This is a genomic window from Parahoeflea halophila, from assembly GCF_900220985.1.
Classification (GTDB): domain Bacteria; phylum Pseudomonadota; class Alphaproteobacteria; order Rhizobiales; family Rhizobiaceae; genus Hoeflea; species Hoeflea halophila.
Genome location: NZ_OCPC01000001.1, coordinates 1 through 113,854, shown reverse-complemented (window position 1 = coordinate 113,854; position 113,854 = coordinate 1). Strand labels below are relative to the sequence as shown.

General features: G+C 60.3%; 106 protein-coding genes, 4 tRNA genes and 2 pseudogenes (1 of these 112 cut by a window edge). 70 read left to right on the top strand and 42 right to left on the bottom strand.

What is annotated here, in order from left to right; translation table 11 throughout:
- The 13 genes from argS to CRO46_RS00500 all read left to right on the top strand — a co-directional run.
- A protein-coding gene (argS, locus tag CRO46_RS00560; protein WP_097103986.1) for an arginine--tRNA ligase crosses the window boundary here: on the top strand, positions 1-1,418 show its 3' portion. Its footprint begins 343 nt before the window's first position; 1,418 of the gene's 1,761 nt are visible here — the last part of the coding sequence; the start codon falls outside the window, past its left edge; its stop codon occupies positions 1,416-1,418.
- A gap of 59 nt (positions 1,419-1,477) precedes the next feature.
- The gene (locus CRO46_RS00555) at positions 1,478-4,657 is read left to right on the top strand and encodes an SPOR domain-containing protein (RefSeq protein WP_097103984.1); all 3,180 of its coding nucleotides are present in this window, start codon (positions 1,478-1,480) and stop codon (positions 4,655-4,657) included.
- A 115-nt stretch (positions 4,658-4,772) separates the two neighbouring features.
- A complete protein-coding gene (nagZ, locus tag CRO46_RS00550) occupies positions 4,773-5,789 on the top strand; it encodes a beta-N-acetylhexosaminidase (RefSeq protein WP_097103982.1) in 1,017 nt (338 codons plus the stop codon).
- 87 nt (positions 5,790-5,876) lie between these two features.
- The gene (locus CRO46_RS00545; RefSeq protein WP_097103980.1) at positions 5,877-6,677 is read left to right on the top strand and encodes a segregation and condensation protein A; all 801 of its coding nucleotides are present in this window, start codon (positions 5,877-5,879) and stop codon (positions 6,675-6,677) included.
- 68 nt (positions 6,678-6,745) lie between these two features.
- Positions 6,746-7,429, top strand: coding sequence for an SMC-Scp complex subunit ScpB (gene scpB, locus CRO46_RS00540; RefSeq protein ID WP_244577792.1), 684 nt, complete (start codon positions 6,746-6,748; stop codon positions 7,427-7,429).
- A gap of 53 nt (positions 7,430-7,482) precedes the next feature.
- A complete protein-coding gene (locus CRO46_RS00535; RefSeq protein WP_425479229.1) occupies positions 7,483-8,583 on the top strand; it encodes an ABC transporter ATP-binding protein in 1,101 nt (366 codons plus the stop codon).
- Between the two features lie 39 nt (positions 8,584-8,622).
- Positions 8,623-8,823 (top strand): twin-arginine translocase TatA/TatE family subunit, encoded by a 201-nt coding sequence (locus CRO46_RS00530; protein WP_097103975.1) that lies wholly within the window; start codon positions 8,623-8,625, stop codon positions 8,821-8,823.
- 41 nt (positions 8,824-8,864) lie between these two features.
- Positions 8,865-9,611: a Sec-independent protein translocase protein TatB gene (tatB, locus tag CRO46_RS00525; RefSeq protein ID WP_097103972.1), complete on the top strand. Its 747-nt coding sequence runs from the start codon at positions 8,865-8,867 to the stop codon at positions 9,609-9,611.
- On the top strand, positions 9,608-10,444 hold the full coding sequence (gene tatC, locus CRO46_RS00520; protein ID WP_097103970.1) for a twin-arginine translocase subunit TatC: 837 nt from the start codon (positions 9,608-9,610) through the stop codon (positions 10,442-10,444). Before tatB ends, tatC begins: the two co-directional genes overlap by 4 nt.
- A gap of 81 nt (positions 10,445-10,525) precedes the next feature.
- On the top strand, positions 10,526-11,809 hold the full coding sequence (gene serS, locus CRO46_RS00515; RefSeq protein ID WP_097103968.1) for a serine--tRNA ligase: 1,284 nt from the start codon (positions 10,526-10,528) through the stop codon (positions 11,807-11,809).
- Positions 11,810-11,834: 25 nt separating this feature from the next.
- Positions 11,835-12,587, top strand: a complete 753-nt coding sequence (gene surE / locus CRO46_RS00510) for a 5'/3'-nucleotidase SurE (protein ID WP_097103966.1) — start codon at positions 11,835-11,837, stop codon at positions 12,585-12,587.
- A 3-nt stretch (positions 12,588-12,590) separates the two neighbouring features.
- Positions 12,591-13,244: a protein-L-isoaspartate(D-aspartate) O-methyltransferase gene (locus CRO46_RS00505; protein ID WP_097103964.1), complete on the top strand. Its 654-nt coding sequence runs from the start codon at positions 12,591-12,593 to the stop codon at positions 13,242-13,244.
- A gap of 105 nt (positions 13,245-13,349) precedes the next feature.
- Entirely contained in the window at positions 13,350-15,116 is a 1,767-nt protein-coding gene (locus tag CRO46_RS00500; protein ID WP_097103962.1) for a peptidoglycan DD-metalloendopeptidase family protein, read from the top strand.
- 77 nt (positions 15,117-15,193) lie between these two features.
- Here the strand turns inward: CRO46_RS00500 and CRO46_RS00495 are convergent, their stop codons facing one another.
- Positions 15,194-16,063 carry an ATP-binding protein gene (locus CRO46_RS00495; protein WP_097103961.1) on the bottom strand — a complete coding sequence of 290 codons (870 nt, stop codon included), beginning with the start codon at positions 16,061-16,063 and terminating at the stop codon, positions 15,194-15,196.
- A gap of 304 nt (positions 16,064-16,367) precedes the next feature.
- Here CRO46_RS00495 and yajC point away from each other — a divergent pair, with 304 nt between their 5' ends.
- The 6 genes from yajC to CRO46_RS00465 all read left to right on the top strand — a co-directional run bounded on the left by yajC (position 16,368) and on the right by CRO46_RS00465 (position 22,189).
- Entirely contained in the window at positions 16,368-16,691 is a 324-nt protein-coding gene (gene yajC, locus CRO46_RS00490) for a preprotein translocase subunit YajC (protein WP_097103960.1), read from the top strand.
- Positions 16,692-16,785: 94 nt separating this feature from the next.
- The gene (gene secDF, locus CRO46_RS00485; protein ID WP_097103958.1) at positions 16,786-19,356 is read left to right on the top strand and encodes a protein translocase subunit SecDF; all 2,571 of its coding nucleotides are present in this window, start codon (positions 16,786-16,788) and stop codon (positions 19,354-19,356) included.
- A gap of 2 nt (positions 19,357-19,358) precedes the next feature.
- Entirely contained in the window at positions 19,359-19,751 is a 393-nt protein-coding gene (locus tag CRO46_RS00480; RefSeq protein WP_097103956.1) for an Mth938-like domain-containing protein, read from the top strand.
- A gap of 20 nt (positions 19,752-19,771) precedes the next feature.
- Positions 19,772-20,620, top strand: coding sequence for a phytoene/squalene synthase family protein (locus CRO46_RS00475; RefSeq protein ID WP_097103954.1), 849 nt, complete (start codon positions 19,772-19,774; stop codon positions 20,618-20,620).
- Between the two features lie 143 nt (positions 20,621-20,763).
- Positions 20,764-21,222: a hypothetical protein gene (locus tag CRO46_RS00470; RefSeq protein WP_097103952.1), complete on the top strand. Its 459-nt coding sequence runs from the start codon at positions 20,764-20,766 to the stop codon at positions 21,220-21,222.
- Complete coding sequence (locus tag CRO46_RS00465) at positions 21,215-22,189, top strand: sterol desaturase family protein (RefSeq protein WP_097103951.1); 975 nt, start codon at positions 21,215-21,217, stop codon at positions 22,187-22,189. Before CRO46_RS00470 ends, CRO46_RS00465 begins: the two co-directional genes overlap by 8 nt.
- A gap of 72 nt (positions 22,190-22,261) precedes the next feature.
- On the opposite strand, the gene CRO46_RS00460 is transcribed toward CRO46_RS00465, so the two are convergent.
- From CRO46_RS00460 to CRO46_RS00440, 5 genes are all read right to left on the bottom strand, one after another.
- Positions 22,262-23,617: a vWA domain-containing protein gene (locus CRO46_RS00460; protein ID WP_179758897.1), complete on the bottom strand. Its 1,356-nt coding sequence runs from the start codon at positions 23,615-23,617 to the stop codon at positions 22,262-22,264.
- A gap of 144 nt (positions 23,618-23,761) precedes the next feature.
- Entirely contained in the window at positions 23,762-25,198 is a 1,437-nt protein-coding gene (gene trmFO, locus CRO46_RS00455) for a methylenetetrahydrofolate--tRNA-(uracil(54)-C(5))-methyltransferase (FADH(2)-oxidizing) TrmFO (RefSeq protein WP_097103948.1), read from the bottom strand.
- A 108-nt stretch (positions 25,199-25,306) separates the two neighbouring features.
- Positions 25,307-25,453, bottom strand: a complete 147-nt coding sequence (locus tag CRO46_RS00450; protein WP_097103947.1) for a DUF1127 domain-containing protein — start codon at positions 25,451-25,453, stop codon at positions 25,307-25,309.
- A gap of 366 nt (positions 25,454-25,819) precedes the next feature.
- Complete coding sequence (locus CRO46_RS00445) at positions 25,820-25,963, bottom strand: DUF1127 domain-containing protein (protein WP_097106354.1); 144 nt, start codon at positions 25,961-25,963, stop codon at positions 25,820-25,822.
- Between the two features lie 438 nt (positions 25,964-26,401).
- Positions 26,402-26,542, bottom strand: coding sequence for a DUF1127 domain-containing protein (locus tag CRO46_RS00440; protein ID WP_097106352.1), 141 nt, complete (start codon positions 26,540-26,542; stop codon positions 26,402-26,404).
- 270 nt (positions 26,543-26,812) lie between these two features.
- Here CRO46_RS00440 and CRO46_RS00435 point away from each other — a divergent pair, with 270 nt between their 5' ends.
- From CRO46_RS00435 to CRO46_RS00415, 5 genes are all read left to right on the top strand, one after another.
- Positions 26,813-27,928: a DUF2157 domain-containing protein gene (locus tag CRO46_RS00435; protein ID WP_097103945.1), complete on the top strand. Its 1,116-nt coding sequence runs from the start codon at positions 26,813-26,815 to the stop codon at positions 27,926-27,928.
- Positions 27,925-28,533 (top strand): GDYXXLXY domain-containing protein, encoded by a 609-nt coding sequence (locus CRO46_RS00430; RefSeq protein WP_097103944.1) that lies wholly within the window; start codon positions 27,925-27,927, stop codon positions 28,531-28,533. The genes CRO46_RS00435 and CRO46_RS00430 overlap by 4 nt, the downstream gene beginning before the upstream one ends.
- Before the next feature lie 150 nt (positions 28,534-28,683).
- A tRNA-Leu gene (locus CRO46_RS00425) sits at positions 28,684-28,768 on the top strand.
- A 179-nt stretch (positions 28,769-28,947) separates the two neighbouring features.
- Complete coding sequence (gene tig, locus CRO46_RS00420; protein ID WP_097103942.1) at positions 28,948-30,369, top strand: trigger factor; 1,422 nt, start codon at positions 28,948-28,950, stop codon at positions 30,367-30,369.
- Positions 30,370-30,561: 192 nt separating this feature from the next.
- Positions 30,562-32,139 (top strand): cryptochrome/photolyase family protein, encoded by a 1,578-nt coding sequence (locus CRO46_RS00415; RefSeq protein WP_097106350.1) that lies wholly within the window; start codon positions 30,562-30,564, stop codon positions 32,137-32,139.
- On the opposite strand, the gene radC is transcribed toward CRO46_RS00415, so the two are convergent.
- From radC to phaC, 4 genes are all read right to left on the bottom strand, one after another.
- Positions 32,136-33,035 carry a RadC family protein gene (gene radC, locus CRO46_RS00410; RefSeq protein ID WP_244577731.1) on the bottom strand — a complete coding sequence of 300 codons (900 nt, stop codon included), beginning with the start codon at positions 33,033-33,035 and terminating at the stop codon, positions 32,136-32,138. The two genes, CRO46_RS00415 and radC, sit on opposite strands and share 4 nt — an antisense overlap.
- Complete coding sequence (map, locus tag CRO46_RS00405; protein ID WP_097103940.1) at positions 33,032-33,859, bottom strand: type I methionyl aminopeptidase; 828 nt, start codon at positions 33,857-33,859, stop codon at positions 33,032-33,034. The genes radC and map overlap by 4 nt, the downstream gene beginning before the upstream one ends.
- A gap of 45 nt (positions 33,860-33,904) precedes the next feature.
- The gene (sfsA, locus tag CRO46_RS00400; RefSeq protein ID WP_097103938.1) at positions 33,905-34,627 is read right to left on the bottom strand and encodes a DNA/RNA nuclease SfsA; all 723 of its coding nucleotides are present in this window, start codon (positions 34,625-34,627) and stop codon (positions 33,905-33,907) included.
- 63 nt (positions 34,628-34,690) lie between these two features.
- Positions 34,691-36,526: a class I poly(R)-hydroxyalkanoic acid synthase gene (gene phaC, locus CRO46_RS00395; RefSeq protein ID WP_097103936.1), complete on the bottom strand. Its 1,836-nt coding sequence runs from the start codon at positions 36,524-36,526 to the stop codon at positions 34,691-34,693.
- A gap of 169 nt (positions 36,527-36,695) precedes the next feature.
- Between phaC and CRO46_RS00390 the strand changes: the two genes are divergently transcribed.
- From CRO46_RS00390 to recJ, 5 genes are all read left to right on the top strand, one after another.
- Positions 36,696-37,202 (top strand): hypothetical protein, encoded by a 507-nt coding sequence (locus tag CRO46_RS00390; protein WP_097103935.1) that lies wholly within the window; start codon positions 36,696-36,698, stop codon positions 37,200-37,202.
- 79 nt (positions 37,203-37,281) lie between these two features.
- Positions 37,282-38,502 carry an LL-diaminopimelate aminotransferase gene (locus CRO46_RS00385; RefSeq protein WP_097103933.1) on the top strand — a complete coding sequence of 407 codons (1,221 nt, stop codon included), beginning with the start codon at positions 37,282-37,284 and terminating at the stop codon, positions 38,500-38,502.
- An 87-nt stretch (positions 38,503-38,589) separates the two neighbouring features.
- A complete protein-coding gene (locus tag CRO46_RS00380; RefSeq protein ID WP_097103932.1) occupies positions 38,590-39,912 on the top strand; it encodes a homoserine dehydrogenase in 1,323 nt (440 codons plus the stop codon).
- A gap of 194 nt (positions 39,913-40,106) precedes the next feature.
- Positions 40,107-41,093 carry a class II fructose-bisphosphatase gene (gene glpX / locus CRO46_RS00375; RefSeq protein WP_097103930.1) on the top strand — a complete coding sequence of 329 codons (987 nt, stop codon included), beginning with the start codon at positions 40,107-40,109 and terminating at the stop codon, positions 41,091-41,093.
- A gap of 296 nt (positions 41,094-41,389) precedes the next feature.
- Positions 41,390-43,189: a single-stranded-DNA-specific exonuclease RecJ gene (recJ, locus tag CRO46_RS00370; RefSeq protein WP_097106349.1), complete on the top strand. Its 1,800-nt coding sequence runs from the start codon at positions 41,390-41,392 to the stop codon at positions 43,187-43,189.
- A gap of 264 nt (positions 43,190-43,453) precedes the next feature.
- Here the strand turns inward: recJ and CRO46_RS00365 are convergent.
- The 3 genes from CRO46_RS00365 to CRO46_RS00355 form a co-directional block, all read right to left on the bottom strand.
- A tRNA-Glu gene (locus tag CRO46_RS00365) sits at positions 43,454-43,528 on the bottom strand.
- A gap of 155 nt (positions 43,529-43,683) precedes the next feature.
- Positions 43,684-44,757 (bottom strand): D-Ala-D-Ala carboxypeptidase family metallohydrolase, encoded by a 1,074-nt coding sequence (locus tag CRO46_RS00360; protein ID WP_097106346.1) that lies wholly within the window; start codon positions 44,755-44,757, stop codon positions 43,684-43,686.
- 364 nt (positions 44,758-45,121) lie between these two features.
- Positions 45,122-45,562 (bottom strand): VOC family protein, encoded by a 441-nt coding sequence (locus CRO46_RS00355; protein ID WP_097103928.1) that lies wholly within the window; start codon positions 45,560-45,562, stop codon positions 45,122-45,124.
- Between the two features lie 190 nt (positions 45,563-45,752).
- Between CRO46_RS00355 and CRO46_RS00350 the strand changes: the two genes are divergently transcribed.
- From CRO46_RS00350 to CRO46_RS00315, 8 genes are all read left to right on the top strand, one after another.
- Positions 45,753-46,328 carry a cold-shock protein gene (locus CRO46_RS00350; protein ID WP_097103926.1) on the top strand — a complete coding sequence of 192 codons (576 nt, stop codon included), beginning with the start codon at positions 45,753-45,755 and terminating at the stop codon, positions 46,326-46,328.
- A 7-nt stretch (positions 46,329-46,335) separates the two neighbouring features.
- Positions 46,336-46,800: a DUF192 domain-containing protein gene (locus tag CRO46_RS00345; RefSeq protein ID WP_244577730.1), complete on the top strand. Its 465-nt coding sequence runs from the start codon at positions 46,336-46,338 to the stop codon at positions 46,798-46,800.
- An 82-nt stretch (positions 46,801-46,882) separates the two neighbouring features.
- Positions 46,883-46,959, top strand: a tRNA-Pro gene (locus CRO46_RS00340).
- Positions 46,960-47,049: 90 nt separating this feature from the next.
- Positions 47,050-47,355: an ETC complex I subunit gene (locus tag CRO46_RS00335; protein ID WP_097103924.1), complete on the top strand. Its 306-nt coding sequence runs from the start codon at positions 47,050-47,052 to the stop codon at positions 47,353-47,355.
- A 37-nt stretch (positions 47,356-47,392) separates the two neighbouring features.
- Positions 47,393-47,469: transfer RNA gene (locus CRO46_RS00330), tRNA-Arg, on the top strand.
- Between the two features lie 427 nt (positions 47,470-47,896).
- Positions 47,897-48,586, top strand: a complete 690-nt coding sequence (locus CRO46_RS20245) for a helix-turn-helix transcriptional regulator (RefSeq protein WP_097103922.1) — start codon at positions 47,897-47,899, stop codon at positions 48,584-48,586.
- 19 nt (positions 48,587-48,605) lie between these two features.
- Complete coding sequence (locus CRO46_RS00320; protein WP_097103921.1) at positions 48,606-49,037, top strand: response regulator; 432 nt, start codon at positions 48,606-48,608, stop codon at positions 49,035-49,037.
- Between the two features lie 36 nt (positions 49,038-49,073).
- The gene (locus tag CRO46_RS00315; protein ID WP_097103919.1) at positions 49,074-51,314 is read left to right on the top strand and encodes a PAS domain-containing sensor histidine kinase; all 2,241 of its coding nucleotides are present in this window, start codon (positions 49,074-49,076) and stop codon (positions 51,312-51,314) included.
- 64 nt (positions 51,315-51,378) lie between these two features.
- Here CRO46_RS00315 and CRO46_RS00310 read toward each other — a convergent pair whose 3' ends face one another.
- Positions 51,379-52,566 (bottom strand): cystathionine beta-lyase, encoded by a 1,188-nt coding sequence (locus CRO46_RS00310; RefSeq protein WP_097103918.1) that lies wholly within the window; start codon positions 52,564-52,566, stop codon positions 51,379-51,381.
- 348 nt (positions 52,567-52,914) lie between these two features.
- Between CRO46_RS00310 and CRO46_RS00305 the strand changes: the two genes are divergently transcribed.
- The 5 genes from CRO46_RS00305 (at position 52,915) to CRO46_RS00285 (ending at position 57,965) form a co-directional block, all read left to right on the top strand.
- Positions 52,915-53,937 (top strand): amino acid ABC transporter substrate-binding protein, encoded by a 1,023-nt coding sequence (locus CRO46_RS00305; protein ID WP_097103916.1) that lies wholly within the window; start codon positions 52,915-52,917, stop codon positions 53,935-53,937.
- Between the two features lie 138 nt (positions 53,938-54,075).
- Positions 54,076-55,284, top strand: coding sequence for an amino acid ABC transporter permease (locus CRO46_RS00300; protein ID WP_097103915.1), 1,209 nt, complete (start codon positions 54,076-54,078; stop codon positions 55,282-55,284).
- A gap of 3 nt (positions 55,285-55,287) precedes the next feature.
- On the top strand, positions 55,288-56,421 hold the full coding sequence (locus CRO46_RS00295; RefSeq protein ID WP_097103913.1) for an amino acid ABC transporter permease: 1,134 nt from the start codon (positions 55,288-55,290) through the stop codon (positions 56,419-56,421).
- A 15-nt stretch (positions 56,422-56,436) separates the two neighbouring features.
- Positions 56,437-57,234 carry an amino acid ABC transporter ATP-binding protein gene (locus CRO46_RS00290; RefSeq protein WP_097103912.1) on the top strand — a complete coding sequence of 266 codons (798 nt, stop codon included), beginning with the start codon at positions 56,437-56,439 and terminating at the stop codon, positions 57,232-57,234.
- Between the two features lie 20 nt (positions 57,235-57,254).
- Complete coding sequence (locus CRO46_RS00285) at positions 57,255-57,965, top strand: TIGR02117 family protein (protein ID WP_244577729.1); 711 nt, start codon at positions 57,255-57,257, stop codon at positions 57,963-57,965.
- Positions 57,966-57,975: 10 nt separating this feature from the next.
- On the opposite strand, the gene CRO46_RS00280 is transcribed toward CRO46_RS00285, so the two are convergent.
- A complete protein-coding gene (locus CRO46_RS00280) occupies positions 57,976-59,154 on the bottom strand; it encodes an FAD-dependent monooxygenase (RefSeq protein WP_097103910.1) in 1,179 nt (392 codons plus the stop codon).
- 148 nt (positions 59,155-59,302) lie between these two features.
- Positions 59,303-59,548, bottom strand: coding sequence for a zinc-finger domain-containing protein (locus tag CRO46_RS00275; RefSeq protein ID WP_097103908.1), 246 nt, complete (start codon positions 59,546-59,548; stop codon positions 59,303-59,305).
- A gap of 176 nt (positions 59,549-59,724) precedes the next feature.
- Here CRO46_RS00275 and CRO46_RS00270 point away from each other — a divergent pair, with 176 nt between their 5' ends.
- Both CRO46_RS00270 and CRO46_RS00265 read left to right on the top strand, forming a co-directional pair.
- Positions 59,725-60,516, top strand: a complete 792-nt coding sequence (locus tag CRO46_RS00270) for an alpha/beta fold hydrolase (protein ID WP_097103906.1) — start codon at positions 59,725-59,727, stop codon at positions 60,514-60,516.
- Positions 60,516-61,406 (top strand): alpha/beta fold hydrolase, encoded by an 891-nt coding sequence (locus tag CRO46_RS00265; protein WP_179758896.1) that lies wholly within the window; start codon positions 60,516-60,518, stop codon positions 61,404-61,406. The genes CRO46_RS00270 and CRO46_RS00265 overlap by 1 nt, the downstream gene beginning before the upstream one ends.
- 2 nt (positions 61,407-61,408) lie before the next feature.
- Here CRO46_RS00265 and CRO46_RS00260 read toward each other — a convergent pair whose 3' ends face one another.
- Positions 61,409-62,215, bottom strand: coding sequence for an enoyl-CoA hydratase-related protein (locus CRO46_RS00260; protein ID WP_097103904.1), 807 nt, complete (start codon positions 62,213-62,215; stop codon positions 61,409-61,411).
- Between the two features lie 173 nt (positions 62,216-62,388).
- Here CRO46_RS00260 and cysE point away from each other — a divergent pair, with 173 nt between their 5' ends.
- Together cysE and CRO46_RS00250 are read left to right on the top strand one after the other, a co-directional pair.
- Positions 62,389-63,213, top strand: coding sequence for a serine O-acetyltransferase (cysE, locus tag CRO46_RS00255; RefSeq protein ID WP_097103903.1), 825 nt, complete (start codon positions 62,389-62,391; stop codon positions 63,211-63,213).
- 110 nt (positions 63,214-63,323) lie between these two features.
- Positions 63,324-63,530 carry a DUF3126 family protein gene (locus CRO46_RS00250; protein ID WP_097103902.1) on the top strand — a complete coding sequence of 69 codons (207 nt, stop codon included), beginning with the start codon at positions 63,324-63,326 and terminating at the stop codon, positions 63,528-63,530.
- 6 nt (positions 63,531-63,536) lie between these two features.
- Here CRO46_RS00250 and CRO46_RS00245 read toward each other — a convergent pair whose 3' ends face one another.
- On the bottom strand, positions 63,537-64,271 hold the full coding sequence (locus CRO46_RS00245; protein WP_143438907.1) for a hypothetical protein: 735 nt from the start codon (positions 64,269-64,271) through the stop codon (positions 63,537-63,539).
- Positions 64,272-64,377: 106 nt separating this feature from the next.
- Here CRO46_RS00245 and CRO46_RS00240 point away from each other — a divergent pair, with 106 nt between their 5' ends.
- Entirely contained in the window at positions 64,378-64,713 is a 336-nt protein-coding gene (locus CRO46_RS00240; RefSeq protein WP_097103899.1) for a DUF6949 family protein, read from the top strand.
- Positions 64,714-64,879: 166 nt separating this feature from the next.
- Positions 64,880-65,407, top strand: coding sequence for a gamma carbonic anhydrase family protein (locus CRO46_RS00235; RefSeq protein ID WP_097103897.1), 528 nt, complete (start codon positions 64,880-64,882; stop codon positions 65,405-65,407).
- Positions 65,408-65,605: 198 nt separating this feature from the next.
- On the opposite strand, the gene CRO46_RS00230 is transcribed toward CRO46_RS00235, so the two are convergent.
- The 3 genes from CRO46_RS00230 to CRO46_RS00220 all read right to left on the bottom strand — a co-directional run bounded on the left by CRO46_RS00230 (position 65,606) and on the right by CRO46_RS00220 (position 68,092).
- Positions 65,606-66,217 carry a transglutaminase-like cysteine peptidase gene (locus tag CRO46_RS00230; RefSeq protein WP_097103895.1) on the bottom strand — a complete coding sequence of 204 codons (612 nt, stop codon included), beginning with the start codon at positions 66,215-66,217 and terminating at the stop codon, positions 65,606-65,608.
- Positions 66,218-66,769: 552 nt separating this feature from the next.
- Complete coding sequence (locus tag CRO46_RS00225; protein WP_179758895.1) at positions 66,770-67,381, bottom strand: PilZ domain-containing protein; 612 nt, start codon at positions 67,379-67,381, stop codon at positions 66,770-66,772.
- Positions 67,382-67,468: 87 nt separating this feature from the next.
- Positions 67,469-68,092, bottom strand: a complete 624-nt coding sequence (locus CRO46_RS00220; RefSeq protein WP_097103894.1) for a PAS domain-containing protein — start codon at positions 68,090-68,092, stop codon at positions 67,469-67,471.
- A gap of 339 nt (positions 68,093-68,431) precedes the next feature.
- On the opposite strand from CRO46_RS00220, the gene CRO46_RS00215 reads away from it, so the two are divergent.
- Positions 68,432-69,151 carry a rhomboid family intramembrane serine protease gene (locus CRO46_RS00215; RefSeq protein ID WP_097103892.1) on the top strand — a complete coding sequence of 240 codons (720 nt, stop codon included), beginning with the start codon at positions 68,432-68,434 and terminating at the stop codon, positions 69,149-69,151.
- Positions 69,152-69,419: 268 nt separating this feature from the next.
- Positions 69,420-69,848 carry a CBS domain-containing protein gene (locus CRO46_RS00210; RefSeq protein WP_097103891.1) on the top strand — a complete coding sequence of 143 codons (429 nt, stop codon included), beginning with the start codon at positions 69,420-69,422 and terminating at the stop codon, positions 69,846-69,848.
- Positions 69,849-69,950: 102 nt separating this feature from the next.
- On the opposite strand, the gene CRO46_RS00205 is transcribed toward CRO46_RS00210, so the two are convergent.
- From CRO46_RS00205 to folE, 5 genes are all read right to left on the bottom strand, one after another.
- Complete coding sequence (locus tag CRO46_RS00205) at positions 69,951-71,900, bottom strand: methyl-accepting chemotaxis protein (RefSeq protein WP_244577728.1); 1,950 nt, start codon at positions 71,898-71,900, stop codon at positions 69,951-69,953.
- 78 nt (positions 71,901-71,978) lie between these two features.
- Complete coding sequence (locus CRO46_RS00200; protein WP_210421467.1) at positions 71,979-72,422, bottom strand: cache domain-containing protein; 444 nt, start codon at positions 72,420-72,422, stop codon at positions 71,979-71,981.
- Positions 72,423-72,677: 255 nt separating this feature from the next.
- Complete coding sequence (locus CRO46_RS00195; RefSeq protein WP_425479228.1) at positions 72,678-73,589, bottom strand: patatin-like phospholipase family protein; 912 nt, start codon at positions 73,587-73,589, stop codon at positions 72,678-72,680.
- A gap of 166 nt (positions 73,590-73,755) precedes the next feature.
- Positions 73,756-74,214, bottom strand: coding sequence for a phosphoribosyl-AMP cyclohydrolase (gene hisI, locus CRO46_RS00190; RefSeq protein ID WP_097103887.1), 459 nt, complete (start codon positions 74,212-74,214; stop codon positions 73,756-73,758).
- 27 nt (positions 74,215-74,241) lie between these two features.
- The gene (folE, locus tag CRO46_RS00185) at positions 74,242-74,844 is read right to left on the bottom strand and encodes a GTP cyclohydrolase I FolE (RefSeq protein ID WP_097103886.1); all 603 of its coding nucleotides are present in this window, start codon (positions 74,842-74,844) and stop codon (positions 74,242-74,244) included.
- Positions 74,845-75,128: 284 nt separating this feature from the next.
- On the opposite strand from folE, the gene CRO46_RS00180 reads away from it, so the two are divergent.
- The 4 genes from CRO46_RS00180 (at position 75,129) to CRO46_RS00165 (ending at position 78,433) form a co-directional block, all read left to right on the top strand.
- A complete protein-coding gene (locus tag CRO46_RS00180; protein ID WP_097103884.1) occupies positions 75,129-75,578 on the top strand; it encodes an iron-sulfur cluster assembly scaffold protein in 450 nt (149 codons plus the stop codon).
- On the top strand, positions 75,578-75,919 hold the full coding sequence (yidD, locus tag CRO46_RS00175; protein WP_097103882.1) for a membrane protein insertion efficiency factor YidD: 342 nt from the start codon (positions 75,578-75,580) through the stop codon (positions 75,917-75,919). The genes CRO46_RS00180 and yidD overlap by 1 nt, the downstream gene beginning before the upstream one ends.
- Before the next feature lie 159 nt (positions 75,920-76,078).
- Positions 76,079-78,085, top strand: a complete 2,007-nt coding sequence (gene thrS, locus CRO46_RS00170; RefSeq protein ID WP_097103881.1) for a threonine--tRNA ligase — start codon at positions 76,079-76,081, stop codon at positions 78,083-78,085.
- 45 nt (positions 78,086-78,130) lie between these two features.
- A complete protein-coding gene (locus CRO46_RS00165) occupies positions 78,131-78,433 on the top strand; it encodes a hypothetical protein (protein ID WP_097103879.1) in 303 nt (100 codons plus the stop codon).
- Positions 78,434-78,443: 10 nt separating this feature from the next.
- On the opposite strand, the gene CRO46_RS00160 is transcribed toward CRO46_RS00165, so the two are convergent.
- Positions 78,444-79,373, bottom strand: a complete 930-nt coding sequence (locus CRO46_RS00160; RefSeq protein ID WP_179758894.1) for a hypothetical protein — start codon at positions 79,371-79,373, stop codon at positions 78,444-78,446.
- Between the two features lie 105 nt (positions 79,374-79,478).
- Between CRO46_RS00160 and CRO46_RS00155 the strand changes: the two genes are divergently transcribed.
- Both CRO46_RS00155 and CRO46_RS00150 read left to right on the top strand, forming a co-directional pair.
- The gene (locus CRO46_RS00155; protein ID WP_425479227.1) at positions 79,479-80,057 is read left to right on the top strand and encodes a nitroreductase family protein; all 579 of its coding nucleotides are present in this window, start codon (positions 79,479-79,481) and stop codon (positions 80,055-80,057) included.
- 5 nt (positions 80,058-80,062) lie between these two features.
- Positions 80,063-80,677, top strand: a complete 615-nt coding sequence (locus CRO46_RS00150; RefSeq protein ID WP_097103876.1) for a flavin reductase family protein — start codon at positions 80,063-80,065, stop codon at positions 80,675-80,677.
- 3 nt (positions 80,678-80,680) lie between these two features.
- Here the strand turns inward: CRO46_RS00150 and CRO46_RS00145 are convergent, their stop codons facing one another.
- On the bottom strand, positions 80,681-81,580 hold the full coding sequence (locus CRO46_RS00145; protein WP_097106332.1) for an HpcH/HpaI aldolase/citrate lyase family protein: 900 nt from the start codon (positions 81,578-81,580) through the stop codon (positions 80,681-80,683).
- Positions 81,580-82,035: a MaoC family dehydratase gene (locus CRO46_RS00140; RefSeq protein WP_097103875.1), complete on the bottom strand. Its 456-nt coding sequence runs from the start codon at positions 82,033-82,035 to the stop codon at positions 81,580-81,582. The genes CRO46_RS00145 and CRO46_RS00140 overlap by 1 nt, the downstream gene beginning before the upstream one ends.
- 326 nt (positions 82,036-82,361) lie before the next feature.
- Between CRO46_RS00140 and CRO46_RS00135 the strand changes: the two genes are divergently transcribed.
- Positions 82,362-83,501, top strand: a complete 1,140-nt coding sequence (locus CRO46_RS00135) for a DUF2336 domain-containing protein (protein ID WP_097103873.1) — start codon at positions 82,362-82,364, stop codon at positions 83,499-83,501.
- Positions 83,502-83,510: 9 nt separating this feature from the next.
- Here CRO46_RS00135 and CRO46_RS00130 read toward each other — a convergent pair whose 3' ends face one another.
- A complete protein-coding gene (locus CRO46_RS00130) occupies positions 83,511-83,894 on the bottom strand; it encodes a DUF4189 domain-containing protein (protein WP_097103871.1) in 384 nt (127 codons plus the stop codon).
- A 126-nt stretch (positions 83,895-84,020) separates the two neighbouring features.
- Entirely contained in the window at positions 84,021-86,090 is a 2,070-nt protein-coding gene (parE, locus tag CRO46_RS00125; protein WP_097103869.1) for a DNA topoisomerase IV subunit B, read from the bottom strand.
- 97 nt (positions 86,091-86,187) lie between these two features.
- On the opposite strand from parE, the gene CRO46_RS00120 reads away from it, so the two are divergent.
- From CRO46_RS00120 to CRO46_RS00105, 4 genes are all read left to right on the top strand, one after another.
- Positions 86,188-87,060 carry an alpha/beta hydrolase gene (locus CRO46_RS00120; protein ID WP_244577727.1) on the top strand — a complete coding sequence of 291 codons (873 nt, stop codon included), beginning with the start codon at positions 86,188-86,190 and terminating at the stop codon, positions 87,058-87,060.
- 135 nt (positions 87,061-87,195) lie between these two features.
- Entirely contained in the window at positions 87,196-87,636 is a 441-nt protein-coding gene (locus CRO46_RS00115; protein WP_097103867.1) for a DMT family transporter, read from the top strand.
- A 2-nt stretch (positions 87,637-87,638) separates the two neighbouring features.
- Entirely contained in the window at positions 87,639-88,652 is a 1,014-nt protein-coding gene (locus CRO46_RS00110; RefSeq protein WP_097103865.1) for an NAD-dependent epimerase/dehydratase family protein, read from the top strand.
- Positions 88,653-88,675: 23 nt separating this feature from the next.
- Complete coding sequence (locus tag CRO46_RS00105) at positions 88,676-90,160, top strand: aspartate aminotransferase family protein (protein WP_179758893.1); 1,485 nt, start codon at positions 88,676-88,678, stop codon at positions 90,158-90,160.
- Between the two features lie 100 nt (positions 90,161-90,260).
- Here the strand turns inward: CRO46_RS00105 and glnA are convergent, their stop codons facing one another.
- Both glnA and CRO46_RS00095 read right to left on the bottom strand, forming a co-directional pair.
- Positions 90,261-91,670 (bottom strand): type I glutamate--ammonia ligase, encoded by a 1,410-nt coding sequence (gene glnA, locus CRO46_RS00100; protein ID WP_097103863.1) that lies wholly within the window; start codon positions 91,668-91,670, stop codon positions 90,261-90,263.
- Positions 91,671-91,730: 60 nt separating this feature from the next.
- Entirely contained in the window at positions 91,731-92,069 is a 339-nt protein-coding gene (locus tag CRO46_RS00095; RefSeq protein ID WP_047029994.1) for a P-II family nitrogen regulator, read from the bottom strand.
- A 366-nt stretch (positions 92,070-92,435) separates the two neighbouring features.
- Here CRO46_RS00095 and CRO46_RS00090 point away from each other — a divergent pair, with 366 nt between their 5' ends.
- Positions 92,436-93,914 (top strand): NAD(P)H-hydrate dehydratase, encoded by a 1,479-nt coding sequence (locus CRO46_RS00090; protein WP_244577726.1) that lies wholly within the window; start codon positions 92,436-92,438, stop codon positions 93,912-93,914.
- A gap of 28 nt (positions 93,915-93,942) precedes the next feature.
- Here CRO46_RS00090 and CRO46_RS00085 read toward each other — a convergent pair whose 3' ends face one another.
- Together CRO46_RS00085 and CRO46_RS00080 are read right to left on the bottom strand one after the other, a co-directional pair.
- Positions 93,943-95,595: a Na/Pi cotransporter family protein gene (locus tag CRO46_RS00085; protein WP_097103861.1), complete on the bottom strand. Its 1,653-nt coding sequence runs from the start codon at positions 95,593-95,595 to the stop codon at positions 93,943-93,945.
- 195 nt (positions 95,596-95,790) lie between these two features.
- Positions 95,791-96,615 carry an AraC family transcriptional regulator gene (locus CRO46_RS00080; protein WP_097103860.1) on the bottom strand — a complete coding sequence of 275 codons (825 nt, stop codon included), beginning with the start codon at positions 96,613-96,615 and terminating at the stop codon, positions 95,791-95,793.
- 223 nt (positions 96,616-96,838) lie between these two features.
- Between CRO46_RS00080 and CRO46_RS00075 the strand changes: the two genes are divergently transcribed.
- Complete coding sequence (locus tag CRO46_RS00075) at positions 96,839-98,038, top strand: MFS transporter (RefSeq protein ID WP_425479226.1); 1,200 nt, start codon at positions 96,839-96,841, stop codon at positions 98,036-98,038.
- Positions 98,039-98,105: 67 nt separating this feature from the next.
- Here the strand turns inward: CRO46_RS00075 and CRO46_RS00070 are convergent.
- From CRO46_RS00070 to uvrA, 3 genes and pseudogenes are all read right to left on the bottom strand, one after another.
- Positions 98,106-98,261: pseudogene (locus CRO46_RS00070) on the bottom strand (SDR family oxidoreductase); the annotation flags it as partial.
- A gap of 30 nt (positions 98,262-98,291) precedes the next feature.
- A pseudogene (locus tag CRO46_RS00065) lies at positions 98,292-99,090 on the bottom strand (DUF72 domain-containing protein).
- A gap of 33 nt (positions 99,091-99,123) precedes the next feature.
- Positions 99,124-102,045, bottom strand: coding sequence for an excinuclease ABC subunit UvrA (gene uvrA, locus CRO46_RS00060; RefSeq protein ID WP_097103855.1), 2,922 nt, complete (start codon positions 102,043-102,045; stop codon positions 99,124-99,126).
- Between the two features lie 410 nt (positions 102,046-102,455).
- Here uvrA and CRO46_RS00055 point away from each other — a divergent pair, with 410 nt between their 5' ends.
- The 3 genes from CRO46_RS00055 to CRO46_RS00045 all read left to right on the top strand — a co-directional run bounded on the left by CRO46_RS00055 (position 102,456) and on the right by CRO46_RS00045 (position 103,978).
- Positions 102,456-102,950: a single-stranded DNA-binding protein gene (locus tag CRO46_RS00055; RefSeq protein ID WP_097103853.1), complete on the top strand. Its 495-nt coding sequence runs from the start codon at positions 102,456-102,458 to the stop codon at positions 102,948-102,950.
- A 100-nt stretch (positions 102,951-103,050) separates the two neighbouring features.
- On the top strand, positions 103,051-103,464 hold the full coding sequence (locus tag CRO46_RS00050) for a VOC family protein (RefSeq protein WP_097103851.1): 414 nt from the start codon (positions 103,051-103,053) through the stop codon (positions 103,462-103,464).
- Positions 103,465-103,684: 220 nt separating this feature from the next.
- A complete protein-coding gene (locus CRO46_RS00045; protein WP_210421466.1) occupies positions 103,685-103,978 on the top strand; it encodes a hypothetical protein in 294 nt (97 codons plus the stop codon).
- A gap of 26 nt (positions 103,979-104,004) precedes the next feature.
- On the opposite strand, the gene CRO46_RS00040 is transcribed toward CRO46_RS00045, so the two are convergent.
- Positions 104,005-104,307 carry a DUF1905 domain-containing protein gene (locus CRO46_RS00040; protein ID WP_097103847.1) on the bottom strand — a complete coding sequence of 101 codons (303 nt, stop codon included), beginning with the start codon at positions 104,305-104,307 and terminating at the stop codon, positions 104,005-104,007.
- A 110-nt stretch (positions 104,308-104,417) separates the two neighbouring features.
- Positions 104,418-104,855 (bottom strand): hypothetical protein, encoded by a 438-nt coding sequence (locus CRO46_RS00035; RefSeq protein WP_097103845.1) that lies wholly within the window; start codon positions 104,853-104,855, stop codon positions 104,418-104,420.
- 80 nt (positions 104,856-104,935) lie between these two features.
- Between CRO46_RS00035 and CRO46_RS00030 the strand changes: the two genes are divergently transcribed.
- Complete coding sequence (locus CRO46_RS00030; RefSeq protein ID WP_097103844.1) at positions 104,936-105,493, top strand: TetR/AcrR family transcriptional regulator; 558 nt, start codon at positions 104,936-104,938, stop codon at positions 105,491-105,493.
- A 162-nt stretch (positions 105,494-105,655) separates the two neighbouring features.
- Here the strand turns inward: CRO46_RS00030 and CRO46_RS00025 are convergent, their stop codons facing one another.
- Entirely contained in the window at positions 105,656-106,285 is a 630-nt protein-coding gene (locus CRO46_RS00025) for a MarC family protein (protein WP_097103843.1), read from the bottom strand.
- A gap of 197 nt (positions 106,286-106,482) precedes the next feature.
- Here CRO46_RS00025 and gyrA point away from each other — a divergent pair, with 197 nt between their 5' ends.
- From gyrA to CRO46_RS00010, 3 genes are all read left to right on the top strand, one after another.
- On the top strand, positions 106,483-109,317 hold the full coding sequence (gene gyrA, locus CRO46_RS00020) for a DNA gyrase subunit A (RefSeq protein WP_097103841.1): 2,835 nt from the start codon (positions 106,483-106,485) through the stop codon (positions 109,315-109,317).
- A gap of 977 nt (positions 109,318-110,294) precedes the next feature.
- The gene (locus CRO46_RS00015) at positions 110,295-111,290 is read left to right on the top strand and encodes a hypothetical protein (protein WP_210421465.1); all 996 of its coding nucleotides are present in this window, start codon (positions 110,295-110,297) and stop codon (positions 111,288-111,290) included.
- A gap of 2 nt (positions 111,291-111,292) precedes the next feature.
- Positions 111,293-111,886 carry a hypothetical protein gene (locus CRO46_RS00010; protein WP_097103837.1) on the top strand — a complete coding sequence of 198 codons (594 nt, stop codon included), beginning with the start codon at positions 111,293-111,295 and terminating at the stop codon, positions 111,884-111,886.
- Positions 111,887-112,848: 962 nt separating this feature from the next.
- On the opposite strand, the gene CRO46_RS00005 is transcribed toward CRO46_RS00010, so the two are convergent.
- A complete protein-coding gene (locus CRO46_RS00005; RefSeq protein WP_210421464.1) occupies positions 112,849-113,628 on the bottom strand; it encodes a potassium channel family protein in 780 nt (259 codons plus the stop codon).
- Between the last annotated feature and the right edge of the window lie 226 nt (positions 113,629-113,854).

Below are 113,854 nucleotides of genomic sequence, written 5' to 3'. Positions count from 1 at the left end.
GTTCGGTCATGGGCGGAAATCGCAAGGTCAATGTCGAGTATGTTTCCGCCAACCCGACCGGGCCGATGCATGTTGGTCACTGCCGTGGCGCGGTGGTCGGTGATGCGCTGGCAAATCTGCTGAGCTTTGCCGGCTACCAAGTGACCAAGGAATATTACATCAATGACGCCGGTTCGCAGATCGATGTGCTGGCGAACTCGGTCTATCTGAGATACCGCGAAGCGCTGGGAGAGGACATCGGCGAAATTCCTGCCGGCCTGTATCCGGGTGATTACCTGGTTCCGGTCGGGCAGGCATTGAAAGACGAGTATGGAACTTCGCTGCGGACGATGCCGGAATCTGACCGGTTGGCCCTTATCAAGGACGTCGCCATTGATGCGATGATGGCGATGATCCGTGCCGATCTGGAAGCGCTGAATGTCGTGCATGACGTGTTCTTTTCGGAACGCAGCCTGCATGCTAACGGCGCAGGCGCCATCCGGCAGGCCATCAACGACCTGACCTTCAAGGGCCATGTCTACAAGGGCAAATTGCCGCCACCGAAAGGCCAGTTGCCCGAAGACTGGGAAGACCGCGAGCAGACCCTGTTCCGGTCCACCGATGTTGGTGACGATATCGACCGTCCCCTGATCAAGTCGGATGGCAGCTACACCTATTTTGCCGCCGATGTCGCCTATTTCCGTGACAAGTTCGAACGTGGTTTCTCCGAGATGATCTACGTGCTCGGTGCTGACCACGGCGGCTACATCAAGCGGCTTGAGGCCGTTGCCAAGGCGGTCTCGGCGGGTGAGGCAAAGCTCACGGTTCTCTTGTGCCAGCTGGTCAAGATCTATCGCAACGGCGAGCCGGTGCGGATGTCCAAGCGGTCGGGCGATTTCATCACGCTTCGCGATGTTGTTGATGAAGTCGGAGTGGATTCGGTCCGCTTCATGATGCTCTACAGAAAAAGTTCGGAATCGCTTGATTTCGACTTTGCCAAGGTGACCGAACAGTCCAAGGACAACCCGGTCTTCTACGTCCAGTACGCCCATGCCCGCTGCGCATCGGTGATGCGTCAGGCAGTCGAGACATTCCCGGATCTCGATTTGTCGCCGGAGGTTCTGGCTGCGGCCGACCTGTCGCACCTGTCACACGAGAGTGAACTGGCGCTGATTGCAAAGCTCGGCGAGTATCCGCGCATGATCGAGTCCGCGGCCTCCGGTCAGGAGCCGCACAGGGTGGCGTTTTACCTCTATGAGCTGGCTAGTTTGCTGCACGCGCACTGGAACAAGGGACGCGACGAGCCGGGTTTGCGGTTTGTTAACGATAAAAACAGACACTCGACAATTGCCAGGTTGGGATTGGTGTACGCAGTCGCTTCGGTTTTGAGGTCAGGTCTTCGGATTACTGGGACTGATGCTCCGGAAGAAATGCGCTAAAGTCACCTTTTCCCCACATTGCTCTGGCAGTAGAGTGTGCGAGAGTATGTGAGTGATTCATGGCTGATCAATTCGATAGCAATACGCGGTCCCCGCAGCCGGAGTCCGAAATTGACGACCCCCTGGCTGAGCTTGCCCGGATCATCGGCTACGAGCGGCCATCCGAGGTAGCTCCTGCAGGCGAGACCGCTCAGGTGCCGGCCGAGTTTGATCTCGAGGCGGAGCTGATGCGCGAGCTCGACGTGCCTCTCGCCCCTTCCGATGACGAGCTTGATAGCGTCGAAGCCGACGAGGCTGTCGATGCGATGCTGGCGGAGTCCGATTTCGACGACAGGCACGAGCTTGACGAGGAGCTGACACAGGCGTTTTCGGAACAGAAACCCACCGGTTCATCGGCTGAAGACGAGTATCAACGCGAGCAGGAGGTCTCTGACGAGCCGGTTTCAGCATCCGCCAATGACGATGCGGCCAGCTCCCAAGACGCCCGGTTTGAATCCGGCGATGGGCGCTCGTCCGAGGCGCTGCTGGCGGCGATTGAAAACGAATCCCGATATGATCGACATGCCGGCCATCCGGCTGACGAGACCGGGATCGATGACGACTGGATGAGGACGCTGGATGCGGATGATGACGCACCGATGTCTGAAACGGACGGACCCGAGACCGGAGAAGCGGACAGTCAACAGCCAGATGCGGGTTCTAAGGACGCTGCACAAGCGCCGGTGGCCGCTGTCGCCGAGACCAGCGTGACGGATGATCCTGTCGATGACGACGTGTTCAACGACATGGCGCGCTTCGAACTGCCGTCGGCAGCACAGCGGGACCGGACTTCGGGAGCGTTACCGGGCGACGACCAGTCGGCGGCGCCGGTTAGTGCCCGAACCGAGCCGGCTGAAAGCGTCGAAGCTGATGCATCACCGATGGATTTCGAGGAATACCTTTCCACGGAGCTTGATGTTTTCGGTCACGAGATTGCGATCGGGCAGCCCGGGGAAAGTCCCGTGACCCACGAGCAGGATGCTGATGACATCGAGGCGCAGCTGGATGTCGAGACGGCGCTGGATGCCCTGAATGACAGCACACTGGATGATGACGTAGCGGTGTTTGACGAAGCCGCCGAGGAGTTGTTGGCGGCAATCAACGAGGACGGCGACACCAATGTCAATGACGGTGAATCCGAGGCTCAGCGCGAACCGGAGGCCTCCGCATCGACAGAGGCGGAAGATCCCTGGTCACTCGACAGCATCGAAGAGGCAACCACCGAGGAGCTCGACGAGGAACTCGGTGACATGTTCGGTCTGCCCGACCGGGTTGTCACGGCATCGGATGAAACGGCCGATGTGTCTGACGAGCTGGACTTCGATCTGGAGCAGGTGCTCGCCGAGAGTTTTGCAGATGAGGCCGCTCAACCGACAGAACAGGTCGAGACGGTCGAGACCAGGCTCCAGACCGGAAAACCGGTGCAGGCCGACGACTGGCTGTCAATAAGACCCGAGCCCGAGGAAACCAGTCATCGCGACGAGATTTCAGAGGCTTTCCTCGATCTGGCCCCGGAAAAAAGCGTTGGACCGGAGGCTAAATCGGTGCCCGACCGGGCGCCAGGCGAGCCGGAGCAGACTGACTGGCTCGAAGGATTCGAGACGTCAGAGCAGGGGCTCGAGCCTGGCGGCGCGGACTCCGATGATTCCGAGTATTATTTCGATGCCGGATTGATTTCCGAGGCGGACGAAACGGTTGAGCTCGTTTCCGATATCGAGGTTCCTGAACTGCAGCACGACGAGCCGCAGCCGATCGACCCTGAGTATGAGACCGAGATCGAACGCGAATTTGCCGACATAGTCGAGCGGCCGGAATCTCATCAGGAAGAGGCCGCGGTCTTGGGCGCTGGCGCTGCTTTTGCTGCTACGGACGGCTGGAACCGGGCCGGCGCCGTGCCTCATGCCGATGAAGTCTCGGACGAATATATCGCACTTGAGCGGGAGCTCGGTGTGATTTCGGACGAGAGGGGCCGTCCATCCGTGGTCGAAGGTGCCGATGCGTCCTATCCGGCCGCCGGTTATGACTTCGATGAGACTATTCCCGTCGCTCCCAGTGCCGAAAACAGCCGGAGTCGCGGTCCCGTGCTGGCCTTCGCGGTGCTGGGGGTCGCGCTGTTTGCCGGGGTTGGCGCATTCGCCTGGAGCATGCTGTCAGACGACGACACGACAGCCGATGGTGGTCCACGAATCATCCGGGCGGACAAGGAGCCGGTCAAGATCCTTCCCGAAAACCCGGGAGGCATGACGGTCCCCAACCAGGACAAGGCGGTCTATGACCGTGTTGCCGGTGGGGCCGGTAAATCTTCCGGACAGCCGGCGCTGGTGAATTCGGCCGAAGAGCCGGTAGATGTGGTGCAGAGAACTCTGGATCCCGAAATTCTGCCGCTGGAAGGCCGTTCGGAATTTTCCGAGAAATCGGAGGAGCGTCTCACTGCGGATGCGACGTCGGATGAGGCGCCGCCGGAAGCCGCGGCCGGACCGGTCGTTTCTCCGCGCAAGGTGCGCACGATGATTGTCAAGCCGGATGGTTCGATCGTGGCCCGTGAAGTCAGCGAACCGGAGACGGATGCTTCGGCGGCACCGGCGGAGACGCCGGATGTGGCTCAGTCCCCGCCCGAGGGGCAGGCTCAACCTTTGCTGAGCCCTGCACCTGTCGAACAGGTGGACGCGGCTGAGGTTGCGCCGCCGGTCGAAGACGAGCCGGCCAATACGGAAGCTGCGGCCTCCGAAGGCACTGTTGCCCCGGTTCGGGTCGTCACCACCCAGCAGATCCGCCCCGTGGCCAATGCACCGGTGCCGCAAGGCAGGCCCGCTGACCAGCCGGTCAATGTGGTGGGCACTGTGACGCAGGGCGGGACGGTCAACGCTGCACCTGCCGTGACTGCGACCCCGCAGCCGGTGGAAGTCGCATCGGCGCCAGCCGCCGCTGCTCCGGCAGCTGCACCGGTGGCCAATCCGGGCGGCTACTATGTGCAGATAGCCTCGCAGCCGACCGTGGAAGGTGCCCGGTCCTCCTGGCAGACGCTGTCCAACCGTTACAGCTCGGTGCTTGGCGGTCAGTCGGTCGACATCCAGCGTGCCGACATCCCCGGCAAAGGTGTTTTCCACCGGGTTCGGGTGCCCGCAGGCAACAGGGACCAGGCGAATGCGCTTTGCAGCCGCTACAAGGCTGCCGGCGGGAGTTGCTTCGTGTCACGCTGAGCCGGGACTGGTGGAAAAGTACAAGGAGAGGCCGCATACTGTGCGGCCTTTTTCACATGTGCAGTTCCGGGTGCGGCTTGCTGCCAAATGATGGCGGTTCGTCTACCATCGCGGCATGAGCGAATCAAAAGCAGTCATCTTCGGATGTTCCGGGCCCCAATTGAGCCGCGATGAGGCGGCGTTCTTTGCGGATACGCGGCCATGGGGATTTATCCTTTTCGGCCGCAATATCGTCAGCATGAGCCAGGTTGCGGAACTGACCGCCCGATTGCGGGAGAGCGTCGGCCGACCGGATGCGCCGGTGCTGATTGATCAGGAGGGAGGGCGCGTGCAGCGGTTCAAGCCGCCGCTGGTGCCGCAATATCCTTCCGGCGCCGATCTTGGCGCTCTGTATCTGGCCAATCCGGAATCCGGGCTCCGGGCGACTTGGATCATGTCCCGGCTGCATGCATTCGATCTGTTTCCACTCGGGATAAGCGTTGACTGTTTGCCGGTGCTGGATGTGCCGTCCCCGGGCGGGCACGAGGTGATCGGCAACCGGGCCTACGGTATCACACCGGATATCGTCTCGGCGCTGGGGCAGGCGGCGTGCGACGGGCTCAAGGCCGGCGGCATGCTGCCGGTGATCAAGCACATTCCCGGGCATGGACGGGCCGGAGCGGATACGCATTTCGAACTGCCGCATGTCGACGCGTCGCATGCAGAGCTGTCTGCGCATGATTTCCTGCCGTTCAAGGCGCTTGCCGGGGAAGCCATGGCAATGTCGGCCCACGTGGTGTTCACGGCACTGGATGCGGCGGACCCGGCCACAACCTCGGCCCGGGTGGTTGAGCAGGTAATCCGGTCTGAAATCGGGTTTGACGGCTTGTTGATGTCCGATGACGTGTCAATGAATGCGCTTTCTGGGGATTTCGCAACAAGGACCCGTGCAATTCTAGCCGCAGGATGCGATGTCACATTGCACTGCAATGGCAATAGGGCCGAAATGGAAGCGGTGGCGTCGGCAACACCGGTTCTATCGGACGAAGCATTGCGCCGTGCAAACAACGTCATGACAGCCTTTGGCCCTCCCGACGACAGTGACGAGGCTGCATTGCGCGAAGAATTCGAGGGGCTGATGGCAGTCTCCTGAGCAAGGATCTGAAAGGCGGCAAGCGTGAGCAACGTTAACCGGCACAGCGGTGGCACTTCCGGCAAGACGGCCCGTGGCAGGACGCCCATGGACCTGATGTGGGATGACGCCAAGGCTGACCGGGCCACGGGCGATCCCTCGCTGGTGATCGATGTTGCTGGCTTCGAGGGGCCGCTCGATCTGCTGTTGCACCTGGCGCGTACCCAGCGCGTAGATCTGGCGCGGATTTCGGTGCTGGCGCTGGCCGAGCAGTATCTGCTGTTTGTGGAGAAAGCGCGGGCCTTGCGGCTGGAACTCGCCGCGGACTATCTGGTGATGGCGGCCTGGCTGGCTTACCTCAAGTCGAGACTGTTGATCCCGCAGGGGCCAAAGGGCGATGAGCCCAGCGGCGAGGAAATGGCTGCCCAACTGGCCTTCCGGCTCAAGCGGCTGGAAGCCATGCGCGAAGCCGCCACAAAGCTGGTCAACCGCAATCGCCTTGGCCGCGATGTCTTTGCCCGCGGGGCGCCGGAGCCGATGGTCATCGACAAGACGCTTGATTTCGACGCGACGCTCTACGACCTGCTGACGGCCTATGCGGCGCAGAAACAGCGTCAGACCGTCACCGAAGTGACAATTTCGCGCAGGCGTGTGTGGTCGCTCAGCGATGCCCGGGTTATTCTTTTCCGGTTGATCGGAGAGCTCAAGGACTGGACAGCGCTGGATCATTACCTGCACCGCTACCTCTCCGACCCCGCCGAGCGAACGACCGCAATCGCCAGTTCCTTTGCCGCCAGTCTGGAAATGGTACGGGAAGGAAGACTCGAAATCCGTCAGGACGGCGCGTTTCAACCAATCTTCATGCGACTGCCGCAAACAGCGGCGGTCAGCGCAGGGAGCAAGCCATGACCATGGATCCGGGGCAGGGCGCCGCTTTTGCCTTTGAGGCGGCTGCAGATGATGCACAAGAGGCTGGTATGGAGCAGGATGCTCTGGAGTCACTCAGGGAGCGCGCGCTGCATGAGGCTGAGCGCATCGCCGAGGCGCTGGTGTTTGCCTCCAGCGAGCCGGTGGCGGAAAAACTAATTGCCGACAGGCTTCCCGAGGGCACGCCCGTGCGCGAGGTGATGGAGCGGCTTTCGGGGCGCTATGCCGCGCGTGGCGTCAACCTTGTCCGCGTCGGCGATGCCTGGGCGTTTCGCACCGCGGCGGATTTGGGTTTCCTGATCAGGCGTGACGAGACCGAGGCGAGGAAACTGTCGCGTGCTGGTCTCGAAGTGCTGTCGACGATTGCCTATCACCAGCCGGTGACACGGGCCGAGATCGAAGAGGTACGTGGTGTGGCGACATCCAAGGGTACGCTCGACGTGCTTCTGGAGACGGGCTGGGTGCGCATGCGCGGCCGCCGCCGGTCGCCGGGGCGCCCGGTGACCTATGGAACGACGATGGCTTTTCTCGACCATTTCGGCCTGGAGGATCTGCGCGATCTGCCCGGCATGGATGAACTCAAGGGCGCGGGCCTGCTTTCGGGGCGGGTTCCATCGAATTTCCAACCCCCGATTCCGTCCGGCGACGATCTTGCGGACAATGAGGATCCGATCACCCAATTGGATCTGGAGGAGCTTGGTCTCTTGACACCGATGGGTGAAGCGGAGGACTAAGCATCCGGCGCCGGGTTGCTCCGGTACAGGTGTTGCTGATTACAAGGGTTCCGATCATCGCTACACAGCAGACAAGAGCGGCGAACGCGCGCAGGACGGCTGGCGTTACCTTCGCAGCGCGGCTGGCGTTCGAGGATGTTCACCATACCTATGGTGATCTGCCGACGCTGCGTGGCGTGACTTTGGCGGCCGAACCGGGCGAGGTTCTCTGCCTGCTCGGGCCCTCGGGGTCCGGCAAGACGACGCTGCTGCGGCTTGCTGCGGGGATCGAGCCGCTGGAACGGGGGCGATTGCTACTCAACGATCGCGAAATCGCCGGGCCGCAGACCCATCTTCCGCCGGAACGCCGCGGCATCGGCCTGATGTTCCAGGATTTCGCGCTGTTTCCGCATCTGACGATCCTCGACAATGTCAAGTTCGGCCTGACGGCCCTGTCGCCGGTCGACGCCAGGCGCGAAGCCCTGGCCGCGCTCGACCGGGTCGGCATGGTCCATTACGCCGACAATTACCCGCATGCGCTGTCCGGCGGTGAGCAGCAGCGGGTGGCGCTGGCGCGGGCGCTGGCGCCGCGTCCGGCGGTGCTGCTGATGGATGAACCGTTCTCGGGCCTCGATTCCCGGCTCAAGGACAGCGTTCGCGCTGAAACCCTGGCGATCCTGCGCGAAGCGCGGGCCACGGCCATCGTGGTGACCCATGATGCCGAGGAGGCGATGCGCATGGGTGACCGTATTGCCCTGCTCAGGGACGGCGCGCTCGAACAGGTTGGAACGGCGGAGGATCTTTACCACCGGCCGGCCAATCTTTTTGCAGCGGGCTTTTTTTCGGAAATCAACGTGTTCGAGAGCGTGGTTTCAGACGGTGTTGCGCAAACGCCTCTCGGCCCGGTAGCGGCCAAAGACTTTGCGCATGGTTCTAACGTCTCGATTGCAATCCGGCTTCCGGGTGTTGAAGTTACCGAAACGCCTTGTGGTGTTTCGGCACGCATCGTGGCGCGGAGATTTCTCGGTGTCGAGGAGTTGGTGACATTGGCGGTTGCAGGTGGCGACAATCCGATTGACGCGCGGATACGCGCGGGTCAACTAAGGAGTGGCGTCCGCGATGTTTCGGTCACCGTTAACGCCCGTGACATATTGGTGTTTGAAAGAAACGGTTAAACATCCTAAATCAGGGTGGAATGCTTACAGGAGAGTATCATGGGTTCATTTAGCATCTGGCACTGGCTGATCGTTCTGGTCGTCGTGTTGCTTCTTTTCGGTCGCGGCAAGATTCCCGAACTGATGGGTGACGTCGCCAAGGGCATCAAGAGCTTCAAGAAGGGCATGGGCGACGACGAAGCCGCGCCTGAAACCAAGACTGTTGAAAACAAGTCCGAAGAAGCCAAGGACCGCAGCTGATATCCCAATCCCGTTGCCCTGACGGGTGAGGAGACATCTGAATGTTCGACATCGGTTGGCCGGAACTTCTGGTCGTAGCCATTGTGCTGATCATCGTGGTTGGTCCAAAAGACCTGCCGCCCATGCTGCGCGCCTTCGGGCGGACGACCAAGAAACTCAGAGCCATGGCCTCCGAGTTTCGCGGGCAGTTCGACGATGCGCTGCGGGAAGCGGAGCTTGACGATGTCAAGAAGACGTTTGACGATGCGCGCAAGCTCAACCCAATGCAGAACCTTCGTGATGCCGTGAATCCGCTCAAGGATACGGCAAAGGATATCAAGGCGGACCTGGAAAAATCGGTCAAAACTCCATCTTCGACGGCTGAAGCGCCGGCGAAGATGGCTGCTCCCGAGCCGACAATGAAGCTCGATGATGGCCCGCCGGAGTTCACGGAGAGCTGGCCCGCAACCAAGCCCGCCGAGGCAGCGGCGAAACCCGATCCGAACGCGCCTGCCACTGAAACTACGTCGGCTGCCAAAACTGGCGCGGCAAAAACAGCCAAGGCTTCGTCAGCTGCCAAGGCAAAGCCTGCCGCGGCCAAGAGCAGCAAGGCTTCGGCTTCTGCGAAAGCCAAGCCTGCGACGACCAAGACAGCAGCCGCGGCGAAAACCGCCGCCGCCAAGTCCCCGGCTCCGAAAGCGGCTGCAAAAGCCGCAACGCCAGCATCCAAAACAAAGGCGTCTGCCAAGCCGGCAGCGGCCAAAAGTGCGCCTCGCGCCAAGAAACCTAAAGGCGAGGGCCAGGCGTGACCGACGATATCGACGACAAGCCGCAGCCGCTCATGATGCATCTGATGGAGCTGCGCAACCGCCTGATGTGGGCAGTTGGTGCGTTCTTCATCGCTTTCGTTCTTTGCTTCGCATTCGCGAAGCCGCTGTTCAACATGTTGGTTCTGCCCTTCACCTGGGCGGTGGACTGGGCCGGGATGTCGGACCGGGAAATCGAGTTGATTTACACTGCGCCGCAGGAGTTCTTCTTTACCCAGATCAAGATCGGCATGTTCGGCGGTCTGGTGCTGGCGTTTCCGATGATTGCATCTCAGGTCTACAAGTTCGTGGCGCCGGGGCTCTACAAGAACGAGCGCGGGGCCTTCCTGCCGTTTCTTGTTGCCTCGCCATTGCTGTTCCTGCTTGGCGGCGCGCTGGTCTATTTCTTCTTCACGCCGATGGTGATGTGGTTCTTCCTGTCGATGGAGCAGGTCGGTGGCACGGGTGAAGCCTCGATCATGCTGTTGCCGAAGGTGTCGGAGTATCTCGGGCTGATCATGACACTGATCTTTGCCTTCGGTCTGGTGTTCCAGTTGCCGGTTGTGACCACGCTTCTGGCGCGGGTCGGGCTGGTGACCAGCCAGGGGCTGGCCGACAAGCGCAAATACGCCATCGTCGCTGCGTTTGTCGCTGCTGCCATCCTGACGCCGCCGGATCCGGTCTCCCAGATCGGGCTTGCGCTGCCTACCATCATTCTTTACGAGATTGCCATCTATTGCGCCCGACTCGTGGAGCGCCAGCGCGCTGCGAGAGCGGCCGTGGGGGAAGCCGAAGATGCTTCGGCGGCAGCCTCCGATCCCGAAGGGGACGCCTGAGCTCCGGTCTTGATTTTGCGCCGTGCCGTCTGACGGCACGGTTGCGGGTCTGGCGCTGCCAATCGAGTACCGGAACCTGCCATGCTTGACATCAAATGGATACGTGAGAACCCCGAAGCTCTTGACGCGGCGCTGGCAAAGCGCGGCGCCGAGGCGCAGGCGCAGCAGCTGATCGCGCTCGATGAAGCTCGCCGCAGCCATGTCGGCCAGCTGCAGGCGCTGCAGGAACGCCGCAATGCGGCGTCCAAGGAAATCGGCAAGGCAATGGCGTCCAAGGACCAGGCCAGGGCCGACAGCCTGAAGGCGGAAGTCGCCAGCATCAAGGACGAGTTGCAGGCCGGGGAGGCAAAGGAGCGCGAGCTCGACGAAGCGCTCAAGCATGCCTTGTCGGTACTGCCAAACGTCCCGCTTGACGACGTGCCGGTGGGCAAGGACGAAAGCGACAATGTCGAGGTTCGCGCCTCCGGCGAGAAGCCGGATCTCGGGTTCGAGCCGAAGGAGCATTTCGAGCTCGGCGAGGCGCTCGGGATGATGGACTTCGAGCGCGCAGCAAAGATGTCGGGCGCGCGCTTTACCATCCTCTCGGGAGGACTGGCGCGGCTCGAGCGGGCACTGGGCCAGTACATGCTCGATCTGCATGCCGGTGAGCACGGCTACACCGAAGTCAACCCGCCTCTGATGGTCAATGACGCTGCCGCCTATGGCACGGACAAGCTGCCGAAATTCGGTGACGACCTTTTCAAGACCACCGACGGCCGCTGGCTGATTCCGACTGCCGAAGTGCCGCTGACCTACATGGCAGCAGGTGAAATCATTGACGAGGATGAGCTTCCCAAACGCTATGTGGCCCAGACCTCCTGTTTCCGCTCGGAAGCAGGCTCGGCCGGCCGCGACACGCGGGGAATGTTGCGCCAGCACCAGTTCACCAAGGTAGAGCTGGTATCGGTGACGACCCCGGAAACCTCGCTGGAAGAACACGAACGGATGACAGCGAGCGCCGAAGCCGTGCTCAAGGGGCTTGGGCTGCATTACCGCACCATCGTGCTGTGCACCGGCGACATGGGATTCGGCGCGCGCAAGACCTACGACATCGAGGTCTGGCTGCCGGGTCAAAAGGCCTATCGCGAGATTTCGTCCTGCTCGGTGTGCGGCGATTTCCAGGCGCGCCGCATGAATGCGCGCTGCCGCAAGGCCGGCGACAAGGCTACGCGTTTTGTTCACACCCTGAACGGATCGGGTGTGGCCGTCGGCCGGGCTCTGATCGCGGTCATCGAAAATTACCAGAACGCCGACGGGACGATTACCGTGCCGGACGTGCTCCAGCCCTATATGGGCGGGATCACAAGGATCGAAAAGGCGGCGTAGTTCTATCATTTCAGGAGTGCAGACGATGCGGATTCTCATCACCAATGACGACGGTATTCATGCCGAGGGGCTGGAGGTGCTGGAGCGCATCGCACGGACGCTTTCAGACGATGTCTGGGTCGTGGCGCCAGAAACGGACCAGAGCGGCCTGGCGCATTCACTGACGCTTTCCGAGCCGCTGCGGCTGCGCAAGGTGCGCGAGAAGACCTATGCGCTGCGTGGCACGCCGACCGACTGCGTGATCATGGCGATCAAGAGCCTGATGGACGAGAAGCCTGACCTGGTGCTGTCGGGCGTCAATGCAGGCCAGAATGTCGCCGATGACGTGACCTATTCCGGCACCGTCGCCGGTGCGATCGAAGGCACGCTCCTCGGGGTTCGCTCGATCGCGATCAGCCAGGCCTACAACCATGGCCGGATCATGCCCTGGGACGTGGTGGAATCGCTGGCGCCGGATCTGCTCAGGAAGCTGATCAATATCAGTCTGCCGTCGGGTACGTTGCTTAATGTCAACTTCCCCAATTGCAAGGCGGCCGAGGTCAAGGGTGTGGTCGTCACCGACCAGGGCCAGATGACGCACGGGCTTTCCATCGAGGAGCGCCACGACGGGCGCGGCTTTCCCTATTTCTGGCTGAAATTCGGGCGTCGGGACTTCTCGCCTGAGGCCAACAGCGACATCAAGGCGATTTCAAACGGCTATGTCTCGGTTACGCCGTTGAAGCTGGATTTGACCAATCATGCGGTTCAGGATCAGATCGCCAAGGCTCTGGACGACTGAGCCGTGAATGCTCGGCTGGCAGAAAAAGAGGGTTTTGCCGGGCTTTTCCTGCGCCTGAGGGCGGAAGGGCTGGCCGAGAAGGCGCTGCTGACGGCGCTCGAGCAGACGCCCCGCACCCTTTTTCTGTCAGCTGCCTACACCGACGCTGCCTATCAGGACCGGCTGGTGCCGATCGACTGCGGTGCCTTCGCCGAAAGCGCAGATCTTGTCGCAAGGCTGATCTCGGTGCTGTCGATCGAGCCGGGGCAGCGGCTACTTGATCTGGGCACCGGCAGCGGTTTCCTCGCCGCAGTGGCGGCGCGGATGTGCGAGCGTGTGGTGACCGTTGATCGCTACAAGACACTCGTGCAGCTGGCACAGCAGCGTTTTGCCCATCTGGGGCTGGGCAACATCGTCTCGCGCCAGGCCGACGGGCTTCAGGGCGTGACCGGGGAAGGCAGTTTCGACCGGATCATTGCAACCTGCGCTTTCGAAACCATGCCGCGCCAGTTTGTCGACCAGCTGGCCACCGGCGGCATCATGCTGGCGCCGATGCTCCAGGAAAACGGCACGGCAGTGATGATGCGGCTGACCAAGATCGGCAGCCGGTTCGAGCGCGAAGACCTTTTCGACGTTCCCTACCGGGCCTTCATTCCGGGTGTTGCAGCCGCGTCGTAGGCCGCAAAATGCCAGAAAATGAACGGAATTCGTCGGGCTTAACCGATGAGTAACACTAACGCGCTTTAATCATCACAATTGGTTTTGCGTTGATTGGGTAGTGTTATGCGTCTCAAACAGACTGTCGTTTCCGGAACACCGGTTACCCGTTTGCTCGGTGTTGCGCTTCTGGCGAGCACGGCCGCTGCATGCAGCTCGGATGCAAGCCGCTTTTCCTACCGCAACACGGATCAGTTGATTACGGCGTCGGTGCCGCAGCCGTCATCCGACACGCTCGCACCGATGGGCAGCATCGGCGGCAATCAGGGTGCAGTGGCTGGTGGATATCCCCAGGCTGCCTCGTACCCGCAAAACAACAGCTATCCGACGGCGCCGGCTTCTAACCAGCAGGCGTTTCCGCAGGCGCCGGCAGCGGTCTCGCAGGCGTTCCCCGGAGACTATCGGTCGCCGTCGCAGCAAGGCTATGACCCAACCTCGACCGGCTCCATTCCCGGCTCGGTCGCCCGGGTGGCCTCCTCGTCTTCCAGTCTGATCACCAACGGGGTGCAGCGGGTGAAGTCGATCGCGCGCAACGCCTTGCCGTCGAGCAACCCGTCGCCGCAACCGGTGCAGACAGCTTCCGCTCCAGGCGCAGCCCCTGTGCTCGAGCCGATGGCTCAGGCTGCCGCTCCTCAGGCGCAGTCGTTCCCGGACCGGCCGCGGGAAGTCTCGTCGGCCGTGCCGGTCAACCCGCGCTATCAGAATGCGGCCCCGGTGCTGGCGCCTGATCCAATCGTTACCGGCTCTGCCCCACAAACTGTGGGCTGGACCACGGCCGGTGCTACGCGCATCACGCTGGGCGAAGGCGAAACCATCTACAACCTGTCCAAGCGCTACGGTGTGCCGGCATCCGAGATCATGAAGGCCAATGGTATTGCGGATGCCTCGCGCGTGCCGAGCGGGCAGCAATTGCTCATCCCGGTCTATGTCTATTCGCGTCAGGCCCCGGTCTCCGCGCCGGACAGCAATCCGAAGACACGCGCCTCCAGCTCGGGGTCCGGAATGCGCGGCGAGGTCAAGCATGACCGGCTGCCGGTTCCTGCGCCTTCGCCGGATCGCGATGTGGCCGTGTTGCCGAGCGTGCCTTCGCTGCGCAGCTCCGACAAGGAAGAGGTCACAAGCGCAAGCGTGAGCGGATCCGTCGCCAATACCGGCGAGGCGGGCGGTGGTGTTTACGTTGTCAAGTCCGGCGACACACTGAGCAAGATCGCCCGTGGCCATGGCGTCAGCGTCGATGCGCTGAAATCCGCCAACAAGTTGAGCGGAACCAACATCCGGATCGGTCAGTCGCTGATGATTCCCGGCAGCAGCGGGTCAACCGTCAATCCGGCGACGACCGCATCGGTGCCGGAAACGCAGGCGCCCAAGGTCTACACCCCGCCGGTCAAGGCGAGCGATGACAGCGTTGCCGCCAAGACCAAGATCGACACCGCATCGGTGGCGCCGGCGGCAACCGGGATCGACAAGTTCCGCTGGCCGGCCCGGGGGCAGGTCATCACCGGTTTCGGCCAGAGCGAAAACGGCAAGCGCAATGACGGTATCGACATCTCAATGCCAACGGGAACACCGGTCAAGGCTGCCGAAAATGGTGTCGTGATCTATTCCGGCGACGGGCTGAAGGAATATGGCAAGACGGTGCTGATTCGCCACGATGACGGGCTGGTGACGGTCTATGCGCACGCCGACAAGCTCAATGTGAGCCGCGGCGACAAGGTGGCCCGTGGGCAGGTGATCGCCAATTCGGGCATGTCCGGTGTCGCCAAGACGCCGCGTCTCCACTTCGAGGTGCGCAAGAATGCGTCGCCTGTGGATCCAACGAGTTATCTCGAATAGCGCCCCTCCAGGCGAAGGTGAAAAAGGCCGGCACTTAAAGGTGCTGGCCTTTTTGCGTCGGCACTGACCGGACCAGATTAGAGCTTGCGGCTCTGGCGTCCTGCCAGATCCTGAATGAATTGCCAGGCAACCCGGCCTGAACGGGCGCCACGGGTGGTCGACCATTCGAGCGCCTGCGCCCGAAGATCCTCGGGTGTGATTTCGAGATCGAAATGCTCGGCGTAGCCCGTGACCATTTCGAGATATTCCTCCTGGCTGCATTTGTGGAATCCCAGCCATAGCCCGAACCGGTCGGAAAGAGAGACCTTTTCCTCGACGGTTTCGCTGGGATTGATGGCGGTGGAACGTTCGTTTTCGATCATGTCGCGCGGCAGCAGGTGCCTGCGGTTGGAGGTGGCGTAGAGCACGACATTTTCCGGCCGCCCCTCGATGCCGCCATCAAGTGCGGCCTTGAGCGACTTGTAGGCGGTGTCGTCGTGGTCGAACGACAGATCATCGCAGAACAGGATGAAACGGTTTTCCGACGGCCTGAGGATGGCCATCAGTTCGGGCAGGGAATTGATGTCCTCGCGGTGAATTTCGATCAGTTTCAGTGGGGCGATGGTCTCGGCTTCAGCGGCAAGTTCGGCGTGGGCGGACTTGACCAGTGAGGACTTCCCCATGCCGCGTGCACCCCACAACAGGACGTTGTTGGCAGGCAGCCCGCGGGCAAAGCGCCTTGTATTGTCAATCAGGATATCGCGGACATGGTCCACGCCCTTGATCAGGCCGATAGCGATCCGGTTGGGCGTGCCTACGGGCGCGAGGTGGTGGGAGTCGGCATTCCAGACGAAGCAGTCGGCAGCATCGAAGTCGATGGCGGGGCGAGGGGTTGGTGCAAGCGATTCCACCGCTCGGGAAAGCCGGGCGAGCTCTGCGAGGATTTGCTGGGCGGTCTGATCTTGCATGTGTTGGTCCCGTGACTGTCTGATGTACCGCTGCGTCCGGTGAGTGGCCGTTGCGAGGCGAGTAAGCCTGTTGAACACCTCAGCGCGGCTAGCCGTTTTGCCGGTGGGGAGGCAAATGCCGCCGGCGCGGAGGTGTTTGCATGCGGGTAGCATGGCGCGGTAATGCCGAAAAGCGGTTTTGAGCCGCAAATCAGCTGTGCAGAGACCATGTTTGCGTTGCAATCGCCTATCTTGCCACTATATTCCGCTCGACTATTGGTGGCCCGTTTCCGGCGCTGCATGCCTAATCTTCAAGGAGTTTTTCATGTTTGTAACCCCGGCCTATGCCCAGACCGCTGGCGGCGGCGGCGAGATCCTGATGTCGATCCTGCCGTTTGTGCTGATCTTCGTGATCATGTACTTTCTCATCATCCGCCCGCAGCGGACCCAGATGAAAAAGCGTGCGGAAATGCTCGCAAATGTTCGCCGCGGCGACCAGGTGGTGACCGGCGGCGGCGTGGTTGCCAAGGTGACCAAGGTGATTGATGATGCGGAGCTCGAAGTCGAGATTTCCGATGGCGTCAAAGTCCGTCTGGTCCGCAGCCTGATTGCCGATGTGCGCGTCAAGGGCGAGCCGGCCAAGGAATAACCGCAAACACCGGACAGAAGCCTGCTTCTGTCCGTCATTCGGCGTCCTGCATCTTTTTACCCCATTTCGTCCCCAAGGATGAACCGAGAGCCCCATGCTTTACTTCTCCCGTTGGAAAACCACTCTGATATGGCTGGCTGTGCTTGCCGGTGTGGTGTTCGCGTTCCCGAACCTTCTCAGCCAACAGCAGACGGAAAGCTTGCCGGACTGGGTGCCCTCGAAGCAGCTTACCCTCGGTCTCGACCTGCAAGGCGGTTCCTACATGCTGCTGCAGGTGGAGCGCGAAGACATCATCAAGGACAGGCTGACGACGACTGTCGATGATGTCCGCAGGCTGTTGCGCGAAGCCGGCATTGGCTACACCGGCCTGTCGGGCACCGGTCAGATGGTGCAGGTGCGTATCCGGGATGATGCGCGGGTCGAGGAAGCCAAGGAAATTCTTGCCGAGCTTTCCGAACCGGTAAGTGCGGGACTGTTCGGTGGCGGCACCGTGACCGAAGCGACCGTCGAGGAAATGCAGCCGGGCCAGCTGCGCATTCTTCTGACCGATGACGGCATCACCTACCGCGTTTCCTCGGCTGTGGCGCAGTCGATCGAGGTGGTGCGCAAGCGTATCGACGAATTGGGAACCACCGAGCCGGTGATCCAGCGCCAGGGTGTGGACCGGATCCTGGTACAGGTGCCCGGACTTGATGATCCCGAGCGGTTGAAGAACCTGCTAAACCAGACGGCAAAGCTGGCGTTCCGGATGGTCGATCCCTCGATGCCGGTACAGGAAGCCATCCAGGGCCGCCCGCCGGCCAATTCGGAAGTCCTCTACACCACGGACGACCCTCCGATCCCCTATCTCATTCAGCGCACGATTCTGGTATCTGGCGAAAACCTCGTCGACGCGCAGGCCGGTTACGACCAGCGGACCAATGAACCAATCGTGAGCTTCCGCTTCGATTCCAAGGGCGGTCAGCGCTTCGGCCAGGCAACTACACAATTCGTCGGCCTGCCATTTGCCATCGTGCTTGATGATCAGGTCATCTCTGCGCCGGTGATCCGTGAGCCGATCCTGGGCGGCACGGGGCAGATCTCCGGCAATTTCGACGTCCAGAGCGCCAATGACCTGGCAATCCTGCTACGGGCCGGCGCGCTGCCTGCGACGCTGACGGTGATCGAAGAGCGGACTGTTGGCCCCGGCCTCGGCGCCGACTCGGTGGCTGCCGGTGAAACCGCCGGCATCATCGGTGCCGTTCTCGTGCTGGCCTTCATGTTCGTCGCTTACGGCATGCTTGGCTTCATTGCCAATCTGGCGCTGATCGCCAATGTCTTCATGATCATTGCGATCCTGACGATGCTGGGCGCGACGCTGACCCTGCCGGGAATCGCCGGTATCGTGCTGACCGTCGGCATGGCGGTTGATTCCAACGTGCTGATTTACGAGCGCATACGTGAAGAGCACCGGGCAGGGCGATCGCTGATCCAGGCAATCGATGCGGGCTTTTCAAAGGCATTCGGAACAATCCTTGACGCCAACGTCACCACCCTGATCGCGGCCGTGATCCTGTTCTACCTTGGCACCGGCCCTGTTCGCGGCTTCGCCGTTACGCTGGCGGTGGGGATCGTCACGACTGTGTTCACAGCCTTTACCTTCACTCGCTGGATGGTCGCGGAATGGGTACGCCGCAAGCGCCCCAAGAAGATGCCAAGGGGTGCGCTTGATGCGGTCATTCGTGATTTCAGCTTCCGTTTCATGCGCATTCGCAAATTTACCTTTGTGCTCTCGGCCGTGCTGTCGCTGGCGGCGATGGTGCTTTTTGCCACGATCAACATGAATTACGGCATCGATTTCAAGGGTGGATCGATGATCGAGGTTCAGGCCAGGGACGGCAATGCCGATGTTGGCGACATTCGCGCGCGGATGTCCGAGCTCAATCTCGGCGATGTGCAGGTGCAGGAATTCGGCTCACCGCGTGAAGTCCTGATCCGGGTTCAGGCACAGGGCGGCGGGGAGAACGCGGAGCAGACCGTTATCACACTGGTCCGCGGCGAACTCGAAGGCGATTACAACATCCGCCGTGTCGAAGTTGTCGGACCGACCGTGTCGGGCGAGTTGGCACAGGCCGGCACGATCGCCGTGATCGCAGCGCTGCTGGCGATCCTGATCTACATCTGGTTCCGTTTCGAGTGGCAGTTCGCGCTCGGGGCGATCATCGCCACCGTGCACGATGTCGTTTTGACCATCGGAATCTTCGTAGTGTCAGGGATCGAGTTCAACCTGTCGAGTATCGCGGCGGTACTGACGATTGTCGGTTACTCGCTCAATGACACGGTTGTCGTCTATGACCGTGTGCGCGAGAATCTGAGGCGATACAAGAAGTTACCGCTGACCGCTCTGCTCGATCTTTCGATCAACCAGATGTTGCCTCGGACGATCCTGACTTCCGTAACAACGCTGCTTGCACTTCTGGCGTTGTTCATCTTCGGTGGTGAAGTGATCCGGTCGTTTACATTCGCAATGATCTTCGGTGTCGTTGTGGGTACCTACTCGTCGATCTTCATCGCGGCGCCGGTGCTGATCCTTTTCAAGCTGAGAGCGGACAGTTTCCGCGTTGGCATGGACGCGGAAACCGAAGCGGAACCAGTGCCTGAGGGTGCGGATCAAAGCAGGATCTGAGCATGGCGTCGGGGATTGAAATCCGTGCCGCGCATTTTCCCGGGCGCCCGCCGATTGACGCCTATGGAAACGGCGGCTTCCGTTTTGCCGACATGTCGCATCGCGGCTCTATCCTGTGTCTACCCTCGGGTGTCTACGGATGGGAGATGACCGAAGCGCAACCGTTCGATGTTGAGCAGTTTTCGCGGGTTCTCGCTGAGGCCAAGGACATTGAGTTCCTGTTGCTCGGGACCGGGCCCTCCATCCGTGCGCTGCCTGCGGAGCTGAAGCAAGCCCTGAGGGCGGCCAATATCTCGTCCGATCCGATGAATACGGGAGCCGCTGTGCGGACCTACAACGTGATGCTGTCCGAATCCCGTGCCGTAGCCGCCGCCCTCATCGCTGTCGAAGGGTGAGGGCGTTGACCGGCGCGGTAATGTCAGATCAAAGCCGGTCTGAGTTCCTCGCCAGCCTGCGGGCTGCCGATATCGATCGTTATCTGGCGCTGTTGCTGATGCCAGCCGCCGTTCGCGATGATCTGCTCGTGCTGTTTCTCTTCAACGCCGAAATCGCGGCCGTCCGCGACAGGATACGGGAGGCCCTTCCGGGAGAAATCCGGTTGCAATGGTGGCGGGACATGGTGTCGGGCAATCGGCAGGAGGAGGCGCAATCGCATCCGCTGGCGTCGGCTCTGCTCGATGTCATCAAGCGACGCGATCTTCCCGTCGAACCTCTGACCGCGATGTGCGACGCGCGCATTTTCGATGTCTATGACGATCCCATGCCTGACAGGACCAGCTATGAGGGCTATGCCGGCGAAACGGCGTCTGCACTGTTGCAGATGTCGGCATTCGTGCTCGATCCGACGGCGGCTGCCAGCACCAGCACGGCGAGCGGACATGCGGGTGTCGCCCAGGCGGTTGCCGGTCATCTGATGATGTTGCCGATAACCCAGGCGAGGGGCCAGGTCTTCATCCCTGGCGATCTGCTGTCGGCGACGGGGCTTTCGAGAGACAGTTTTCTGGCCGCAGCGGAAGTTGAACGCGCGGCCAATGTTATTCGTGGCTTTGCCGGGTTTGGCCGCGAACATCTGGGCAAGGCGCGGGCGGCGTTTGCCGGAACTCCTGACACCATCAGGCCGGCCTATCTGCCGGTGGCTCTGGTCGAATCGGTGTTCAACCGCGCCGAAAAAATGCCTGCCGATTACCTGTCGCAGACCGTTCGCCCGCCGCAATGGCGCAGGCAGTGGCAATTGTGGCGCGCCGCACGCAGGGGCGACTTCTGAACCCGACACAGGCTGGAGCAAGCTTTCGCGGTCTTGATGAGGCTGGCCGGTGTCTGTGCGGGCCGCCTTGCGCGTGGCCGGCTTGCGCGGCATAGTCACAACGAGTTGACGCGGACGGGAGCTACGTCAAGCGGAGGAAATTGATGAGTCTTGGTGCCTTGATAGTCGTGGTGGCCTTTGCGGTTACACTGCTGATCGGCGTGGTCCACTACACCGGAGGTTCTCGGACCGAAAAGGACCGGGACCATGGTGAGGTCATTCTGGAGTTTGCCCGCGCCTATCCGGGCGAAGCGATCCGCTCGGTGACAATGACCAGGGACGGCAATGCCAGTTTTCTTCGGCTGGCCGACGGCAAGACCGGCTTCATACAAACAATGGGCCGGCATCAGGTGGCGCGGCTGATCCTGCCGGGTGATGTGAGCGTGCGGCCGGTCGACGATCAGCCCGGCCTGCACATCGAATTTCACGAATCAACGCTCAAGGGAGGCGACTACATCTTCGCCTCGGCGGAGGATGCGGCGGAAGTGTCGCTGTGGCTGTGCGGCAGTTTTGCCCTCGCCAGCTCGGATCTCGACGCGCCGGAAGGGGGGACGAATGCCTGATCTCAAGGATTTTCCGGATGTCACCCAGCTGGCGATCCCTTTCTTCGTCATTGCCATTCTGATTGAACTGTTCGTAATTCGCTACCTCAAGGGGCGGGGCGATTACGAGACGCGCGACACCACCACGTCGCTGCTCATGGGCGTGGGCAACGTGGCCTCGGGGCTGCTGTTGGGCTTCGTGGCCTTTGGCGTGCTGATGTGGGCGTGGCAGTTGCGGATTGCCGATCTGGGCACATCCTGGGCGGTGATCGCGCTGTGCTTCGTCGTCGATGACCTGAGGTATTACTGGTATCATCGCATCGCGCACCGTTGCCGCTGGGTCTGGGCCGAGCATGTGATCCACCATTCCTCGCAGCATTACAATCTGTCGACTGCACTGCGGCAAAGCTGGACCGGGACATTCACCGGTATGTTCATCCTGAGGATTCCGCTGGCGCTCATCGGTTTTCATCCGGTGCTGTTGCTGTTTGTTGGCGGCCTCAACCTGGTCTACCAGTTCTGGATCCACACCGAGACGATTGGCAGGATGTGGCGTCCGATCGAATGGATCTTCAACACGCCGTCGCATCACCGTGTGCATCACGCCACCAATCCGCGCTATCTCGATTCCAACTATGCCGGCACGCTGATTATCTGGGACCGGATGTTCGGCACCTTCGTGCCGGAACAGGACGAGGACATGCCGCGCTACGGCATCGTCAAGAATATCGGCACCTTCAACCCGATCCGGGTGGCGTTTCACGAGTGGATCGACATGTTCCGCGATGCGGCGCGACCGGGACTCACGCTCAGGCAGCGGCTTGGCTATCTGTTTGCGCCCCCCGGCTGGAGTCACGACGGATCGCGCAAGGGTTCCGGCGAGTTGAAGGCTGATTATGTAGCGCGCAATCCGGACGCGGCCGGCGCCCCGGGATTGCCGCGACCGGAAGCGCTCGACGGCCGGCAGCCCGTGGCACCGGCGGAATAGCTCTGAGGCGCCACCGGCCGATAGAGATGCCCCGAGCCATGTCAGCACCGGTTTACTGGCGCGTGACCCGGGTTACATGGTCAGGCGCACAGACAGGATCTCACCGGCGATGTTCTGGAAAACCTCGCCAAGCCTGGTCGAATCCGAGATAGCGATGGCGTTCTTCGCCTGACTGGCACAGGCCACCAGCCCCTCACGGGTACTGGCGTTGGGGACATCGACGCCGACCGTGAAGATCTCGATGCCTTCTGCCTTTGCATTTTCACACGCCCTGGTCATCAAGCGGTCGGCATAGGTGCCGTCCTTGCCGTTGTGGTGAGGGTAGCTTGGTGACAGGGTATTTGCCCCGTCGGTCATGACAATCATGAACTTGCGCACGCCCTTGGAGTAGGTCTTGCCTTCTGAAAACGGTGCCTGCGGTGACAGGACGCGCCAACCCCACATGATGCCGGCTGGGATATAGGTGTCGTACTGGGCCTTCATCTCGCTGACCGCCTTGCGGATCGCGGTGAAATTGTCAGTCAGCGTCAGCAAAGGTGCGCTACAGCGTTGGTTCATCAGGCCGGGAATGCGGCGGTCCGGACGTGTGTCGCTAATGTCGAGCGGCGCATTGCGGGAGCCCACACAGCCGTACCAGCGTGTGTGGGTTGTGCGGTCCTCGCAGACTGTTTCCTCAGGGCCATAGGCGTAGCTCGTGCAAACCTCCCGGGTGCCGGTGGTCGGAACGCCGTCGTTCATGCCGGTGGTGGTTTCGGTCCTGCAGCCGGACTTGCCGGTAACTGGTTTGCGCTTGTAGCAGACATTCCTGGTGTTGGAGCTGTCCGGATCGACATCAAGCCAGCTTGCGTTTCGATACTGGGTGCCGACATTGACATAGCGCGAAAACGGTACCACGGCGATCTTGACGTCGAGATCCTGCTCGGTTTCGAAGGTCTTGATCAGCGCATTGGTCGCGTTTTTGAGGTCGCTCAGCTTCTGGCCGACCATGGAGTAGGTGTTGTCGAGGACCAGCGCGATCTCGACGCTCTGGCCGCCGGGGCGCTGGGCCTGGGCGCGGACCGCCACTTCCAGCACGTTGACCTTGAAAATTCGGGCGAAGGTGCCTGACAGCTTGCCGCTGACGGACATCGTTACCTTGCCATCGGCATTGACGGCAAAGCCGGTGATGTCGAGTCCTTCGCGCAGATCGGAATCGACATTGGCCAGCAGCACCTTCTCGGCGACCGCGCGCAAATCGCCTTCGGTCGATTTTCCGGACGAAGCAGCTGCCAGAACGGCGGCATCGACCGCATTCTGGATGTTGCTGCGGTGACCTGAGGCGTTGATGTAATCAACCGCTAGCGCAGCTGCGCCGAACAGCGGAATGCTCAGCAGGGCGGCAATCATGCCGAAGTTTCCTGAGCGGTTGGTGGCGAAGGTTCTCAGCATGACAAATCTTCCCATGGGCCGGTGCAATCTGGTCGGGCCACGCTGCAACGGTCGTCGCTTCATGCAGCGGCGAGAAGATAACGTATGGCGGTTAGCAGATTTCTAAACCGTCCGGTCAAATGCCGGGGAAATGTCGTTTTGGCGCTATTCGGCGGCCTGCTGGGCGCTCGATCCGCCAAGCCAGTCCGCGAAATCCGCCAGAGCCCGCCGGGCCATCGCCTGTTTCTTTGCCTTGGCCTTGTCCTTGCCGCGGAAACGGCCTCCGCCCTCGGGCTTGACGATGGCGCCGGGCTCAAGCGGCGGGAACAGGCCGAAATTGACATTCATCGGCTGGAACGAGCGCTTGCCGGGCTCGTCATGGCTGACCAGATGGCCGCCAGTGATGTGGTTGAGCAGCGCACCGAAGGCGGAAGTCGGCGGCGGCGGGGCCAGGTCTTTGCCAAGCCGTTCGGCTGCGGCGAACCGGCCAGCGAGCAGCCCCATGGCTGCGCTTTCGACATAGCCCTCGCAGCCGGTGATCTGTCCTGCGAACCGCAGGCCCGGACGGCTCCTGAGCTGCAGCTTGCCATCGAGAAGCAGTGGCGAATTGAGATAGGTGTTGCGGTGCAGGCCACCCAGCCGGGCGAACTCGGCGTTCTGAAGCCCGGGAATCATGCGGATGATCTCGGCCTGAGCGCCATATTTCAGCTTGGTCTGGAATCCGACCATGTTGTAAAGCGTGCCCAGCGCGTTGTCCTGGCGCAACTGCACCACCGCATAGGCTTTTTCATCGGGCTTGTGCGCATTGGTCAGGCCCATCGGCTTCATCGGCCCGTGACGCAGGGTCTCGCGGCCGCGCTCGGCCATGATCTCGATCGGCAGGCAGCCGTCGAAATAGGGCGTGCCTTCCCATTCCTTGAACCCGGTGGTGTCGCCGGCAATCAGGGCATCGATGAAGGCATCATACTGTTCCTTGTTCATCGGGCAGTTGATGTAGTCGCGACCGGTACCGCCGGGACCGACCTTGTCGTAGCGCGACTGGAACCAGCAGATCGACATGTCGATCGAATCGGTGTGAATGATCGGCGCGATCGCATCGAAGAAGGCCAGCGCGTCTTGGCCTGTTTCGGTACTGATGGCTTTGGCCAGGCCCGGCGCGGTCAAGGGGCCGGTGGCAATGATGGTTTGGTCCCACTCGGCCGGCGGGAGTCCGGTGACTTCCTCGCGGACAACGGTGATCAGCGGTTCGGAGGCAATGGCCTCGGTGACGGCCTGGGCAAATCCTTCGCGGTCGACGGCCAGTGCGCCGCCTGCGGGCACCTGGTTCTTGTCGGCGCAGGACATGATCAGTGAGCCTGCCATGCGCATTTCCGCATGAATGACGCCAACGGCATTGTTTTCCGCATCATCGGAGCGGAACGAGTTGGAGCAGACCAGTTCTGCGAGGCTGTCGGTCTTGTGGGCTTCGGTGCCGCGGACCGGACGCATCTCGTGCAGCAACACGGGGACGCCGCTCCGGGCGATCTGCCAAGCTGCTTCCGACCCGGCAAGGCCGCCGCCGATGACGTGGATGGGAGTGTGAAGAGAAGTGGTCTTGGTCATGACGTCCGTTTACCACGGGCGCGATCCCGTCTCAAAGATGTTTTGTCCGGCCGCAAACGAAAACGGCGCCCCGAGGGACGCCGTAACGAACGGTCATGACAGATGCGATTAGCGGGTACGAAGGCCGCGGGCCACATTGTCGATGTCGAAACGGGTCAGGCCGATGTCGGCCAGGGTTTCGTTGGACAGATTTGCAAGCTGCTGTGCGGTCTGGCGAGACTTCATCCAGCTGCGGGCTCTGCTGAAAATTTTCATGGCAGTCTCCTTGGATGCGCCCGGTGCGGGCGTTGATGTCGAATTGTTCACTCTGATGCCTACAATATAGGCGTTTGCCACCCGTTTGTGCAGCGCAATATTTGCAGTCCAGATATGCGCAACCGGAATGGCTCCACTAGAGCTTCGTCAAGCTTTGAAGATGCCTTGAAAAGTGGCATCTGTTGCATCGTATCCTTCCGATAATCCTGTGCTGGATTTGTTGCCTCATTGGCCCCAAATGTGCTGGGCGCGATTACCGTGGCTCGTCCATCCGGATTGACCAGATCCGAAACAGAAACAGCGCCCTGTTGCCAGGACGCCGTTTTGAATGACCGGTTGTTGGAACCGGGCAGAGGTCTTCAGTTCTTACCGGGCGGGACGGCGAGCAACGAACGGGATGTCACCGCGGGAGATGCCGAGGTCGTTGAGTTCGCGCTCGGACATGCGGGACAGTTCATTGACGGTGTTGCGGTAGTCGCGCCAGTCTTTGTAAGCCTTACGGAAGTTCATGGTCATTGCCTTTCAATGTGGCGCTGATGGTGTTCAGTACGCCGTGTTTCGTTGATCCTGATATAGGAATAGACAGTCGATTTGTGCAGTGCGGAATATCGCAAAGGAGCCATGCGAAATCTGCAATGCGCGTTAACAAACCCTTGCGAGTTAACGTTTTATCGCATGGGGTGCGATCATGTAGGCCGCGGGTCGCGCGCCTAAAGAAACATCCCCGGCAGGTTGATCTGATGGCATAGGGCCTGACCGGCGCTGATATGGCGGCTGCTGCTCCGGAACCAGGCTCGACGCTGGACAAAAAAATAACGCTCACCGGGGGAGGAGGATCCGGTGAGCGTCATTTGTAAAGACTGATGTTCGGGAGGAGGATGAACACCAGTCACATCGAAGCGGCTTTTGGGAGGAGGAGGAGGAAGCCGCTCCGAATTCTTGAATTTCTTACAGGGCGCGCCGTGCAGCGAATGGAATATCGCTTCGTGACATGCCTATGTCGCTCAACTCGCGTTCGGAAAGCCTGTTCAGCTCGACGCATGTTTCGCGGTATTTCCGCCAGCTGGCGAAGGATTTGATCAGTTTCATCGATGTCATCCTCTGTCCTGCTGTTGTTCGGCCCACCACCGTGGCGTTCCGATGACTTGAATATAGGGGCATTCAATCGATTTGTGCAGTGCAATAATTTCATGGAAGCTATTCCAAGTTTGCATGGCTGCTCAGGGAATCAGCTGGGCTTGCCGCATAGCTGTGCAAATCCATGATACTGCGATGCAAAGTGCCTGTAATGCCATCATTGGCCCGCATCGGACGCTGATGTAATCTGCAGCCGGGCCAGTTCAAGAGAAGAATCAAATTATGCTGCGAAGATATTTGGCGCGGGAGATCGACCAGTGGGTCGAACACGGCTTGCTTGAAGCGACCCAAGCCAAGGCGCTGCTTGAGGACCATGACCGCCGGCACACCGGATTGAGCCTTTCCAGCGTGCTCGCGGTTCTGGCGGCGGTGCTGTTCGGTGCTGCCGTGATTGCACTCGTGGCGGCCAACTGGGAGGCCATCGCGCGTCCGTTGCGGGTGGCGTTGATCTTTCTCTTTATAATAGGGGGGCTCTCGGGGGCTGCCCTTGCCGCGCTCAGGAACGCTCACTGGATTGCCGAAGCAATGCTGGTTTTCACCCTGCTTTGTTTCGGTGCGGGGATCGCGCTTGTAGGGCAGATGTATCACCTGAGCGGCGACGAGGCAGATTTTCTTCTGAGCTGGACCTTCGGCGCCCTTGTCGTATCGCTCTCGTTTTCCTCGCCCCTGGCTGCGATCAGCGCAGGCTTTCTGGGTCTTGGCTACCTGTTTTCGGTGTCCGACGGTCTGGGGATGTTCAGTTCCTGGTCCGGCCCGGACCTGACGGGATATGGTTTGGCTCTCAGTCTCACGGTTGCAGTCGGGATAGCCGCGTGGCGGTCCCGCTCCACCATGGCCGGGCACCTCGGGGCAGTCATGCTGCTGTGCCTGATGGTCTGGATCTTCGAGGAGGCAACGGACCTCAATCCGGGTTACCTTCTGGCAGCGATCGGGGCACTCGTCTTTGCCACCGGATCGCTGTTGCCGCTGCCGCCAGATGCTCCGGTTGAAAGGCATGGGACCTTGTCAGCCTACGGAGCCGTGCTGCTGCTTGGCGGCCTGGGTCTGGTGCAGGCGGATTCAGATATTGCCAGTCTTCCGGGATCCATGGCGTTTGCGGCGCTGGTGCTCGGGACCAGCGTCTGTGTGCTGGTGGTGGCCGGCGGGGAGAACAGGATGATTCGCCGGTTCGCCTATTTCGCCTTCTGTTGCGAGACGATTTACATCGTCGGGGAAACGCTGGGTTCCCTGCTTGGAAGCGCGGGCTTCTTATTCTTCGGCGGACTGGTTCTGGGCGCATTGGCCTATGCCATGATGCGTCTTGAAAAGCGGTTCAAGAAAGAAGGGATGCAGCCATGAAGGCATTCTTGCACCTGTTGCGGCGTGAGCTCCACCCTATCGTGGCACTGCTGATTGCCAGCGCCGTGCTGGTCGGACTGCCCGGATGGATGATTCTCGATCGTGCGGCGATCTTGCGGAATGGCGCCGAGATCGTGCTCAAGACGGCGCCCGTCGACCCCAGGGATTTCATGCGCGGGGATTATGTGCAGTTGCGCTATGAAGAGATTTCCGGTGTCGACGGCTCCCTGTTCGAAGGCGAATTGCCGCCGCGTGACAGGCCGGCGAAGCTCTGGTTGACGCTGCGCACCGGGGAGGACGGTCTGGGTGTGGTCAAGGCTGTCAGCCTGAACAAGCCGGTCGACCGCGAACCCGGAGAGGTCTTCCTCAGGAGCGAGCCGCTCCGATTGAGCCGTTCCGCCTCCTCCGAAAGCGTGGCTGGCGAGCTGTTACTCAGTTTCGGGATCGAGCGTTACTATGTGCCGGAAGGTGAGGGGCTCGAGATCGAAGCGGCCCGCAACCAGCAGCGGACGACGGTGGCCGTGCGCATCTCCGATGATGGCGATGCGCAGATTGCCCGCATCATGATCGACGGAAAAGCCCTTTATGAAGAGCCGCTCTATTGAAAAGCCGGCCTTGAATTCACCGGGACCGGTGCGCAATCGTACAAACCGTGCCGGATCGGGTGATTTTTCCTTTGATCGCCGCCAATCGGGTGATATAGAGCGACCGCGTTCAGGGTCGCCTCGCGCGAGCGTGGTTTTGCGGCCCTAAAGGCGGGTATGGTGAAATTGGTAGACACGCCAGATTTAGGTTCTGGTGCCGCAAGGCGTGGGAGTTCAAGTCTCTCTACCCGCACCAAATTACAGTCCGGTCCGTGCGTCAGATGGCGCTGGATGGCAGGGCATGCACGAAGGCGTTCAGTCGGTTGATCCGGTCTGGGGCTTAGAATGAAGAAAGCCACAAGCGACGCCGGAACACCGGCCCAGTCGCGGGGCCAACCCGAACGGTCGCAGTCGCGAGGAAATGAAGGTTTGAACATGCAGGTTACCGAAACGCTTGCCGAAGGGCTGAAGCGCGAATTGAAGGTTGTCGTTCCCGCTGCGGACATGACATCGCAGATGAACGAAAAGCTTGCCGAAGCCAAGGGCAAGATGCAGATCAAGGGCTTCCGCCCCGGCAAGGTGCCGATTTCGCACCTGAAAAAGATGTACGGCAAGTCGATCATGGCGCAGCTGGTCAATGAAATGATCCAGGAAAAGCCGACCTCTATCCTGGCCGAGCGCGGCGAACGGTCCGCCACCCAGCCGGAAATCAAGATGACGGAAGACGAGAAGGAAGCTGACGCCATCCTCAAGGGCGAAGCCGATTTCGAGTTCACCATCGCCTATGAAATCATCCCGGCATTCGATCTTGCCGACATGTCGAAGTTCAAGGTCGTCCGCGAAGTCGTCGAGGTTCCGGCCGAGGAAGTCGAGGAACAGGTGCTTCGCGTGGCCGAGAACAGCCGCACGTTCGAGCCCAAGTCCGGCAAGGCCGCAGACGGCGACAAGGTGACGATCGATTACCTTGGCAAGGTCGATGGCGAAGCTTTTGAAGGTGGCGCTGACCAGGATGCGGAGCTGGTAATCGGCTCGAACCGGTTCATCCCGGGTTTCGAAGAGCAGCTCATCGGCCTCAAGGAAGGCGACGAGAAGGTGATCACGGTCACATTCCCGGCGGAGTACCAGGCAGCCCATCTTGCTGGCAAGGAAGCCACGTTCGACATCAAGGTGAAGGCGGTTGCCGCACCGGGCGAACTGGAAATCAACGACGAACTGGCCAAGACCCTTGGTCTTGAGTCCGCAGACAAGCTGCGTGAGATCGTCCGTTCGCAGATCGAAGATCAGTATGGCCAGGTGACGCGTCAGAAGCTGAAGCGGCAGATCCTCGACCAGCTCGACGAAACGCACAAGTTCGACACGCCATCCAAGCTGGTTGACGCCGAATTCGAAAGCATCTGGCGCCAGATCAACCAGGAACTGTCTGACAACGGCAAGACATTTGCCGATGAGGACACCACGGAAGAAGCCGCGCGCGAAGAGTATCGCACACTGGCCGAACGCCGCGTCCGTCTCGGACTGGTCCTCTCCAAGATCGGTGAAGAGGCCGGTGTGCAGGTCAGCGACGATGAGCTGCAGCGCTCGCTGTTCGAGCAGGTCCGCAAGTTCCCGGGCCAGGAGAAGGAAATCTACGAATACTTCCAGAAGACTCCAGGTGCTGTTGCCTCGCTGCGGGCCCCGATCTTCGAAGAAAAGACCATTGACCATCTGATGACCGTCATTGACGTGACCGACAAGACGGTGACGAAGGACGAGTTGATGGCCGAAGACGAGGCCGAGGCTTCTGAAAAGCCCGCGCCGAAGAAAAAGGCGCCGGCCAAGAAAAAGGCTGCCAAGAAGGACGACACTGCGGCCGAATAAGCCACAGCACTTCCAAACTGTTTGAAAGCGCCGGGGCTCTGCTCCGGCGTTTTTGCGTTCACGGGCCGAAGCCGCATTGGTGCAATGCCCATTCCGGCTGATGCCGAGAATCTGCCAATCCATCTTGTGTTGAAGAGCGTATGGTACAGGGATGGGGCTGTTTCAGGGGGCTGATGTGAACCGAGGGTGCTGATGGCGAAGGAAAAAGTTCTGCGTTTTTTGCTGGGCGATCAATTGTCGCGTGGCCTTTCAAGCCTCGACGGCGCTGCACGTGACCGCGACGTGATCTTCATGGCGGAGGTGAGTGCAGAGGCCACGTCCGTCAAACATCACAAGAAGAAGATCGCATTCCTGTTTTCCGCCATGCGGCACTTTGCCGAGGACCTGCGCGGCGAGGGTTTCACCGTTGATTATCTAAGGCTTGATGACGAGGACAATCCGGGTGATTTCGGCGGCGCCCTGGCGCAGGCTGTCGACCGGCACAAGCCAGACCGGGTGGTGATGACGGAACCGTCCGAACTTCGCGTGCTTGAGGCGGCGGAAAACTGGCGCGAGGAGCTCGCGGTGGAATTTGATATTCTCACCGACCACAGGTTTCTGGCAAGTCACGAGGAGTTTGTCAGCTGGGCTACGACTGACAGCGGCGAGCAGCCCAAATCGCTGCGGATGGAATATTTCTACCGCGAGATGCGGCGCCGCACCGGATACCTGATGACCGATGGTGAACCGGAGGGCGGTCAGTGGAATTTCGATGCCGACAACCGCAAATCGCTGCCCGATTCGATCACGGTACCTGTGCGTCCGAAGTTCGAGCCTGACCAGATAACCCGCGATGTCATGGATCTGGTGGCAGACCGCTTCGAGACGCATTTCGGAGACCTGGAGCCGTTCGACTACCCGGTTACGCGCAAGGATGCCGAGGCCTATCTCGACTGGTTCGTGGGGGAGGCGCTCGCCGGTTTCGGCGACTGGCAGGACGCTATGAAACAGGGCGAGCCGCTGTTGTTTCACAGCCATCTTTCTTCGCTGATCAATTGCGGGTTGCTCGATCCGAGGGAGTGTTGCGAGAGGGGAGAGAAAGCCTACCGCGATGGGGCCGCGCCGCTCAACGCCGTGGAAGGGTTCATCCGCCAGATCATCGGCTGGCGCGAGTTTGTTCGCGGCGTCTACTGGCTCAAAATGCCGGACTATGCGAGCGCCAATGCACTGGATGCGCGGCGCCCGCTGCCGGAATTCTTCTGGTCGGGTGAAACTGTCATGAACTGCCTCGGCCAGGCGATTGCGGAGACCAAGGCTAACGCCTACGCCCACCATATCCAGCGGCTGATGGTGATCGGCAATTTCTGCCTGCTGGCTGGAATAGACCCGCGACAGGTTCAGGAATGGTTCCTGGTTGTCTATGCGGATGCCTATGAATGGGTGGAAATGCCGAATGTGGTAGGGATGGCCCTATTTGCCGACGGCGGGTTCGTTGCTTCAAAACCCTATGCGGCGTCCGGGTCCTACATCAACAAGATGAGCGATTACTGCAGCTCCTGCCGCTACGACGTCAAGCAGAAGGCAGGCGAGAACGCCTGTCCCTTCAACTATCTCTACTGGAACTTCCTCTCTGAGAACGAGGAAAGTCTCAGGAATAACCACCGCATGGGTCTGATTATGGGATCGCTTGGCAAGATGAAGCCCGGCCGGCTTGATGAGATCCGGACCGATTCCTTGCGCTTCTTCGACAGTGACGAAATGCAGGGATGGCAGGATCAAGCAGCCGGCTAGACCAGCTTCAGCCCCTTGAGACTGGCGTGACCATCCTTTCCGATGATGATGTGGTCATGCACGGTGATGCCGAGCGGCCGGGCGGTGTCGATGATCAGCTTGGTCATCTCGATATCGGCGCGTGACGGTGTCGGGTCGCCCGAAGGGTGGTTGTGGACCAGTATGATGGCGGTGGCCGAGAGCTCCAGCGCCCGCTTGACCACCTCGCGCGGATAGACCGGGGTGTGGTCGACGGTGCCTGTCTGCTGAACCTCGTCGGCAATCAGTGCGTTCTTTTTGTCGAGAAACAGGACACGGAACTGTTCGCGGGGTTCGAACGCCATGGCTGCCCGGCAGTATTCGATCACCGAGGACCATGAGGCGAGAACCTGCCGGCCGCTGAGCTCGCCCTTGAGCATGCGGTGGGCAATCGAGGCGACCAGCTTCAGATCGGTGGCCACACTGTCGCCGACGCCTTTGACTTCGGTAAGCAGTTTAGCGGGGGCGCCGAGCACTTCCGATAGCGAGCCGAACCTTGCCAGAAGCGCCTTGGCGATCGGCTTGGTGTCGCGGCGCGGGATCAATCGGAAAAGCAAAAGTTCCAGCAATTCGTAATCGGCCAGGGCGCGGTCCCCGCCTTCCCGGAAGCGCTGACGGAGCCGGTCGCGGTGGCCGTGAAAATGTTCGTCAGGATTGATTGCAGCGTCGCGCGGGGCCGTCTGGAGTGCACGGCCCCTGGTCTTGCCCTGGCGGCTTTCAGCGAAGTAGTTGCGTTCGTCCTCCTGGGACTGGTCGCCGCTATCGCCTGAAGATTGTATGCCCTCGAGATCCAAGCCTTTGCCTTCAAGGCATTCGTCATCCATGCCCCCGTCATTCAGGCCCTTCACATTCAGACCGGGTCGACGGGGTGCTGTCATGCAGGCAGTCCGGGACGGTCGAGACCGGCTGGGGAAAGGGTGAAAATCTCGCAACCGGTCTCGGTCACGCCGATGGTATGCTCGTATTGCGCGGTCAGCGACCGGTCGCGTGTCACCGCAGTCCAGCCGTCGGAGAGCACCTTTACATGCGGCCGCCCGAGATTGATCATCGGCTCGATGGTGAAGATCATGCCGGGGCGCATCTCCGGCCCTTCCCCTGCGCGGCCGTAATGCAGGATGTTCGGTGCATCGTGAAACAGCTTGCCGACGCCATGGCCGCAGAAATCGCGCACCACCGAGCAGCGCTCGGATTCGGCATATTTCTGAATGGCTTCACCGATTGCGCCAGTGCGTGCGCCGGGCTTGACCGCCTCGATGCCGAGCATCAGCGATTGGTGGGTGATCTCGAGAAGCCGTTCGGCGGCGCGCTTGATTTCACCGATCGGATACATCCGGCTTGAATCGCCATGCCAGCCGTCGAGCACATAGGTGACGTCGATATTGACGATCTCGCCTTCGCGCAGCGGCTTGTCATTGGGGATACCGTGGCAGACCACGTGATTGATCGAGGTGCAGCAGGACTTGGTGTAGCCACGGTAGTTCAGCGTCGCGGGCAGGGCGCCGTGGTCCATGCCGAATTCATAGACAAAACGGTCAATCTCGTTGGTGGTGACGCCGGGCACGGCGCGGGTTGCCAGTTCATCCAGGCACCTGGCTGTTATCCGGCTTGCCTTGCGCATGCCTTCAAAGCCTTCCTCGCCGTAGAGCCGGATCTGGCCTGTGTTCTTCATCGGGGCCGATGCGGCATCAATATAGGTAACCATGGTGGCTCGCTTTGTCGTTTTCAGGCCGGTTGCACCGGTCTTATATTACAATACGCTGTTTAGGCGGGTTTCCTCAACGGGTACCATCGTCTCAGCGCTGATTTGCTCCGGTGTGATGTTGCACCGTATGGCGCAGGCTTCAACCCCGCGGGTCATGGCGCGATCAAAGGCCGCTGCGTAGGCCGGGTCGAGATCGCGGCACAGGCTCAGGCGGTCTACATCACCGCGCTGGATCAGATAGACCATTATGGCGCGGTGTCCAGCCTCGGCCATGTCGCCAAGTTCGTCGAGATGCTTGGCGCCACGCGTAGTAACGCTGTCGGGAAACTCCGCAAGGCCTTCGCTGCGACGGAAATGCACATTCTTGACCTCGACATAGGCTAGGCCCTTGTCCGGGTCCTCGAGAAGAATGTCGATGCGCGAATTGTTGCCGTATTTCTGCTCGCGTCGGCGTATCGCGTAGGTTCCAAGGGTGCCGATGAGCCCCTTGTCGATCGCCTCCTCGACCAGCCGGTTGGGCCGACCGGTGTTGATGCCCACAAGCGTGTTGTCGGACGCCACCAGTTCCAGCGCGTACGCGTATTTTCGCGTGGCTGTTGAATGCAAGGTGAGAAAACACTTCGAACCGGGCTCGGTCAGCCCGCGCATCGAGCCGGTGTTGGGGCAGGAGCCGGTAATCAACTCACCGGTGTCGAGTTTTGCATCAAACAGGAAACGCTTGTAGCGGCGGATCAGGGTCGCGGGAATGAGCGGCGGGTCGAAAATCATGGTCTGCGCCCATACCAGTCATCGGCCTGGCCCGCAAATTTAGCCCCTGCTTGTGGGCGGATGTCAGATCCGCACCTGAACATAGGATCCGGGAGCATCTTCGATCGGCTTGAGCTTCTTGCCGCCGGGTTTGCGCGCGGGCACTTCTTCATCGGAGGCGGCGCGAATCCAGGCGTGCCAGTGTGGCCACCAGGATCCCGGGGTTTCGACAGCGCCGGCAACCCAGTCCTCGAATTCGGCATGCGCGGGGCCGTCGGACCAGAACTGGTATTTGCCCGATGAAGGCGGGTTGACGACACCGGCGATGTGGCCCGACCCGGACATGACATAGGTCACGTCCCCTCCGAACAGCTTGCCGCCGATATAGGCGGAGCGGGCAGGGGCGATATGGTCTTCCCTGGCGGCCAGATTGTAGACCGGGATCTTGATGTCGCCGAGATTGAGGGTCTTGCCGGCAAGCTGCATCTTGCCTTGCGACAGGTTGTTCTCGAGATAGCAGTTGCGCAGGTAGTAGGAATGGTTGGCCGCCGCCATGCGGGTGGCGTCCGAATTCCAGTAGAGCAGGTCGAAGGGCATCGGGTCCTTGCCCTTGAGGTAATTGTTGACCACGTAGGGCCAGATCAGGTCCGAGGCGCGCAACATGTTGAAGGCCGTCGCCATTTTCGAGCCATCGAGGTAGCCGTTCTTCTCCATGGCGTTTTCGATCGCACTGATCTGCGCCTCGTCGACGAACACCTTGAGATCCCCGGCATAGGTGAAGTCGGTCTGGGTGGTGAAAAAGGTGGCGGTGGCTATTCTTTGAACCTTCTCCTGGGCGTGCAGTGCCAGTGTGGCGGCCAGCAGGGTGCCGCCGACGCAATAGCCAATGGCATTGACCTCGCGTTCGCCGGTGGCCTTCTCGATGGTGTCGAGGGCGAAGGAAATGCCCTCGCGGGAATAGGACTCCCAGTCCTTGCCGGCGTGGCGCTGGTCCGGGTTGACCCAGGATATCACGAACACCGTATGTCCCTGATCGACGGCCCATTTGATGAAGGACTTTTTCGGGTTCAGATCGAGAATGTAGAACTTGTTGATCCAGGGGGGCACGATCATCAGCGGGCGCTTGAGAACGGTCTCGGTCGACGGGTCATACTGAATGACCTGGCAGACCTCGTTCTGGGCAATGACCTTGCCGGGCGAGACAGCAATGTTGCCGCCGACCTTGAACTTGGAGGCATCGGACTGGCGCAGCCGCAACTCGCCCTTGCCGGCGGCAATATCCTCGGCCAGCATGTGCATGCCCTTGACCAGATTTTCGCCGTTGGAGGCGACCATTTCCTTGTAGAGTTCGGGATTGGTGGCGATGAAATTGGCCGGCGACAGCGCGCTTGTGATCTGACGCACATAAAAGGCTGCCTTGTGACGCGTGTGTGGGTCGAGGCCTTCGCTCTCGTCGACGAGCTTGTTGGCCCAGTCCGAGGTGATGAAATAGGCATTCTTCAGGAACTCGAAGAATGGATTGTTCTCCCAGTCCGGATCGGCAAAGCGCTTGTCCCTGTTGGGCGGGCGGGGGCTGGTGTCCTCGCCCGACATGCGGGCAACGGATGCGCTCCACATGCCGAAATAGCTCGTCAGCAGCGATGTCTGGGCATCAAGGGCACGCTTGGGATCAGACAGCCAGTACTCGCCGACCTTGGAGAAGGTCTTGACCATATCCGCCATCGGCTCCGAGACGGTATCGACGACTTCGCCCTTTTCGCGCGGTTCCACCCAGGCCGAGGCGGCCTTGCCGAGTTCTTCAAGCATGCGGGCAAGATTGCGGGCGAAAACTTCGGGATCCTTGACGACATAAGCCTCAGCGGACGTGGTGCCCGGCTCAGCCTGGTCGTTTCCAGCCGTCGTTTTGCCCTTGTCCGCCATGATGGCGCCTCCTCATCATGTTCCCGAGCTTGCTTCAGGCCCGTTTTCTGCCTTAAATCGGCTTGTTTGCTTTGCTTGTCTGCCAAGTCTGGCGTTATCCTTCATTGATACGGGCTTTTTTTGTCCATGTCATGACCGCCCTTCGGCGAAGACCGGAATAATTGTGATCATGAGACTGATGGTTCGTCCGATATATGTTGTGCTGTACTGCCTCTTGCTTGCAGGCTGTCAGACAGCGTCGCTTGAAGACGCGGCGCCGAAGACTGTGGCGGCGGCCGGTGCCGGCGATACCGCTGGGCAACCGGTTGCGGACACTTCGGCGGCAGTTTCGGGGGATGACATTGAACCGGGGAAGCAGTCCCGGACCATCGCCCGCAATCCGGGATTTGTTTCGGTTGTGCCGATTGAAAGGACTGCACCGGCCCAGAACAAGGCGTTTGTTGATTCCGGTGCCAGCCGGACGGGTGAGTTCCCCACTTTCGGCCAGCAACCGAAGGCCGCCAACAGCCAGTTCTCCGAACAGGACAAGCTGGAAGCTGAAGCTGAGATGACCGAGCTGCTTCGCAACCGCGCATCGACGCCGGACGCGCGAGCGCAATACGAGGCCCGGCTCAGGGAATTGCGGGCCCTGGCTGCCCGCCATGGAAGCGACACGCAACGGGAAATCGAGAATTAGACCTTGCGTTTGACTTGGTTTGGACGCAAAGCCATGACATCAGAGCGTCTCCAATCAGCCCACAACCCCGGGGAATTCCATGGAAGAATTTCACAAAGTCCGCCGACTTCCGCCTTACGTTTTTGAGCAGGTCAACCGGCTCAAAGCGTCGGCGCGGGCCGGGGGGGCCGACATCATTGATCTGGGTATGGGCAATCCCGACCTGCCGACACCTGCCTCCATAGTCGAAAAGCTGTGTGAGGCGGTTAAAGATCCGCGGACACATCGCTATTCCACCTCGCGCGGCATTCCAGGCCTCCGGCGGGCGCAGGCTGCCTATTACGAGCGGCGTTTCGGCGTGAAGCTCAATTCCGAGACCCAGGTCGTGGCCACGCTTGGCTCCAAGGAAGGCTTTGCCAACATGGCCCAGGCCATCACCGCACCCGGTGATGTGATCCTGTGTCCCAATCCTACCTATCCGATCCATGCTTTCGGCTTCATCATGTCGGGCGGCGTGATCCGGTCGCTGGATGTCGTTCCGGACAACAGCTTCTTTTCAGCGCTGGAGCGCTCGGTGCGGCATTCGATCCCGAAACCGCTGGCGCTCATTCTGAATTATCCATCGAACCCGACAAGTTATGTGGCGACGCTGGATTTCTACAAGGACGTGGTGGCTTTCGCTAAGAAACACCACATCCTCATCCTGTCGGATCTGGCCTACTCCGAAATCTATTTCGACGGCACGCCGCCGCCGTCGGTGCTGGAGGTGCCGGGCGCGATCGACATCTGTGTCGAATTCACCTCTATGTCGAAGACCTTTTCGATGCCGGGCTGGCGCATGGGCTTTGCCGTCGGCAACGAGCGGTTGATCTCGGCGCTGACGCGGGTCAAGTCCTATCTTGACTACGGCGCGTTCACGCCGATCCAGGTGGCAGCCACTGCTGCATTGAACGGAGATGGTTCCGAGATCGCCGAGGTGCGTTCGATCTATAAGCGTCGGCGCGATGTGCTGGTCGAGAGTTTCGGCAAGGCCGGCTGGGACGTGCCGCCACCAGCTGCAACGATGTTTGCCTGGGCGCCAATTCCGGAGCAGTTCAAGCATCTGGGGTCGCTGGAATTTTCCAAGCTGCTGGTCGAAAAGGCCGACGTGGCGGTTGCTCCCGGCGTCGGGTTCGGCGAGCACGGCGATGAACATGTCCGCATCGCGCTGGTCGAGAACGAACACCGCATCCGCCAGGCGGCCCGCAACATCAAGCGCTTCTTTGCGGCCGCGGGCAATGGCGGCGGCGACAATGTGGTTTCATTGTCCGCCCGGCGTTGACCGCCGCGGCACTCGCCGCTAAACCCGCCTTGACTTCCAACGCCCCGCATATTCATGCGGGCGATCCCATACAGGTGGACTTTTGACATGACTGATGCCCTGAAAATCGGCATTGCAGGCCTTGGCACTGTCGGTGCGGCATTGTTCCAGATTCTCAAGAGCCGGCACAATCTCCTGGCCGATATCTGTGGTCGGGAAATCGTGATCACCGCGGTCTGCGCGCGCGACCGCAGCCGTGATCGCGGTCTCAATCTTGATGGCGTCGTCTGGTTCGACGATCCGGTGGCCATGGCGCGCGAGGCCGACATTGATGTTTTCGTAGAACTGATCGGCGGCGAGGGCGATCCGGCGCTCGCATCCGCGACGGCGGCGCTGACGGCCGGCCGGCACTTTGTCACCGCCAACAAGGCGATGCTTGCCCAGCACGGCGTGCAACTGGCGAAGCTTGCCGAGGCCCATGGCGTGCTTCTGAACTTCGAGGCTGCGGTTGCGGGCGGCATTCCGGTGATCAAGGCGATGCGCGAGTCGCTGACCGGGAACGCTGTGACGCGCATCTATGGCATCATGAACGGCACCTGCAATTACATCCTGACCCGGATGGAACACGAGAACATGGGCTTTGCGGAGTGTCTCGCCGAAGCCCAGCGGCTCGGTTATGCCGAAGCCGACCCGGCGTTTGATATTGACGGCAACGACACGGCGCACAAACTGTCAATCCTGACCAGCCTGGCCTTTGGCACCGAGATAGCGGCAGATGAGGTCTATATCGAGGGCATCACCAATATCTCGATCGATGATATTCACGCCGCCGACGAACTCGGCTACCGAATCAAACTGCTCGGCGTATCGCAACGGACTGCGACAGGGATCGAACAGCGCGTTCACCCGACCATGGTCCCGAAAGGCTCGATGATCGCGCAGGTGGAAGGCGTGACCAATGCGGTGACGATCGAAGCCGACATTCTGGGCGAACTCATGCTGTCGGGACCGGGAGCAGGTGGCGCCGCCACTGCATCCGCGGTGCTCGGTGACATTGCCGATATCGCAAAGAGCCGGCCTGGCCATCAGCACGCACCGGCGCTGGGACGGCCCGCCGACAAGCTCGAGCCCTATGTCAAGGCACAGATCCAGAGCCACGAAGGCGGATATTTCATCTCGCTCAAGGTCGATGACCGGACAGGGGTGTTTGCCTCGATCGCGACCTTGATGGCCAGCAACGAGATTTCGCTTGAATCGATCGTCCAGCGCGCACGGCCGGCGGGTGCGGATGCCGGTCCGCAAACGGTCATTCTGGTCACCCATGCGACGACGGAATCGAAGGTTCGGGCCGCGGTCGATGCCATCAAGCGTGAGGGCTATCTTGCCGGTGATCCCCAGGTGATCCGCATCGAACGCACGCGCGACAACTGAGCCGGGCAGCGCAACTGTGCTTCTGTCCGGGGTGAGCAGGGTTTCGGGACTGCATCTCTCAGCCTAATCGATTTAGATCGGGATCAGGCCAAAATCTTGAATAAACACGGCTTTTAATGTGGTTTTCACATTGCCTTGCGAGGTTTGATCGCTGTATGAGCGGCGAAACGTGACACTGTGGGGGATAGTAGACCATGTCAGCCAAAGCAACCGAAGCCAGTGGCCTGGAACGGATTCTGACACTCGAGATCGCGCGTGTTACCGAGCGCGCTGCCGTTGCCGCTGCAAGGCTTCGCGGCCGTGGCGACGAGATGGCTGCCGACCAGGTGGCCGTCGACGCCATGCGCCAGGAGCTCAACCGCTTGCCGATCGACGGCACCGTGGTGATCGGAGAAGGGGAACGCGATGAAGCGCCGATGCTCTATATCGGCGAGGAAGTCGGGACTCGTGACGGCGCCAAGGTCGATATTGCGCTCGATCCGCTGGAAGGCACCACGATCTGCGCCAAGAACCTGCCGAATTCGCTGGCGGTGATTGCGTTTGCTGAAAAGGGCAGCCTGCTCTACGCGCCGGATGTCTACATGGAAAAGATCGCGATTGGTCCCGGCTATCCGGCCAACACCGTTTCGCTGGAGGCGACCCCGACCGAGAACATCAATGCCGTAGCCCGCGCAAAAGGCGTGGCGGTGGAGCAGGTAACCGCCTGTATCCTGGACCGGCCCCGCCATGCGCGGTTGATCGAGGAAGTGCGGGCCACGGGCGCCGCTATCCGGTTGATCGGTGACGGCGATGTGGCCGGCGTCATTCACACCACCGATCCCGACGAGACCGGCATCGACATCTATCTCGGCATCGGCGGAGCCCCGGAGGGGGTGCTGGCAGCCGCTGCACTGCGCTGTATCGGCGGACAGATGCAGGGACGTTTGCAGCTCAACACCGAAGAGAAGGTGGCCCGTGCTGCCAAGATGGGGATTTCCGATCCGAACAAGATCTACTCGATGGAAGAAATGGCCAGCGGCGATGTGCTGTTTGCCGCCACCGGCGTGACCGACGGCAACATGCTGCAGGGCGTGAGATTTACTCGTGATGCCATCATCACCCACACCATCGTGATGCGCTCCTCGTCCAAGACAGTGCGCGAGATCAAGGCACGCCACCAGGACCTCGCCAAGTTCGACTGATTTGCTGGAAGCGCCAGATTCTGTCAGGCAAGAGCACCGCCCCGGTCTCAACCGAGCCCGGGGCGGTTTTGCGTTGGCAGGCGAGCCGTGCCTGACGCATGTCGCGTTCAATGATTGCATTTGAACGCGACGCCCATGCATCAATTCGGAGCGTTACAGCGACTCTTGCTAATCCATTTGGACGGGTGGCGCTGCAATGACGCCTGCCGCGCTTTGCTGCCGGCGGCGGTTTGGGTTATGAGCCTTTCCAGGGCGCAACCATCAAGGCAGGGCGCCTTGAGCAGGTTGGTTTTCGCATGACAGTCAACAGCGCATCAGAGCGGGCGTTTCTTGGAGTCGAGCAGTCGCTGTCCGGGCAGAGATGGGTGGCGCGGCTGGATGCGACCGGTGAAAACAAGGCCATCTCGATTGCGCAGACGACCGGACTTCCCGACGTGATCTCCCGCGTGCTTGCGGGACGTGAGGTTGGCATTGGCGACGCCAAGGCCTTCCTTGACCCAACCATCAAGACATTGATGCCGGATCCTTCAAAGCTGACCGATTGCGACCGGGCGGCCGAGCGAATTGCCCTCGCCATTTCACGTGGAGAACGGGTTGCGGTTTTTGGCGACTATGACGTCGACGGTGCGGCCTCTTCCGCGCTGATGCAGCGCTTCCTGCGCCATTTCGGGCTCGCCAGCGAAATTTACATTCCGGACCGGATCTTCGAAGGCTATGGCCCGAACCCCACGGCCATCGGAGAACTGGTTGAGCGCGGTGCAAAGCTGATCATCACGGTGGACTGCGGCTCAACCAGCCACGAGTCGCTCGCAGAAGCCGCGCGGCGTGGAATCGATGTGGTCGTGATCGATCACCATCAGGTGGCCAGCGAACTGCCGGTCGCACAGGCACTGGTCAATCCCAATCGCGAGGATGATCTCTCCGGGCTCGGGCACCTGTGCGCCTGCGGTGTGGTGTTCATGGTGCTGGCGGGGACGTTGAGGCTGTTGCGCCGGAAGGGTGACACCCGCGCTCATACGTTCGACCTGCTCGCTAACCTCGATCTGGTGGCGCTGGCGACCGTGTGTGACGTGGTGCCGCTCAAGGGGCTCAACCGGGCCTTCGTGGTCAAGGGGCTGCTGGCTGCACGTGGCATGGGCAATACCGGGCTGACAGCTATCTCGCAGCGGGCAGGGGTCAACGGCCCTGTCACGCCCTATCACCTCGGTTTTCTGATCGGGCCACGGATCAATGCCGGGGGTCGAATCGGTGACGCGGCTCTGGGTAGCCGCTTGTTGACAATCGAAGACAAGGATGAAGCGGCAGCCATTGCAGACCAGCTCGAGGATCTGAACCGGGAGCGGCAGGCGATCGAGGCGGCGATGCTGGCCGAAGCGGACGCGGAGGCTGCCATGGAGATGGCAAGTGGCGACGGGCCGGCGGTCATCGTCACGGAGCGTAAGGGCTGGCATCCCGGCGTTGTCGGCCTGTTGGCCTCGCGGCTCAAGGAGCGCTATCGCCGCCCGGCTTTCGCCATCGCCTTTGACGGCAATGGCAAGGGGACCGGGTCCGGTCGCTCGATACCGGGTGTCGATATCGGCCGGCTGGTGCGCAAGGCCGTGGAATCAGGTCTGCTGGTCAAGGGCGGCGGTCACGCCATGGCAGCCGGGTTGACCGTTCAACAAGGCCGGCTCGGGGACCTGAGGGCGTTTTTTGAGGACAACGCCGCCGAGGCCGTGGCCGGGCTCACCACGACGCACCAGCTCAAGATCGATGGCGCAATTTCGGCTTCCGGAGCAACGCTCGATCTGGTCGACCTGATTGAGCGCGCCGGTCCCTACGGCGCGGGGCACCCGCAGCCGGTCTTCGCCATGCCCGGGCACGTGCTGAAGGATGCGCGCGTGGTCGGCCAGAATCACATCAAGCTGTCGTTTTCCGGCCCCGATGGCGGCAGGCTCAACGGCATTGCCTTCAGGGCGGCGGACACGGAAATGGGCGCGAGTCTGCTTGGTGGACGTGGACTGACGTTTCACATCGCGGGCTCGCTGTCGGCCGATTACTGGCAGGGCGTCAGGCGGGTACAGATTCGCGTGATTGACGCAGCTGTGGCGCGATAGGAATCCACATTTCCGGAATGTTTGAGCAGCGGCTGCGGGGTTCCGACTAAGCCACCGTTTGGACCCGGCTGTCATAGGTATGTGCGCCGAAGAGCAGCCGTAATTTATCCCGGACCGACCGCCCGGCAAGACCTGAATAGCTGCGTGGTGCGATGAGCGTTGCGGACGCGTGAGAGCACCGGACAACATGCCGAGAGCAAAGGACCCAGCGCCAGATAAGTCTAGGTTTTCAAAGGGGAAATCAAGCGGAAGGCTTGGAAGCAGTGGTACGCCCTAGGGGAGTCGAACCCCTCTTTCCAGAATGAAAATCTGGCGTCCTAACCGATAGACGAAGGGCGCGTAACACTGTGGGCGTCTTATAGTCAGACCGTTTTAGGACCGCAAGCGCATAATTGCGTTTTGAGCGAAAAAAATGACATCCAGATGAAGTTTTTTTTCTGCTGTGAAACTGCCCCAGGGGAAGAGCGCCTCAGGCGGTGAAATCAGTGACCAATTCACTTGCGGCGACGGCAGCGCCAGTTCCAGTCACGGGTGTTTCCGATGTCGATGTGAACGGATTCGGTGTGGCAGTAGGTTCCCACGCCACCACGGCCGGGCATGGAACGCAGGTACTTGGCAAGCTGCCACTTTGAAACGCCTTCGACCTGGACGTCGGCTGCCTCGCAGGAGGTGTGGCGCGATCCCGAAGCTCCGCCGATCCGGCGATTGTGCTTCGGGCTGCGATAGCCGGAGGTGACCACAACGGGACGACCGTAATGCCGCTCGATGGCCTTGAGCGTGCGCACGAGCCGGGGCTTGAAGCAGTCGACCTGCACCTTGTCGGTCTGCAGATGCAGCCCGTTGGGTGCAAGGCGAGCCAGACCCGCGGCGGATGCCAGCTGGATCTGCCCGTATTCGGCGTTTGCGGACGAAGAAGACCCATTGTCGAACATTGATGCCAGCTTTACGCCAGGCAGTGCGTCGGACCCGGCGGAGGCGGCGGTCACCGGGGCGCTGTCGCGTGTCACCACCCGTTTTGTAGTTCCTGCCGGCGCATTCTTGGCCGAGGGCTTGGGTGAGGCGAACATGCGCGCGAATATGGATTTTTTCTTCGGCGGCGCAACCACTGCCAGTTCCTGGACCTGTGGCGCAGGTGTGTCGACTTCCGAATCGGTGTCAACCGGAGCCGTGTCGGCTGATGCTGTCTCTGTTTGCATCGGTTGCGCTGGCGGGGCAGGCTGGCTGTCCTGCAGTGCTACGCTGGCGGGGGCCGGAGCGGAGGGTGTGCCATAAAGATTGGCAACCGACTGGGCCGGTTGGCTCTGGGTGATGCCGCGGTTGAGCGCGTCGACGGCGGTGTTCGCCATGACGACCGACTGGCCGGGGGCGGGATCGATCTGCGCAGCAGCTGCATCTGGCATGCGTGCCGACGCGTCAGAGGCGTTGGGAGAGGGGAGGGGAAGAGGAACACCGGGAGCAGTCTCGGCAGCTGCCTGGGCGTCCGCATACATGATTGCGGACTCATCCGAGCTGACGATGCCGTCGAACATCTCCGGAGAACCGGGAGCAAAGCCCTGCGTGGTGAACATGGCGGGATCAGCAGTTGACACGCATCCGCTTAGAACAATCGCTGCACCGGTCAGAAGCAACGCCCGCGTGGTATTGCGCCTGATGGCTGCTTTGTATCCGCCTGTCTGCAAACTCTGGAGCCCCCGGATGTGATCTTGCATTGCCAGACCCGAAGGTCTTGAAAATGCCTACTCATTTGCGACGTTCTTGTAAACGGACAAAGCCGTTTGCCTGAAAAGGCTCTTCGGCATCAGCGCCAAATGCATGCGATGCGTCGCAAATGCGGCGAAAGCATGGCCCTAGTCCCTAGACTAGCCTGGCTTCGTTGCGTGAGCCTTGCGCCTTGAAGGCCCGGCTAGGTTGAAGCCGGGCCTGCTCGCGCCGTTACCAGCTGCCGGTGTTTTCCATCGACTTCCAGGGTTCTGCCGGCTCGAGCGGATCGCCCTTCTGCAGAAGCTCGATGGAAATGCCGTCGGGCGAGCGGACAAAGGCCATATGACCGTCCCGCGGCGGACGATTGATGGTCACGCCCTTGTCCTGCAACGACTGGCAGAGATCGTAGATATTGTCGACAACATAGGCGAGGTGGCCGAAGTTGCGGCCGCCATCATATTCTTCCGGGTCCCAGTTGTAGGTGAGCTCGAGCAAGGGGGCCTGATCTGCCATCGCCCGCTCCTTGTCCTCGGGCGCGGCGAGAAAAATCAGCGTGAACCGGCCGGCTTCGCTTTCGTGACGGCGAATTTCCACAAGTCCCATCTTGTTGCAGTAGAAATCCAGCGAGGCCTCGACGTCGGCGACGCGGACCATCGTGTGCAGATAACGCATTGGCTTTACCTCATGATTCTTGAATGGCTGGAAAATAGGCGGAATCGCGCTCGAGACAACGCCAATCTGATAAAAGGGGACGAATGAACAAGTTTTCCTGCGGGGCTTGCGCTGCCCTCGCAATACAATGTTAATGTTTTAATCAAGAATCACTTCATTTGTTTGTGGCGCGTATTGGAGAGGCATCCGGATGGGGGAAAGGTCCTCAGAAAAAGACCAGGCTGGTACGGAAGCACTAGGTGATCCTGTCGATCTCATCGAGATTACCGGCGTCATAAAGTGGTTCGACGTTGCCAAGGGGTTCGGCTTCATCATACCGGACAACGGCATGGAGGATGTTCTCCTGCATGTGACATGCCTGCGCCGCGACGGATACCAGACCGTTCTTGAAGGCACCCGCGTCGTTTGCCTGATCCAGAAGCGGGAACGTGGATATCAGACCTTCCGCATTCTCTCGATGGACACTTCGACCGCAGTGCACCCCTCGCAGTTGCCGCCGGTGCGGACCCATGTGCAGGTCAAGCCGTCGAGCGGCCTCGAGCGGGCGATCGTCAAGTGGTTCAACCGCACCAAGGGATTCGGCTTTCTGACCCGGGGTGAGGGGACCGAAGACATCTTCATTCACATGGAGACGTTGAGACGCTACGGCCTGGCCGAACTGCGCCCGGGACAGGTCGTGCTTGTCCGCTTCGGCGACGGCGACAAGGGCCTGATGGCGGCGGAAATCCATCCCGACATAGATGCGCCGATCCCAAATTCGCACTGAGCGGGCAATGGGCAGTTTACAACGCCTCGCGCTGATTTTTCTCTCTCTTCTGGTGTTTTTCGCCGCGCCGGCGATTGCGAAAGTGCTGCCGACAGATCCCGAACCGCTGGTGATCGAGACCGGGAGCGGCCCCGTCGAATTTTCAGTGGAACTGGCGCTGACGCCTGCAGACCGCGCCAGCGGGTTGATGAACCGGACAAGCATGGCGGCTGACCACGGCATGCTGTTCAAGTTCGACCAGACCCGGAAAGTGCTGATGTGGATGAAGAACACTCCGCTGCCGCTGGATATGCTGTTTATCGACGAAAGCGGCACAGTGGTTCGAATCGCCGAGCGGACCGAACCGTATTCGGAGACCATCATCCCCTCCGTCAGCCCGGTGCGCTATGTGCTGGAATTGAATGGCGGAACGGCCTCGCCGCGGGGAATATCGGTTGGCGACCTGGTGCGCCACCGAGCGATCGGCGACTGAATTTCCGGTTAGGTGAATTTAGCGTCGATTTGGAGTTGCGGGCCACTGCGTTCCGGTGTATCCGGGTCACGCCTTTGGCAGTCGGAGCGTAGCGCAGCCTGGTAGCGCATCTGGTTTGGGACCAGAGGGTCGGGAGTTCGAATCTCTCCGCTCCGACCATTCATTCCGGCGTCCGGTTTCCGGACGTCTTGCAGCAAGGCGCCGCAATCCGCCTTCCGGGGCGGGCGCCGTCATGAAGAGGATTGGGACATGACTGCGAAAATCTACCGTCCCGCAAAGACTGCCATGCAATCCGGCAAGGCCAAGAGCCTGGACTGGGTTCTTGACTTCGAGCAGGAAAAGCCGCGCAGCATTGACCCGATGATGGGCTACACTTCCTCCGCCGACATGAAAAGCCAGATCCGGATGAGGTTCGAAACCCGCGAAGCGGCCGTCGCCTATGCCACGCGCAACGGTCTCGCCTATCGTGTCATCGAGCCCCAGGAAGCCAAACGCCGCCGGGTGGTGTACGCCGACAATTTCCGTTTTGACCGCCGTCAACCCTGGACCCACTAGTCGTTGCCACGGTTTGCCCAGGCAGCAAACCGCCGACGGCCCCTTAGCTCAGCTGGATAGAGCACCGGCCTTCTAAGCCGACGGTCGCAGGTTCGAATCCTGCAGGGGTCGCCACTATCTTGTGCATTGTATTCGTTTGATTTCTTGCGCACATCCCGGCTTTTCCAAGCAGGTGCAAATCCCTCCAGAATCCTGTCTGTTGGCAGACATTGGCTTGCGGGGGCGTGGAGGGCGATCTTTTGGTGTCGAGACCGGCCATGGCGCGGCAGTGCGGCGGCCTTATCGGGTCATCAACTCGCAAGTGGGCCCACCACAAGTGATGGTGAGAGGGCGCGTTGAAAATCGCGTTGGAACCCCCCACTCCAAACATTTTGCAGCTGATGCCTGCATGGGTGTGGCAACCGGGCGGTCAAAAGCATGAAATACCTGGCATTCGCGGCATTTTCAGTTTTGCTGAAATAGCTTATAAGAAGAACTGTATAAAGCAGGGGCACTGTGGAATATTAGGCATTATTACAGGATCTGATTCGAAAGTGACAATATGCTGGTGACGGAAACCGTCTTACATTTGGGTCCTGAACTTGAGCGCGCTGTTAACCGGATGGATTTTTTCCGGTTGTTCAAGTCCCTGGCTGGAAGCCATGGATTTTCCTATTTCGGTGTAACCGAGGTGGTGAGTGACGAGCAGGGAATCAATTTGCAGCATGTCCATGCGCTGCACAATCTGCCCGCCTCATGGTTCGAAGACCCCAAGCTTCAGGTGATCGATGCACGCGATCCGGTTTTTGTCCGTCTGCAGCAGTCGTCCGCGCCCTGCGTGATGGATCTCGGCCAGACGCCTTCGGAGGTCCTCGGCTGCAGCGGTTCCGATACGGTGGTGATCGTGCCGCTGCACGCGGCAACCGGAAAACGGTATTGCCTGATCCTGGTTGGGGGGGATGCCAAGCCGGACCATCAGGCGCTGGCGCTGATTGCGCTCGACGCTGCGCTGATCTTTCAGCGCTATTTTGAAGTCATCCTCTCCCTTGATTCCATCAGTGGACTCAGTGACCGCGAAATACAGATCGTGCGCTGGACATCGGAGGGCAAAACATCCGCCGAAATCGCCATCATACTCGGTCTGTCCGAGCACACCGTCAATTCGTACATCGCAGCGGTTTTGCGTAAGCTGCATGTTGTCAACCGGGCGCAAATGGTGGCATCAGCCATACGCAGCGGCTTGATAACCTAGATCGGTCGGGAGGCCATCGATGAGCTCACAGCAAGACGGCACACTATTGAAGGTCCTCCTGGTTGACGATGATCCGGCCGAACATGTGCTGTTGAAACGCAAACTGAAAACGGCCGAGGATGCATCGATCGATCTGGAATATGTCAGTGACATCGGTGGCGCAGTAGAGAGGGTCAAGGCCGGCGGCGTTGACATGGTGTTTCTCGACAACCGCCTCGTCCCCAACAATGATTTCCGCGAAACAGCGCCACAGCTGCGCAGTGCAGGCTTCATCGGGCCGATCGGCATCATATCTTCGGACATCAGCGGCCGCTACTTTGAAAAATTCAGGGAATTCGGTGTCGATTTCAAAATCGGCAAGGACGAGATCGACGGGACCGTAATCAATTTCATTCTGAAAGAGTACACACTAGACCAATTGTCGGAGACCTGCTCCGAAGATTTCCTGTGAAGGTCCGGAAGTTTTTGAGTTTGGGTGTGGAATAGCATGAGATTGCCGGTCTCACCCGAGAGTCTGTTGCATGCGTTGTACGAAACGCTGCCCGACCCGGTGATGATCATCGATGCAGATCGCAAGTTGATTGCTTCCAATGCGGCTGCATCCGCGGTGTTTGGTTATTCGGCAGAAGAGTTTCTCGGCCTGGGGCCGCGAGATTTCTATGCATCGATAGAAGATGCAAGGGAGGTGGGGCGAGCCCTCTTTCCGCTGGACAAGGCTACCCAAACACTTCACGGCCAATACCAGTTCCTGCGCAAAGACGGTTCCATCGTCACCGCAGAATTGACCGCGAACAAGATCCTCGATGCGGACGGCAAGGCTGTCGCACTGGTCGCGATTCTGCGCGACATTAGTGAAACTGTAGCGGCGCGAGAAGAACACCGGCGCACCGAATCGATCCTCAACACTGCATTGGCCTCGATTTCCGAGGGGTTCATAATCTTTGACAAGCAGGATCGGCTTCTCCTGTGCAACGACGCCTATTTTGAGATCTATGCGATATCGGCTCCGGCCATGCGGATCGGCGCAACGTTTGAATCAATCATCCGCTACGGTGTCGCGCATGGACAGTATGCGGATTGCGGCAAGACCGAGGAAGAGCATGAAGCTTGGGTCGCCTGGCGGATGGAGCGACACAGAAATCCCAGCAAGCCCTATATTCAAAGGTTAAGTACGAACCGTTCTTTGCTGGTCGAAGAGCGGATCGCAGAGGATGGGCTGAATGTCGGGGTGCGAACCGATGTAAGCATCCTCAGCCAGGCAAAGAATGAGGCGGAGCGACTGGGCCAGATCATCGAGAATGTCGCCCAGGAAGTCTATCTCTTCAGTCTGACAAAGGACAAAATCGTCAGCGCGAACAAGGCGGCGCGGGACAATCTGCAATACAGCCTGGAAGAACTGCGCGAACTTTCCGCCGCGGATTTCATCGCCGGCTCGGCGCAGGACGAAATGAATGCACTGATCGCGCCGACAGGTTCTGCAGAGAGCAAGATCCAGATTTTCGACACCATGCACCGCCGCAAGGATGGTAGCACCTATCCCTGCCGGGTGCGGCTCGAGCACATGGAAGATCCCGATGATCCCGTTGCCCTGGCTTTCGTGGAAGATATGACGGAAAGATTGGAAATCGAACGTGCGCTCAAGCAGAAAGAGCATGAATTCGAAACCCTTGCGCGCAACCTTCCGGATTTCATCGTGCGTGCCAAGCCTGACACGACGCTGACTTACGTGAATGAACACTACGCCCGCTACGTTGGTCGTCCTGCCGATGAGATGATCGGCCGGAAATTCCTCGATTTTGTACCCGAGGCCAACCGCGCGATGCTGATAGAGCATCTGGCCAGCCTGTCTCCCGAACAGCCGTTGAGAACCAGCGAACAGGCGATGCCTTCACTTACCGGAGAGACGCTCTGGTGTCTGTGGTCCAACCTGATGGTGTTCGAAGACGGAAAGCCGGTGGAGCTGGTTTCGGTCGGGCGCGATATCACCCAGGTCCGCGAGGCACAGAACCGGATCGCAAGACAATCGCGCGAACTTGAATTGCGCAACAACGCCCTGGAACAGTTCAGCGCCGTTGTGTCGCATGACCTCAAGGCGCCGCTGCGCCAGATCCGCTTGTTCGCGGACATGATTGCCGAAGACATCAAACTGGGCAAAGCCGAAGATCTGGCAACGTTCTCAGGGTATATTTCGCAGCGCAGTGAAGCGATGGAGGCGATGACGTCCAGCCTGTTGGAGTATTCGCAGCTGGCCTATCAGCGAATCAATCCCGAAAAGTTCCAGTTGTCCAAAGCCCTCAACGAAGCCTGGACCAATCTGTCGGTGAATGTCGAGGAAGCACAGGCAAGCCTGATCGTTGAAAAGGACATCGACCTTTATGGCGATTTCACTCTCCTTACCCACTTGTACCAGAACCTGTTTGCCAACTCCTTGAAGTACCGCCGTCAAGATTCGTCCGTGGAGATCCGGGTGGAGGCTCAAACTGACCGAGAGGGTCACAAGATCACCGTCGAGGATGATGGTATCGGTATTGCTCCCGAGCAGGCAGAGCGGATTTTCGGCGTTTTTCAGCGTCTGCACGCAGACGAGAAGCTGTATTCGGGTACCGGCATAGGTCTTGCCCTGTGCCGCCGGATTGCCGAAAGCCACCACGGCAGCATTCATCTTGACACGTCATACCGGGATGGTGCGCGGTTCGTCATTACACTGCCGAGACAAGGTGCCGGCTGACTGCCGGCACCGGTCCGGGCTCATGTCCAACTGCGCGCCCTGACCGGCAGTGGGCGCGACCGGATCAGGCCGCCGCTGCGGCAGCGAGACCGCGCTCGATGTCGGTCATCAGGTCGTCAACATCTTCCAGGCCGATTTGCAGCCGGATGACCGGGCCCTCCCTGGGAGGCATGGCGACGGTTCTGTCGGAGAGGTTGGCGTGAACGGCAAGGCTCTCGTAGCCACCCCAGGAATAGCCCAGGCCGAAGATTTCCAGTGCGTCCAGGAAAGCGTGCGCCTTGGCCTGATGGCGATCGGTGTCGGCCACATCCAGAACAATCGAGAAGATGCCCGAGGAGCCGGAGAAGTCGCGTTTCCACAGCGCGTGGCCGGGAAAGCTCTCCAGAGCCGGGTGGAGAACTCGGGCGACACCCGCCATGCCTTCCAGCGCGCGCGCAATCGCGAGAGCGCTTTCCCGGTGCCTCGAAAGCCGGATCCCCATGGTGCGCAGGCCGCGCAGGGTCATGTAGCTGTCATCCGGTGCGGCGCAGACACCAAGCATGGTGAAGGCCTTCCACAATGCCGGCCAGGCCTTTTGGTTCGCCGAAACGGTTCCGATCAGGATGTCGGAATGTCCGGCGGGATATTTCGTGGCAGCGTGAATGGAAATGTCGACGCCGTGATCGAGGGGTTTGAAGAAAAGCGGCGTGGCCCAGGTGTTGTCCATAGAGACGAGCGCCCCATGGGCATGGGCGACTTCGGCAATTGCAGGGATATCCTGCATCTCGAACGTGTTGGACCCGGGCGCCTCGGTGTGTACCAGCCTGGTGTTGGGGCGCATGAGGCTCTCGATGTCCGCCCCGATAGCGGGGTCGTAATAGCTGGTTTCGATGCCGAAGCGGGCCAGCATTCCGGCGCAGAAATTTCTTGTCGGGGCGTAGACCGAATCCACAACCAGCAGATGATCGCCGGCGTTCAGCGCGCCCAGGAACGGGACCGTGACCGCGGCGAGGCCGGAGGGCAGGGCGACAGTTCCTTCCGATCCTTCCAGTTCGTTCATGGCCGCGTTCAGGGCATCCGTGGTCGGTGTGCCATAGGTGCCGTAGGTGTATTTCTGGTTTCGCGACACCATGGTGGCCGAATCCGGAAACAGGACGGTTGAGGCGTGCACGACGGGCGGATTGACGAAGCCGTGAAAACTCCGCGGATCATGGCCGGAATGCGCCAGGCGTGTGTTGATGCCAGCCTTGGGGGGAGTGTTTTCGCTGCTCATTTCGGATCCGCTTTATGGTCTTGAATCATCGGTCTTCAGTCGGGCCAACGAGTATCGCGAGTTGAAGGTGCCCACAAGATGTTGTTGGGTCCACTGAGTGGCGAATGCCAACCTGTAGTGTCCGGCCTGAAGCCGCGCTGCAACATGGGCGTTCGGCGGCGCGCCCCGGAAGGTTTGTGGCCGAAATTCGACGATTTCGCAGAATTAGGCCGGGGAAGGCTTGACCGATGGCGGATTTCGGCATGGTATAACGACGCGCTAATGGAGACGGGCAGAGGCCTTGCAAAAAGCTACTGTCGCTCTTGTCGCACCCAAAAAACAGGGCAACAGAAAAAAAGGTTGTATCAAATGAAAAAGAAGATTTTGTCGGCTGTCGCTGGTGTCGCGGTGGTCGCAGGCCTGGGAGCCACAGGTGCTTCCGCCGCGACGCTGGATGACGTCAAGGCAAAGGGATTCGTCCAGTGCGGCGTGTCCACCGGCCTCGCCGGCTTTTCCGCCCCGAACGATGCAGGTGACTGGTCGGGTATCGACGTTGACCTGTGCCGCGGCATAGCGGCAGCCGTGTTCGGTGACGCATCGGCTGTCAAGTACAGCCCGCTTTCGGCCAAGGAGCGCTTTACCGCTCTGCAGTCGGGTGAAATCGATGTGCTGTCGCGCAACACCACTTGGACAATGAGCCGTGACACGCAGCTCGGTCTCAACTTCGCGGGCGTCAACTACTATGACGGCCAAGGCTTCATGGTGCGCAAGTCGCTGGGCGTGAATTCCGCGCTGCAGCTGTCTGGCGCTTCGGTCTGCGTACAGACCGGTACCACCACTGAGCTGAACCTCACCGATTACTTCAAGGCCAACGACATGACCTACAATCCGGTCGTGTTCGAGAAGCTCGAGGAAGTGAACGCTGCCTACGACGCCAACCGCTGCGACGTGTACACGACCGACCAGTCGGGCCTGTATTCGATCCGCCTCGGCCTTTCGGCTCCGGATGAGCACATGGTTCTGCCTGAAGTGATCTCGAAAGAGCCTCTGGGTCCTGTGGTTCGTCAGGGCGATGACCAGTGGTTCAACATCGTCAAGTGGGTTCACAACGCGATGCTCAATGCCGAAGAAATGGGCGTGACCTCGGAGAATGTTGACGAAATGCTCAACTCCACCGACCCCAACGTCATGCGCCTGCTCGGCAAGGAAGGCACCTTTGGTGATTCCATCGGCTTGAGCAACGACTGGGCCTACAATGTGATCAAGCAGGTCGGCAACTACGGCGAAATGTTTGAACGCAATGTCGGCGCTTCGACCCCGCTTGCAATCGACCGCGGCGTCAACGCGCTCTGGTCCAAGGGTGGCCTGCAGTACGCACCGCCAATCCGCTAAGCAGCGACACAAGTGCGGGCTCCACTTGAGGGGCCCGCACTTGCCGGTCGCATTAGGCGAACCGAAAGTCCTGACGCAAAGACGGCAGGTAAAATAACGATCCGGCCAAAAGGTCCGGGCACAGAGTTGGGGACAGATATGGCTCATCAAGAAAGCGTCGCTTCGGACGTTGATGATTCTGGTCGCGTATCGTTGATGAATGATCCGAAAGCACGCGGCCTGGTTTTCCAGGTATTGCTGATCATTGCCGTGATCTACCTGGTCTATTCCGGGGTTACGAACGCCATCGACAATCTGGCACGTGCCGGAATTGCTTCCGGCTTCGGCTTTTTCGGTGAGCGCGCCGGTTTCGACATTGGGCAGTCTCTCATCCCGTACACAAATGACAGCACCTATCTGCGTGCTTTCTTCGTGGGTCTTTTGAACACCATGGTGGTTGGGCTCATCGGGGTCTTTTTTGCCACCATCATCGGATTCATCATCGGTTTGGCAAGACTGTCGAAGAACTATCTGGTCCAGAAGTTTGCCACCGTCTATGTCGAGATGCTGAGGAACATTCCGCTGCTGCTGCAGCTTCTGTTCTGGTACAAGGCGGTTCTGTCGATCCTTCCCTCACCCCGTCAGGTCGGGCTCGAGCCCGGCGCCGAAGTGGTCTTCAGTCTCAACAACCGCGGCCTCTACATGCCGCGCATCGTGCCGGAAGCCGGATCATCGCTGATCCTGTACGCGCTGCTCATCGCCATAGTCGCCTGGATTTTTATCGGCCGCTGGGCGAAGAAACGGCAGATGGCCACCGGGCAGCAGTTTCCGGTCTTCTTCACAGGCCTTGGGCTGATCATCGTTCTGCCGTTGCTCGCCTACCTTGTCACCGGCATGCCGCTGTCGCTCGAATACTCCAGCCTGCAAGGTTTCAACATGGTCGATGGCTGGGTGATCCAGCCTGAATTCATGGCGCTGCTTCTTGGGCTGGCGCTGTATACCGCGGCGTTTATTGCGGAAATTGTCCGTGCGGGTATTCTGGCCGTGTCTCACGGCCAGTCGGAAGCTGCCTATGCGCTGGGGATCCGGCCGAACCTGACCAGCCGCCTGGTGATCGTGCCGCAGGCAATGCGCGTAATCATTCCACCATTGACCAGCCAGTATCTGAACCTGATCAAGAATTCGTCCCTCGCGGTTGCCATCGGCTATCCGGACCTGGTCTCGATTTTCGGCGGGACGGTGCTGAACCAGACAGGTCAGGCGGTTGAGGTGATCTCGATCACCATGCTGGTCTATCTCACCCTGTCGCTGCTGACATCCGCTTTCATGAACTGGTTTAATTCCAGTGTCGCACTGGTGGAGCGCTGAGCCATGGAAACTCTACCGACTTCAATCCGCTATGTTCGTACCGAGGAAAGCCCGACAATGGCGCCTCCGGTCGCCACAGGCGGCGTCACGGGCTGGCTGAAGGTCAACCTGTTCGCAACACCGCGCGATACGGTGCTGACGATTTTGACCCTGTTGTTGCTCCTGTGGATGGTGCCGCCGATCATCGACTGGGCCTTTATCAGCGCGGTCTGGACCGGTGACGGCCGGGAAGACTGCATTGGACCGGGCACAGGTGCCTGCTGGGCCTTTGTCGAGGCCAAGTTCGGCCAGTTCATCTACGGGCGCTACCCGATCGAGGAGCGCTGGCGGGTTGACCTCTCCGGTCTTCTGCTGATTTTGGGCCTGGTGCCGATCGCCATACCTTCGGTGCCTTACAAGCGCGAGAATGCGCTGTATCTGCTGGTGGTGTTTCCGGTGCTGGCCTTCATCCTGCTGACCGGCCAGTTCGGGCTTGAGCCTGTCGAAACCCCGCTCTGGGGCGGTCTGCTGGTGACCCTGGTTGTTGCCATCGTCGGCATCGTGGTGTCGTTCCCGCTGGGGATCCTGCTTGCGCTGGGGCGGCGGTCGGAAATGCCGATCGTAAGGATGTTCAGTGTCATCTTCATCGAATTCTGGCGCGGCGTGCCGTTGATCACGGTGCTGTTCATGTCATCGGTGATGCTGCCGCTGTTCCTTCCCGACGGGGTGACCTTCGACAAGTTGCTCAGGGCTTTGATCGGCGTGGCGCTGTTCTCCTCTGCCTATATGGCTGAAGTGATCCGCGGTGGCCTGCAGGCGATCCCGAAAGGGCAGTACGAGGCAGCCAATGCCATGGCGCTGACCTTCTGGCAGGGCACACGGCTGGTAATCATGCCGCAGGCGCTCAAACTGGTCATTCCGGGCATCGTCAACACCTTCATCGGCTTGTTCAAGGACACCAGCCTGGTGTTGATCATCGGCCTGTTCGATCTCTTGGGCATCGTTCAGCAGAACATGAACGACCCAAACTGGATCTCACCTGCGACGCCGGCGACCGGCTTTGTCTTCGCCGCCTTCGTCTTCTTCATCTTCTGCTTCGGCATGTCGCGCTATTCCGCCTATATGGAACGGCGGCTCGACACTGGCCATAAACGATAACAAGGGAACCTAATCATGGCTGACAGCAACGCAGCAGCAACTCAAGGTGCCGGTCCTTCGAAAATGACGGTGTCGGAGACCGATGTCGCTATCGAGCTCATCGGCATGAACAAGTGGTACGGCGAGTTTCACGTCCTGCGCGACATCAATCTCAAGGTGATGCGCGGCGAGCGGATCGTCATTGCAGGACCGTCAGGTTCGGGCAAATCCACCATGATCCGCTGCATCAACCGTCTGGAAGAGCATCAGAAGGGCAAGATCATTGTCGACGGCATCGAGCTGACCAATGATCTGAAGAAGATCGACGAGGTCCGGCGCGAAGTCGGGATGGTGTTCCAGCACTTCAACCTGTTCCCGCATCTGACGATCCTCGAGAACTGCACACTGGCGCCGATCTGGGTGCGCAAGATGTCAAAGAAAAAGGCCGAGGAAATCGCCATGCATTACCTCGAGCGGGTCAAGATCCCCGAACAGGCGCACAAGTATCCCGGTCAGCTCTCCGGCGGCCAGCAGCAGCGTGTGGCGATTGCCCGGTCACTGTGCATGAACCCGCGCATCATGCTGTTCGACGAGCCGACATCGGCGCTCGATCCGGAAATGATCAAGGAAGTGCTCGACACCATGGTGGGGCTTGCCGAGGAAGGCATGACCATGCTGTGCGTGACCCACGAGATGGGTTTTGCACGCCAGGTGGCAAACCGTGTGATCTTCATGGATCAGGGCCAGATCGTCGAGCAGAACGAGCCGACCGAGTTCTTCGACAACCCGCAGCATGAGCGCACCAAGCTGTTCCTGAGCCAGATCCTGCACTAGGCCAAGGAAAGCAACGAAACGTGGGTGAACGTCAGCCACGTTTCCTGCGCTACACCGCAGCTGCTGCCCTGTTTGTTGTGACTTCACTGGGCCTTGGGACACTTGTTCCGAGGCCCTTGGTCAGTTCCGTGCCGGATACGCTAGCACAAAATGCAGGTTCAGCGGACGAGATCCGGACAGTGCTTTTGCTGTCGTCGGCAATCCATACCGATCTGGCTTTACCGGTAGATGCGGATGTTGCTGAACAGTTTGCGTTTCTAGCCGAGGATGGGCTCGATCCATCGCAGGCCGGTGTCAGTTATATCGTGGCCGGATGGGGCGGGCGCAGTTTCTACTCCGAAACCCCGACATGGTCCGATCTCAAGCCGGGTCCGGTGTTTAGCGCGCTGACGGTCGACCGCTCGGTCATGCATATCGGGCTTGCCGGGAATATTGATCAAGCCCATTCGTCCGTTACCCGCATTGAACTCGATGAGGATGCTTTCGAGCAATTGCTCGAATCGATCCTGGCGAGTTTTTCGTCTGGTGCAGACGGGGCTCCTATTGTGGTCTCCGGCGCCAATTACGGTGACTTTGACCGCTTTTACGAGGCGGTAGGCTGGTTCAATGCGGTTGTCGGATGTAATATCTGGACTGCGCGGATGTTAAGGCGAACCGGACTGACGACCGGTTGGTGGACACCTCTGCCGGCATTGTTGAGCGCTAGCCTTCATCTCCACAATGATCTCTGAGGTTGTTCGCCTACAGCCCGCTGGCGCGGTAGCCGTAGAGCCAGTCGAGATCGGCCGCAAGGCTTTCCGGCGGCTTGAGCGAGAGCACCAGGTCGCGACCGAGGCGAATCGGCCCCCGCGCATGGTAGGCAAACTGGTTGAACGCACCGCGGCCGCGCGTGCGGGCGACACGGGCGCGTCTCGCCGCCACGAAACCTGCAAGCGCGGAGCCGAGCTCGCCAGCATCACGGTGCGCACAAGCCTGAGCCAGTTCATAACCATCTTCAATGGCCATCGCCGCGCCCTGGGCGGCGTATGGGGTCATGGCATGGGCGGCGTCACCGATAAGGACAGTCTTCTCATTGTTATGCCACGGGCCATCGGGCACTTCGTACAAGGGCCAGCAGTTCATTTCGGGGGGCTGGCGTAGAATGGACACAATGCTGTTGTGCCAGCCTGCAAATGCGCTGAGCAGGCCTGGTCGGTCGCTTCCCGTTTCCTGGCTGTTCCAGGTTTCGCCACGCTGAATTCCGCGGGTAATCGCCACCATGTTGATGGTCTCGCCCCGGTCCAGCGGGTAGGTGACCAGATGGGTTCTCGGGCCCATGAAGGCGGTAACATTTACCGGGTCCAGCACCGAACGGGCCACATCCGCCGGCAGCGTGAACCGCCAGGCAATCTGGCCGGAAAAACGCGGCTCGAATGCGCCGGGGACAAGCTTCCGGATCTGCGACCAGACCCCATCCGCGCCGACAACCAGGTCGGGCGCGGGACGGCCCAACCGCGCGTGGAGAGAGTTGATATTCGTGTTCTGGATCCGCTGCCCCAGGTGGAGATGGCAATCGGCATGTGCCGCAACCGCATCCAGCAGCAGTTTTTGCAGATCTGCGCGATGCATTACCCCATAGGGCGCGCCCCAGCGGTCTTCGGCAAAGCCGCCGCAAGGGACATGGGTGATCCTGCGAAGCGTCTGACCGGAGGCCAGAACGATCTCGTGCGGGACGATCATGGCCTTCCGCAACCGGTCGCCCAGGCCAAGTGCAACGAGGATCCGGCTGGCATTGGGCGAGACCTGTAGGCCGGCGCCGACTTCGCTGAGCTCCGGCGCCTGCTCGACAATGTCGACGCGATCGCCCCCGGCGGCAAAGGCCAGCGCAGTGGTCAGGCCGCCGATACCGGCACCGATGACGAGTATGTTGCGGGACGTCACAGCGCTCTCCCGATCCGACGGCAGATCAGCAGCCTTGAACCGGCGCAAAACAGGAATGATAGACCGGTGCCGGTGCACTTCGCGCGGCTACCAAATCCATCATCGGCGATTTCAGACCACGGCCGCAAGCCGGCACGGGAAAACGCGCTCAGGCCGCCACGTAGACCCAGGAGCACCCCGCCGGGACGGTGTCGTCGCCATGCAGTGCCGCATTGTATTTGTAGAGTGTCGAGCAATAGGGGCAGATCTTTTCGCTGTCGGCACCCATGTCGAGAAACACGTGTGGATGGTCGTAGGGCGGGTTTGCGCCCACGCACATGAATTCCTTGACGCCTATCTCAATGGCGGCGTGGCCTGCATCATTCTGGAAATGCGGGATTTTGTGGTCAGCCATGCATCTCTCCGTCGTGGCGTACTCGATTTCGAGCGGACCTTATACGTTGCCCTCGCAAAAGTGTAGACGCTAATTGGACGCGGCCAGGCTGCTTTGCTTTCGCTGCTGGATTTGCAGCCGGACACCGTTTGCATGGCGATGCGATTGAGCTAGGTAGGGACTGAAAGGGGTTTTTCATGAATCTGGATCGGCTTCAGGTCGGGCGTTTCACGTCCGGGGACATTGAGATCGCGTGGTACGAGGCAGGTAACCCGAACGGGTTTCCGATCCTGCTGATTCACGGTTTTGCCTCGACGGCGCATGTAAACTGGGTTTTCCCGGGCTGGGTCAAGACCCTCGACGAGGCCGGGTTCCGTGTGATCGCGCTCGACAATCGCGGCCATGGCCAGTCCGACAAGCCGCATGATCCGGAAGCCTATCACCCGGAAATGATGGCTGCTGACGCTGCCGGTCTGCTTGATTCGCTCAAGATCACTTCTGCCCATGTGATGGGCTATTCCATGGGCGCGCGGATATCTGCCTTTCTCGCGCTTGCACGGCCTGACCTGGTGCGCTCTTTGGTGTTTGGCGGCCTTGGCCTGGGGATGGTTGACGGCGTGGGCGACTGGGACCCGATCGCGGACGCCCTCAGGGCAGAGACGCTCGGTGACGTCACGGACGAGCGTGGACGCATGTTCCGCGCCTTTGCCGAACAGACCAAGAGCGACCGTCTGGCGCTGGCGGCCTGCATTTCAACATCACGCACGCTCATCAGAGAAGAGGATCTGCTGCGTCTGACCATGCCTGCGCTCGTTGCTGTCGGAACCCGCGACGACATCGCCGGGTCCGCCGAAGGCCTGGCGCTGTTGATGCTGCGCGCCCGCGCACTCAACATTCCCAACCGCGATCATATGCTTGCGGTTGGCGACAAGGTGTTCAAGGCGGCCGCGCTCGAATTCTTCGCTGATGTGGCGGCTGGAGCGATCTGATGCAGGACATGAAAACCAGGACCGAATTCACCGGCGCTTCCAATAACCGGCTGGCTGCGGATGTGCATGAGCCCCGCGGCACGGTTCACGGCAATCCCGTGCTGCTCCTGCATGGTGGCGGCCAGACGCGGCATGCCTGGGGTGGCGCTGCGCGGCGCATGGCAGACGCGGGCCATTCGGCTTTCACGCTCGATCAGCGCGGGCATGGTGACAGTGCCTGGGTCGAGGACAAGGGCTATGCCTTTGACGACTATGCCGCTGACGCGGTTGCGGTGTGCCGTCAGATCGCAGCGCAATGTGGCAAGCAGCCGGTTCTGGTTGGTGCCTCGCTCGGCGGTATTTCCGGGCTGATGGCCGAGCATCTTGGCGGACCGGGTCTGCTGGCGGGGTTGGTGCTGGTCGACATCACGCCACACATGGATGCCGACGGGGTTAGTCGAATTCAAGGCTTCATGGCAGCGCGGATGCGCGAGGGCTTTGCCACGCTGGAAGAGGCGGCTGCGGCGATTGCCGCTTACCTGCCGAACCGGGCGCCGCGCCGGTCCCTCGACGGCCTGGCCAAAAATTTGCGCCAGGGTGAAGACGGCCGCTATCGTTGGCACTGGGATCCGGCCTTCATCGATGGCCCACGCAACATCAATCACGGCTCTGACACCGGGCAGCAGCGTCTCGTCGAAGCCGCGCGCGGCCTGAAAGTTCCGGTTCTGCTGGTGCGCGGCCAGCAATCTGAACTGGTGACCGAGGAAGCCGTGGCGGCATTCCGTGAGATGGTGCCACATGCCGATTTTGTCGATGTGTCCGGGGCCGGGCACATGGTCGCCGGAGACCGCAATGATGCGTTCAACGACGCGGTGTCAGGCTTTCTCGACAAGCTAGAGGGGCGGGGCTGAGTTCAGCGGCCCTCAAAGCGCGCCTTGCGTTTTTCCATGAACGCGCTGCGGCCTTCGGCATAATCGGCGCTGTCGAAGGTGGAGGCGGACAGCGTGGCTGCGCGGTCGTAATCGTCGTGCAAGCCGCTGTTCAGGGCGGAAAGGGCGGCCTTGGAAGCCTGGACGGACAGAGGCGCTGCAGCTGCGATTGCTGCGGCAAGGGCCTGGACTTCGCTCTCCAGCTGATCCGGCCTGCAGGATCCCGCGACGCAGCCACAGGCGACAGCCTGTGCAAGCGGGATCTCCTGGCCTGAAAACAAGGCGATCCGGGCGTGCTGATCGCCGAGCGCGCGGACCAGATCCTGCACGGCGTCGAGCGGGTAGGCCAGTCCCAGCCGGGCGGCGGGGATGGCAAATCGGGCAGTTTCATCCGCAATCCTGATGTCGGCGGCTGCGGCCAGACCGAATCCGCCGCCGAAACAGATGCCGCGTATGGCTGCGATCACCGGAACAGGGCAGTGCCGGATTGCCGCGAAGGCGGCGGAGTTTCCAGCCTCGTAGGCGCGGGCGGTTTCAGCGTTTTTTCGCAGTGTCGCGAACTCGCCGATATCAGCGCCGGCGGAAAAATCGCGCCCCCCGGCGCCCTCCATGATGACCACGCGCGCATTCTGCCGGTTGACCAGCCAGTCGATGGCTTCAGGCACGGCGCGCCACATCGCGTCGGTCAGGGCATTGCGTTTGTCCGGGCGGTTGATGGTGAGCCGGCCGATCGCGCTGCCATCGGCGGCAGCGCCAATGCTGCCATCTGCAAAGGATATGTTTACGTCCATTTCAGCCACCCGATGGTTTTTCCTGCGGATCTGTCTTATCCTCAGTTGAAGGCTGGGTTCAAATATCTTCGTTTGAACATCGGTCGTGGACACCTTATCTAGGCTTTTCAACGTGTCGTGCAGGACGTGAAGCCCTCGGACGCTGAAAATGCCCATAAGCCCCGGAGGCGAAGATGTCAGCGAATTCAGGTGTACGGACCGGCGAGTCCGTGAAGGCGATCGACCCGATCTGGGATTCGATTCGTCTCGAGGCCGAGCGGTCGATCGCTCAGGATCCGCTGCTGGCGGCTTTCCTCTATTCCACCGTGCTGAACCAGCCCTCCCTGGAAGAGGCGGTGATACACCGGGTTTGCGAGCGTCTCGACCACCAGGACCTGCAGGCCAATCTGCTGCGCCAGACCTTCCTGGAAATGGTCAATGACTGGCGCGACTGGGGCTCGGTGCTGCGCGTCGACATCCAGGCGGTCTACGACCGCGATCCGGCCTGCAACCGGTTCATCCAGCCGGTGCTGTATTTCAAGGGCTTTCATGCGATCCAGACACACCGTCTGGCGCACTGGCTGTGGAACAAGGGCAGGATCGACTTTGCACTCTATCTGCAGAGCCGGTCATCGGAGATTTTTCAGACCGACATTCATCCGGCAGCCAAGCTGGGCAAGGGATTGTTCCTGGACCATGCGACCGGCCTTGTCGTCGGCATGACGGCAACCGTCGGCGATAATGTGTCGCTGCTTCAGGGCGTTACCCTGGGCGGAACGGGCAAGGAGAGTGGTGACCGTCATCCCAAGATCAGGGACGGTGTGCTGATCGGGGCCGGCGCCAAGGTGCTGGGCAATATCGAAATCGGCCATTGCAGCCGGGTAGCGGCAGGTTCGGTGGTTCTGAAACCGGTGCCACCGAATTCCACGGTCGCGGGCGTGCCGGCGAAAGTGGTCGGAACCGCGGGCTGCGACGAGCCGTCGCGGGCGATGGATCAGCTCATCAACGGCGGGAACTGAAGCAGGCACCTCCGGTAGCGAGATTGTCCTTGAAAATCGCATCGCGGATTTGATTTAGCCTGCCGTCCGTGTCACAAGCCGGGCTTACCCAATTTGCCCAGGAGAGCACTGTGAAGCCAGACGAAATCAGGAAGCTGAACGCCTATTTCAAGGGTATTTTCAACGAGAAGATTGTCGTCAAGGCCCGGCCGCGCAAGGATGATTCGGCGGAAGTCTATCTTGGCGACGAATTCCTCGGCATCGTCTTCCGCGATGATGAGGATGGCGACCTGTCCTACAATTTCTCGATGGCAATCCTCGACGTCGATCTCGACTGATCGCGGCTAGTTCTCAAGCGCCAGTTCAAGGCGCTTGCGGACATCGTCTTCGATCTGACGCCAATGGGGCAGCAGATTGATCGAGAAGCGATAGGTCACGGACAGATCCTTGCCGACAAAGATATCGCGCTGGCATCCGGTCTGGGTGGAGAAGTTGACCTCGGACCCGAGATCCTCGATCAGACACCTGACCGCATAGGGCCGCTCGGAAGCGGCCTTTTCCACATACATCAATTCATTGGCGTAGCCTGCGCCCGGCCGCAGCCTGAAGGAGTTGAGCCCGTTGGGTCCTGCGACCGGCGGGCCGTCGGTCAGTCTCTTGTAGATGGGCGTATAACGGCCGGACATGTCACGCGACATGGTGGCCTGGGCAATGCGCGCAAAAATCAGCGCATCAGCTGATCTGGTCTGGTTGAAAATGTCGCGGCGGGCTTCACTGTAACCCTCCATTCCGGGCCATGAGAAATAGGTATCCACCGCGTTCTGGACCCCGGAGACGCGCTGGCTCTCGAAGCGGATGACGTTGGCCGGCAGGCTGATGACATCGTTTCCGATGATGATTTCGTGCAGGGTCCGGTCGGCCGTATTGCCGGCATAGGAAATGCTCTTCCCGACCATGCGTCCGGCAATGGCGATGGCCAGGGTAATCAGGCACATGATCGTCACCACGGCAGTCAGCTTCCAGACAAAGCGCGGCGACAACAGCGGGGCGTGATCCATTGTGGATGATGAATGAGACATGAAAGCCGGTCGTTCCAATATGTGCCAAAGTGGAACATCTCGCTTCGGCATGGCGCTTGCTTGATGATTTGACTAGCGTCAACACTGGACCGGACATGGTTAACCAATGGTTTATTCTCTCGATTTCCTTGCAGCAATTTTCGCCATGGCGACCGGATTCGCCACTGCCTGGGTCGCAGTGGAAATCGTGAGGCTGGCCGGCTGGCGCGAGCCGGAGCCTGCGGAAGGACGCCTGCACCCGGTGCGCGTCGGCATCGAGGTGGCTCTGGCCGCTGTTCTTGGGCCGCGGTTGTTGCTGGTCAACGGCTTCCGCAACTGGCGGGCAGGGATGATGTCGCTGCCGCTTTACGCGCTGCTCGCGCTGGTGGCTGCGGGCTGGTCAATGTGCTCGGGCGTCATCGTGCTTCAGCTGGCTTTCGCGAGCGGCTATTTCATGGCCTAGAGCACGCCAGAGATTTTTGCATAGCCGCGGATCGATTGCCCTCGTTCACGCACACACATGCGGGGCAGGGTGCTGTGCGCCTACCAATGTGCGGGTATTCATTCTATGACCGGGGCTTGATCCGGCCTTGCAGCCGGGCAGGCGTTGCAGCAGAGAGGAGACGCGTATGGCGATTTATAGTTTGGATGAAATGCAACCGGTCCTGCCGGCGGAATTCTATTTTGTCGCGGACAGCGCACAGGTGATTGGTAATGTCATCCTGAAGGAGGGGGCCGGCATCTGGTTCGGCGCGGTTCTCAGGGGCGACAATGAGCCCATTACCGTCGGAAAAGGCTCGAACATTCAGGAAAACTGCGTGTTGCACACCGATATGGGGTTTCCCTTGCTGATTGGTGAAGGCTGCACCATCGGACATGCAGCGATCCTGCACGGCTGTACCATCGGCAACAATTCGCTGGTCGGCATGGGCGCCACGGTGCTCAACGGTGCCACAATCGGTGATAACTGCCTGATCGGGGCCGGTGCGCTGGTCACGGAAGGAAAGGTCATTCCTGACAATTCGATGGTGCTCGGCTCGCCGGCCAAGGTCGTAAAGACGCTCGGCGAGGATGCCGCGGCGATGCTGAAACTGTCAGCCAGCCATTATGTCGAAAACGCCAGGCGCTTTGCCAAGGGCCTGAAACGGATCGATTGAGCTTGGCTCGAGGTACCCCTTGAAATGAAGGAGCCGACCCCAGGGGACATTGGGGTCGGCTCAAGGCCTGGCCGTTGCGGGGAAGCATGGGGACTCGACCAGTGCCCAACCCGGAACCAGGATGCATGGATGCATTCCGGCCGCTATGATTGACGTTTCGGATCGCCCCCGCAGGCGTGTTTCCGGAACGGATAAGGATCAGTTGCTGACTGCACCGACATTGGACGCGGAGCCCGGTCCGAGCTTTGTCCAGCGCGCAGCGTGCTCGGATGATTGCCGCTTGATAAAGGTGTAGCCGGTTTCCGACCAAAGCCTGACATCGCCGCGCATATTGTCGAGAATGTAGTCGCCGTAATCGGTCCGGACGGTCAGCACCGCGTGGCCGTCGCCATTGGGCTGCAGAACAACGGTGATGAGCAGATTCTTGGGCGAGAAGCCTTTCTGCATCAGCATGTGCCGCTTGAGCAGAACATAGTCTTCGCAGTCGCCAACGGTGCGCGGATAGGACCAGAGCTCCTCGACACCATAGATGTTGAGATCGGTGTCCGGGCTGATGCTCTGGTTGACCCGCGTGTTGACCTCCAGCATGGTTGCCCAGGCTTTCCGGCTCAGGGCCATCGGGCCCTGGTCGCGGCCAAGCGCCGTGCACTCGTTGGGATAATTCTTGCAGAACTCGAAATGCCCGATTGGCGGGTTGGTGTTGCCGGCGGCCACGAGATTTGTAGGCGCCGCAAAAGCGGTTGCACTGAATGTGAATGCCAGGCCACACGCCGCGGCAAATTTCCCCATTGTCTGAATGTGTCTGTTCATTGTCTTGTTTCCCCGTTATGAGGCAACAATGACATGTAGATTTTGACATGGCGCAAAAAACAACAGTAAAAATAGCCATTTACTTGAAGTTAATGCAATTCAATTGAGTGCAAAACAAGAATAAAATGAAACTAAAACAAGTATAAAATGCGCGGGCTTTGCTTCAGCATTTGGCAACCATGCGGCCTTCGCTTTACAGCCTTGACCGGGTTCAATCCTGGTTGTGCGTGGCGGGCTCGAGCGGAAGCTGTTTCGAGCAGTGACAAGGCCACCCAGCGAAAAGCGAATGAACGGCGAAGCGATTATGGGCTGACCATTCACGGCCGTGCACCGTCGCCGGTTCCTGGGCTGCGTATCATGGTTCCGTTCGCCGGGTGAGGACTGGCCGGCCGGTGGTGTGGCGACGAGTTGCTGATGCGATCGGGATCGACCGGGCAGGTGTGTCCGGGCGGGCCATGACCGCCTCCTACGCAGGCTCATGCTTGGTTGGCTTGAGGCCACAAAAAAACCGGCCTAGTGGGCCGGCTCGCTAGCCATCGGAAAAGACTGCAGTCAGGATATTCGGTCGATGGTACCTTCCGGCTGCAGCGTCATGAATTCCATGGCGATGCCTTCCTGGAAATGGCGAACCACCCGGCCACGCATGTTGCCGAGCACGACCATGGTGCCGAAGGCCGGACGGACATCGATCTCGACTGCCGCACCCGAAACCGACAGGTCGATGATCCGGCACGGGTAGCGCCTGCCGTCGTCAAGCTTGATCTCGGAGACCGGGTTGCTTGGCGAGACGCGCTCGTGGCGGCGATCCTCCGGCAGCCCGAGTTCATGTTTGTTGGCGAGCCAGGTCAGCTGGGCAGACAGCTTGTCGCGCTTCCGGTCGGTGGCGTTGAGCGACAGGGTGAAGGATCGCGGGCCGGTTTCGGTCACCTTGCCTTCGATGCGACCGATATAGTCGATATAGGCCACGATGCGTTCGCCGGCTTCGGGGCGTGCTCCGCTGGAAATGACCGCGTCGAAGGGCGACATCGAGTCGACAATGCAATCATGTTCGGAATGGTCAGCCCGCATGAACCGGCCCTGGGCCGAGATAGTCACGCGGTGGAACCTGCGCTCCTCGGCACCATTCGTTGCAGTTGCGTGCGATGCGGATTGTGCGGTCAACATGAGAGCCTTGTGGATTCCCCGACGAATGAGAATTCATATTAATACAGACACTGTTAACAATGGGTAAGCGTTGGCCGGGTCTACCGGCTAATCGCGTCGCCCTCCATCGAGAACCGTCAAATGGGCAACGCGCTTGCGGTTGCCGTTAAAGCCGTTGGCGAATGTCGGCTTCGATTGCAGCGGGATTTCAGGCCGGTTTGCCAGAAACACCGGATCACGGGTCTGATCGAGGAAGCGGATGCCGGTCGTCGAAAATCCGACGATGGGTTCGTGGCCAACCCAGTAGGGCGGATTGAACATCGACAGCAGTCCGATCAACCGGTCATTCCGGCCGCTCGGGCCGGTGATCGGAAGCAGAAGCATTTCGGCTTTCGTGACCCGGCCGCCACTGCTCAGGCAATCAAGCGAAAGTACGGCGGGCGTGGCGCCTGTCGCCACGGATGCACCGGTCCGGGCGGCGTGGCGCGCACCATCCGGCAGCCAGAGCGATGAGAAGGCGGCGCCCTTGAGTTCCTTGCCATGCAGGGCGCAAAGGGCCGTTCCGGCTAACCGGAAATTCAATTGCCCATCGGCTGTCAGATCGCAAATAAAAACGTGTGGCAGAAGCGTTCGAATCTCTGCGGGTTCGATGTCGGTTCTGCCGGGCGCTGTACGCTGGCCGCGTTTTTCGGTCCAGTAGTCGAAAAGCTCGTAGCTGTTTTTGTGTCTCATGTTGTCGCCACCAAAGTTCGCATTGCCATGTTCCGGACCAATCTGTGCCAATTTGGCGCGACTGGGCCCGGACGGCGGGTTGTGACCATTAACAATGCGAAAACCATGCCATGGCCCCACCGTTAAGGTTAATTTTCAGTTGGGATTGCAGGGCGGCGGGTGGCGTGCCATCTTGGGTCATCAATTGACGAAGGGACTTCCTTCAGCGCACTTTTTGGACGAGGGGGCTCGGCCGGCCGCTCGCTTCTTGCGGGCGGCTTTTTTTTATGCAGTGGTTGCCAGTCCGCAGCCCGGGTCTTACTGCTCGTCTGTCTCGAAACCAACCGGAAGCGCTTTCGCATGAGCCAGGAGCACGACACCACAGACAACGGCCCCGTCCGGCCGCCGAACGAGCCGGTCTTCAACTTGCCGAATGTGGTGCTGGCGATGCTGTTGATGATGGTAGCGATCCAGGTGGCGCTCGATTCCGTGCTGCCCAGGGCAGCGGTTCTCGAGATCTATCTGCAGACAGCCTTCATCCCGCAACGTTATGCACTCGGCATTTCCGGCCAGGCGGGCCCCTACCTGTGGTCGCCCATCACCTACTCGCTGCTGCATGGCGGCTACACGCATTTGGCGTTGAACTCTTTCTGGCTGGCCGCGTTCGGTGCAGTTGTCGCCCGGCGCATCGGCTGGATCCGTTTCCTCGTTTTCTGGCTTTTGAGCGCGCTGGCCTCGGCGGCGCTGTTCCTGGTGTTTCACTGGGGGGATCAGACGGTAATGGTCGGGGCCTCCGGCGTTGTCTCGGCGCTGATGGGGGCTGCGGCCCGGTTTGCCTTTGGAGACGGCGGCGGGTTCCGGCGTGACCGGGCTCATCTCAACCGCCGACTGAGCCTGACGCAGTCGCTCGCAAACCGCACCGTATTGGGATTCCTGGTGGTCTGGTTTGTCATCAACATGTTGGCCGCTGTCGGGTTCTCCTTCGGCATCGCCGATTCGGCGATAGCCTGGGAGGCGCATGTCGGTGGTTTCCTTTTCGGATTTCTGGCATTTCCGCCGTTTGATCCGCTCGAGCGGTAACAGCACATCCAACTGCCTGAAACGCTGCTGGGATTGCGGCAATATCTAGGCTTCTCAGAACCTTTGGAGAGGCGGGTGTGGGAGCCCTATGTTGGCCAGGCGTGGGTCATATGTCCGGTTTTGCGACACTTTGCCGGGATTTGGCACGGGCTCGCATGGAGCGGGTCTTCAGGCTTGCAAACCTCCGGCTTCGAGCGCACCATATGTCAAATTCGGAAGCGATCGGGAGCGCTTTGAATGGAAAACATTTTGCGCGAGGAGGACTTTGATGACTGTGAAACAGATACTTGACCAGAAGGGCCGGGACGTTGTGACCGTGAGCCCGAGCATGGTTACGGAAGAAGCCGTGCGCTTTCTGGGTGACAACAAGATCGGCGCCGTGGTGGTGACTGGTGATGGCGGCAAGATCGCGGGCATTCTTTCTGAGCGCGATATCGTTCGCGCCGTTGGGCGGAAGGGGGCGGACGCGCTTTCAGCGCCTATTTCCACGATCATGACATCAAAGGTGACAACCTGTGGTGAAGATCATACCATCAACCAGGTCATGGAACTGATGACCAATGGCCGCTTCCGGCATATGCCGGTCGAAAAGGACGGCAAGTTGGTGGGGATCATCTCCATCGGCGACGTGGTGCGCCGGCGTATCGAAGACGTCGAGCGCGAGGCAGAGGAAATCAAGGCCTATATTGCCGGCTGAAGAAATGACGCGCCCACATGTTCCCATGCGAGCGCGTCAATATCTTTTCCTTTGGCCCGGCAGGGGCAGGGCGTTTGGCCCCGTCCCGTTTTTGGCTGTTCATCAGAATTCGCTCCAGTCAGCCTGCTGAACCGCAACGTTGCCAACCGTGGCACGCAGCGGTCTTGCGGCGGGTGCGCTGCGCTGAGGTGCTGGGGACCCCGCGGCCATGACGCTCACAGTGGCACGAAGGCTGTCAGCCTGCGCCTTGGATCTGTCCAGTTTGAAGCTCGCGACGGCTTCGCGCAGTTTCGCGGCTTCATCGGCCAGGGTGGCGGTCGCAGCGCTTGACTGTTCCACCATAGCAGCATTTTGCTGGGTCATCTGGTCCATCGAGTTGACGGCCTGATTGACCTCGCCCAGACCGGTTGACTGCTCGCTCGATGCGGTTGCAATCGATGTGATCCGTTGGTTGATCTCGTTGACCAGAGCACCGATGTTGCGCAGCACTTCTCCCGCATCGCGGACCTGATTGACGCCATTGCTGACCTCCGATGTCGATGTCTGGATCAGAGCCTTGATTTCCTTGGCCGCGTTGGCAGACCGTTGTGCCAGTTCGCGCACTTCCTGGGCGACCACGGCAAAGCCTTTTCCGGCTTCTCCGGCCCGGGCCGCCTCGACGCCGGCATTGAGCGCGAGCAGGTTGGTCTGGAAGGCAATCTCGTCGATGACGCCGATGATGTTGGAAATCTGCTGCGAGCTTTCCTCGATCTTGCGCATGGCGTCTTCGGCGTTGCCGACAACTTTTGCAGATTGCAAGGATGCTTCGTTGGCCTTGGCGGCGGTGTCCCGGGCTTCCGCGGTCAGCTTTGTCGAGGAGTTGACGTTGGCGGTGATCTCTTCCACCGCTGCGGCGGTTTCCTCAAGCGATGCTGCTTGTGTCTCGGTGCGCCGCGACAGGTCGTCAGCACCCTGGGCAAGCTCGCGGGTCCCCTGTTCCATGGCCGAGACGCCACTGGCAACGGTTAACAGGGTGCTGCCGAGGTTCTGGATTGAGACGTTGAAATCGTGCCGCAAGGCTTCGAATTCCGGTGCGAACTCTTCCTCGAGCTGGAACGACAGGTCTCCTTCCGCCAGCCGCTTCAGGCCGGCACCAAGGCCAGCGGTGGCGATACGGAGGCTTTCAGCCGCGTCGGCTTCGGCTTTTTGCTGGGCGGCGATCCGGTCGCTTTCCGCTCTTTCTCGCGCACCTTCTGCTTCCTGCTCAAGTTGACGGTTTTGCAGGGCACTGCGGCGGAACACCTCGGCGGTCTGCGCCATGGTGCCGATTTCGTCCTTGCGGTCGGAATATTCGATCTTGGTTTCGAGCTTGCCGTCGGCGAGGGCCGCCAGCACGCGGGTGATGCCGCGGATGGGCTGCGATATCGCGCGACCCAGAACCAGCGAGCACAGCAACGAGATGACGAGCGCGGCCGTTGCCGTACCCAGAACCTGGGCGAGTGCGGTGCGGTTTGCGGCTTCGGCAGCACTGGCGGCGGCTGATGCGGTGGCCTCGAACGCCTTGACCAGAGCCTCGTTTTGCTCGCCGATCTTGATGGCCTGAGCGTCGGCGTCCTGCATCGTCAGGGTCGCCAGAAGAGCGTCAATCATCACGTTGCCCGCCACTTCCGCGGCCTGGACCTTGTAGGTGTCGATGGATTCGTCGAGAGTTTGAATAAGCCCGGCTGTCTCGGGACCAGCACCTGCACGCAGGACGGCGCGTGTGGTGTCGGCCTGGGCGAGGAGAGCGTTGACGTCATCGAGGGATTTCTGGACCATGTCGTCGTCGGCGCCAGCCTGTTTCCAATTCATGGCGCGCAGCAGGCTGCCGTTGGCCGAAGTGATGGTCTGCTTGAGAGCATTTGCTGTGATCAGCAGTTGGTTGTTGGTTTTCTCCGCCTGGGTGAGCCTGGCGGTTTCCAAGCTTGACGAATAGTAGACCGCAGCAATGATCACGATTGCAACACAGGCTATTACCGGTGCAATGAGTGATTTAACGACGATGGGAATATTGCTCAGTCTCAACCAGATCATATCATGAAAATCCCGTTTGGTGTATGACGACGGCCTATCAGCCGCCGTCATTTTATTCATCGACTCAATAACTTATTGTTACTGATAGGCGCCGACGCAGACGAGAGACGCGTCGACTGCCGTGCAGTAGGTCGATTTCGCTTCGATAGCGCTGGTGGTCGGGTTCTGCCAGTTGTAGTCAACCCAGCCTTCTGACTCGATCGCTGCGAGCTCCTTGACGAAAAGCTTGCCGTCGGTGTCTTTCAGGCCCAGCAGGTTCTTGCCAACCAGGGCAGGCTTGGCGCCATGTGAATCGAGCACGCCAGCGTTTTTCTGCATCACGAAGACATAAAGGTCGCGGTCGAACCATTCGCTGCCCTGGGTCTGGAACGCAGCTGCAGCCTTCTCCATGCCGTTGTCCTTCAGATAAGCTGCTGCCTTTTGTGCCAGCGCCTGAGCCTCATCCTTGGTGGCATAGTCACTTGCCACGGCGAAAGTGCTGAAGGTTGCAGTCATCAGGAGCGAGAGCGCGATTTTTTTCATGGACATGTCCTTTGGTTACGAAGTCGGAATTGACAATGAGCGTAACCTGTCTGGACTGTGTTAAGAATTGGATACTACAGAGTGCCGAAAATATATGGGTTCTCGCCGGTAATTTCTACTATCCCTAAAAACAGTTATGTTTGTTTTTGCAATGGCATTTAAAACGCAAAAAAAATACCTCCGTTAACTGAACGGAAACATTGGTTCGCCCTCTTTGGTTGAGGTTTTACTTTTCGGCGTTGCTTGCCCGTCGTGCTATGCCAGCTGCAAGGCAGCCTGCATGCGCATGATCTCTCCTAGCTTGGCAGAGGCTTCCTGGTAGCCGCGATCGATGGCTTCGCTGGCGCGGTGGAATTCCGACAGGCCGATGTCAGACAGGCGCGGGTGCAGTGAAAGATCCGGCGGGTCGCCGGCGAGGCGGGCACGCGAAATCCGGTCCTGAATGATGTTGAAGGCCTGCACCATGACGGTGGTCATGCCAATGCGGCTTTCGCGCCCCTTTGTGCGCCGCTCCGGCCCGGTGTAATCCGGCGCGGGTTCGCTTGCCGTGTGCTTGATTACCGCGGAGCGGCCGTAGAGATCGTAATGCAGGTTGACTGCCACCACGAGCGGCTGCTCGTGTGCGCGGCAAACGGAAACCGGGACGGGATTGACCAGGGCCCCGTCGAGCAGGGTGCGGTTGTTGCAGCGAACCGGCTCGAAGATGCCGGGAAGGGCATAGGACGCGCGGATGCCGGTGATCAGCGATCCGGAAGAAACCCAGACTTCGTGGCCGGTGTTGAGTTCCGCAGCCACCGCAACGAAGGTCCGGTCGAGGTCTTCGATATTTACGCCAACAAGATGCTCCTGCATGCGGTCGTTGAGCCGCATGCCACCGAACAGGCCGCCACCGCCAATGGCGAAGTCGAGAAGGCCGGCGATCCGGCGCATGGTCAGGCTGCGGGCAAAATTCTCAAGCTCGTCAAGCCGACCGGCGAGGTAGCAGCCGCCAACCAAGGCTCCAATCGAGGTGCCGGCGATCATGGAGACCTCCACGCCGGCTTCGTCCAGCGCCCGAAGCACACCGATATGAGCCCAGCCGCGCGCTGCGCCGCCGCCCAGCGCCAGGGCGATCTTGGGTTTCTGTATCGGATTGTGCTGCATCCCGCCCACCGGTGTCATGGCCATGACGTCGCCGGACTCAGCGGCGGTTACTGGCTCTGTGTTGCGGCCCATGTTCCAGTTCAGCATTTTTTGGTCCTTCCTTGCCGAACACTCCCCCCGCGTTCAATTAGATGACACCAGATTTGGGTTGCGAATGTGTGAAGGAACAATGCGGCCGGATCAAAATGGTTCAGTTTGCCTGATCATCGGTGTAGACCGATCCGGGGTCGAACAGCGGCTCTGAACCGATCTCCAGCCGGGTCTGACCATCGGTTTCGACCACCTTGCGATAAAAACAGGAGCGGCGTCCGGTGTGGCAGGTGGCGTCGGCACCGCTGACGCGGACTTTCAGCAGCACGGCGTCCTGATCGCAGTCGACGCGGATTTCATCAACCGTCTGCATGTTTCCCGAGGTCTCGCCCTTTTTCCAGAGCTTGTTGCGCGAGCGGCTCCAGTAATGCGCCAGGCCGGTTTCGATGGTCAGCCGCAGGGCTTCCTCGTTCATGTGGGCGAGCATTAGCACCTCGTTGTCGCCGCTGTCGACAACCACGGCCGTAACCAGGCCGTTGGCGTCGAAGCGGGGGGTCAGTTCCGAGCCCTCTTCGAGTTCGGACTTGTCAGCGGGTGCGGATTTGAATGAAGACGTCATGAGTGCCCCTCAAATCGGGGTGCTCATTCAACCCCGGATCAATGTCATGAAGCGGACCTGTTCGTGCGGATCCGATTTGAACGCGCCTGTAAAGCTCGTGGTGATGGTTGTCGAGCCTTGCTTCTTGATGCCACGCATGGCCATGCACATGTGCTCGGCCTCGATCATTACCGCGACACCGCGCGGGTGCAAGGCGTCGTCGATGCCGTGTGCGATCTGTGCGGTCAAGGTTTCCTGGATCTGCAGGCGGCGGCCATAGATCTCGATGACGCGGGCAATCTTGGACAGGCCGAGCACCTTGCCGTCGGGCAGATAGGCCACATGGGCCTTGCCGATGATCGGCACCATATGGTGTTCGCAATGAGAGAAGAACGGGATGTCCTTGACCAGAACGATGTCGTCATAGCCTGCGACTTCCTCAAAGGTGCGGCCAAGTTCTTCCTCCGCGTCCTGATCATAACCGGCGAACATTTCCTTGTACGCCTTGACAACGCGCTTGGGTGTGTCCCGCAGGCCCTCGCGGCCAATGTCGTCGCCGATAAAGCGCAAAAGCGTGCGGACTGCTTCTTCAGCTTCGGCTTCGGTGGGGCGGTTGTCGTGATCGTGCAGTTTCTTGACGATAGCATCCATGCTCGTGGTCTCCATGGGGGATTACACCCCATCTACGTTGTTCGCATTCAATCGGACCACGCACTTGGGCAATTTTGCGGCTGGCCGCGCATCTTGTCCAGTGGGCTCCGGGGCTTTCGGGCATGGCCCTCCGGCACGGTTTCCCTCAGTGCGTTGCAAACAGGTTTTGCCGAACGCCTGACAGACACTATATAGTAATTCCGCGCGCCGCGTCGAGATGCGATACCTTCAGCTCTTGCCGCAGATCGACTGCCAATGGCCGATGCTGGAAAAGGTCCGAACCGATGATCGATGATGTCTACAACGCCCGGATCCTGGATTTTGCCGGTAATATTCCGCGGATCGGGAGCCTGGAGGATGCAGATGCTGAAGCCTCGGCGCACTCCAAGCTGTGCGGCTCGAAAGTCAGGGTCTGGCTGAAGATGGACGGCGACGTGGTTTCCGATTTCGCCCACGACGTCAAAGCCTGCGCGCTGGGACAGGCATCATCATCGATCATGGCGAGCAACATCATCGGCGCAAGCGCATCGGAGCTGCGCGAAGTTCGCGAGACCATGCGCAGGATGCTCAAGGAAAATGGTCCCGCGCCCGAAGGCCGGTTCGGTGATCTCAAGTTTCTCGAGCCGGTGCGGGAGTACCGGGCCCGCCATGCCTCGACGCTTCTGACATTTGATGCGGTCTGCGACTGCCTTGACCAGATTGAAGCGCGCAGGGCCGGGGAAGACGCCGCCTGATGAGTGCTGCCCCGACCGGCCGCAACTGGGCCGGGCCCTGGCCGAAAACGCCGGGCCGGTTGCTCGGCACCGGCCTGATCCGGCTATATCAGCTCACGCTTTCCGGGTTCATCGGCAACTCCTGCCGGCATCTGCCGACCTGTTCCGAATATGGCTATGAGGCCATTGCCCGGCACGGGTTGTGGAAGGGTGGCTGGCTGACGCTGTTTCGCGTCAGCCGGTGCGGCCCCGGCGGCAGCCACGGGATCGACAATGTGCCGCAGACGCTGGATGGGCGGCTCACCTGGTGGGCGCCGTGGCGGTTTGTCTCCGCTGGTCACCGTTGCACGGCCGGGAAATAGACCGGTTCAAACGGTTTCGGCTGCCCGAACTGCGCCGGTCTGGTGAACCAGCCTGCCATACTTGCCGCCCCCCGCCAAATCGCGTAAACGCCGCCCTGCACACCTACCAAACTCAACCACCCGCGTTCGTTGGCGGGACTGGATCAAGGAGAGACTGCCATGGCATCCGCCGTATCCCTCACTTTTCCCGATGGCTCGAAGCGCGAATATCCCGCCGGCACGACCGGCCGCGAGGTCGCGGAGTCGATTTCCAAGTCGCTGGCCAAGAAGGCGGTTGCGATCGCGCTTGACGGTGAACTCACCGATCTGAGTGATCCGGTCCGCGATGGCGCGCTCGAAATCGTCACCCGCACAGATCCGCGTGCGCTGGAGCTGATCCGGCATGATGCGGCGCACGTGATGGCGGAAGCCGTGCAGGAGCTGTTTCCCGGCACGCAAGTCACCATCGGTCCGGTGATCGAGAACGGATTTTACTACGATTTCGCCAGGAACGAGCCGTTCACCCCGGAAGACCTGCCGGTGATCGAGAAGAAGATGAAGGAGATCATCGCCCGCAACAAGCCTTTCACCAAGGAGGTCTGGTCGCGCGATGAAGCCCGGAAAGTGTTCGAGGACAAGGGCGAGGCCTACAAGGTCGAGCTGATCGAGGCGATTCCGGCCGACCAGGACCTCAAGATCTACAAGCAGGGCGACTGGTTCGATCTCTGCCGCGGGCCGCACATGGCCTCGACCGGCCAGATCGGCACCGCCTTCAAGCTGATGAAGGTGGCCGGCGCCTATTGGCGCGGCGATTCCGACAATGCCATGCTGACCCGGATCTACGGTACGGCATGGGCCGATCAGGCCGAGCTTGACGCCTATCTGCACATGCTCGAAGAGGCCGAAAAGCGCGACCACCGCCGGCTCGGGCGGGAGATGGACCTGTTCCATTTTCAGGAAGAGGGGCCGGGCGTCGTCTTCTGGCACTCCAAGGGCTGGAAGATGTTCCAGAACCTTGTCGCCTATATGCGCCGCCGGCTGGAGAACGAGTATGAAGAGGTCAATGCGCCGCAGATCCTCGACAAGAGCCTGTGGGAGACCTCCGGTCACTGGGGCTGGTATCAGGAAAACATGTTCGCGGTGAAATCCGCCCATGCCTTCACCAATCCCGACGACGAGGACGCCGACAACCGGATCTTCGCGCTCAAGCCGATGAACTGCCCGGGTCATGTCCAGATCTTCAAGCACGGGCTCAAATCCTATCGCGATCTGCCGGTACGGTTGGCGGAATTCGGCAATGTGCACCGCTACGAGCCGTCCGGTGCGTTGCACGGGCTGATGCGGGTGCGTGCCTTTACCCAGGACGACGCGCATATCTTCTGTACCGAGGAACAGCTCGAGGCGGAATGCCTGAAGATCAACGATCTGATGATGTCGGTCTACCGCGATTTCGGCTTCGAGGAAGTGGTCGTCAAGCTCGCCACCCGGCCGGAAAAGCGCGTCGGCACCGACGCGATGTGGGACCACGCCGAAAACATCCTCAAGAAGGTGCTCGAGAAGATGGCCGCCGAATCGGGCGGGCGCATCAAGGTGGGGATCAATGAAGGCGAGGGGACGTTTTACGGCCCCAAGTTCGAATATACGCTGCGCGATGCCATTGGCCGTGACTGGCAATGCGGAACCACCCAGGTCGATTTCAACCTGCCGGAGCGTTTCGGCGCCTTCTACATCGGGGCGGATTCGGAGAAGAAGCAGCCGGTCATGGTGCACCGCGCGATCTGCGGCTCGCTCGAGCGGTTCCTCGGAATCCTGATCGAAAGCCATGCCGGGCACATGCCGCTGTGGTTCGCACCGCTGCAGGTTGTCGTCGCCACGATCACCTCGGAAGCTGACGGGTACGGCGAAACCGTCGCCCAGACGCTGCGTGACGCGGGGCTCCAGGTGGAAACCGATTTCCGCAACGAGAAGATCAACTACAAGGTTCGCGAGCATTCCATGGCCAAGGTGCCGGTGATCGTGGTTTGCGGCATGCGGGAAGCCGAGGAAAAGGCAGTCAATATCCGCCGTCTCGGCAGCCGTGACCAGGTGTCGACGTCGCTTGCCGATGCGGTTGCGAAGCTGGCCGAAGAAGCAACGCCTCCCGACGTTCTGCGCAAGAATGCGGAGAAGGCATCACGGGCTGGTTAAACTGTTTCCGGCGCGGCGGTCGTAACCCGCCGCGCCGGTAGTCACATGATTTTCATGCAGGCGTGGCAACTCGGAATGAGCCATTCATTTCTATTTCGAGGGGCAATGCAGCGCCCTGTTTCATCTCGCAAGCCGGATATCGCTGACGTTACGGACGTCATTGCTGGTGCGCGAGATCCGGCGGTTGTCCGGCACGGTGATCTTGGACTGTACCGGGGGCGGGTGCTGGAAGCCGAAGAACTTGCAAAGATCACTGACCGGAAGACATTGCTGGGTAAGTTACAAGAGGCTGTTTTCGCTATGGAAATTCCCCAGCGCGGGCCCGAAAAGCGGCGGGAGATCGGATAGGTCCCCGATCCTAGTTCAGCAACACTTCCACATCCGAATTGCGGCCGGCGATGACGGTGAAATCACGTTGATGCACCTTGTTCTTGTTGCGCGCAATCGCCGTGTATTCGCCTTCGGCCAGAACGATGGTCGGAAACGCGCCGACACTTTCTGACACCACGTCGCCGCCCGATGTCAGGATCGACCAGGCGGTGTCGGCAATGGCTTCGCCGCCCGGCTCTGAAACCAGTTTCAGTGTGAGTTGTGCCGCACGGTGCTGAATGACCGCCTCGGTCAGCTTGCCGGCCTCGACCCGGATGTCGGACCGGATCACCGCATTGACCGAACCATATTCGGAGATGATGTGATAGGTGCCGGAATTGAGCCGGACGATGGTGTTGGGCTTGACGTTCTCGACCACCAATTGCTGTTCTCCATCAATGCCTTCTTCGGCTTTGTAAATGTTGAACACCAGCTGGCTTGAGGGGATGCGTGCGTCGATGCCGGACACCGCGTTGAGCATAAGCCCACCTGCCTCCATGACGATGTGCTGGGTCTCGATCGGGCCGTCCTTGGGAATGGTGAGCTTCTTGGTGACGCCGGCGCGGCCGAAGGCGACGTGGAGGAAATAATCGCCCGGCTCGAACTCGAATTCAGCCGAACCGCCCTCGGAGGTGGCGAGCAGCGGCAACTTGCCGTCTGGACCGGGAGCCGGGTGGAAAACGCGCCAGGTCAGTCCGTAATTCAGGGGGTCGCCGTCCTCGGTGAGGGCCGCTTGCATCCGCACGCTCCGGCGGATTGCGGCAGAATCGCCCGCCTCGGACGCGGGCGCATATTCGGTCAGTCCGGGCAGGGTGATTTTCGGGTCGGCTGTATCGGCAAAGGCGTCCTGCGCGCGTGCAAGCGAGGATAGCGCCATCAGGGCCAGCGCAGAAAGAAGAACAATAGACAGTCTGTTCATGAGGCAGGGTCCGGTTGACTTCTGAATTGCGAGAGGTCACTTGGACCCCAAGGCCATGGCAAATTCATGGCCGATTGCGATCAAGCCTGAATGCACGAGGAAGACATGCCGGTCAATGCCGCCCTGAAAGCCTATCTCGAAACCCGCCGCTCGATTCCCGCTTTCCAGATGACCGAGCCGGGGCCATCGCGGGTTGAAATCGAGGAGATGCTCACGCTGGCGCGCCGGGTCCCGGACCACGGCAAGCTGGCGCCGTGGCGCTTCATTGTCTATGCCGGCGACGTGCGCGAGCGGATTTCGCTCGAACTTGCTGATATTGCCATGGCCAACAAGCCGGACATGGCCGAAGACATGATTACTGTCGAAAAGACCCGGCTGACCCGGGCGCCGGTGGTCATTGCCGTTGTCTCGCAGGCCGCCCCGCATCCCAAGATCCCTGAATGGGAACAGGTAATGAGCGCCGGCGCGGTCTGTCTCAATCTGGTGATGGCGGCCAATGCGCTCGGCTATTGCTCCAACTGGCTGAGCGAATGGTTTGCCTTCGACCAGAAGGCCTATCCTGTGCTCGGGGTGGAACCGCACGAAAAGATCGCGGGATTCATCCATATCGGGTCTCCGAAAATGCATCCCGGCGAGCGGCCGAGGCCTGAACTTGCAGACATTGTCAGCTTCGCGGGAGAATGACATCGATGTTCTACGAGACGAAAGACAACCAGCACGGTCTGCCGCATGATCCGTTCAAGGCGATCGTTTCGCCGCGGCCGATCGGCTGGATCGGATCCCGTGGCGCGGACGGCTCGAACAACCTCGCGCCGTACTCGTTCTTCAATGCGATTGCCGACAAGCCGAAGATGGTGATGTTCTCCTCGACGGGACGCAAGGACACGCTGCGCAATGTCGAACAAACCCGGGTCTTCACCACCAGCATGGTGGGGCGCTCGTTGACAGAGAAAATGAACCTGTCTTCCGCCGACGCGCCCTATGGCGAGAGCGAGTTCGACTTCGCCGGCCTGACCATGGCCGAGGCGCGGATAATCAATGCGCCGTTTGTCGCCGAAGCCCATGCGGCGCTCGAATGCAAGGTGACGGAAATCTTCGAGGCCAAGGGGCTGGATGGCGAGGCCAGTGGCTCATTCGTGGTGATTGGCCAGGTCGTCGGCATCCATATCGACGAAGCAGCGCTGGCCGACGGCAGGCTCGACATGGCTGCCGTGGCGCCATTGGCGCGTCTGGGCTACATGGATTACGCCGATGCAGCCAACACGTTCGAGATGCGCCGTCCGGCCTGGCCGGCGAAGAAGTAGGCCCTAATCGACCGCCGGCACCCCGTCGGGCTTGAGGCCCGCCATCCGCGCCACCCGTTCGGCCTGACGCAGGTGCGGCCGGTCGATCATCTTGCCGTCTAGCGATAGTACGCCGGTATCCGGTCCGGCAGCGGCAAACAATGCCAGGATTCTCACCGCGCGCTCGACATCTGCCGGGGGCGGGGTGAAGGCCCGGTTGATGACTGCCACCTGGTCGGGATGGATCGCCATCTTGCCGCTGAAGCCGTCGCGCACCGCGGCCCGGCATTCGGCATCGAGGCCATCCAGATCGCGAAAATCGGTGAACACGGTATCGATGGCATCGACGCGGGAATGGGCCGCGGCAAGGATGGTCAGGCTCCGCGCCATGCGGAATACGTCGGTGTAGACGCCGCTGTCATCCTTGTTGGATGATGCCCCGATATCGGCCGCCAGATCTTCCGCGCCCCAGGCCAGGGCAGCCAGGCGCTCCGACTTGGCGGCGAAGGAACCCGCTGCCAGCATGCCGCCCGCAGTCTCCGTCATCAATGCGTGGATCCGTACCTTGCCGACCTCGAGGCCGGCTTCGGCTTCATGCGCGCCGATGCGGGCGCTGAGCTCCTGGATGTCGGCGCCGGATCCGGCTTTTGGCAGCAGGATGGCATCAGGCGCGGCGGAGACGACTGCGGCCAGATCGTTTTCGCTCATGCCGGTGTCGAGCGCGTTGATCCTGACAATGAACCAGGGCGTGCCGGCCGCCCTGCCGGACCCCTCCAGAAATGACGCCACTGTGGCTCGCGCCTCGTCCTTGCGCGACAGGGCAACGGAATCTTCAAGATCGAGAATCAGCGCATCGGCTCCGGAATCGATGCCTTTCTGCAATTTGCGTTCCGAATCGCCTGGAACGAAAAGCAGCGACCGCATCATGACTGCGGCCTCTTACGCATCATTGCCTGGCGAACACAGCGGGCAACCAGCTTGTCATGCTGGTTGAATGCCTGATGTTCCATTTCGACAATGCCGCGGTCTGGCTTCGATTTTGATTCGCGGACGCTCACGACCCGTGTTTCCACCCGGACGGTATCGCCATGAAACAGCGGGTGCGGAAACGTCACGTCGGTCATGCCGAGATTGGCGATGGTGGTGCCCACCGTGGTGTCGTTGACCGAGATGCCGATCATAAGTCCGAGCGTGAACAGGGAATTGACCAGTGGTTGGCCGAACTCGGTGGACTTGCAGAATTCGAAGTCGATATGCAGCGGTTGCGGATTGAGCGTCATGTTGGAAAACAACATGTTGTCCATTTCGGTGACGGTTCTGCGCAGAGAATGGGAGATAACGGCGCCTGGTTCGAACTCCTCAAGATACATACCGCGCATGTTTTGCCCCCCTGTACAATTGCCCGTTATTGATGCCGCGTTCCAAACCGATGCGCAAGCGCAATGGGGCAAGGAACCCTGATGCGGAATGGATAACCCCAGAAACCGGACCTGTCTTCTATCCTTTTCAAGGAAAGGGGGCTTGCGTTTAACATTTCGTCGCTATTGGCGGGCGACCTTGTTAGGCGTTGCTTCATGTTTTCAACGTGATGGCGCAGTGGCGGACACGGCCGGAGCCGCTGGCCTGTTAAAGAACATGGTGAACCGATCGTAAACCATTTGGTTCTAGGGTGAGTCCCACTGGTACCGAGTGGGGTTGCATATCGATGATAGTAAGTTCCTTTCTGAAGTGGTCCGAAACCGCCAAGGTCAGCGACCGCTGCCGGGCAACGCAGGCTCTGACCCGGGCCTATGCCCAAGGGCAGATGAAACCATCGGAACGCCAGGAAGCCGAAGCGGCGCTCTCGCTGCTGCTTGAAGATCCATCCCCGAAAGTCCGGCTCGCGCTGGCTGAAGGCCTGGCACTGGTGGAACACGCGCCGCGCAGCATCCTGCTCGGGCTTGCCTCCGACCAGATCGAGGTCGCTGGCCGGATTATCGCCCTGTCGCCGGCGCTTGCCGACAATGACCTGATCGAAATCATCGCCGGCGGCCGTCCCTCGCTGCAGCGGTTCGTTGCCTTCCGCTGCCCGGTATCCGTCTCTGTGGCTGCGGCCATGGCCGAAGTGGGTGAGGCTGATGCGGTTGCCGACATGCTCGACAATCCCCATGTCATCCTGGCGCGGATTTCGATCCGGCGCATTGCAGACCGCTTCGGCGACAATGCCGAAATCCGGGCGCGGCTTTTTGAGCGGCGGGATCTGCCCTGCGATGTGCGCCAGGCCCTGGTCGAGCGGCTGGGCGCTGCGTTGGCCGGTTCCGACTTCGTCCGATCGGCGATCGGCGGCAGCCGCGGCCGCAAGGTCACCGAAGAAGCCTGCATGAATGCGACGCTCGGGCTGGCCGAGACTGTGGGTCAGGATGAGATTCCGGCCCTGGTCGAACATCTGCGCCTGGGCGGCCGGCTGACGCCGGCGTTTCTCATTCATGCGCTGTGTGCCGGCAATGTTGATTTTTTTGCCAGCGCGGTGGTCTCGCTGTCCGGCATGAGCGATGCGCGGGTTCGCGGCATCCTTGTCGATGGCCGCGAAACCGCCATGCGGGCGCTCTACCGGGCGATCGGACTGGGCAGCGATCTGGCGCCCGTGTTTGTCACTGCCACGCAGATCTGGCGCGCGGCGTCGCGCCTGAACGCGAACATCGATACGGGCAAGGTCACGAGAGAGCTGTTGCAGCGGCATGCAGGCGACGCCGCGCGCCAGCCCTCTGTCGCTGAGCTGCTCAGGCTCGTGGAAAGCATGCATCTGAGCTGGCACCGGCACGCATCGCGGAGCTATGCGCAGGCGCTTGCAGCGCAAGCTGCGTAATATCCTGGTTCACCGTGTCGTGCAGGTCCAGGCCAGCACCTTGCAGTTGCGTGTATGTTTCGAGCAATTGGAAAGGGCTGCGCGTTCCGCGTTGCCGCGCGAGCCGGCCCACGCACTTCCCCATCCGTTAGGGCCGATGGCAACCGATCCACAGGCATTCTTGAACCAGATGGCGACCTTGCAGCCACGGCTTCGCGACCGGCACTCATTCATGGCAACCGCTTCGGCATTCTGACGGGATTGATGGTCGTAGGAATAGCCGTAGGCGCCGGTTGATTTCGAAAAAGCGATTGCACCGAAATTGTCTGCCGAAACCGCCGAGCTTGCGCCCATGATGACAAATGCCAGCGCCAGTGTTGCCTGTATACCGATGGATGATGCAGCCTGCCTCAAATGTTTACTCCCCCAAGGACTCCCTGGTGCCAAGACTACCGCAGGACGCCAAGCGAGCAAGGGGGCACGGCAACAGCAGCGTAAGAAATCTGATGCCTGATGCGATGTGGTCAGCCTTGTCCCGGATCAGATATCGAGGTTGTTGGCAAATTCGGCATGTTCCTGGATGAAGCGGAAGCGGGCGTCGGCCTTGGTCCCCATTAGATTGTCGACGGTTTCCTGGGTCGATTCCGGGTCGGTCACATCGACGGCCACTTTCAGCAAGGTGCGCTTGGACGGGTCCATGGTGGTTTCCTTGAGCTGGGAAGCCATCATCTCGCCCAGTCCCTTGAACCGGTTGATTTCCACCTTGCCGCGACCGGTGAATTCGGTTTCCAGCAGTTCCAGCCGGTGCTCGTCGTCGCGGGCATAGAGCGATTTGGCGCCCTGGGTGATTTTGTAGAGCGGCGGGACCGCCAGGTAGAGATGGCCCTGCCGGATCAGCTCGGGCATCTCCTGGTAGAAGAACGTGATCAGCAGTGAAGCGATATGGGCGCCGTCGACATCCGCATCGGTCATGATGATGATGCGTTCGTAGCGCAGGTCCTCTTCCCGGTATTTTGACCGTGTGCCGCAGCCCAGCGCCTGCACCAGATCGGCAATCTGCTGATTGGCACCCAGTTTCTCGCGCCCTGCGCTGGCGACATTGAGGATCTTGCCGCGCAGCGGCAGGATCGCCTGGTTGGCGCGGTTGCGGGCCTGCTTGGCCGAGCCGCCGGCGGAATCCCCCTCGACGATGAACAGTTCGGCGCCCGCAGCCGTGGTCTGGCTGCAATCGGACAGTTTGCCCGGCAGGCGCAGCTTGCGCACCGCAGACTTGCGGTTGACTTCCTTTTCCTTGCGCCGCCGCACCCGTTCATCGGCGCGCTCAATGACCCATTCGAGAAGCTTGTCGGCCTCTGCGGGGGAATCGGCAAGGAAATGGTCGAAGGGATCGCGCAATGCGTTTTCAACTATTCGCTGGGCTTCCGCCGTTGCCAGCTTGTCCTTGGTCTGGCCTACGAATTCTGGCTCCCGGATAAACACCGACAGCATTCCGATGGACGAGATCATCACATCGTCAGTGGTGATTGCCGAAGCGCGCTTGTTGCCGGTGAGCTCGGCATAGGCCTTCAGTCCCTTGGTCAGGGCAATTCGCAGGCCTGCCTCGTGGGTGCCGCCGTCGGGGGTCGGGATGGTGTTGCAGTAGGAGTTGATCGAGGAATCGCCGCCATACCAGGTCACCGCCCATTCAAGCGAGCCGTGGCCTCCGGGACGTTCGGTCTTGCCGGCGAAGATATCGCGGGTGACCCGATGTTCCTTGCCCAGCGATGCCTCGAGATAGTCCTTGAGGCCGCCGGGGAAGTGAAACACCGCCTTTTCCGGGGTCTCGGTGCCTTCCACCAGCGAGGGCGCGCAGGTCCAGCGAATCTCGACACCGCCGAACAGGTAGGCCTTGGACCGGGCCATGCGGTAGAGGCGGCCCGGGTCGAAGCGGGCGCCGGCGCCGAAAATCTCCGGATCGGGGTGAAACCGGACCTTGGTGCCGCGCCGGTTGTGGATGTCACCCAGTTCCTCGAGCGCGCCTTGCGGAATGCCGCGGGAAAAAGACTGGCGGTAGAGCTTCTTGTTGCGGGCGATCTCGACCACAAGGTCATCGGACAGTGCGTTGACAACGGAAACGCCAACGCCATGCAGGCCGCCGGAGGTCTCATAGACCTTGCTGTCGAACTTGCCGCCGGCATGCAGCACCGTGAGAATGACTTCGAGCGTGGATTTGCCGGGAAATTTGGGATGGTTTTCGACCGGGATGCCGCGGCCGTTGTCGGTGACTGTCAGATAGCCACCGGCGTCGAGTTCGACCTCGATGAAATTGGCATGCCCTGCAACGGCCTCGTCCATCGAGTTGTCGATGACTTCGGCAAACAAATGGTGCAGGGCGCGCTCGTCGGTTCCGCCGATATACATGCCCGGCCTGCGCCGCACCGGCTCCAGGCCTTCAAGCACTTCGATCGTAGATGCGTCGTAATCGTCACCACTGGCCGGTGCCCCCGGTTTGGCAGCAGCCGGCCGCGCCGGTTTCGCCGCCGCCTGTTTCGCCGGGGTGTTTTCCGATTTCGGTGCAGGGCTTGCGGCCGATGCGCCGGTTGTGGAAAAAAGATCGTTGGAATCGTCCATATCGCCGTTATGCCTGATGTAGATTGGGGAAGCGAATCAGCCGGAGTGTGCCAGAATCCGTTCCTTCTATCGACTATGTAGCATTTGGTTTGGAGCTTTGCGCGGCGTTCTTGCCGCCCAGGGTGCGATAATTCTTGCCTTTGGCATGCTGTTGGCTGTCTCCACCGGCGTCTCGGCGGTTGAGTTGCGTGGGCACAAGGACCGGCTGTTTGCCTATCCGGGCATCCTGTCGGTCGCCGAAAAGGGCAGTTTTATCGTTGTCGACTATGACAAGCAGCGCGACATCCACCGCCGCGATGCGGAACCGGAACGCAGGGTTCAGTCCAAATACGTCTCGCTCGCCGTACGCAGGCAGAGCCGGGTTGCGCTGCATGAAGCCGGAGGCCGCGCGATCGAAACCGGCGTAACCGGCGACTATTCGAAAGCCCGGTTCGCTGTCATCTTCGTGCATGGACGGGGCGGCGACCAGCGCCTCGGCATGAACGACCACACCTTCGGCGGCAATTTCAACAGGCTGAAGAACCTGACGGCGCTCAATGGCGGGGCTTACCTGGCTCCATCGGTCAAGAGTTTCGATGAAGCGGGGGCGGCCGATGTCAGGGAACTGGTCCTGGCAGGGCGGGCGCCCGTCGTGCTCGCCTGCGCCTCGATGGGGTCGATGATTTGTTCAAAACTCGCCAATGACCCGGCGGTTGTTCCGCGGCTTGCTGGCATGGTGCTCATGGGCGGGGCGCCCGACATGGGAATCGCCAGGAGTACCGCAGTCAAGGCGCGGGTCCCGATCGTCTTCACCCATGGCAGCTACGACACCGTCTATGACTGGCAGGACCAGAAATCGGTTTTCGACCTTATCAGGCGCTCGTCGGGCGATTATCCGGCGCAATTTGTTCTGTTCAACACCGGCTCACACGGCACACCGATGCGGATGACGGACTGGAAGCAGACGCTCGAATACGTTCTCAGCCGCTAGATTCTCAGTGGTGATGCTTTCAAAACGCGTCATTTCGGGAATGAATACAATTTAAGACAAAATTGACCGCGCCAGTGAACCGGATGTTTGGGAAATAAGACTAGAGCTGTCTCGTGCCTAAGTCGGGAGCGGGACATGAAATATATCGTCTTCATACTATTTACTGTGCTGACAAATGCTGCTGCGCAGCTGATGCTCAAGCAGGGAATGATCTCGCTGGGGCCGGTATCCTTTACCGCCGATACCATGATCGCCCGCATATTCCAGATATTGTTCAACCCTTGGGTTTTTGCGGGGCTGACGACCTTCGTCATTTCAATGGCTTCTCATCTTTATGTGCTGTCGAAGGTGGAGTTGTCCTTTGCCTATCCGTTCCTGAGCCTGGCTTATGTCGCAGTGGCGGTTTTCGCCTATGTCCTGTTCAAGGAAGACCTCAACAGCTGGCGCATCGCCGGTATCGCCTTCATTTGCGTGGGAACGGTTCTGATTGCCCAGTCCGGTGGGGACAGCCAGGCTGCCGGCGAGCGCGAAACCGCGCAGAATTCCAAGATTAACGTAGCAACCAACGAGATTTAGCGATGAAACACATTCTTTTTGGAGGCGACGGTTTCGTCGGTCGCCATCTTGCCCAAAAGCTTCTTGCCGATGGCGAAGAGGTCGTGGTGGCAGACATCGTCAATGACAACAAGTCGTTTTACCGCGAGGCCACGATCGTTGCCTGTGACGTCACCAGGCCCGACATGGTTGCCGCCGTGCCGATTTCTGCAGACGACATGGTCTACAACCTGTCGGCCAAGATGCTGTCGCCGCTGCAGATCCGCTCGAAGCGCCATGATTTCTTCTATCCGGTCAATTACGACGGCACGAAGAACATTATCGAGGCGATGGACAAGGCGGGAGCGGGCCGGCTGGTGCATTTCACCACCGACATGATCTACGGTCACACGAAGACCTATCCGATGACCGAGGAGCACCCGGTGGCGCCGCTCGGCGAATACGGCCAATCGAAACTCGACACCGAGGTGCTGGCGGCCGAATGGCGGCAGAAGGGGATGTCGATATCGCTGTTCCGGCCACGCCTGATCATCGGACCGGGCCGCCTCGGGATTCTGGAAAAACTGTTCAAGCTGATCGACGCCAACCTGCCGGTGCCGATGATCGGTTCGGGCAAGAACCCGTACCAGTTCATCTCAGTGTTTGACTGCGCGGAAGCCGCGCGGCTGGCCTGGAAGGCGGGCGTTCCGAACGAAGCTTACAATCTCGGGTCGATCAATCCGCCGCCGGTGCGCAAGCTGCTTGGCGACCTGATCCGGCATGCCGGGTCGAAGTCGTTCCTGATCCCGACGCCAGCCTGGGCGGTCAAGCGCACACTTGACCTGTTCGATCTGGTCAATATGCCGATCATGGATCCGGAACAGTATCTGATCGCCGACGAAAATTGCGTTCTCGACGTGTCCAAGGGCGAGCGCCAGCTCGGCTGGGTGCCGCAATACCGCGACGAAGACATGCTTATCGCAGCCTATGACGAGTATCGGGCAGCCAAGGCCCGCAGCGGATCGTCCGCTTCTGCACAGGTCGCACCGGCCGAATGAATCGTTCCGAGGGAGCCCACAGAATGCTTGATACACCTACGCGCGTCGAACTCGACGCTCCGCCATTGTCCGAAGCGCAACCCGAAACAAGTGCCGCGAGCCATCGTGCCCGACGGCCCGATCTGCTGACCGTCGCGGATGCAAAAGCGATGTCCGTCGCTGAAATGACAGAGCTGTTCAAGGATCACATCAATCCAGGCCAGCTACATTTCATGAAGCTTCTCGGTTTTCACAAGATCAAGGTCGAGACCGCGTCGGGGATGTATTACACCGATCAGAACGGCCGCAAGATCCTCGATTTCTTCGGCGGTTTCGGATCGCTGGCGCTGGGCCACAACCACCCGCGCATCATCGCCGCGCGCAAAGCGTTCCAGGACGAGGATCGTCATGAGATCGCCATTGCCTTCATGAGCCAGTATGCTTCTGCACTGGCCAAGAACCTGGCGGCAATCGCGCCGGGCGATCTCGACATGGTGTTCTTCGGTTCATCGGGATCGGAAGCCATGGAAGCGGCGATCAAGGTGGCAGAGCGTGCCGCCGGGCCGAAGCGGCCGAAGATCGTCTATGCGCAGAATTCGTTCCACGGCAAGACAAAGGGCGTGCTGTCGCTGACCGATTCCGAGCTCTACCGCGGCGAGTTCCAGCTCACCGGCAACACGGTGAAAGTGCCGTTCGGCGACATCGATGCCATCCGCAACGCCTTCGAGGCGGACCCGGAAATCGGTGTCATCGTGCTCGAAACCATCCAGGGCGGCGGCGGCATCATCGAGGCGCCGGTGGAGTTCTGGCAGCAATTGCGCGCCTTGTGCGACAAGCACGGCGTGTTGTGGATTGCCGACGAAGTCCAGTGCGGCATGGGCCGCTCGGGCCATTTCTTTGCCTTCGAGAAGGCCGGTGTGGTGCCCGATGTGACGGCGCTTGCCAAATCGCTCGGTGCCGGCAAATGCGCCATGGCGGCGATGATCGCCTCACGTGATGTCTATATGAAGGCCTATGGGACGCCCAAGACCGCGATGATCCATGCGCAGGCCACTTTCGGCGGCATCGGCGAAGCCTGCGTGACGGCCATCGAAGGGCTTAACGTCATGTATGACGAGGATCTGATCGGCAATGCCGAGCGGACCGGCTCCTATCTGATCAAGCGCCTCAACGAGCTCAAGGCCAAGTATCCGCAGATCATCAAGGATGTACGCGGCAGCGGCTTCATGGTCGGGCTGGAGTTCCAGGACTTCAGCCAGACCCTGCCGGCGCTGCTCAGGCCGATGGTGGCGCTGCTCGACGACAAGCTCAAGGGGTCGCTGTCCGGTTTCGTCGGTGCCGAACTGCTGCGCGATCACAACGTGCTGGTCGCCTTCACCGAATACAACCGCAATGTCATTCGGCTGGAGCCGCCGCTGGTCTGCGGTCCGGAGCATGTCGACGAGTTCATTGCTGCGCTCGACAAGGTGCTCGGCCGCGGCATTGTCCGCATCGTGCGCGATTTCATCGGCAGCCAGGCGAAGAAATGATGCCCGCGTCCTGACGGCGTCGGCTCGTCAGCCAATACCTCAAATGAAAACCGGAGCGGATCGATGATCCGCCCCGGTTTCTTTATGCGTCGATAAGGCCTTAGGCCGAGTAGTACATGTCGAATTCGACCGGATGCGGGGTCATTTCGAAGCGCATCACTTCTTCCATCTTCAGTTCGATGAACGCGTCGATCTGGTCGTCGTCAAACACGCCACCGGCGGTGAGGAACTTGCGATCCTTGTCGAGGCATTCGAGCGCTTCACGCAGCGAACCTGCAACGGTCGGGATCTTTTTCAGTTCCTTTGCGGGAAGGTCGTAAAGGTCCTTGTCCATGGCCTTGCCGGGATGGATCTTGTTCTTGATGCCGTCGATGCCGGCCATCAGCATGGCGGCAAAGCACAGATACGGGTTGGCGGTCGGATCGCCGAAGCGGACTTCAACGCGCTTGGACTTCGGCGACGAACCGAACGGAATGCGGCAGGAGGCCGAGCGGTTGCGAGCCGAGTAGGCCAGCAGGACCGGGGCTTCGTAACCGGGCACCAGGCGCTTGTAGGAGTTGGTCGAGGGGTTGGAGAAGGCGTTGATCGCCTTGGCGTGCTTGATGATGCCGCCGATGTAGAACAGGCAGTTTTCCGACAGACCGGCATATTCGTCGCCGGCAAAGGTCGGCTTGCCGCCGTTCCAGATCGACTGGTGGACGTGCATGCCCGAGCCGTTGTCGCCGAAGACAGGCTTCGGCATGAAGGTTGCGGTCTTGCCGTAGGCATGGGCAACCTGGTGGACGCCGTACTTGTAGATCTGGGTCTTGTCGGCCATGCGGGTGAGGGTGTCGAAAACCATGCACAGCTCGTGCTGGGCAGACGCCACTTCGTGGTGATGCTTCTCGACCACCAGGCCCATTTCAGCCAGAACGGTCAGCATCTCGGACCGCATGTCCTGGCAGCTGTCGACCGGGGGAACCGGGAAGTAACCGCCCTTGACGCGCGGACGGTGACCCATATTGCCGGTTTCGTAGTCGGTGTCGTCGTTGGTCGGCAGCTCCGAGGAATCAAGCTTGAAGCCGGTGTTGTACGGGTCGGCCTTGTACTTGACGTCGTCGAAGATGAAGAACTCGGGCTCGGGACCGATATAGACGGTGTCGCCGAGGCCGGACGCCTGCAGATAGGCTTCAGCCTTCTTGGCCGTGGTGCGCGGGTCGCGGTTGTAGGCTTCGCCCGAGACCGGGTCGAGAATGTCGCAGAAAACGACCATGGTCGACTGGGCAAAGAACGGGTCCATATGCGCGGTCGCGGTGTCCGGCATCAGCACCATGTCGGATTCATTGATCGCCTTCCAGCCGGCAATCGAGGAGCCGTCGAACATGACGCCATCGGCGAACAGGTCTTCGTCAACGCACGAGACGTCCATGGTCACATGCTGCATCTTGCCCTTCGGGTCTGTGAAGCGCAGATCGAGAAATTTGACGTCGTTGTCCTTGATTTGCTTGAGGATTTCAGTGGCAGTCGTCATGTTCGATATTCCCTGTTAGTAAATGACGATAAGTGCGCGGCGCGCGGCCGCACATAGTGATCAGATGGCGTCGTTGCCGGTTTCACCGGTACGGATACGGATGACTTCCTCGACGTTGGATACGAAGATCTTGCCATCGCCGATGCGGCCGGTCTGGGCTGCGTTGCGAATGGCATCTATCGCTGCTTCGGCGGTTTCGTCCGCAAGGACGATCTCGACCTTCACCTTGGGCAGGAAATCAACAACATATTCCGCGCCGCGATAGAGTTCGGTGTGGCCCTTCTGGCGACCAAAGCCCTTGGCCTCGGTGACAGTGATGCCCTGCAGGCCGACTTCCTGAAGAGCTTCCTTCACTTCATCAAGCTTGAAAGGCTTGATGATCGCTTCGATCTTTTTCATGAGAACCAATTCTCCGCTCTGTCCTGTGAAAGCGGGTGCATAGGCTGACGCCACATACCCACTCGCGTGTATCAAAGCACACACCGTGCCACATTGCGAAAAAATCTGCCAAGACCGTCCGAAATATTCGGTCAGCTGCCGGAATCCGCGGAAACCGAAGCTCAAATGCGTCGGTTTTGCGATGTGGCGAGCCAAATTGTGCCGCCAATCGTGTGAAGGCCAACAACCGGCAGGTCCGGGTGATGATTTTTTGTGCGCCAGCCGGTGCCCGCAAGATGGGCACGATGATTATAATTTGTGCAAGTGGGTGCAGCGTCCTCAGGACGGCCCGGTTTGCCAGGCAATCTTGACCGTACTGGCGGCCTCATGTCACGAACGCTCATGGCTATAGACGAGACATTGCTGGTTTCTCCCCGGACGATGGGCAAAATAGACCAGGCCGCCGCCGAAAGCGGGATTGACAGTTTCGGCCTGATGCAAAAGGCCGGCGCTCATGTGGCAGCTGTGCTGTTGTCGCATTTCCCGGAAGTGCAGCGTGCCGTGATCCTTTGCGGCCCGGGCAACAACGGCGGTGACGGCCATGTCGCAGGCGGGTTGCTGGCGGCCAGCGGGGTCGAAGCGGTCCGCTTTGGAATGGAGCCGAAGCCGGGAGGCGACGCAGCCCGCGCGCGCCAGGCTTATCCGGGAAAACTGCTGCCGCTTGAGGACTGGCAACCGCGCGACGGCGACGTGATTGTCGATGCTTTGTTCGGCGCAGGGCTCGACCGGCCGGTGGCCGCCAGTATCGCGGCCCTGATCGAGCGGGCGCAGCATGCCGGGACGCCGGTCATCGCCGTCGATCTGCCATCGGGCCTGTCCGGCCGCACCGGTGAGCCGACGGGCGCCTGTTTTGCTGCCAGCCACACGGTGACCTTCGCGGCGTTGAAACCGGGGCATCTGCTGATGCCGGGCAGAACGCTGTGCGGGCAGATGCATCTGTGCGATATCGGCATTCCGGCGCGGCTGATCCGCAGCGACGATGCGATGTGGAAGAACGATCCAGGCCTTTACGCATCAAAACGCCCGCTCACTGATGCGGGGCAGCACAAGTATGGCCGTGGCCATCTGGTTGTGTTTAGCGGACCGCTGAGCGCCACCGGTGCCGCGCGCCTGTCGGCAACGGCTGGCCTGAACAGCGGCGCGGGGCTGGTGACCATCGCCAATCCGCCCGGTGCGACCCTGGCGCTGGCGTCCCATCTCACCGCCATCATGCAGCACCCGGTCCGGGACGAGGCGGAGCTGGAAACATGGCTGTCGGACAAGCGGCTCTCCGCTTTTGTCCTCGGTCCTGGCTTTGGTGATCTGGAAAAGGCGCGCAGCTATACCGCAAGGGTCGCCGCCACCGGGCGACCAGTGGTGCTTGATGCTGACGGGCTGACGGCATTTGCGTCTGAAACCGATCTGCTGGCAAAGCTGTTTGCCGGTGAAGCGCGGCTGGTCCTCACGCCGCATGAGGGAGAATTCCGAAGATTGTGCGGTGATCTTGCAGATGACCCGTCGCTGTCGAAGATCGACCGCGCCAGAGGCGCTGCCAGCCGGTTCAATGCGGTGATGGTCTACAAGGGAGCCGACACGGTGATTGCGGCGCCGGACGGACGCGCGGCGGTAAATGCCGATGCGCCAGCCTGGCTTGCCACCGCCGGATCCGGTGATGTGCTTGCCGGCATTATCGGCAGTCTTCTGTCACAGGGCATGCCGGCGTTCGAAGCGGCCTGTGCCGGTGTGGCGCTGCACGGTGAGGCCGCAATCCGTGCAGGCCGGGGAATGAACGCCGAAGACCTCGCCGGGCACATCGAACCGCTATGAGCGGAACGTCGCGGCCCGATCAACCGGCCTACAAAAGCCTGCTCTTGCGCAGCATGCCGGCGCGGGCCAGCACCGGGTAGGCAATGGACGCAAACAGTGAGTTTATCTCCTTGAGATCGCGCATGGTATCGATGTGGATCGAGCTGCTGTCGTAGCTGTTGTCGTTGCCGTCGCGAAGCCTTTGCATGTGCTGTTCCTCGCTCTGGCGAACCATGGTGCGCACGACTTCCTTCTGAGCCACCAGTTCCCTGGCGTGATCGACATCGGCGTTGACAAACAGATTGAATGCCAGCCGCCCGTTCTTCAGAACCTCCTGGTGCAGGGCCTTGAGCTCGTGCCAGCCTTCAGTCGAGAAGGTGATCTTGCGGGAATCCTTCTTGCGGGCCCGTGTCACCATGTTCTGGGCGATGATGTCGGCAGCCTGTTCGAGCTTGATGGTGGCGCCCAGAAGATCCTGCAACTGGGCGGCCGATTTCTCATCGAGCCGGCTCTCGGAAATCTTGGCAAGATAGAATTTGATGTCGCGATGGGTTTCGTCGACTTCGTCGTCGAGTTCTTCGATCCGGCGCATTTTCGGCTTGTCCGGCGTGTCGAAGACGTCGAAAATCCAGGTCAGCATCAGCTCTATGCGTTCACAAACCGTAAGCACCTCGCGGGTGGCATTGGCGACGGCCTGTCTGGGATCGGACAGATGATCGGGATTAAGTGCCGACATTCTGGTTTCGTCAGCAACCTCATCGGGCAGGGCGGTCGGAACCAGCCAGCTCTTGAGCATCCGTCCTACCAGGCCGCAAAACGGCAGGCCAAAGACCAGCACCGCGAGATTTATGGCCAGATGCACCAGCACCACGGCATCGCCGGGCTGATCGGAAAAGAAACTGCTCTCGAGCTCGAAGCTCATTTGCGCGCCCAACGCGATCAGTGTTCCCAGCCCCCGCAGAGCGACATTGCCCAGTGGTACGATGCGCGCATCGACACGCTCACCGCGCGTCAGCACCGCGCCAATCACCGCCGCGCCGAAATTGATGCCGAGCACCAGCGGGATGATCAGCACCGGCGGGATCAGCGCCCGGTCGGCGAGTGATGCCAGCAACAGCACCGCGGCAACACTGGAATGAAATGCCCAGGCCAGAAGCCCGGCCAGGACGAAAGCGGTGATCCAGTCGCGCGACAGGTAGTTGATGATGACCGGCAGGATCTCGCTGGTCTTGAGCGGGATCGATGCCTCGCCAATCAGCCGCAGGGACAGCAGCAACAGGCCGAGCCCGACTAGAATGCGGCCGATCTGCCGCCAGTTACGGGATTCGCTGGCCCTGAAGGCAATCGTTCCGGCGAGCAGCAACACGGGAATGAGCAGCGAAAGGTCCTGACGCAGGATGCGGACCACCAGGGCAGATCCGAGATCGGCGCCGAGCAATGTTGCTATTCCGATGGCGGTCGAGACATATCCGCTGGCGACAAAGCCTGCAACGATCAGGGCTACGGCTGTTGCGCTCTGCAAGGCAATGGCGAAGAAAAAGCCCGCAATTGCGGCGGTTACACGGTTGCCGATCGCAAGCCGGAGCTTTTCGCGAAGAACGTTGCCATAGGCCCGTTCGATGCCGGTACGCACCATGCGGGTCGCCCAGAGCAGCAGGGCAACGGCGCCGGCAAGATTGATAAAAACGACCATTCCGGACATGAAGCACTCAATACCTGTTAAGAATACAGATCCCGTGGCACGCCTGAAGCAGCTGTCGGCAGCTTGATTTCGTGGTCGCCGGGTCTGACGGGAACGACTCAACCTATCGCATTTCCTGCAATGCTACAATTTGCCAGCTTCAGGTGAATACGCGCGAAAAGGGTGTCTACGGCCGATCGTGAAAAAGCCTTTTCTTCAAAGAACTTGGTGTCTCAGGAAGGATTTTGGCGGGGCACCCATAACCCGGGAGAACATGGTGGTGAAGGCCGGGATGCTGTCATAGCCGAGTTCCATTGCTACAGCGGTGACCGGTTCGCCGGCGCTGAGACGTGGCAGGGCTGCCATCACACAGGCCTGCTGGCGCCAGGCAGAGAGGCTGAGCCCGGTCTGTTGGCGGAACAGCCGCGTGAAGCTGCGGCGGCTCATGCCGACAGTGTTGGCCCAGTCGTCGATTTCCAACTGGGCGGATGGACGCGCGATGAAGCTGCGGCAAAGTTCAGCCAGGCGCGGGTTGCGGGGCAGTGGCAAGACCAGCGGGCGTTCCGGCAACAACGGAATCTCGTGTAGCAGGATGTTGCGAATGAGGTCCGCGCGGGTGTCGGTCACCTCCGGCCCGATCCGGACCGCTTCATCGAGCAGGCTCTGCATCAGCCGGGTCATGCCGGTGACGTGGAGATGGGTTGGCAATCCATCGATCGCATCAAGCCGGACATAGGCGGACTGCACTTCGACCTCGCCTGCGGTGTCGACGGCATGGCGTGTCCCGGCCGGTATCCACAAGGCGTGGCCGGGCGGAACCATCCAGCGTCCGGCGGGGGTCGTGACGATGACAACGCCGGTAATCGGATGCAGCAGCTGAGACCTGCTGTGGTGGTGCTCGGAGACATGCTCGTCGCGCGCAAGGCTGTGGGCAAAGGCCAGCACCGGGATCTCTGACGCTTCGACCAGCGCCCGGCTGGGACTGAGTTGATCACTCGTATCCGGGACGTGAAGATCTTGGCGGACGCAAGGGTGAGACATTGCAATTGGCCCAAATGCGTAAAAAACAGACCAAACCACGAAAGCGGGCTGCATGCAAGGCGTGTATCACTCGGATCGAGGCTGTTGGCGACGATCGGTTTTCGCATTGCCGCATGAATAAGGAATCACGGTTCGACGGCGCGCCATGGAAGTCAGGTGCTCATGCGTTCGGTGACGCCCGAGATCCCGCCGAGTGGGTGATGAAGGAAAGATCATGCGCATTATTCCAGACAGTTCCGGGGCAGGGGCTGCCTCAAGGGCGGTCACACCGGCGGCGTTTTCGGTGGTGGTGGCACTCTCGATCTGCCATTTTCTCAACGACACGATGCAATCGGTTCTGGCGGCGATCTACCCGATCCTGAAAACCAATTATGATCTGAGTTTCACCCAGATCGGGCTGCTGACCTTCGCCTTCCAGTTCACAGCCTCGCTTCTGCAGCCGGCAATCGGGGCCTTCACCGACCGGCGCCCGATCGGCTATGCGCTGCCGGCCGGCACCGGGTTCACGCTCATCGGCCTGCTTCTGCTGGCAACGGCTGGCTATTACGGGCTGTTGCTCCTGGCAGCAGCGCTGGTCGGGTTCGGCTCGGCCGTGTTCCATCCGGAATCGTCGCGCATAGCCCGGTTGGCCTCGGGCGGCAGACACGGCACGGCACAATCGGTCTTCCAGGTCGGAGGCAATGTCGGCACCGCGACCGGGCCGCTGCTTGCCGCCTTCATCATCGTGCCCAACGGCCAGTCTTCGGTGGCCTGGTTTGCTTTTGCAGCTCTGTGCGGCATCGCAATCCTGACCTGGGTCAGCCGCTGGTATGCGGCGTTCCGGCGCGCATCCGCCGGACGCCCGGCGGACGACAGGACACTTTTGCATTCACGCCGCCGCGTGATCATCGCCCTGGTGGTGCTGGCGCTGCTGGTGTTTACCAAGAATATCTATGTCGCAAGCTTTTCCAGCTTCTACACCTTCTACGTCATCGAGCGCTTCGGTGTCAGCGTTCAGGATTCGCAGCTCATGCTGTTTCTCTTTCTCGGTGCGATGGCGGCCGGGACACTGATCGGCGGTCCGATTGGTGACAGGATCGGCGCCAAGGCGGTGATCTGGGTGTCGATCCTCGGTATCCTGCCGTTTACGCTCATGCTGCCTTATGCAGACCTGTTCTGGACCGCGATGCTGACGGTGATCATCGGCGTGGTGCTCGCATCCGCTTTTCCGGCCATCATCGTGTTTGCGCAGGAACTGGTGCCTGGCCGGGTGGGGCTGATCGCCGGAGTATTCTTCGGCTTTGCCTTCGGCATGGGCGGTATTGCGGCTGCGGTGCTGGGACAGGTCGCCGACGCCCGCGGGATTGTCTATGTCTATGAGGTCTGTGCATTCCTGCCGTTCCTCGGCTTGCTGACAATCCTGCTGCCGAAGAACATCCGCTGACCGCGCGCCCGCAATCGCGCTGCCAGGGAGCCGAGACGTTGCTTTGTGGCTCCCTGCAATTTTGGAGCTATTGCGCGGTGTAGCCGCCATCCACCGGTATGATTGCGCCGAGCATGAAACAGGCCTCCGGCGGGGACAGCCAGACGGTCAGGTCGGCAACTTCCTGCGGAGTGCCGATGCGGCCGAGCGGGTGCAGCGGTCTGAGCATCTCGGCGCTCGTCTGGGCGCCGGCGGTGGCCTGAACCCGGCTGGCTCAAACCTTGTGTTGTAGCGTCGTTGCTCCGGACGGGGCGTTGACCTTGCCGCCGGTGATGAAGAAAGCAAAGACGTCGCGCGGCGGTTTTCGACGCTCCGGTCCGGGCGATTAGCTCGAGATCGGATGGTGCGGAACATGCCGCATAGGTCTTCAGCCGCTTGGCCCAGAGATCGCTCTCGTCACGGGGGTAACACGAAGGTTCATCATCCGACCCCTGCTGCAACCGTGCATAGACAAGGTCCGAAGTGACGTCGGCGATCATCGGATAGGTGTCATGGTCGGCGCAGACCGCAGCGACATTGTGATTGGCCAGCAACTCGACGAAGTCCGGCGTGCAGAAACTCTCGTGCCGCGCCTCGACCACATGACGCAGCCTGACTCCGTCATGCTCGGCCGGAAGCAGCGCAAGAAAGGACGCGAAATCGTCCGGTTCGAACTTCTTCGTCGGCATGAACTGCCACAGGATGGGCCCGAGCCGGTCGTCGAGCTCAGTGATGCCCTAGTTGAGAAATTTCGAGATCGAGGGTTCGGCTTCCGCCAGCACCTTGCGGTTGGTGCAGTAGCGGCTGGCCTTGAGCGAAAATAGGAACCGGTCCGGCACATCCGCCGCCCATTTGGCGAACGTCGCGGGCTTCTGGCTGCCATAATAGGTGCCGTTGACCTCGATGGTGCGCAACTGGCTGCCCGCATAGTGCAGATGCTTGGTTTTGGCCAGTTTCGGCGGGTAGAAACTCTCGTTCCAGGCATCAAACACCCAGCCGCCAATGCCGGTGCGGATTGTACCGGAGTTCGTCATCACGTCTCTCTTCGTGAAACAGCCCTGAAGTTCCTACTCCGCCGCTTCCACCCGTTTCTGCGGCCGGCGCTCCAGCAATTCCTTGAGGAACTGGCCGGTGTAGGACCGGTCGACCTTCACGATGTCCTCGGGCGTGCCCTCGGCGACGATCTCGCCGCCGCCGTCGCCGCCTTCGGGACCGAGATCAATGACCCAGTCGGCAGTCTTGATGACTTCGAGATTGTGCTCGATGACGACGACCGAATTGCCTTGGTCGACCAGTTCGTGCAGCACTTCCAAGAGCTTGGCGACGTCATGGAAATGAAGGCCGGTGGTCGGCTCGTCAAGAATGTAGAGCGTCCGGCCGGTGGAGCGTTTCGACAGCTCCTTGGCCAGCTTGACGCGCTGTGCCTCGCCGCCCGACAGCGTTGTCGCCTGCTGGCCGACCTTGATGTAGCCGAGGCCAACGCCCTGCAGGGCCTGCAGCTTGTCGCGCACGGCGGGGACGGCTGCGAAGAATTCGACGCCTTCCTCTACCGTCATGTCGAGCACGTCGGCGATGGATTTGCCCTTGAAGGTGACGTCGAGGGTCTCGCGGTTGTAGCGCTTGCCGTGGCAGACGTCGCAGGTGACGTAGACATCGGGCAGGAAGTGCATCTCGATCTTGATGACGCCGTCGCCCTGGCAGGCCTCGCAGCGGCCACCCTTCACGTTAAAGGAGAAACGACCCGGCTGGTAGCCACGCGCCTTCGCTTCCGGCAGACCTGCAAACCAGTCGCGGATCGGGGTGAAGGCGCCGGTATAGGTCGCCGGGTTGGAGCGCGGGGTGCGGCCAATCGGCGACTGATCGATGTCGATCACCTTGTCGATGTTCTCGAAGCCGTCGATGCGGTCGTGATCGGCTGGGTTTTCACGCGCGCCCATCACCCGGCGGGCGGCGGCCTTGTAGAGCGTCTCGATCAGAAAGGTCGACTTGCCGCCGCCCGACACGCCGGTGACGGCGGTGAACAGGCCGAGCGGGATCGAGGCCGATACGTTTTTGAGATTGTTGCCGCGGGCGCCGATGACCTTGATTTCTTTCTTCTTCTTCGGCTTCCTCCGCTCGGCGGGCACCGGCACGTCGAGTTCTCCGGAAAGATATTTGCCGGTGATCGAACGCGGGTTGGCCATGATATCGCCGGGCGCGCCCTGGGCGATGATCTCGCCGCCATGCACACCTGCATGGGGCCCGATATCGACCACGTAATCGGCGGTCAGGATGGCGTCTTCGTCATGCTCGACGACGATCACCGTGTTGCCGATATCGCGCAGATGTTTGAGCGTTTCCAGAAGCCGGGCATTGTCGCGCTGATGCAGGCCGATCGAGGGTTCGTCGAGCACGTAAAGCACGCCGGTGAGGCCGGAGCCGATCTGTGAGGCGAGCCGGATGCGCTGGCTTTCTCCACCCGAGAGCGAGCCCGAATTGCGCGACAGGGTCAGGTAATCGAGCCCGACATCGTTGAGGAATTTCAGCCGGTCGCGGATTTCCTTGAGAATGCGGACTGCAATCTGGTTCTGCTGCTCGTTAAGCTGTTGCGGCAGCCGGTCGAACCAGTCGCCGGCATTGCGGATCGAAAGTTCGGTGACCTGCCCGATATGGCAATCATTGATCTTGACGGCGCGCGCCTCGGGCTTGAGCCGGTATCCGTCGCAGGCCGGGCAGGGCGCGTTCGACATGTAGCGCTCGATCTCCTCGCGCGCCCAGGCGCTGTCGGTTTCCTTCCAGCGGCGCTCAAGATTGGGAATGATGCCCTCGAAATTCTTCGACGTGGTGTAGGAACGCAGGCCATCATCATATTTGAAGGAGATCTTTTCCTGTGTGCCGCGCAGGATGGCGGCCTTGCCCTTTTCCGGCAGGTCGTCCCAGCGATCCGAAAGCTTGAAGCCGAAATGCTTGCCCAGCGCTTCCAGCGTCTGGGTGTAATAGGGCGAGCTGGATTTGGCCCAGGGCGCAATGGCGCCGCCACGCAGCGTCAGCGCCGGTTCCGGCACGATCAGCGCCTCGTCGATGGTCTTCTGGGTGCCGAGACCGTCACAGGTGGGGCAGGCGCCGTGCGGATTGTTGAACGAAAACAGCCGCGGCTCGATCTCGGAGATGGTGAAGCCGGAGACCGGGCAGGCGAATTTCTCCGAAAACAGCACCCGCTCATGGGTCTCGTTCAATGACTTGTTGGCCGAGCCGCCGGCCGCGGTTTCGGTTTCAGGCAGCGGCTTGTCGGCAAATTCGGCAATGGCGAGACCGTCGGCCAGCCGCAGGCAGGTTTCCATGCTGTCGGCGAGACGGGCGGCAATGTCTGGGCGAACGACGATGCGGTCGACGACGATGTCGATGTCATGCTTGTATTTCTTGTCGAGCGCCGGGGCGTCTGCGATTTCGTAATACTGGCCGTCGATCTTGACCCGCTGAAACCCCTTTTTCATGTATTCGGCGAGTTCCTTGCGGTACTCGCCCTTGCGGCCGCGCACCACCGGCGCAAGGATATAAAGTCTTGTGCCTTCTTCCAGCGCCAGCACCCGGTCGACCATCTGGCTGACGGTCTGGCTTTCGATCGGAAGGCCGGTTGCCGGCGAATAGGGCACGCCGACGCGGGCAAACAGGAGCCGCATGTAGTCGTAGATCTCGGTCACCGTGCCGACGGTCGAACGCGGATTGCGGCTGGTGGTCTTCTGCTCGATCGAGATGGCCGGCGAAAGCCCGTCGATCTGGTCGACATCGGGCTTCTGCATCATTTCGAGGAACTGCCGGGCATAGGCCGAAAGGCTTTCGACATAGCGGCGCTGGCCTTCCGCATAGATCGTGTCGAAAGCCAGCGACGATTTGCCCGAGCCCGACAGGCCGGTCATCACGATCAGGCTGTTGCGGGGCAGGTCGAGATCGACATTCTTGAGATTGTGTTCGCGGGCCCCGCGGATGGTGATGGATTTCAGTTCAGTCATGTCGCCGCCGATTTGCCGTGGAGCATCCGGTGCGTTCCGATGAAACACTAGCGGATTGCTCGCCTATCCAGAATGCCCGCAGGTAAGACGGTCGGGGTGATGTGACCGGACGTATCCCGCAAGCAACAATGCCCCCATGCAACACTGCATATTCAAGATTGTTCCGGGGGGCAGACCAGAACCATACATAAGTACCGCGGTCGCATTGTCGAGATGCATGGTAGCGGGTAGCTGCTATGCAGCCGAATCTCTTGACAGAAACTGACACAGTCAATAGAACATATAAAGAACAAAAAAGGCCTGTGGATTGTCACGGCCGCACTGACCGGCGATTGGCTGATCCTGTAAGGTGCAATTCGATTTGGACGGGGCGGCGCAAGGCCGCCTGAAGTGTTGGAAGGTGATACATCATGGCGGGCAGCGTCAACAAAGTCATTCTGGTTGGCAATCTTGGAGCGGACCCGGAAATCCGGCGCACCCAGGACGGGCGCCCGATCGCCAACCTGTCGGTGGCGACATCGGAGAGCTGGCGCGACAAGAATTCCGGCGAGCGCCGTGAAAAGACCGAATGGCACCGCGTGGTGATCTTCAACGAGGGTCTGTGCAAGATCGCCGAGAACTATCTCAAGAAGGGCTCCAAGGTCTATCTCGAGGGCCAGCTGCAGACCCGCAAATGGCAGGACCAGTCGGGCCAGGACAAGTACTCGACCGAAGTCGTGCTGCAGGGCTTCAACGGCAATCTGACCATGCTCGACGGCCGCAATGAAGGCGGCGGCGGCCGTGGCGGTGATTATGGCGGCGGCGGTGATTTCGGCGGTGGACCCTCGGGTGGGGACCGCGGAGGTTCCGGCGGATTTGGCGGCGGCGGATCGTCCCGCGATCTCGACGACGACATCCCGTTCTGATCGGACCGGCACAGGTATCAGGGCTCGCAAGCATAGAGTTTGCGGGCATGGTTCTTTCCACGGGCCGGATGATCGTACTATACCCGCAGGAAATCGGTCCATGAAGCAATCGATCACCCATGTCGCACTCGTGGTGCGCGACTATGATGAAGCCATCGGCTTTTATTGCGGCTTGCTTGGTTTCGATCTTCTGGAAGACAGCTATCAGCCGGAGCAGGACAAGCGCTGGGTGGTGGTCCGGCCGAAGGGCGGGCAGGGTGCATCGCTCGTGCTCGCCAGGGCCTCAAAAGCGGAACAGGAGCCGTATATCGGCAACCAGACCGGCGGCCGCGTGTTCCTGTTTCTCAACACCGATGATTTCTGGCGCGATTACGAGCGGATGACTGCCGAAGGCGTCGAGTTCGTCCGCGAGCCAAAGACCGAGACCTATGGCACCGTGGCGGTTTTCAGGGACATCTACGGCAACCTCTGGGATCTGCTGCAACTCAACGATGGGCATGCCGCGGCGAGCTGAGCCTTGCCGCTCGGGCAAGCGACCATGCAGGAACCATATTGGCAGCGTGTGGTGGGGTGGATACAGGTGAGCACCGGATTGTGAGTGGCGCCTGATCATAGAGCCGGGCAACATTGGCGGTGTGTGAAACACCGAAGACAGCCCACACCATCCCGGTGCTGCTGATGGCAGTATCGCATTTCTGACCATCGCCTCAGGTGTCGAGGCCGATGAAGCCGATGTGGTGTCAGCGGAGTATGCCAGGGCAGCAGATGGAAGCTACCGCTTCGATGTCACAGTGCGCCATACCGACGAAGGCTGGGACCATTATGCCGATGCATGGCAGGTCGTCGGGCCGGACGCTACGGTCCTTGGAAAGCGGGTGCTGGCACAACTGCACGAAAAAGAACAGCCCTTTACCCGCAGCCTTTCCGGGATTGTCATCCCCGCGGATATCAACAGCGTTACTGTTCGGGCCCATGACACGGTTCGTGGCTGGGGCGGGGCGGAGATCACTGTTGATCTCGGGAACTGACCCCGCGGCTGCCGGCGCCAGTCACTTCACCCGATCCTGATCTCGATGCTGACGCTGTCACCGGCGGAGATCGCCTCGGCCTTGCGCACCGCGGCCTTGACCGGCAGGAAATAACACCCCGACGCCTTGTCGGGAAACAGCGAGGTCTTCCATCCCTTGTCACCGATCCGCGCACGCACCGGAACCGAACCGAAACCGTTGGTCTTGCCGGCCAAAAAACGGATCTGCTGCGAAATCTCGCGCGGCACGGTGAGAAAGGTCCACGCCGCCTTGCCGTCGCCTGAACGCCAGAGTTCGGCCTCGAAGCCGTAGGTTTGCTCGGGAAGCATCGATCATCCAGTGTGTAAAAAGCATCGGATTTACGCAGTTAACGAGCTTGCGGGCCTTGTGCAAGGGAGGGTTCGCTCCCCTGCAGGCGATCAACCGATGTTCATCGGCTTCAGCTCGGGGCCGGGTTTGGCCCACGTTTTCCGGAGGTCGAGCCCGCAGTTGAACGGCGAGATTGACCGATCCGCGCAATCAGCGGAATCGACAGGAAGATGATCCATTGCGGCATGTCTGTCAGATTGCCGAGGCGCACAAGACCATAGGCGACAAACAGCCCCGCAAAACCGATCTGAACGCCGGACAGAACCGCCTCCAAGGCGTGGTCACGGCGGAAGGCGAGCACGGCAAGACCAGCCGCAAGAGCGGTCAGGACGACCGTCACCGCGTGCCACAATACCGAGACGTAGCCATTCAACGTGATATCGGTGACTTCCGCCAGCATTGGCTCATGCACTTCCGGGCCGCCCATGAAAACATGGATCGCGACGGTCACGGCCATAAGCGCGGCGGCCGTGGCGGTGATCGGGGACAGGTCGGGTGAGGTTTGCATCTGCATCTCCAAAACATACGGATGCGTATGGTCTAGCGTTTGTCCTTGCCTGAGTCAATACGGGTCCGTATGGTTTGGTCATGAAGAAGATCTCCGGACGACAGACCGCCGACGACTGGATACAGGCGGGATTTCGGGCCCTGGCAACCACGGGTCCGTCGGCGCTCAAGGCGGAAGCGTTGGCCCGCCAGATCGGGACTACCAAGGGTTCATTCTACTGGCATTTTGCAGACCTGGCCGACTACAAGGCCCGGCTGCTCGCGCATTGGGAGGCCCGCGCTTACAACGAAATCGTCGACAAGCTCGAAACCACGGCCGATCCGGTACAACGCCTGCGTCAGCTTTGCGTTCTGGCTGTGAGTTTCCGCGACCCGAACTACGGTGGGTCAGCGGCCGAGCCGGCATTGAGGGCCTGGGCGAGGGAAGATGAGAATGCCTTGGAAGCCGTGCGCAGAATGGATCAAAGACGGCTAGCCTATCTTGACGACCTGTGCCGCTCCTGCGGGCTTCCGCGCGATGATGCCGGGAGGATTCTATACGCGGCTTTCGTCGGACTGGAAAACCTGGACAGCGAACCCGGGAAGGCTGAGCAGACAATCCTGGGATTGCTCGATGCTCTGGGGCTTCCTGGCAGCTGACGGAGCCGCTGGATTGCGCACAGATGCTGGCCGAGCGCCTGCAGCCTGCGCCGAGAACCTCCACCCAGCTGCGCAATTCCCTCGGCAGGCAAGAGATCGAACCCGACCGCTGCCAGCAGGTTCCCCCTCCCTGGCTTTTCCGGCTTAGTCGAAGGCCTGTTTCTACGCGCCGAGAAACGCCTGCTTGATGCCATCGACGACGAATTGTACCGACAGCGCCGCCAGGATCACGCCCAGTAGCCGGGTCAGGATGGTTCGGCCGGTGTCACCCAGGAACTGGTCGATGCGCTCGGCAATCACCAGGAAGGCAAACAGCACCAGCGAGGCCGCGACGATGACGCCGATCAGTCCGGCACGTTCGACCGGCTCATAAAACGAGCCGGCCAGCAGGATGACCGCCGAGATGGCGCCCGGGCCGGCAATCAGCGGGATCGCCAGCGGAAACACCGCGACATTGGAAATATGGTCCTTGGTGATGGCGCGCTCGGCGCTCTTTTCCTGCCGCTCATGGCGCTTCTCGAAGATCATCTCGAAGGCGATCCAGAACAGCAGCAAGCCGCCGGCGATGCGGAAGGCGCCGAGCGAGATGCCCAGGATGTTGAGAATGCTGGCGCCGGCAATGGCGAAGACGGCGAGGATGCCCGCCGCGGTCACCGTGCCGCGGATCGCCACCTGGATGCGCTGGCTGCGGGTCATGCCGGTGGTCAGGCCGAGGAAGATCGCTGCAAGGCCGGGCGGATCGAACATCACGACGATCGTGACGAAGGCATTTATGATCAGCTCGGCAGTCATGGCGCATCCCCCGCAGGCTTGATGAAACGGCCTCTTTTCCTGACTTACGACACAAGAGAGCTGTTCGAAACCCCCGTACGCGCCCTCAACGGTGGAGAACCCCCGTCGAGGGGCTGAAACAGGGTGCGAAAATTGGCGACAGCAGCGGCTTTCCGCTATAACGCAGAAATGATTCCATCCAATTGTCGTGGGCCGCTTTGACAGATCAGAAAACACCCGCCGGACCGATTACGCCAGGCATCGAGCCTGTATCGATCATCGAGGAAATGCAGCGTTCCTATCTCGATTACGCCATGAGCGTGATCGTCAGCCGGGCGCTGCCGGATGTGCGCGACGGGCTCAAGCCCGTGCATCGCCGGATTCTCTTCGCCATGCATGAGGGCGGTTACCACTGGAACCGCAAATATGTGAAGTCGTCGCGCATCGTCGGTGACGTGATGGGTAAATATCACCCGCATGGCGACCAGTCGATCTACGACGCCATGGTGCGCATGGCGCAGCACTGGTCGATGGGCGCGATGCTGGTCGACGGGCAGGGCAATTTCGGCTCGATCGACGGCGATCCGCCGGCTGCGATGCGCTATACGGAATCGCGCCTGGCCAAGCTCTCGCACGAGATGCTGGAAGACATCGACAAGGAAACCGTCGATTTCCAGGACACCTACGATTCCTCCGGCTCCGAGCCGAAGGTGGTGCCGGCCCGGTTCCCCAACCTGCTGGTCAATGGGGCGGGCGGCATTGCCGTGGGCATGGCCACCAACATCCCGCCGCACAATCTGGTCGAGGTCATCAATGGCTGCATTGCCATCATGGATAATCCGGCCATCGACCTGCTCGAGCTGATGCGCATCATTCCCGGTCCGGATTTTCCGACCGCGGGCATCATCCTGGGCCAGGCCGGCATCCGCAGCGCGTTCGAGACCGGCCGCGGTTCGGTGATGATGCGCGGCAAGGTGCATGTCGAGCCGATGCGAAACGACCGCGAAGCCATCATCATCACCGAGGTTCCCTACCAGGTGAACAAGGCGACGATGATCGAGAAGATGGCCGACCTGGTGCGCGAGAAGCGTATCGAAGGCATTTCCGATCTGCGCGACGAGTCCGATCGCCAGGGCTACCGGGTGGTGATCGAGCTCAAGCGCGACGCCAATGCCGACGTGATCATCAACCAGCTTTACCGCTACACGCCGCTGCAGACCTCGTTCGGGGTCAACATGGTGGCGCTCAACGGCGGCAAGCCGGAGCTGATGACGCTGATCGACATGCTCAGGGCGTTTGTCGCCTTCCGCGAGGACGTGATCACCCGGCGGACCAAATACCTGCTGCGCAAGGCGCGCGAACGGGCGCATGTGCTGGTTGGTCTGGCCATCGCGGTCGCCAATATCGACGAGGTGATCTCGCTGATCCGCAACGCGCCGGACCCGGCGACTGCGCGCGAGCAGCTGATGACCCGGCGCTGGCCGGCACGCGACGTCGAGCCGCTGATCCTGCTGATCGACGACCCGCGCCACCGCATCAACGAGGAAGACGGCACCTACAATCTGTCGGAAGAACAGGCGCGCGCCATTCTCGAATTGCGCCTCGCCCGCCTGACCGCGCTCGGCCGCGATGAGATCGGCGACGAGCTCGGCAAGATCGGTGAGGAAATCAAGGACTTCCTCGAAATTCTCGGCTCGCGCCTGCGGGTTCAGCAGATCGTCAAGGACGAGCTCATTGCCGTGCGCGATGAATTCGGCGTGCCGCGGCGCACCCAGATCATCGAGGGTGGCGCGGACATGGACGACGAGGACCTGATCGCGCGCGAGGACATGGTGGTGACCGTGAGCCACGCGGGCTACATCAAGCGCGTGCCGCTCGCCACCTACCGGGCGCAGCGCCGCGGCGGCAAGGGCCGCTCGGGCATGTCGACCCGCGACGAGGATTTCGTCACCCGCCTGTTCGTCGCCAACACCCACACGCCGGTGCTGTTCTTCTCCTCGCGCGGCATTGTCTACAAGGAAAAGGTCTGGCGCCTGCCGATCGGCACGCCGACGTCGAAGGGCAAGGCGCTGATCAACCTGCTGCCGCTGGAAAAGGGCGAGCGGATCACCTCGATCATGCCGCTGCCGGAGGACGAGGACAGCTGGGCCAATCTCGACGTGATGTTCGCCACCACGCGCGGCACCGTCAGGCGCAACAAGCTCAGCGACTTCGTGCAGGTCAACCGCAACGGCAAGATCGCCATGAAGCTCGATGACGAGGGCGACGCCATCCTCAATGTCGAAACCTGCAACGAGTTCGACGATGTGCTTCTGACCACCGCACTGGGTCAGTGCATCCGCTTCCGGGTGGATGATGTCCGCGTCTTCGCCGGCCGCAACTCGATCGGCGTGCGCGGCATGAATCTGGGACCGGATGATCATCTGATTTCGATGACCATCGTCCACCATGTCGATGCGGAAGCGGCCGAACGCGCCGCCTATCTCAAGCGCGCCGCAGCCGAGCGCCGGGCCGCCACCGGTGAAGAGGTCGAGGATGTCGGCCTGGTCGGAGAGGATGCCGAGGACATCGGTGAAATCTCCAACGACCGCTACGAGGAGCTGAAAGCCCGCGAGCAGTTCATTCTCACCGTCTCGGAGAAGGGCTATGGCAAGCGCTCGTCGAGCTACGAGTTCCGGATCTCGGGCCGCGGCGGCAAGGGCATCCGCGCCACCGACACTTCCAAGACCGGCGAGATCGGGCCGCTTATAGCCGCCTTCCCGGTGGAGAATGGCGACCAGATCATGATGGTCTCCGACGGCGGCCAGGTGATCCGCGTGCCGGTCGGCGGCATCCGCATGGCGGGACGCGCCACCAAGGGCGTGACCATTTTCTCCACCGCCAGGGACGAGCGCGTGGTCTCGGTTGACCGGATCAGCGAGCCGGAAGCCGATGAAGAGCTGGTCGATGACGTCGAAGCCGCCGCCGAAATCGATGTCACCGACATCGTGCCGGAAGCCGGAGACGCCGAGGCGCCCGACACGGGCCCGGCCGGCGAGGACACGCAGGACTGATCAGCCCTACCGATGACGTTGCAAGAGCCGGGGAGCGATCCCCGGCTTTTTGCTGTGCGGTCGCGGGAATGGACTGAGACGGGAGATCTGGCCGGGCAGGAAACTCGAGATGCCGGGGAGGCAGCATTGGGCGGGGAGCGGACGTTCGCTGCGTTAGCGAGCCCGAGGTGTGCATGTGCTGAAGACGGACATGTAGATGATGATAAAATAGATAGTCCGCTCTTTACTTCAGTTAATTTTCTCCAAAAATAATAGTTGCTAAAATCATTTTTTGAGAGCAATGTTGTTTTACGGATTGCCTAATCTGAAATCTTCTGAAGAAACTTAAAAGACTACCTCACAATTTCATGCGGTCCGATTGAAAGCATTATTGCTTGAAATTGATTGGGAAAGAAGTGGGATAGATTGCCTTACCAATATATCAGTAAATAATCTCATTTCTTGCGGCAATCTTATGTTCTGCAGCATTAAAGTATCGTGAATGCCTCGTGAGTTGCTTTTTCTAAGAGGGGTTTAGTGATGCGCCAATCTTCTCCAGTTTTACTGAACGGCAAATACATCTTAGACGCCGTCATATCCCTGAGCCCGAATTACCGGCAATCGCGGATATGGTCCGCCAGACTTGCCGTGCTATTTGTGATGCAATCGTTGTCCGTTACTACAGTGCAGGCTCAGGACCGCACCGCTGCTTGGGGCACTTTAGGCAGCTATTCTGGCATAGACCACTCTGGCTCAGCCGTGACCGCAGTCATAACGGCTCAGGGTCGCACCGCAATTCTTCCCGGCGCCTCCATCACTTCCATCGGCGTTGTGAATGAGATCACGGTTGTTGGCGACAATAATCTACTGAATTCGACCCAAGAGGGCACGAATTCCGGCGACGTCACTTCTACCGTCACCGTCACACGGTAGGTGCTGAGGTGACATCCTTCCCGATAAAAGTGCGTCGAGTGATGGTGGGTATAGTGGCTGTCTCGATGTCACTGGGGCTTGCCGGGTGCGAAACAGCAAGTTCAACCATTAAAACTTCAGATGAAATATCCCCGCTAAACTATCGAGTGCCTGGAAAGGACGTGTTCTCACAGAGGCTCGACGATGCTTTTGCATGTATGAAAGCTACTGGTGCGCTGGAGAACCAAGGATTTGCAATTGGTCCATTTGCCAACGACACGGGCAAAACCAACTCGGCGACGAACGGCGGTACTGGTAGTTTCCTACCAGCCGGACCCAACATTGCGATCTATGCCGTGGAAGCAGTCTCGCAGGCAGGGGGCATCGCCTATGACTATTCGAATATGGAAGTCGTACGCAACATTGCTTTTGTCGGCGGCGAAAGTGCAGCTCATCACATGCATAAGCTGCAGAATGCTAATATGCCAAATTTCGCAATCAATGTTTTTGCTACGGCACTGGATTTTGGCGGCGTGAACAGTGCGGATGTCCGAGTTGCAGGGGTCGGACCGATCATGCGGCAGACAAAAGCCAACGCTTATTATGGCGCGCACATCTTTCAACCCGGCAGTCAGCGGTCACTGGCGCGGGGATTTGCTGTTTTCCAGGCCGACTATACGGAAGTTGGCATTGGAGCAAACGCCTTTGTCGGTGGCGGGTCTGGAACTCTTGTTTCTGGCGTTTTGTCGATGGGCAGTCAGGAACCATTGCAGCGGCCTTCGGCTGAAGGAATTATGGTTGCTACTGCCTACGCCCTTCTGGAAATTCCGGCTCTTCAATCCTGCCGGTCCAAGATGCTGCCGTTCGAAGGTTTGAATGCTTCGCCGCAGCAACTACGCAGCTCTGTTGACACAGGACTGTCAGCGACCCGTCCGGTGAACCCTGGGCAGGTCCATCAAGGTCTGGGGTATTCATCGGACCATGTGGACGCTATTGCAATGGACATCGGCGATACAAACAGCGGCCCGCATAACCAGCCGCTGGCCTCATCATCCCACTCACCCAGAACCAAGGAGATATGAAAATGACTTTCAAGAAAATTGCCTTCGCTTCTATAGCGGCCCTCATGGCAACCACCTCTGCGCAGTCTGCAGGACTGGAATTGTTTGGTGTGAACGGAACCAATGGGACGCCGGTCGGACCCAGCGTCGTCTTCACGCCATTCGGGCCCAGTTTAGTCTCGCCGGGCACAGACGGGCGCGCCAATGCGGTCGCCAAGACCGATGCCAAAGCCCTGTTCACACAGCAGTCGATTGGTAACGCAGATGTTACGGCAACCCTGAACGCAACCAGCTCCTCGTCGCCACTAACGGCAGTACAGGGCGCTAGTGGTTCCTCGAAGGTAACATCCACCGGATCGATTACGGAAACGAACCTGCTGACCATCAGCAACAGCGCCATCAATGCTGCAGCGCAATTCAGCGCCGACTCGCTTGTTGCTGGAAATATCGGCGGAACCGCGCGTGCAGCTGGGACGGAAACCATGGTCGCACAGCAAGCTCTCTCTGATGCCAAGACGACTGCCACTGCCACCTTCACCAATGCCATGACGACCAATACATCCATTTCCAATTCGGCAATGGGTGCAGCGGCAGTTATCACGCTCAATATCAAGTAGGCTTCGGCGGGACCCTGTTTCCACCGGTCGGTCACTCTGCTCGAGTAACACTAAATGTACGGCACCTGTGAGGAGTGCCGTACATTCTGGCCTTGGTAAGTTTAACGGAACGCGGTGACGCTGTGTGACTGTCCAATACCATTGCCTTGGCCGAACCCATTGCTGTGGCCAAACCCATTCGACTGACCGAAGGTTGTGGTGCCAAACCCGTTGGAGGTTGCAAAACCGTTGGACCGTCCAAAAGCAGTGGTTCCCCACAGAATTGTCGTTCCATCTGTGACTGTCACATCACCGGGATTCTTGCGCGCTGATTTGGTGCCGCAGGACGCTCGCCCCCCAAACAACCTCGCCGAATTTGCTGCATTGTCGCGTTTCAAGGAGCACGGACCAGAAGTGTGCACGCTTGAGGATCCGACCAGAAGGCTGGCAACCTCCAGAAGGGATTGCGACTGCACAGACCCCGAAAATCCAAAAGTTGCCAACAATACCCCGGCACTTAGTGTCTTCATGTACATTGCGGCACACCATTCAATTTCTGAAACGTATGCCTGATCTTAGATTTCAGAGGTTAATTCATTCCTTCTGTGTTGGCCGTATCCGTGAATGTGGTACCGCTTCCAGCCGTCGGTTTACCTTTCGGGCGGCACCGGGAACCTATGAGGTTGCAACAGCGCGAAGCAAAGGAAGGTGATGTGATCATCGCTCATTGTTGCGATGGCCTTAAGCGTGTACGGGGCAAACGCCGTGCAGATGAAGGCATAGACGACACACTGCCTACTCTCCTAGCAGCCCCAGAATCTTTCCCAAGCGTATTTGGTGTATTTGTTTAGAAGCATTGCTGCCGTTCGCTGAAGTCGGCTCCAAGCTGCACCTCATGGAGTGCAGGCTCAAGATCGAGCATTGCCTGCCCGCTTCTTTGGACATCCGGTCGAATCAGGCAATCATGTCAGAAGCTGGTGCGTTCAAGTGCCAAGATCGCCCTCCGTCTCGATATTCAGCAACTCGCCACAATGCTTGCAGTGAATCGCATCTAAATCGTGCCGGTTAAGGCCGCACTCCGGGCATTTGTGCTTGATCTTGGAGGGTTGGAATATAGCGCGCGCCAATTGGACGAAAAGCGCGACTCCCACGACCATTATGAACACCGACAGCAGCTTACCGCTAGTTGTCTCCATAGTGATATCACCGAAGCCCGTCGTCGTAAGCGTTGCAACGGTGAAGTAAAGCGCGTCAACATAGCCGGCGATGCCAGCGTCTTTACTGAAGGCCAGCACGAAGACCAGCGAAGTCGTCACGAAGATGAAGACGAACAGGTTGACCGCCGCGAGGATTGCATCTTCGTTGCGACGGAAGAACAGGCTCTCGCGTCTCAGGTCGCGCAGCAGATGATAGGCATGAATCAGCCGCAGCCCGCGCAACACGCGGAGGAATGCAAAGTTCTCGGTAATGAGTGGGGCCAGGAATAGGGACAGCACGACGATGAGATCCGCAAGTGTATAAATGCGGGTCAGTTCCCGACGCAGGTTATCGGAGATCCACAGCCGGGCCACCAGATCCAGAGATATGAGCAGGCCAAGCCCGGTGTTCAACGCTGTCGTTATCGGTGTTGCGGGCAGCGCCGCGATTGCAATGAAATAGGCGATTGTCAGCGCATCAAAAGCGATTAGGCCATAGCGAAACCGCCGGGCACGCTGGCTTTGACCGGTGTAGAGCAACCTGATTGTTCGATGCAGTTCTTCCATTTCCGCAAGATGCCATAGGATTGCACCCCGCACCATGCATAGAAACCACAGCGTGCCTGCGGATAACGGTGCTCGGGACTTTGTTGCAGTAGGCTCTTTCGTGCTACCCGCTGCATCGCCCCTCTAAGTCCGCTAATGGGATGTGCCGGCTGCTCCCCTCACCGTTGGGTTATTCTTAACCGGAATCAACCGTGCAACAAGGAGAAGCAGCCATGTGTGCAAAGAA

Excerpts from the sequence above, each read along its gene's own strand:
- CRO46_RS00555 (WP_097103984.1), top strand. The coding sequence starts at position 1,478 with ATGGCTGATCAATTCGATAGCAATACGCGGTCCCCGCAGCCGGAGTCC.
- nagZ (WP_097103982.1), top strand. The coding sequence starts at position 4,773 with ATGAGCGAATCAAAAGCAGTCATCTTCGGATGTTCCGGGCCCCAATTG.
- CRO46_RS00545 (WP_097103980.1), top strand. The coding sequence starts at position 5,877 with ATGGACCTGATGTGGGATGACGCCAAGGCTGACCGGGCCACGGGCGAT.
- scpB (WP_244577792.1), top strand. The coding sequence starts at position 6,746 with ATGGAGCAGGATGCTCTGGAGTCACTCAGGGAGCGCGCGCTGCATGAG.
- CRO46_RS00530 (WP_097103975.1), top strand. The coding sequence starts at position 8,623 with ATGGGTTCATTTAGCATCTGGCACTGGCTGATCGTTCTGGTCGTCGTG.
- tatB (WP_097103972.1), top strand. The coding sequence starts at position 8,865 with ATGTTCGACATCGGTTGGCCGGAACTTCTGGTCGTAGCCATTGTGCTG.
- serS (WP_097103968.1), top strand. The coding sequence starts at position 10,526 with ATGCTTGACATCAAATGGATACGTGAGAACCCCGAAGCTCTTGACGCG.
- surE (WP_097103966.1), top strand. The coding sequence starts at position 11,835 with ATGCGGATTCTCATCACCAATGACGACGGTATTCATGCCGAGGGGCTG.
- CRO46_RS00500 (WP_097103962.1), top strand. The coding sequence starts at position 13,350 with ATGCGTCTCAAACAGACTGTCGTTTCCGGAACACCGGTTACCCGTTTG.
- CRO46_RS00495 (WP_097103961.1), bottom strand. The coding sequence starts at position 16,063 with ATGCAAGATCAGACCGCCCAGCAAATCCTCGCAGAGCTCGCCCGGCTT.
- yajC (WP_097103960.1), top strand. The coding sequence starts at position 16,368 with ATGTTTGTAACCCCGGCCTATGCCCAGACCGCTGGCGGCGGCGGCGAG.
- secDF (WP_097103958.1), top strand. The coding sequence starts at position 16,786 with ATGCTTTACTTCTCCCGTTGGAAAACCACTCTGATATGGCTGGCTGTG.
- CRO46_RS00480 (WP_097103956.1), top strand. The coding sequence starts at position 19,359 with ATGGCGTCGGGGATTGAAATCCGTGCCGCGCATTTTCCCGGGCGCCCG.
- CRO46_RS00475 (WP_097103954.1), top strand. The coding sequence starts at position 19,772 with ATGTCAGATCAAAGCCGGTCTGAGTTCCTCGCCAGCCTGCGGGCTGCC.
- CRO46_RS00470 (WP_097103952.1), top strand. The coding sequence starts at position 20,764 with ATGAGTCTTGGTGCCTTGATAGTCGTGGTGGCCTTTGCGGTTACACTG.
- CRO46_RS00465 (WP_097103951.1), top strand. The coding sequence starts at position 21,215 with ATGCCTGATCTCAAGGATTTTCCGGATGTCACCCAGCTGGCGATCCCT.
- CRO46_RS00460 (WP_179758897.1), bottom strand. The coding sequence starts at position 23,617 with ATGCTGAGAACCTTCGCCACCAACCGCTCAGGAAACTTCGGCATGATT.
- trmFO (WP_097103948.1), bottom strand. The coding sequence starts at position 25,198 with ATGACCAAGACCACTTCTCTTCACACTCCCATCCACGTCATCGGCGGC.
- CRO46_RS00450 (WP_097103947.1), bottom strand. The coding sequence starts at position 25,453 with ATGAAAATTTTCAGCAGAGCCCGCAGCTGGATGAAGTCTCGCCAGACC.
- CRO46_RS00445 (WP_097106354.1), bottom strand. The coding sequence starts at position 25,963 with ATGAACTTCCGTAAGGCTTACAAAGACTGGCGCGACTACCGCAACACC.
- CRO46_RS00440 (WP_097106352.1), bottom strand. The coding sequence starts at position 26,542 with ATGAAACTGATCAAATCCTTCGCCAGCTGGCGGAAATACCGCGAAACA.
- CRO46_RS00435 (WP_097103945.1), top strand. The coding sequence starts at position 26,813 with ATGCTGCGAAGATATTTGGCGCGGGAGATCGACCAGTGGGTCGAACAC.
- CRO46_RS00430 (WP_097103944.1), top strand. The coding sequence starts at position 27,925 with ATGAAGGCATTCTTGCACCTGTTGCGGCGTGAGCTCCACCCTATCGTG.
- tig (WP_097103942.1), top strand. The coding sequence starts at position 28,948 with ATGCAGGTTACCGAAACGCTTGCCGAAGGGCTGAAGCGCGAATTGAAG.
- CRO46_RS00415 (WP_097106350.1), top strand. The coding sequence starts at position 30,562 with ATGGCGAAGGAAAAAGTTCTGCGTTTTTTGCTGGGCGATCAATTGTCG.
- radC (WP_244577731.1), bottom strand. The coding sequence starts at position 33,035 with ATGACAGCACCCCGTCGACCCGGTCTGAATGTGAAGGGCCTGAATGAC.
- map (WP_097103940.1), bottom strand. The coding sequence starts at position 33,859 with ATGGTTACCTATATTGATGCCGCATCGGCCCCGATGAAGAACACAGGC.
- sfsA (WP_097103938.1), bottom strand. The coding sequence starts at position 34,627 with ATGATTTTCGACCCGCCGCTCATTCCCGCGACCCTGATCCGCCGCTAC.
- phaC (WP_097103936.1), bottom strand. The coding sequence starts at position 36,526 with ATGGCGGACAAGGGCAAAACGACGGCTGGAAACGACCAGGCTGAGCCG.
- CRO46_RS00390 (WP_097103935.1), top strand. The coding sequence starts at position 36,696 with ATGAGACTGATGGTTCGTCCGATATATGTTGTGCTGTACTGCCTCTTG.
- CRO46_RS00385 (WP_097103933.1), top strand. The coding sequence starts at position 37,282 with ATGGAAGAATTTCACAAAGTCCGCCGACTTCCGCCTTACGTTTTTGAG.
- CRO46_RS00380 (WP_097103932.1), top strand. The coding sequence starts at position 38,590 with ATGACTGATGCCCTGAAAATCGGCATTGCAGGCCTTGGCACTGTCGGT.
- glpX (WP_097103930.1), top strand. The coding sequence starts at position 40,107 with ATGTCAGCCAAAGCAACCGAAGCCAGTGGCCTGGAACGGATTCTGACA.
- recJ (WP_097106349.1), top strand. The coding sequence starts at position 41,390 with ATGACAGTCAACAGCGCATCAGAGCGGGCGTTTCTTGGAGTCGAGCAG.
- CRO46_RS00360 (WP_097106346.1), bottom strand. The coding sequence starts at position 44,757 with ATGTTCACCACGCAGGGCTTTGCTCCCGGTTCTCCGGAGATGTTCGAC.
- CRO46_RS00355 (WP_097103928.1), bottom strand. The coding sequence starts at position 45,562 with ATGCGTTATCTGCACACGATGGTCCGCGTCGCCGACGTCGAGGCCTCG.
- CRO46_RS00350 (WP_097103926.1), top strand. The coding sequence starts at position 45,753 with ATGGGGGAAAGGTCCTCAGAAAAAGACCAGGCTGGTACGGAAGCACTA.
- CRO46_RS00345 (WP_244577730.1), top strand. The coding sequence starts at position 46,336 with ATGGGCAGTTTACAACGCCTCGCGCTGATTTTTCTCTCTCTTCTGGTG.
- CRO46_RS00335 (WP_097103924.1), top strand. The coding sequence starts at position 47,050 with ATGACTGCGAAAATCTACCGTCCCGCAAAGACTGCCATGCAATCCGGC.
- CRO46_RS20245 (WP_097103922.1), top strand. The coding sequence starts at position 47,897 with ATGCTGGTGACGGAAACCGTCTTACATTTGGGTCCTGAACTTGAGCGC.
- CRO46_RS00320 (WP_097103921.1), top strand. The coding sequence starts at position 48,606 with ATGAGCTCACAGCAAGACGGCACACTATTGAAGGTCCTCCTGGTTGAC.
- CRO46_RS00315 (WP_097103919.1), top strand. The coding sequence starts at position 49,074 with ATGAGATTGCCGGTCTCACCCGAGAGTCTGTTGCATGCGTTGTACGAA.
- CRO46_RS00310 (WP_097103918.1), bottom strand. The coding sequence starts at position 52,566 with ATGAGCAGCGAAAACACTCCCCCCAAGGCTGGCATCAACACACGCCTG.
- CRO46_RS00305 (WP_097103916.1), top strand. The coding sequence starts at position 52,915 with ATGAAAAAGAAGATTTTGTCGGCTGTCGCTGGTGTCGCGGTGGTCGCA.
- CRO46_RS00300 (WP_097103915.1), top strand. The coding sequence starts at position 54,076 with ATGGCTCATCAAGAAAGCGTCGCTTCGGACGTTGATGATTCTGGTCGC.
- CRO46_RS00295 (WP_097103913.1), top strand. The coding sequence starts at position 55,288 with ATGGAAACTCTACCGACTTCAATCCGCTATGTTCGTACCGAGGAAAGC.
- CRO46_RS00290 (WP_097103912.1), top strand. The coding sequence starts at position 56,437 with ATGGCTGACAGCAACGCAGCAGCAACTCAAGGTGCCGGTCCTTCGAAA.
- CRO46_RS00275 (WP_097103908.1), bottom strand. The coding sequence starts at position 59,548 with ATGGCTGACCACAAAATCCCGCATTTCCAGAATGATGCAGGCCACGCC.
- CRO46_RS00270 (WP_097103906.1), top strand. The coding sequence starts at position 59,725 with ATGAATCTGGATCGGCTTCAGGTCGGGCGTTTCACGTCCGGGGACATT.
- CRO46_RS00265 (WP_179758896.1), top strand. The coding sequence starts at position 60,516 with ATGCAGGACATGAAAACCAGGACCGAATTCACCGGCGCTTCCAATAAC.
- CRO46_RS00260 (WP_097103904.1), bottom strand. The coding sequence starts at position 62,215 with ATGGACGTAAACATATCCTTTGCAGATGGCAGCATTGGCGCTGCCGCC.
- cysE (WP_097103903.1), top strand. The coding sequence starts at position 62,389 with ATGTCAGCGAATTCAGGTGTACGGACCGGCGAGTCCGTGAAGGCGATC.
- CRO46_RS00245 (WP_143438907.1), bottom strand. The coding sequence starts at position 64,271 with ATGTCTCATTCATCATCCACAATGGATCACGCCCCGCTGTTGTCGCCG.
- CRO46_RS00240 (WP_097103899.1), top strand. The coding sequence starts at position 64,378 with ATGGTTTATTCTCTCGATTTCCTTGCAGCAATTTTCGCCATGGCGACC.
- CRO46_RS00235 (WP_097103897.1), top strand. The coding sequence starts at position 64,880 with ATGGCGATTTATAGTTTGGATGAAATGCAACCGGTCCTGCCGGCGGAA.
- CRO46_RS00230 (WP_097103895.1), bottom strand. The coding sequence starts at position 66,217 with ATGAACAGACACATTCAGACAATGGGGAAATTTGCCGCGGCGTGTGGC.
- CRO46_RS00225 (WP_179758895.1), bottom strand. The coding sequence starts at position 67,381 with ATGTTGACCGCACAATCCGCATCGCACGCAACTGCAACGAATGGTGCC.
- CRO46_RS00220 (WP_097103894.1), bottom strand. The coding sequence starts at position 68,092 with ATGAGACACAAAAACAGCTACGAGCTTTTCGACTACTGGACCGAAAAA.
- CRO46_RS00215 (WP_097103892.1), top strand. The coding sequence starts at position 68,432 with ATGAGCCAGGAGCACGACACCACAGACAACGGCCCCGTCCGGCCGCCG.
- CRO46_RS00210 (WP_097103891.1), top strand. The coding sequence starts at position 69,420 with ATGACTGTGAAACAGATACTTGACCAGAAGGGCCGGGACGTTGTGACC.
- CRO46_RS00205 (WP_244577728.1), bottom strand. The coding sequence starts at position 71,900 with ATGATCTGGTTGAGACTGAGCAATATTCCCATCGTCGTTAAATCACTC.
- CRO46_RS00200 (WP_210421467.1), bottom strand. The coding sequence starts at position 72,422 with ATGAAAAAAATCGCGCTCTCGCTCCTGATGACTGCAACCTTCAGCACT.
- CRO46_RS00195 (WP_425479228.1), bottom strand. The coding sequence starts at position 73,589 with ATGGCCATGACACCGGTGGGCGGGATGCAGCACAATCCGATACAGAAA.
- hisI (WP_097103887.1), bottom strand. The coding sequence starts at position 74,214 with ATGACGTCTTCATTCAAATCCGCACCCGCTGACAAGTCCGAACTCGAA.
- folE (WP_097103886.1), bottom strand. The coding sequence starts at position 74,844 with ATGGATGCTATCGTCAAGAAACTGCACGATCACGACAACCGCCCCACC.
- CRO46_RS00180 (WP_097103884.1), top strand. The coding sequence starts at position 75,129 with ATGATCGATGATGTCTACAACGCCCGGATCCTGGATTTTGCCGGTAAT.
- yidD (WP_097103882.1), top strand. The coding sequence starts at position 75,578 with ATGAGTGCTGCCCCGACCGGCCGCAACTGGGCCGGGCCCTGGCCGAAA.
- thrS (WP_097103881.1), top strand. The coding sequence starts at position 76,079 with ATGGCATCCGCCGTATCCCTCACTTTTCCCGATGGCTCGAAGCGCGAA.
- CRO46_RS00165 (WP_097103879.1), top strand. The coding sequence starts at position 78,131 with ATGATTTTCATGCAGGCGTGGCAACTCGGAATGAGCCATTCATTTCTA.
- CRO46_RS00160 (WP_179758894.1), bottom strand. The coding sequence starts at position 79,373 with ATGAACAGACTGTCTATTGTTCTTCTTTCTGCGCTGGCCCTGATGGCG.
- CRO46_RS00155 (WP_425479227.1), top strand. The coding sequence starts at position 79,479 with ATGCCGGTCAATGCCGCCCTGAAAGCCTATCTCGAAACCCGCCGCTCG.
- CRO46_RS00150 (WP_097103876.1), top strand. The coding sequence starts at position 80,063 with ATGTTCTACGAGACGAAAGACAACCAGCACGGTCTGCCGCATGATCCG.
- CRO46_RS00145 (WP_097106332.1), bottom strand. The coding sequence starts at position 81,580 with ATGCGGTCGCTGCTTTTCGTTCCAGGCGATTCGGAACGCAAATTGCAG.
- CRO46_RS00140 (WP_097103875.1), bottom strand. The coding sequence starts at position 82,035 with ATGCGCGGTATGTATCTTGAGGAGTTCGAACCAGGCGCCGTTATCTCC.
- CRO46_RS00135 (WP_097103873.1), top strand. The coding sequence starts at position 82,362 with ATGATAGTAAGTTCCTTTCTGAAGTGGTCCGAAACCGCCAAGGTCAGC.
- parE (WP_097103869.1), bottom strand. The coding sequence starts at position 86,090 with ATGGACGATTCCAACGATCTTTTTTCCACAACCGGCGCATCGGCCGCA.
- CRO46_RS00115 (WP_097103867.1), top strand. The coding sequence starts at position 87,196 with ATGAAATATATCGTCTTCATACTATTTACTGTGCTGACAAATGCTGCT.
- CRO46_RS00110 (WP_097103865.1), top strand. The coding sequence starts at position 87,639 with ATGAAACACATTCTTTTTGGAGGCGACGGTTTCGTCGGTCGCCATCTT.
- CRO46_RS00105 (WP_179758893.1), top strand. The coding sequence starts at position 88,676 with ATGCTTGATACACCTACGCGCGTCGAACTCGACGCTCCGCCATTGTCC.
- glnA (WP_097103863.1), bottom strand. The coding sequence starts at position 91,670 with ATGACGACTGCCACTGAAATCCTCAAGCAAATCAAGGACAACGACGTC.
- CRO46_RS00095 (WP_047029994.1), bottom strand. The coding sequence starts at position 92,069 with ATGAAAAAGATCGAAGCGATCATCAAGCCTTTCAAGCTTGATGAAGTG.
- CRO46_RS00090 (WP_244577726.1), top strand. The coding sequence starts at position 92,436 with ATGTCACGAACGCTCATGGCTATAGACGAGACATTGCTGGTTTCTCCC.
- CRO46_RS00085 (WP_097103861.1), bottom strand. The coding sequence starts at position 95,595 with ATGTCCGGAATGGTCGTTTTTATCAATCTTGCCGGCGCCGTTGCCCTG.
- CRO46_RS00080 (WP_097103860.1), bottom strand. The coding sequence starts at position 96,615 with ATGTCTCACCCTTGCGTCCGCCAAGATCTTCACGTCCCGGATACGAGT.
- uvrA (WP_097103855.1), bottom strand. The coding sequence starts at position 102,045 with ATGACTGAACTGAAATCCATCACCATCCGCGGGGCCCGCGAACACAAT.
- CRO46_RS00055 (WP_097103853.1), top strand. The coding sequence starts at position 102,456 with ATGGCGGGCAGCGTCAACAAAGTCATTCTGGTTGGCAATCTTGGAGCG.
- CRO46_RS00050 (WP_097103851.1), top strand. The coding sequence starts at position 103,051 with ATGAAGCAATCGATCACCCATGTCGCACTCGTGGTGCGCGACTATGAT.
- CRO46_RS00040 (WP_097103847.1), bottom strand. The coding sequence starts at position 104,307 with ATGCTTCCCGAGCAAACCTACGGCTTCGAGGCCGAACTCTGGCGTTCA.
- CRO46_RS00035 (WP_097103845.1), bottom strand. The coding sequence starts at position 104,855 with ATGCAAACCTCACCCGACCTGTCCCCGATCACCGCCACGGCCGCCGCG.
- CRO46_RS00030 (WP_097103844.1), top strand. The coding sequence starts at position 104,936 with ATGAAGAAGATCTCCGGACGACAGACCGCCGACGACTGGATACAGGCG.
- CRO46_RS00025 (WP_097103843.1), bottom strand. The coding sequence starts at position 106,285 with ATGACTGCCGAGCTGATCATAAATGCCTTCGTCACGATCGTCGTGATG.
- CRO46_RS00015 (WP_210421465.1), top strand. The coding sequence starts at position 110,295 with ATGTCACTGGGGCTTGCCGGGTGCGAAACAGCAAGTTCAACCATTAAA.
- CRO46_RS00010 (WP_097103837.1), top strand. The coding sequence starts at position 111,293 with ATGACTTTCAAGAAAATTGCCTTCGCTTCTATAGCGGCCCTCATGGCA.
- CRO46_RS00005 (WP_210421464.1), bottom strand. The coding sequence starts at position 113,628 with ATGGAAGAACTGCATCGAACAATCAGGTTGCTCTACACCGGTCAAAGC.